The sequence below is a fragment of the Vallitalea maricola genome, from assembly GCF_036985595.1.
GTDB lineage: Bacteria > Bacillota > Clostridia > Lachnospirales > Vallitaleaceae > Vallitalea > Vallitalea maricola.
On the sequence record NZ_BTPU01000031.1, the window covers coordinates 1 to 115,343 of the forward strand.

At 30.5% G+C, this 115,343-nt stretch carries 95 protein-coding genes, 1 riboswitch and 1 other annotated feature (1 of these 97 running past the window's edge); of the genes, 66 read left to right on the forward strand and 29 right to left on the reverse strand.

What is annotated here, in order from left to right:
* The 8 genes from AACQ14_RS10340 to AACQ14_RS10375 form a co-directional block, all read left to right on the forward strand.
* Nucleotides 1–334, forward strand: a 334-nt coding sequence (locus AACQ14_RS10340) for a hypothetical protein (protein ID WP_339363508.1), incomplete at its 5' end; no start/stop codon positions are given.
* A 300-nt stretch (nucleotides 335–634) separates the two neighbouring features.
* Entirely contained in the window at nucleotides 635–1,774 is a 1,140-nt protein-coding gene (locus tag AACQ14_RS10345; RefSeq protein ID WP_339363509.1) for a DUF6923 family protein, read from the forward strand.
* A 97-nt stretch (nucleotides 1,775–1,871) separates the two neighbouring features.
* Nucleotides 1,872–3,011 carry a DUF6923 family protein gene (locus tag AACQ14_RS10350; RefSeq protein WP_339363510.1) on the forward strand — a complete coding sequence of 380 codons (1,140 nt, stop codon included), beginning with the start codon at nucleotides 1,872–1,874 and terminating at the stop codon, nucleotides 3,009–3,011.
* Between the two features lie 97 nt (nucleotides 3,012–3,108).
* Nucleotides 3,109–4,251 (forward strand): DUF11 domain-containing protein, encoded by a 1,143-nt coding sequence (locus AACQ14_RS10355; protein WP_339363511.1) that lies wholly within the window; start codon nucleotides 3,109–3,111, stop codon nucleotides 4,249–4,251.
* A 96-nt stretch (nucleotides 4,252–4,347) separates the two neighbouring features.
* Nucleotides 4,348–5,487: a DUF6923 family protein gene (locus AACQ14_RS10360; RefSeq protein WP_339363512.1), complete on the forward strand. Its 1,140-nt coding sequence runs from the start codon at nucleotides 4,348–4,350 to the stop codon at nucleotides 5,485–5,487.
* Between the two features lie 175 nt (nucleotides 5,488–5,662).
* Nucleotides 5,663–6,913 carry a clostripain-related cysteine peptidase gene (locus AACQ14_RS10365; protein ID WP_339363513.1) on the forward strand — a complete coding sequence of 417 codons (1,251 nt, stop codon included), beginning with the start codon at nucleotides 5,663–5,665 and terminating at the stop codon, nucleotides 6,911–6,913.
* Between the two features lie 191 nt (nucleotides 6,914–7,104).
* Nucleotides 7,105–8,565 (forward strand): rhamnulokinase, encoded by a 1,461-nt coding sequence (locus AACQ14_RS10370; RefSeq protein WP_339363514.1) that lies wholly within the window; start codon nucleotides 7,105–7,107, stop codon nucleotides 8,563–8,565.
* Nucleotides 8,566–8,574: 9 nt separating this feature from the next.
* Entirely contained in the window at nucleotides 8,575–9,678 is a 1,104-nt protein-coding gene (locus tag AACQ14_RS10375) for a GntR family transcriptional regulator (RefSeq protein WP_339363515.1), read from the forward strand.
* 4 nt (nucleotides 9,679–9,682) lie between these two features.
* On the opposite strand, the gene AACQ14_RS10380 is transcribed toward AACQ14_RS10375, so the two are convergent.
* From AACQ14_RS10380 to AACQ14_RS10400, 5 genes are all read right to left on the reverse strand, one after another.
* Nucleotides 9,683–10,078 carry a hypothetical protein gene (locus tag AACQ14_RS10380; RefSeq protein ID WP_339363516.1) on the reverse strand — a complete coding sequence of 132 codons (396 nt, stop codon included), beginning with the start codon at nucleotides 10,076–10,078 and terminating at the stop codon, nucleotides 9,683–9,685.
* 104 nt (nucleotides 10,079–10,182) lie between these two features.
* Entirely contained in the window at nucleotides 10,183–11,277 is a 1,095-nt protein-coding gene (locus AACQ14_RS10385) for a GerAB/ArcD/ProY family transporter (RefSeq protein WP_339363517.1), read from the reverse strand.
* Between the two features lie 15 nt (nucleotides 11,278–11,292).
* Nucleotides 11,293–11,484, reverse strand: a complete 192-nt coding sequence (locus tag AACQ14_RS10390; protein WP_339363518.1) for a hypothetical protein — start codon at nucleotides 11,482–11,484, stop codon at nucleotides 11,293–11,295.
* Between the two features lie 118 nt (nucleotides 11,485–11,602).
* Nucleotides 11,603–12,754 (reverse strand): Ger(x)C family spore germination protein, encoded by a 1,152-nt coding sequence (locus AACQ14_RS10395; RefSeq protein ID WP_339363519.1) that lies wholly within the window; start codon nucleotides 12,752–12,754, stop codon nucleotides 11,603–11,605.
* Entirely contained in the window at nucleotides 12,741–14,225 is a 1,485-nt protein-coding gene (locus tag AACQ14_RS10400; RefSeq protein ID WP_339363622.1) for a spore germination protein, read from the reverse strand. The genes AACQ14_RS10395 and AACQ14_RS10400 overlap by 14 nt, the downstream gene beginning before the upstream one ends.
* 250 nt (nucleotides 14,226–14,475) lie before the next feature.
* On the opposite strand from AACQ14_RS10400, the gene AACQ14_RS10405 reads away from it, so the two are divergent.
* From AACQ14_RS10405 to AACQ14_RS10420, 4 genes are all read left to right on the forward strand, one after another.
* Nucleotides 14,476–15,798, forward strand: a complete 1,323-nt coding sequence (locus tag AACQ14_RS10405; RefSeq protein WP_339363520.1) for an FAD-dependent oxidoreductase — start codon at nucleotides 14,476–14,478, stop codon at nucleotides 15,796–15,798.
* Between the two features lie 151 nt (nucleotides 15,799–15,949).
* On the forward strand, nucleotides 15,950–17,542 hold the full coding sequence (locus AACQ14_RS10410) for a MutS-related protein (RefSeq protein WP_339363521.1): 1,593 nt from the start codon (nucleotides 15,950–15,952) through the stop codon (nucleotides 17,540–17,542).
* 2 nt (nucleotides 17,543–17,544) lie between these two features.
* Nucleotides 17,545–19,119 carry a MutS-related protein gene (locus tag AACQ14_RS10415; RefSeq protein ID WP_339363623.1) on the forward strand — a complete coding sequence of 525 codons (1,575 nt, stop codon included), beginning with the start codon at nucleotides 17,545–17,547 and terminating at the stop codon, nucleotides 19,117–19,119.
* A gap of 357 nt (nucleotides 19,120–19,476) precedes the next feature.
* Nucleotides 19,477–20,610, forward strand: a complete 1,134-nt coding sequence (locus AACQ14_RS10420) for a TMEM165/GDT1 family protein (protein WP_339363522.1) — start codon at nucleotides 19,477–19,479, stop codon at nucleotides 20,608–20,610.
* 87 nt (nucleotides 20,611–20,697) lie between these two features.
* Here the strand turns inward: AACQ14_RS10420 and AACQ14_RS10425 are convergent, their stop codons facing one another.
* The 4 genes from AACQ14_RS10425 to AACQ14_RS10440 all read right to left on the reverse strand — a co-directional run bounded on the left by AACQ14_RS10425 (nucleotide 20,698) and on the right by AACQ14_RS10440 (nucleotide 22,904).
* Nucleotides 20,698–20,919, reverse strand: a complete 222-nt coding sequence (locus tag AACQ14_RS10425) for a hypothetical protein (RefSeq protein WP_339363523.1) — start codon at nucleotides 20,917–20,919, stop codon at nucleotides 20,698–20,700.
* An 82-nt stretch (nucleotides 20,920–21,001) separates the two neighbouring features.
* Nucleotides 21,002–21,409, reverse strand: a complete 408-nt coding sequence (locus tag AACQ14_RS10430) for a discoidin domain-containing protein (protein ID WP_339363624.1) — start codon at nucleotides 21,407–21,409, stop codon at nucleotides 21,002–21,004.
* A gap of 75 nt (nucleotides 21,410–21,484) precedes the next feature.
* Nucleotides 21,485–22,615, reverse strand: a complete 1,131-nt coding sequence (locus tag AACQ14_RS10435) for a glycoside hydrolase family 30 protein (RefSeq protein WP_339363524.1) — start codon at nucleotides 22,613–22,615, stop codon at nucleotides 21,485–21,487.
* Nucleotides 22,616–22,619: 4 nt separating this feature from the next.
* Nucleotides 22,620–22,904 carry a hypothetical protein gene (locus AACQ14_RS10440; protein ID WP_339363525.1) on the reverse strand — a complete coding sequence of 95 codons (285 nt, stop codon included), beginning with the start codon at nucleotides 22,902–22,904 and terminating at the stop codon, nucleotides 22,620–22,622.
* A gap of 183 nt (nucleotides 22,905–23,087) precedes the next feature.
* Between AACQ14_RS10440 and AACQ14_RS10445 the strand changes: the two genes are divergently transcribed.
* Genes AACQ14_RS10445 through AACQ14_RS10455 form a run of 3 tightly spaced genes read left to right on the forward strand, consistent with a single transcriptional unit; the run spans nucleotide 23,088 to nucleotide 24,222 of the window.
* The gene (locus AACQ14_RS10445) at nucleotides 23,088–23,804 is read left to right on the forward strand and encodes a DUF2161 domain-containing phosphodiesterase (protein ID WP_339363526.1); all 717 of its coding nucleotides are present in this window, start codon (nucleotides 23,088–23,090) and stop codon (nucleotides 23,802–23,804) included.
* Between the two features lie 38 nt (nucleotides 23,805–23,842).
* Nucleotides 23,843–24,058, forward strand: coding sequence for a glycoside hydrolase family 66 protein (locus AACQ14_RS10450; RefSeq protein ID WP_339363527.1), 216 nt, complete (start codon nucleotides 23,843–23,845; stop codon nucleotides 24,056–24,058).
* The gene (locus AACQ14_RS10455; RefSeq protein WP_339363528.1) at nucleotides 24,055–24,222 is read left to right on the forward strand and encodes a glycoside hydrolase family 66 protein; all 168 of its coding nucleotides are present in this window, start codon (nucleotides 24,055–24,057) and stop codon (nucleotides 24,220–24,222) included. Before AACQ14_RS10450 ends, AACQ14_RS10455 begins: the two co-directional genes overlap by 4 nt.
* Before the next feature lie 100 nt (nucleotides 24,223–24,322).
* Here AACQ14_RS10455 and AACQ14_RS10460 read toward each other — a convergent pair whose 3' ends face one another.
* Entirely contained in the window at nucleotides 24,323–24,751 is a 429-nt protein-coding gene (locus AACQ14_RS10460) for a hypothetical protein (protein WP_339363529.1), read from the reverse strand.
* Between the two features lie 48 nt (nucleotides 24,752–24,799).
* A complete protein-coding gene (locus tag AACQ14_RS10465) occupies nucleotides 24,800–25,060 on the reverse strand; it encodes a hypothetical protein (protein ID WP_339363530.1) in 261 nt (86 codons plus the stop codon).
* 345 nt (nucleotides 25,061–25,405) lie between these two features.
* Here AACQ14_RS10465 and AACQ14_RS10470 point away from each other — a divergent pair, with 345 nt between their 5' ends.
* The 3 genes from AACQ14_RS10470 (at nucleotide 25,406) to AACQ14_RS10480 (ending at nucleotide 27,492) form a co-directional block, all read left to right on the forward strand.
* Nucleotides 25,406–26,965, forward strand: a complete 1,560-nt coding sequence (locus tag AACQ14_RS10470; protein ID WP_339363531.1) for a hypothetical protein — start codon at nucleotides 25,406–25,408, stop codon at nucleotides 26,963–26,965.
* Nucleotides 26,965–27,276 (forward strand): hypothetical protein, encoded by a 312-nt coding sequence (locus tag AACQ14_RS10475; protein WP_339363532.1) that lies wholly within the window; start codon nucleotides 26,965–26,967, stop codon nucleotides 27,274–27,276. Before AACQ14_RS10470 ends, AACQ14_RS10475 begins: the two co-directional genes overlap by 1 nt.
* A gap of 66 nt (nucleotides 27,277–27,342) precedes the next feature.
* Nucleotides 27,343–27,492 carry a hypothetical protein gene (locus AACQ14_RS10480; RefSeq protein ID WP_339363533.1) on the forward strand — a complete coding sequence of 50 codons (150 nt, stop codon included), beginning with the start codon at nucleotides 27,343–27,345 and terminating at the stop codon, nucleotides 27,490–27,492.
* Nucleotides 27,493–27,657: 165 nt separating this feature from the next.
* On the opposite strand, the gene AACQ14_RS10485 is transcribed toward AACQ14_RS10480, so the two are convergent.
* Nucleotides 27,658–29,130: a hypothetical protein gene (locus AACQ14_RS10485; protein ID WP_339363534.1), complete on the reverse strand. Its 1,473-nt coding sequence runs from the start codon at nucleotides 29,128–29,130 to the stop codon at nucleotides 27,658–27,660.
* 226 nt (nucleotides 29,131–29,356) lie between these two features.
* Between AACQ14_RS10485 and AACQ14_RS10490 the strand changes: the two genes are divergently transcribed.
* Nucleotides 29,357–40,033 carry an immunoglobulin-like domain-containing protein gene (locus AACQ14_RS10490; protein ID WP_339363535.1) on the forward strand — a complete coding sequence of 3,559 codons (10,677 nt, stop codon included), beginning with the start codon at nucleotides 29,357–29,359 and terminating at the stop codon, nucleotides 40,031–40,033.
* Nucleotides 40,034–40,130: 97 nt separating this feature from the next.
* Here the strand turns inward: AACQ14_RS10490 and AACQ14_RS10495 are convergent, their stop codons facing one another.
* The gene (locus AACQ14_RS10495; protein ID WP_339363536.1) at nucleotides 40,131–41,474 is read right to left on the reverse strand and encodes an MATE family efflux transporter; all 1,344 of its coding nucleotides are present in this window, start codon (nucleotides 41,472–41,474) and stop codon (nucleotides 40,131–40,133) included.
* 111 nt (nucleotides 41,475–41,585) lie between these two features.
* On the opposite strand from AACQ14_RS10495, the gene AACQ14_RS10500 reads away from it, so the two are divergent.
* Nucleotides 41,586–42,422, forward strand: coding sequence for a MerR family DNA-binding transcriptional regulator (locus AACQ14_RS10500; protein ID WP_339363537.1), 837 nt, complete (start codon nucleotides 41,586–41,588; stop codon nucleotides 42,420–42,422).
* A gap of 73 nt (nucleotides 42,423–42,495) precedes the next feature.
* On the opposite strand, the gene AACQ14_RS10505 is transcribed toward AACQ14_RS10500, so the two are convergent.
* Nucleotides 42,496–42,654, reverse strand: a complete 159-nt coding sequence (locus tag AACQ14_RS10505; protein ID WP_339363538.1) for an alpha/beta fold hydrolase — start codon at nucleotides 42,652–42,654, stop codon at nucleotides 42,496–42,498.
* Nucleotides 42,655–42,709: 55 nt separating this feature from the next.
* Nucleotides 42,710–42,838 carry a hypothetical protein gene (locus AACQ14_RS10510; protein ID WP_339363539.1) on the reverse strand — a complete coding sequence of 43 codons (129 nt, stop codon included), beginning with the start codon at nucleotides 42,836–42,838 and terminating at the stop codon, nucleotides 42,710–42,712.
* Between the two features lie 196 nt (nucleotides 42,839–43,034).
* Between AACQ14_RS10510 and AACQ14_RS10515 the strand changes: the two genes are divergently transcribed.
* Together AACQ14_RS10515 and AACQ14_RS10520 are read left to right on the forward strand one after the other, a co-directional pair.
* Entirely contained in the window at nucleotides 43,035–43,370 is a 336-nt protein-coding gene (locus AACQ14_RS10515) for a PadR family transcriptional regulator (protein ID WP_339363540.1), read from the forward strand.
* Nucleotides 43,363–43,896, forward strand: a complete 534-nt coding sequence (locus tag AACQ14_RS10520; RefSeq protein WP_339363541.1) for a DUF2812 domain-containing protein — start codon at nucleotides 43,363–43,365, stop codon at nucleotides 43,894–43,896. The genes AACQ14_RS10515 and AACQ14_RS10520 overlap by 8 nt, the downstream gene beginning before the upstream one ends.
* A gap of 113 nt (nucleotides 43,897–44,009) precedes the next feature.
* Here AACQ14_RS10520 and AACQ14_RS10525 read toward each other — a convergent pair whose 3' ends face one another.
* Nucleotides 44,010–45,059, reverse strand: a complete 1,050-nt coding sequence (locus tag AACQ14_RS10525) for a hypothetical protein (RefSeq protein ID WP_339363542.1) — start codon at nucleotides 45,057–45,059, stop codon at nucleotides 44,010–44,012.
* A 215-nt stretch (nucleotides 45,060–45,274) separates the two neighbouring features.
* Nucleotides 45,275–46,462 (reverse strand): DNA polymerase IV, encoded by a 1,188-nt coding sequence (dinB, locus tag AACQ14_RS10530; protein WP_339363543.1) that lies wholly within the window; start codon nucleotides 46,460–46,462, stop codon nucleotides 45,275–45,277.
* A gap of 376 nt (nucleotides 46,463–46,838) precedes the next feature.
* Here dinB and AACQ14_RS10535 point away from each other — a divergent pair, with 376 nt between their 5' ends.
* From AACQ14_RS10535 to AACQ14_RS10565, 7 genes are all read left to right on the forward strand, one after another.
* Nucleotides 46,839–47,906, forward strand: coding sequence for a branched-chain amino acid aminotransferase (locus tag AACQ14_RS10535; protein ID WP_339363544.1), 1,068 nt, complete (start codon nucleotides 46,839–46,841; stop codon nucleotides 47,904–47,906).
* Nucleotides 47,907–48,237: 331 nt separating this feature from the next.
* Entirely contained in the window at nucleotides 48,238–50,019 is a 1,782-nt protein-coding gene (locus AACQ14_RS10540; RefSeq protein WP_339363546.1) for a cache domain-containing sensor histidine kinase, read from the forward strand.
* Between the two features lie 23 nt (nucleotides 50,020–50,042).
* Nucleotides 50,043–51,638, forward strand: a complete 1,596-nt coding sequence (locus AACQ14_RS10545; protein ID WP_339363625.1) for a response regulator transcription factor — start codon at nucleotides 50,043–50,045, stop codon at nucleotides 51,636–51,638.
* Between the two features lie 112 nt (nucleotides 51,639–51,750).
* Nucleotides 51,751–53,031 (forward strand): ABC transporter substrate-binding protein, encoded by a 1,281-nt coding sequence (locus AACQ14_RS10550; RefSeq protein ID WP_339363547.1) that lies wholly within the window; start codon nucleotides 51,751–51,753, stop codon nucleotides 53,029–53,031.
* 117 nt (nucleotides 53,032–53,148) lie between these two features.
* Nucleotides 53,149–54,054 carry a carbohydrate ABC transporter permease gene (locus tag AACQ14_RS10555; RefSeq protein ID WP_339363548.1) on the forward strand — a complete coding sequence of 302 codons (906 nt, stop codon included), beginning with the start codon at nucleotides 53,149–53,151 and terminating at the stop codon, nucleotides 54,052–54,054.
* Nucleotides 54,051–54,893, forward strand: coding sequence for a carbohydrate ABC transporter permease (locus AACQ14_RS10560; protein WP_339363549.1), 843 nt, complete (start codon nucleotides 54,051–54,053; stop codon nucleotides 54,891–54,893). Before AACQ14_RS10555 ends, AACQ14_RS10560 begins: the two co-directional genes overlap by 4 nt.
* Nucleotides 54,894–55,063: 170 nt before the next feature.
* Nucleotides 55,064–56,341, forward strand: a complete 1,278-nt coding sequence (locus tag AACQ14_RS10565) for a glycoside hydrolase family 125 protein (protein WP_339363550.1) — start codon at nucleotides 55,064–55,066, stop codon at nucleotides 56,339–56,341.
* A gap of 93 nt (nucleotides 56,342–56,434) precedes the next feature.
* Here AACQ14_RS10565 and AACQ14_RS10570 read toward each other — a convergent pair whose 3' ends face one another.
* Entirely contained in the window at nucleotides 56,435–60,121 is a 3,687-nt protein-coding gene (locus AACQ14_RS10570) for a galactose-binding domain-containing protein (RefSeq protein ID WP_339363552.1), read from the reverse strand.
* 619 nt (nucleotides 60,122–60,740) lie between these two features.
* Here AACQ14_RS10570 and AACQ14_RS10575 point away from each other — a divergent pair.
* The 10 genes from AACQ14_RS10575 to AACQ14_RS10620 all read left to right on the forward strand — a co-directional run bounded on the left by AACQ14_RS10575 (nucleotide 60,741) and on the right by AACQ14_RS10620 (nucleotide 72,517).
* Complete coding sequence (locus AACQ14_RS10575) at nucleotides 60,741–61,409, forward strand: P-loop NTPase family protein (protein ID WP_339363553.1); 669 nt, start codon at nucleotides 60,741–60,743, stop codon at nucleotides 61,407–61,409.
* 151 nt (nucleotides 61,410–61,560) lie between these two features.
* A complete protein-coding gene (locus tag AACQ14_RS10580; protein WP_212690608.1) occupies nucleotides 61,561–61,767 on the forward strand; it encodes a 4Fe-4S dicluster domain-containing protein in 207 nt (68 codons plus the stop codon).
* Nucleotides 61,768–61,793: 26 nt separating this feature from the next.
* Entirely contained in the window at nucleotides 61,794–62,858 is a 1,065-nt protein-coding gene (locus AACQ14_RS10585) for a 3-methyl-2-oxobutanoate dehydrogenase subunit VorB (RefSeq protein WP_339363555.1), read from the forward strand.
* A 2-nt stretch (nucleotides 62,859–62,860) separates the two neighbouring features.
* A complete protein-coding gene (locus AACQ14_RS10590) occupies nucleotides 62,861–63,598 on the forward strand; it encodes a thiamine pyrophosphate-dependent enzyme (RefSeq protein WP_193774598.1) in 738 nt (245 codons plus the stop codon).
* A 2-nt stretch (nucleotides 63,599–63,600) separates the two neighbouring features.
* On the forward strand, nucleotides 63,601–64,137 hold the full coding sequence (locus AACQ14_RS10595; protein WP_339363556.1) for a 2-oxoacid:acceptor oxidoreductase family protein: 537 nt from the start codon (nucleotides 63,601–63,603) through the stop codon (nucleotides 64,135–64,137).
* Between the two features lie 153 nt (nucleotides 64,138–64,290).
* On the forward strand, nucleotides 64,291–64,821 hold the full coding sequence (locus tag AACQ14_RS10600; RefSeq protein WP_339363557.1) for a GNAT family N-acetyltransferase: 531 nt from the start codon (nucleotides 64,291–64,293) through the stop codon (nucleotides 64,819–64,821).
* A gap of 218 nt (nucleotides 64,822–65,039) precedes the next feature.
* Nucleotides 65,040–65,141: riboswitch (purine riboswitch) on the forward strand.
* Between the two features lie 268 nt (nucleotides 65,142–65,409).
* Nucleotides 65,410–67,149: an adenine deaminase gene (ade, locus tag AACQ14_RS10605; RefSeq protein WP_339363558.1), complete on the forward strand. Its 1,740-nt coding sequence runs from the start codon at nucleotides 65,410–65,412 to the stop codon at nucleotides 67,147–67,149.
* A gap of 46 nt (nucleotides 67,150–67,195) precedes the next feature.
* Nucleotides 67,196–68,563: a monomethylamine:corrinoid methyltransferase gene (locus AACQ14_RS10610; RefSeq protein ID WP_339363559.1), complete on the forward strand. Its 1,368-nt coding sequence runs from the start codon at nucleotides 67,196–67,198 to the stop codon at nucleotides 68,561–68,563.
* 45 nt (nucleotides 68,564–68,608) lie between these two features.
* Complete coding sequence (locus AACQ14_RS10615) at nucleotides 68,609–70,138, forward strand: xanthine/uracil/vitamin C permease (protein WP_339363560.1); 1,530 nt, start codon at nucleotides 68,609–68,611, stop codon at nucleotides 70,136–70,138.
* A 249-nt stretch (nucleotides 70,139–70,387) separates the two neighbouring features.
* Nucleotides 70,388–72,517 carry a neutral/alkaline ceramidase gene (locus tag AACQ14_RS10620; protein ID WP_339363561.1) on the forward strand — a complete coding sequence of 710 codons (2,130 nt, stop codon included), beginning with the start codon at nucleotides 70,388–70,390 and terminating at the stop codon, nucleotides 72,515–72,517.
* A gap of 88 nt (nucleotides 72,518–72,605) precedes the next feature.
* On the opposite strand, the gene AACQ14_RS10625 is transcribed toward AACQ14_RS10620, so the two are convergent.
* Nucleotides 72,606–73,145, reverse strand: a complete 540-nt coding sequence (locus AACQ14_RS10625; protein ID WP_339363562.1) for a DUF5104 domain-containing protein — start codon at nucleotides 73,143–73,145, stop codon at nucleotides 72,606–72,608.
* The gene (locus tag AACQ14_RS10630) at nucleotides 73,138–74,598 is read right to left on the reverse strand and encodes a hypothetical protein (protein WP_339363563.1); all 1,461 of its coding nucleotides are present in this window, start codon (nucleotides 74,596–74,598) and stop codon (nucleotides 73,138–73,140) included. Before AACQ14_RS10630 ends, AACQ14_RS10625 begins: the two co-directional genes overlap by 8 nt.
* Before the next feature lie 258 nt (nucleotides 74,599–74,856).
* On the opposite strand from AACQ14_RS10630, the gene AACQ14_RS10635 reads away from it, so the two are divergent.
* From AACQ14_RS10635 to AACQ14_RS10655, 5 genes are all read left to right on the forward strand, one after another.
* Nucleotides 74,857–76,029 (forward strand): ROK family transcriptional regulator, encoded by a 1,173-nt coding sequence (locus AACQ14_RS10635; protein ID WP_339363564.1) that lies wholly within the window; start codon nucleotides 74,857–74,859, stop codon nucleotides 76,027–76,029.
* Nucleotides 76,030–76,120: 91 nt separating this feature from the next.
* Nucleotides 76,121–77,269 (forward strand): N-acetylglucosamine-6-phosphate deacetylase, encoded by a 1,149-nt coding sequence (nagA, locus tag AACQ14_RS10640; RefSeq protein WP_339363566.1) that lies wholly within the window; start codon nucleotides 76,121–76,123, stop codon nucleotides 77,267–77,269.
* A 4-nt stretch (nucleotides 77,270–77,273) separates the two neighbouring features.
* On the forward strand, nucleotides 77,274–78,014 hold the full coding sequence (nagB, locus tag AACQ14_RS10645) for a glucosamine-6-phosphate deaminase (protein ID WP_339363626.1): 741 nt from the start codon (nucleotides 77,274–77,276) through the stop codon (nucleotides 78,012–78,014).
* An 11-nt stretch (nucleotides 78,015–78,025) separates the two neighbouring features.
* Nucleotides 78,026–78,658 carry a carbohydrate-binding family 9-like protein gene (locus AACQ14_RS10650; RefSeq protein WP_339363567.1) on the forward strand — a complete coding sequence of 211 codons (633 nt, stop codon included), beginning with the start codon at nucleotides 78,026–78,028 and terminating at the stop codon, nucleotides 78,656–78,658.
* Nucleotides 78,659–78,925: 267 nt separating this feature from the next.
* Nucleotides 78,926–82,216 (forward strand): S41 family peptidase, encoded by a 3,291-nt coding sequence (locus AACQ14_RS10655; RefSeq protein ID WP_339363568.1) that lies wholly within the window; start codon nucleotides 78,926–78,928, stop codon nucleotides 82,214–82,216.
* Between the two features lie 186 nt (nucleotides 82,217–82,402).
* Here the strand turns inward: AACQ14_RS10655 and AACQ14_RS10660 are convergent, their stop codons facing one another.
* A complete protein-coding gene (locus AACQ14_RS10660) occupies nucleotides 82,403–83,005 on the reverse strand; it encodes a TetR/AcrR family transcriptional regulator (protein WP_339363569.1) in 603 nt (200 codons plus the stop codon).
* A gap of 2 nt (nucleotides 83,006–83,007) precedes the next feature.
* Nucleotides 83,008–83,712 (reverse strand): DUF6796 family protein, encoded by a 705-nt coding sequence (locus tag AACQ14_RS10665; protein WP_339363570.1) that lies wholly within the window; start codon nucleotides 83,710–83,712, stop codon nucleotides 83,008–83,010.
* Nucleotides 83,713–83,896: 184 nt separating this feature from the next.
* Between AACQ14_RS10665 and AACQ14_RS10670 the strand changes: the two genes are divergently transcribed.
* Genes AACQ14_RS10670 through AACQ14_RS10680 form a run of 3 tightly spaced genes read left to right on the forward strand, consistent with a single transcriptional unit; the run spans nucleotide 83,897 to nucleotide 86,378 of the window.
* On the forward strand, nucleotides 83,897–84,652 hold the full coding sequence (locus AACQ14_RS10670) for a hypothetical protein (protein WP_339363571.1): 756 nt from the start codon (nucleotides 83,897–83,899) through the stop codon (nucleotides 84,650–84,652).
* A 60-nt stretch (nucleotides 84,653–84,712) separates the two neighbouring features.
* Nucleotides 84,713–85,312, forward strand: coding sequence for a TetR/AcrR family transcriptional regulator (locus AACQ14_RS10675; RefSeq protein WP_339363572.1), 600 nt, complete (start codon nucleotides 84,713–84,715; stop codon nucleotides 85,310–85,312).
* A gap of 31 nt (nucleotides 85,313–85,343) precedes the next feature.
* Nucleotides 85,344–86,378 carry an amidohydrolase family protein gene (locus AACQ14_RS10680; RefSeq protein ID WP_339363573.1) on the forward strand — a complete coding sequence of 345 codons (1,035 nt, stop codon included), beginning with the start codon at nucleotides 85,344–85,346 and terminating at the stop codon, nucleotides 86,376–86,378.
* Nucleotides 86,379–86,428: 50 nt separating this feature from the next.
* Here AACQ14_RS10680 and AACQ14_RS10685 read toward each other — a convergent pair whose 3' ends face one another.
* The 5 genes from AACQ14_RS10685 to AACQ14_RS10705 form a co-directional block, all read right to left on the reverse strand.
* On the reverse strand, nucleotides 86,429–87,670 hold the full coding sequence (locus AACQ14_RS10685) for an MFS transporter (protein ID WP_339363574.1): 1,242 nt from the start codon (nucleotides 87,668–87,670) through the stop codon (nucleotides 86,429–86,431).
* Nucleotides 87,671–87,878: 208 nt separating this feature from the next.
* Nucleotides 87,879–88,901 carry a nucleoid-associated protein gene (locus AACQ14_RS10690; protein WP_339363575.1) on the reverse strand — a complete coding sequence of 341 codons (1,023 nt, stop codon included), beginning with the start codon at nucleotides 88,899–88,901 and terminating at the stop codon, nucleotides 87,879–87,881.
* 172 nt (nucleotides 88,902–89,073) lie between these two features.
* Complete coding sequence (locus tag AACQ14_RS10695) at nucleotides 89,074–90,516, reverse strand: ABC transporter permease (RefSeq protein WP_339363576.1); 1,443 nt, start codon at nucleotides 90,514–90,516, stop codon at nucleotides 89,074–89,076.
* Entirely contained in the window at nucleotides 90,509–92,926 is a 2,418-nt protein-coding gene (locus AACQ14_RS10700) for a COG1361 S-layer family protein (RefSeq protein WP_339363577.1), read from the reverse strand. The genes AACQ14_RS10695 and AACQ14_RS10700 overlap by 8 nt, the downstream gene beginning before the upstream one ends.
* Nucleotides 92,927–92,933: 7 nt before the next feature.
* Nucleotides 92,934–93,653, reverse strand: a complete 720-nt coding sequence (locus AACQ14_RS10705; protein ID WP_339363578.1) for an ABC transporter ATP-binding protein — start codon at nucleotides 93,651–93,653, stop codon at nucleotides 92,934–92,936.
* Nucleotides 93,654–94,310: 657 nt separating this feature from the next.
* On the opposite strand from AACQ14_RS10705, the gene AACQ14_RS10710 reads away from it, so the two are divergent.
* From AACQ14_RS10710 to AACQ14_RS10725, 4 genes are all read left to right on the forward strand, one after another.
* Nucleotides 94,311–94,763: a hypothetical protein gene (locus AACQ14_RS10710; protein WP_339363579.1), complete on the forward strand. Its 453-nt coding sequence runs from the start codon at nucleotides 94,311–94,313 to the stop codon at nucleotides 94,761–94,763.
* A 92-nt stretch (nucleotides 94,764–94,855) separates the two neighbouring features.
* The gene (locus tag AACQ14_RS10715; RefSeq protein ID WP_339363580.1) at nucleotides 94,856–95,590 is read left to right on the forward strand and encodes a tRNA threonylcarbamoyladenosine dehydratase; all 735 of its coding nucleotides are present in this window, start codon (nucleotides 94,856–94,858) and stop codon (nucleotides 95,588–95,590) included.
* A 16-nt stretch (nucleotides 95,591–95,606) separates the two neighbouring features.
* Nucleotides 95,607–96,653 (forward strand): [FeFe] hydrogenase H-cluster radical SAM maturase HydE, encoded by a 1,047-nt coding sequence (hydE, locus tag AACQ14_RS10720; RefSeq protein WP_339363581.1) that lies wholly within the window; start codon nucleotides 95,607–95,609, stop codon nucleotides 96,651–96,653.
* A gap of 62 nt (nucleotides 96,654–96,715) precedes the next feature.
* Nucleotides 96,716–98,008 carry a glycoside hydrolase family 18 protein gene (locus tag AACQ14_RS10725; protein ID WP_339363582.1) on the forward strand — a complete coding sequence of 431 codons (1,293 nt, stop codon included), beginning with the start codon at nucleotides 96,716–96,718 and terminating at the stop codon, nucleotides 98,006–98,008.
* 30 nt (nucleotides 98,009–98,038) lie between these two features.
* Here the strand turns inward: AACQ14_RS10725 and AACQ14_RS10730 are convergent, their stop codons facing one another.
* Entirely contained in the window at nucleotides 98,039–98,656 is a 618-nt protein-coding gene (locus tag AACQ14_RS10730) for a DUF4397 domain-containing protein (RefSeq protein WP_339363583.1), read from the reverse strand.
* Nucleotides 98,657–98,844: 188 nt separating this feature from the next.
* Here AACQ14_RS10730 and AACQ14_RS10735 point away from each other — a divergent pair, with 188 nt between their 5' ends.
* The 9 genes from AACQ14_RS10735 to AACQ14_RS10775 all read left to right on the forward strand — a co-directional run bounded on the left by AACQ14_RS10735 (nucleotide 98,845) and on the right by AACQ14_RS10775 (nucleotide 106,336).
* Nucleotides 98,845–99,006 carry a hypothetical protein gene (locus AACQ14_RS10735; protein ID WP_281819339.1) on the forward strand — a complete coding sequence of 54 codons (162 nt, stop codon included), beginning with the start codon at nucleotides 98,845–98,847 and terminating at the stop codon, nucleotides 99,004–99,006.
* A 79-nt stretch (nucleotides 99,007–99,085) separates the two neighbouring features.
* Entirely contained in the window at nucleotides 99,086–99,814 is a 729-nt protein-coding gene (locus AACQ14_RS10740; protein WP_339363584.1) for an Ig-like domain-containing protein, read from the forward strand.
* A gap of 346 nt (nucleotides 99,815–100,160) precedes the next feature.
* Nucleotides 100,161–101,336, forward strand: coding sequence for a Ger(x)C family spore germination protein (locus tag AACQ14_RS10745; protein ID WP_339363627.1), 1,176 nt, complete (start codon nucleotides 100,161–100,163; stop codon nucleotides 101,334–101,336).
* Nucleotides 101,337–101,364: 28 nt separating this feature from the next.
* On the forward strand, nucleotides 101,365–102,843 hold the full coding sequence (locus tag AACQ14_RS10750) for a spore germination protein (protein WP_339363585.1): 1,479 nt from the start codon (nucleotides 101,365–101,367) through the stop codon (nucleotides 102,841–102,843).
* Nucleotides 102,844–102,860: 17 nt separating this feature from the next.
* Nucleotides 102,861–103,073, forward strand: a complete 213-nt coding sequence (locus AACQ14_RS10755) for a hypothetical protein (protein WP_339363586.1) — start codon at nucleotides 102,861–102,863, stop codon at nucleotides 103,071–103,073.
* 51 nt (nucleotides 103,074–103,124) lie between these two features.
* Nucleotides 103,125–104,216, forward strand: coding sequence for a GerAB/ArcD/ProY family transporter (locus AACQ14_RS10760; protein WP_339363587.1), 1,092 nt, complete (start codon nucleotides 103,125–103,127; stop codon nucleotides 104,214–104,216).
* Between the two features lie 24 nt (nucleotides 104,217–104,240).
* Nucleotides 104,241–105,329 carry a GerAB/ArcD/ProY family transporter gene (locus AACQ14_RS10765; protein WP_339363588.1) on the forward strand — a complete coding sequence of 363 codons (1,089 nt, stop codon included), beginning with the start codon at nucleotides 104,241–104,243 and terminating at the stop codon, nucleotides 105,327–105,329.
* Between the two features lie 152 nt (nucleotides 105,330–105,481).
* Nucleotides 105,482–105,958: a VanZ family protein gene (locus tag AACQ14_RS10770; RefSeq protein WP_339363589.1), complete on the forward strand. Its 477-nt coding sequence runs from the start codon at nucleotides 105,482–105,484 to the stop codon at nucleotides 105,956–105,958.
* A gap of 45 nt (nucleotides 105,959–106,003) precedes the next feature.
* Complete coding sequence (locus tag AACQ14_RS10775) at nucleotides 106,004–106,336, forward strand: DUF6142 family protein (RefSeq protein WP_339363590.1); 333 nt, start codon at nucleotides 106,004–106,006, stop codon at nucleotides 106,334–106,336.
* A 103-nt stretch (nucleotides 106,337–106,439) separates the two neighbouring features.
* On the opposite strand, the gene AACQ14_RS10780 is transcribed toward AACQ14_RS10775, so the two are convergent.
* Nucleotides 106,440–107,231, reverse strand: a complete 792-nt coding sequence (locus tag AACQ14_RS10780) for an ECF transporter S component (RefSeq protein ID WP_339363591.1) — start codon at nucleotides 107,229–107,231, stop codon at nucleotides 106,440–106,442.
* 115 nt (nucleotides 107,232–107,346) lie between these two features.
* Between AACQ14_RS10780 and pdxR the strand changes: the two genes are divergently transcribed.
* The 6 genes from pdxR to AACQ14_RS10810 form a co-directional block, all read left to right on the forward strand.
* On the forward strand, nucleotides 107,347–108,753 hold the full coding sequence (gene pdxR / locus AACQ14_RS10785; RefSeq protein ID WP_339363592.1) for a MocR-like pyridoxine biosynthesis transcription factor PdxR: 1,407 nt from the start codon (nucleotides 107,347–107,349) through the stop codon (nucleotides 108,751–108,753).
* A 164-nt stretch (nucleotides 108,754–108,917) separates the two neighbouring features.
* Nucleotides 108,918–109,418 carry a hypothetical protein gene (locus AACQ14_RS10790; RefSeq protein WP_339363593.1) on the forward strand — a complete coding sequence of 167 codons (501 nt, stop codon included), beginning with the start codon at nucleotides 108,918–108,920 and terminating at the stop codon, nucleotides 109,416–109,418.
* Between the two features lie 129 nt (nucleotides 109,419–109,547).
* A complete protein-coding gene (locus tag AACQ14_RS10795; RefSeq protein ID WP_339363594.1) occupies nucleotides 109,548–111,035 on the forward strand; it encodes a methyl-accepting chemotaxis protein in 1,488 nt (495 codons plus the stop codon).
* 198 nt (nucleotides 111,036–111,233) lie between these two features.
* Nucleotides 111,234–111,570 (forward strand) — a binding site (T-box leader).
* Nucleotides 111,571–111,676: 106 nt separating this feature from the next.
* Complete coding sequence (trpB, locus tag AACQ14_RS10800; protein WP_339363595.1) at nucleotides 111,677–112,867, forward strand: tryptophan synthase subunit beta; 1,191 nt, start codon at nucleotides 111,677–111,679, stop codon at nucleotides 112,865–112,867.
* Between the two features lie 166 nt (nucleotides 112,868–113,033).
* Nucleotides 113,034–114,536: a response regulator transcription factor gene (locus tag AACQ14_RS10805; protein WP_339363596.1), complete on the forward strand. Its 1,503-nt coding sequence runs from the start codon at nucleotides 113,034–113,036 to the stop codon at nucleotides 114,534–114,536.
* Nucleotides 114,533–115,343, forward strand: the 5' end (the start) of a protein-coding gene (locus tag AACQ14_RS10810) for a sensor histidine kinase (protein ID WP_339363597.1). The gene runs 953 nt beyond the window's last position; 811 of the gene's 1,764 nt are visible here — the first part of the coding sequence; the start codon lies at nucleotides 114,533–114,535; the stop codon falls past the right edge of the window. Before AACQ14_RS10805 ends, AACQ14_RS10810 begins: the two co-directional genes overlap by 4 nt.

Sequence of the window (115,343 nt, forward strand, 5' to 3'; positions counted from 1 at the left end):
CAAGAGTGAAGTAATAAATATTGAATCAATTCTTGTGAACCCAAGCTACGGATTGGAAGAAATCAAGAGCGAAGTAATAAATATTGAATCAACTCTTGTGAACCCAAGCTACGGATTAGAGGAAATCAAGAGTGAGATAATAAATATTGAATCAAAACTATTTAGCGAAACATTTGGTTTAGCTGAAATAAAGGTTGAGGTATTTAATATTGAGAATATTGTAAGTGAAATGCGAGTCTCAATAGCAAGTCCTACTTTTGGTCTAGTAGAGATAAAATCAGAAATTAGAAATATTGAATCATTGCTTATTGAAGTATTAACAAGATTACCATAATAAAGTATTATTAAAAGCGGCATATCCAAAAGTTATGCAAAGATATTTCATCAAAATATATACGGTATGTCGCTTTACTTTTTAATGTAGAATATTGAATGCAGGCTGACTCTGTGAACCACATATTTAGGATAGTAATTAAATTCAGACTCCAATCACAGTATCAACCTCTAAGCATATAAAATCGTGCCCTTTGAGATACAAAGGTTTTTAATGATAGTGTAAATATTCTACACTATCATAATTATAGATAGGGTACATATATTATAATAAATAAACTATTATAAAAGGACTGATTATATGGCAACTCCATTTGGATGTATACAAGAAGGGATTCAAATAGCTGGTGCACCAACAGATATGTATTATATTGATTTAGTATCAGGCTCAGAAACATTAATAGGTGCGTTAACTCCAAGTGCAACATATAATGCCATTGGTTTTAGTGTAGTAGATAATTATATTTATGGATATGATCAAACTAATAATCGAGTTGTAAGGATATCATCAGATGCAACTGTTGATCTTTTACCAGCTGTTCCCAATCTTCCCATTGCGAATTATTTTGTTGGAGATGTGGACTTAAACGGATATCTATATCTTTATTTTCCTAACGCAAATCGATTTTACGTTGTTGATGTTAACCCAGCGCGCTCCACTTATTTACAGCTTGTAGATCCTGCAAACAATTTTCAACTCCAAACCAGTAACTTTGGTGTAGCAATTGCCCCAAGACTTATATACGACTGGTCATTTAACCCTACTGATGGTCAATTGTATGCTGTAATAACAAATGATGGTGTTGTTCGTATTAACCCAATTACTGGTGCTAGTACGGTCTTAATAACAGCAGGATTACCAGCTTCTGAATATGGTGCTTTATTTTATGATGTTCAAGGAAATCTTTATGCCATAGATAATTTTACTGGTCTTGTTTACAAAATTACAACAACCGCAACTACAGCAACCGCAACACTATTTAGTACAGCTACTCCATCTAGTAATAATGATGGTGCACGTTGTCCATTGGCACAATTGGATTTAATGAGTGTTGTTAAATCAGTGGATATTACAAGCGCAGTTTTAGGCGATACATTAACTTATACCATCGTTATAACAAATAATTCAACAACTACAAGCACAACCAATGTAGTTTTTACTGACCCAATACCAAATGGAACAACCTATGTACCTGGAAGTGCCACCGTAAATGGTTTCCCAGCAGTAGGAACCCCCGCTACTGGTATTACAATTGGTGCGCTTGCACCGGGTGCCAGTGCAACAGTTCAATTTCAAGTGGATATCAGCGATACTACTTTGCCTTATCCTAATCCAATTCCTAATACAGCAACTGTAACCTATAACGAAGGCTTACCGATTGACAGTAATACAGTATATACACGGGTTATATTTCCAGAAAGAGGCATAAGCTTTATTTAATCTTAATTTAAAGAGTTACTTAAGCAAATATATGTTTGAGGAGCCTCTTATTTATTAGAATAATTCTAAATTAATTTATTATGAAAGGATTGATTATATGGCAGTACCATTTGGGTGTACTCAATTTGCTTATCAAGTAGCATTTTTACCAGCTGATTTATATCAGATAGATCTAGTCACAGGTAGTCCGACTTTAATAGGTACAATAACCCCAAACTCAAGTTATAACGCAATAGGTTTTAATGTTCTTGATAATTATATTTATGGATATGATATTACCAACAACACTATTATAAGACTATCAGCAGATGCGACTGCTGATAATTTGGGAACTGTTCCAAATCTTCCTGCTCAAGCTTACAATGTTGGAGACGTAGATTTAAATGGATATTTATATCTTTTTAGACAAAATACAAATCGATTTTATGTAATAGATCTCGACCCAAACCGTTCAACTTATTTACAACTTGTTGACCCAGCAAATAATTTCCAATTGCAGACCAGCAACTTTGGTGTAGCAATTACGACTCAGAATATAGCTGACTGGGCATTTAATCCTGTTGATGGTCAATTATATGCAGTAACTGCAGCAGGGCAAGTTATCAGAATAAACCCTATTACTGGAGCAGTAACTTCATTAATAACTGCAGGTCTTCCGGCAGCAAATTATGGTGCGGTTTTCTTTGATATACAGGGCAATTTTTACGCAATAAATAATACAAATGGCAATATATATAAAATCACGACAACAGCAACAACAGCAACAGCAACACTATTTTCTACAACAGTAATATCTACAAGTAATGATGGTGCAAGATGTGCTCTTGCACAGCTTGATTTAATGAGTGTAGTAAAATCAGTTGATTTAACAGAAGCGGTACTTGGCAATATATTGACCTATACAATTGTGGTAACTAATAATTCAACAACAACAAGCACAACCAATGTAGTTCTTACTGATCCAATACCAAATGGAACAACTTATGTACCTGGAAGTGCCACCGTAAATGGTTTCCCAGCAGTAGGAACCCCCGCTACTGGTATTACAATTGGTGCGCTTGCACCGGGTGCCAGTACAACAGTTCAATTTCAAGTGGATATCAGCGATACTACTTTGCCTTATCCTAATCCAATTCCTAATACAGCAACTGTAACCTATAACGAAGGACTACCGATTCAAAGCAATACGGTATATACACGGGTTATATTTCCCGAAAGAGGCATAAGCTTTATTTAATCTTAATTTAAAGAGTTCCTTAAGCAAATATATGTTTGAGGAGCCTCTTATTTATTAGAATAATTCTAAATTAATTTGTTATGAAAGGATTGATTATATGGCAGTACCATTTGGGTGTACCCAGCAAGGTATTCAAATAGCCTTCGACCCAACTAATTTTTATACTATTGACTTAGTAACAGGTTCGCAAACATTAGTAGGTCCAATAACTCCCAGCGGAACTTACAATGCAATAGGTTATAATGTATTAGATGATTATATATATGGATATAATATTTCAACAAATCGAATTATCAGGCTTTCTTCTGATGCAACTACCGAAACACTGGCAGTTGTTCCAAATCTTCCTATTATAGATTTCAATACTGGTGATGTTAATTTAAATGGATATTTATATCTTTTTCTACAAAATACAAATCGCTTTTATGTGGTAGATCTCGACCCAGGCCGTTCAACTTATTTACAACTTGTTGACCCAGCAAATAATTTCCAATTGCAGACCAGTAACTTTGGTGTAGCAATTACGACTCAGAATATAGCTGACTGGGCATTTAATCCTGTTGATGGTCAATTATATGCAGTAACTGCAGTAGGGCAAGTTATCAGAATAAACCCTATTACTGGAGCAGTAACTCCATTAATAACTGCAGGTCCGTTGACACCAGCAAATTATGGTGCGAATTTCTTTGACTCACAGGGGAATTTTTATGTAATTAACAACACAACGGGGGAAGTATTTAGAATTACAACTACTGCAACAACAGCAACAGCAATACTATTCAGTAATGCTTCAGCATCAGAATCCAATGATGGTACCAGATGTCCGCTTGCCCAGCTTGATTTAATGAGTGTTGTAAAATCAGTGGATTTAACAGAAGCGGTACTTGGTAATAGAATAACATATACTATTGTAATAACCAATAACTCAACAATAATTTCGACTACAAATGTTGTATTTACTGATCCAATACCAAATGGAACAACTTATGTACCCGGAAGTGCTACTGTAAACGGTTTACCAGCAGTTGGAACACCCGCTACCGGCATTACAATCGGTACGCTTGCACCGGGTGCCAGTGCAACAGTTCAATTCCAAGTGGACATCAGCAATACCACTTTGCCTTATCCAAATCCGATTCCTGATACAGCAACTGTAACCTATAATGAAGGCTTACCGATTGACAGTAATACAGTATATACACGAGTTATTTTTCCTGAAAGAGGAATAAGATTTATTTAATTTTAATTTAAAAAGTTCTTTAAGCCAATATATGTTTGAGGAACCTCTTATTTATAAAATAATTCTTAATTAATTTATTATGAAAGGATTGATTATATGGCAGTACCATTCACATGTTCTCAATTTGCTTATCAAGTAGCATCTATACCAGGTGATTTATATCAGATAGATTTAGTTACAGGTAGTTCAACTTTAATAGGTACAGTAACCCCAAACTCCACTTATAACGCAATAGGTTTTAATGTTCTTGATAATTATATTTATGGATATGATATTACCAACAACACTATTATAAGACTATCAGCAGATGCGACTGCTGATAATTTGGGAGCTGTTCCAAATCTTCCTGCTCAAGTTTACAATGTTGGAGACGTGGACTTAAATGGGTATCTATATCTTTATAGAGCTAACACAAACAGATTTTACGTTGTTGATGTTAACCCAGCGCGCTCCACTTATTTACAGCTTGTAGATCCTGCAAACAATTTTCAGCTCCAAACCAGTAACTTTGGTGTAGCAATTGCCCCAAGAAGTATATTCGACTGGGCATTTAACCCTACTGATGGTCAATTGTATGGTGCAATAACAAATGATGGTGTTGTTCGTATTAACCCAATTACTGGTGCTAGTACTGTCTTAACAACAGCAGGATTACCACTTGGTCAATACGGTGCAGTATTTTATGATGTTCAAGGAAATCTTTATGCCATAAATAATGGTACTGGTGCTGTTTATAAAATTACAACAACCGCAACTACAGCAACAGCAACACTATTTAGTACAGCTACTCCATCTACTAGTAATGATGGTGCACGTTGTGCGTTGGCACAATTGGATTTAATGAGTGTTGTTAAATCAGTGGATATTACAAGCACAGTTTTAGGTGATACATTAACTTATACCATCGTTATAACAAATAATTCAACAACTACAAGCACAACCAATGTAGTTTTTACTGACCCAATACCAAATGGAACAACCTATGTACCCGGAAGTGCTACCGTAAACGGTTTACCAGCAGTTGGAACACCTGATACCGGCATTACAATCGGTACGCTTGCACCGGGTGCCAGTGCAACAGTTCAATTCCAAGTGGATATTAGCAGTACTCAGCTCCCATATCCGAATCCAATTCCAGATACAGCAACTGTAACCTATAACGAAGGGCTACCTATTCAAAGTAATACGGTATATACAGAGGTTACATTTCCTGAAAGAGGCATAAGATTTATTTAGATACCTAATCAAAAAAATGAATTAATTGCTTGCTATTATAAATTAGGGAATATAGATAAAGCCATATATTACAATGATAAAGCATCACAATACCATCCTAATGACCATGCAATATTACACAACAGAATTTTCTAAAGTACTTGTTAAAAGGATAAATGCTAGGGAATAAATCATAGTGCTAGGGGATGATACTATAAATGCAATAAAAGACTGGACTATTATGTTGTATGCAAACGGTAATAATGAATTAGAACCAGAAACATGGCAAATATATATGGATATTCAAAAGAATATTATTGATCTCAAAAATAGTAATGTTGTTTTACAAATGGCTCGAGAACCAATTGATAACTTGAAAATTTTAAGACCTAATATGTTGGGTTACAATGATAATCAAAGTTGGAAATATACTAGAAGATATATATATATAAATAATTATTTTGAACTGATTGAGAAATTAGGCAATTTAAATATGGCAGATAGTAAAAATTTATATGATTTTATTCTGTGGGCTAGTTATAATTATCCTGCAAAAAGATATTTACTAGCCATTGGCGGGCATGTTTATCAATTTGTAGGGCTTATGGTTGATTATAGTCAGAAAAAACCATATATAGCTGGGTTTACTCAAATTGCTTCAGCTATTGAAAAAGCTTGTCAACAAAATAATATATATATAGATATTTTATTATTGGATACATGTTACTCAAGTACTATTGAGGTAGTATATGAATTTGGAAAGAATCCAAAAGGATATATAAAGTATTTGCTCACATATATAGAAAAAGGTCCGATCACAGGAATTATTTACAGTAACTTAATTGGTATTATAGAATCATGCAAATATTTATCTACGGAGCAAACACTGAATAAATTAATAAATAAAATGTGCGAATATCAGGATATTAGTTTAATAGCATACAGATTAGACAGTAAAGTACTAGAAATCCAAAAAAGGTTGTTCAGTAATTTAGCATATACTTATTTACTCTGTGAAAAAAATCTTGAAAAACCGTTTACTCCATATGAGCTAATATCAAATTTTAATGCTAAATACCCTTGGGCAGTTTTCTTAGGTTATTTAGCGAAAATAATTGAAATTTTAATATTATATTATAAAGATAACAGAAGAACAAATGATGAATTACTTCTCATACATGTATTGTATAAGAAAATCCCTGATGATTATAGAAAAAACTTATATAAAAAACTCAGTTTCTGTAGACAAAATTATTGGTGTAATCTAATATGCAGTTTCCCTGTTAATGAGAGTTTAAGTTATGAAGATAACTGTTTAAACCCTATAGAAATAACAAAAAGTATATTATTAACAGTAATATCTACTACGAATGCAAAACTAAGTGATATTGAAAATAGAAGTATTGTTGAAAAAATAATAAAAGTTAAAGGCTGGAGTATACAATAAATTTTCTTTTCTAGGTAAATGTTTAATAATAAAATATGACAACAGATAGAAACCCAGTAATATAAAGGGGTTTCTATCTGCTGTTCTATTTTTTATTGACAAAAAATAGTTAGTAAAGTATATTATAACTATACTTATAATTACAAGTAATTACAAGCTAAAATAACTAATAAAATATGGGGTGACTGCATATGAAAATGTTAGCATTTGATTTTGGAGCAAGTAGTGGTAGAGGTATAATAGGAGAACTTAAGGATAATATGATTATTCTAAAAGAAGTACATCGATTTGAAAATGAGCCTGTAAAACTTAGAAATCATTTACAATGGGACTTTCTAAGATTAGTTTATGAAATCAAGAAATGTCTTATTAAATGTAAAAATGATGGTGAAGAGATAAAAAGTATTGGAATCGATACATGGGGTGTTGATTATGGTCTAATTGACGGAGATGGTGAACTTATAACAAGTCCTTTCCATTATAGGGATTCAAGAACAGATAATATGACTAACAAGTGTTTTGAATTTATTTCAAAAGAAGAACTAATACGTCTTAGCGGTATTGATTGTAATCAGTATAATACCATCTATCAGCTGTTAGCAGAAACTGAGACTGCCTCAAGCCGCTTGGAAGATGCTCAGACTATGCTGCTTATGCCTGATTTATTTAACTATATATTAACAGGAGTCCAAAAAGCTGAATATACAATAGCTACAACTACACAGTTATACGACTACCATATAAATGATTGGAATTATGATTTAATTGATAGAGTTGGGTTACCTTCTAGAATATTCCCAGAGATAATTCAACCAGGTAATGAAATAGGAAATATAACAGATGATATCAAGGAAGAACTTGATATAGATGATTGTAAAGTGATAAGTGTAGGAAGCCATGATACATCCTCTGCTATCGCCGCTATACCAGCCATAGAAGAAGACTTTATTTTTATCGCTACAGGAACATGGGTTATGGTAGGTGTTGAAAATGAAGGTATTTTAGTTAATGAAACCACACAAAATCATGGTCTAAGCAATGAAGGCGGAGTTGGTGGTAAAGTTAATCTTCTAAAGAATATCATGGGACTTTGGCTGATTCAAGAATCAAAAAGACAGTGGAACAAAGATGGAATTGATATAGGATTCGGTGAAATGGTTGAAGAAGGACTAAAAGCAAAAACTACATCTATAATCAACCCGGACCATAAACTCTTTTACGCTCCTTCTGATATGCCTAATAAGATCAAAAGATCCTGTGATGAATCAGGGCAGCCTGTACCAGAAACAATCGGTGAGATTGTCAGAATTATTGAAGAGAGTTTGGCATTAACAATAAAATATACCATAGAAGGAATTGAAAAAACTACTAACAAAAGATATAATACTATACATATGTTTGGTGGTGGAATCCAAGATAAGTTATTATGCCAATTAGTAGCCAATGCAACTGGAAAAGAAGTAGTTACTGGACCAAAAGAAGCTACATCAATGGGTAACATATTACTTCAGGCAATTGGATTGGGAGAGATTGAGAATATAAAACAAGGTCGTGAGATTGTACGTAATTCAATCGAAATCACAAGATATGTACCTGAGGACAATACTGACTTGGATGATAAGTACAATAAATATCTAGAAATAATAAAATAAGGTGAAAATATGGATATACAACCTAAGTACAAAACTCTAAAAAATTATATAAAGCAGCGTATCACTAGTGGAGTTTATAAGCCTAAGGAAGCTATTCCAAGCGAAAATGAGTTTTGTAAATTATTTAATACAAGTAGAGTAACTGTAAGAAAAGCCATTGACGAATTGGTTATAGAAAATTATATTTATAGAGTCCAAGGTGTAGGCACATTCGTTCAAGAGAATTCATTACGTGGTAAACAAGAAGAAAGCAATAGGGTTGACCTTATTTTCCATGATAATAATTTGTTATTTTCGGAATTTAATTCTAGTATTATATTAGGTGCAGAGAAGATTTTGGAACAAGGTGGGTTAACTCTAGCTACTTATTACTCAATGAATGATACTAAGACCCAATACGATAAAATCAATAATTCAATAAAAGATGGGGCAAAAGGAATAATCTTATGTGGTTGTCTTGAAGATGAAGAAACTACAAGATTAAAAGAATTTACTGATTCGCCTATACCCATTATATGTATTGATAGATACTTTGAATCACTTCCATTTGATGCAGTCATTGGAGAAGATTTTAATGCTGGTTATGAAGCTGGAGATATTTTCATAAAAAATGGGTATAGGAATATAGGCTATTATTACCCATACTCTATTGAATCATCTGTAACTAGGGGAAGAGTTAATGGACTTCTTCAAGCAATGAAAGATAATAATATTGAAGTCAATAAAAATCTTATAGTTAGGAGTACTGAAACTAAAAAGGAAAATGTATATGACTATAATGTAATAAGCAAAAATATCAGAGAATATTTGATGGAAAATCAAGAGCTACAGGCAGTTTTAGCCTTTAATGATATTACATCATTACTATTTTATAAGGAAGCAGCAAGGTTAGGTCTGAAGATTCCACAAGATATTGCATTAATTAGTTTTGGTGATTTTTATATTGATTCAATATTTGAAGTAGGACTCACGTCATTTAATCAACATGCTGATAAAATAGGGCAAGAAGCAGCCAAAATTCTTATTAATAGATTAATAAATAAAGATAAGGTGAGTAGAAAAGTAATAAAGGTTAATTACGAATTGATACGAAGAAAATCGTGCAGCTGGTAGATAATCAACCAGCTTTATTTTTTTTTGAACAACTAATAATATTATCTATTTCATCAATAGTATCCAAGACTGTCTGTAATTCATTATCTGTAAAAGAATTTTTGAAATGATCAATAAAGACATCGTAGTCATTTTTAAAGCTTCCCAGTTTTTTCTTAGTATTGTCTAATTCATGTTTTAGATGTTCTAATTGAATAAGAGCATCTTTTTCAATTTCAAATGCACGTATTTCAGCTTCTTCAATAATTTGTTTAGAAGTAATATGAGATTCAACTAAAGCTTGTGAAATATACTGCTCTTTTAATTTATAATCGTCAATAGCATGTTCTAACTCCATAATGAAGTCGTCAACTTCCTGTGGTGAATATCCTTTTTTAATAATAGAGAATGAATTCGACATTATTGTAACCCCCATAAAGATTTGTATTTTTCTTATAATAACCTTAAACTGATATAATTTTAGCATTAATTTGCAAATAAGGCAATAGAATAAGCATTACAGTTTCAGATTTTTTTCTTAGAATCCTTTTTTAGTTTTATTTCTTCTCCAATGAAAATGATAAAAGGTACAACTATATTTACTACAATTGCGTATGGTAAGTAGACTTCTGAAGTTATATAATTATAATCAAAGTAATCAGAATAGGTTAAGTAGCTTAATACACCTACTAGTAAGGTAATAGGTATTACAAAGGTTTTATAATTCTTTAGATTAAATAGATGTTGAAAACTAATTAGTGCAGAGAATAATGACCCTACAACTTTTACAAAAGCCACATATATATATTCTAGTAGCAGAATCATCTCTATTCTCTGAAAAAATATACCAATACTTATTCTTCGAATAGGAAGATAAGGTGGGAAAACCGACTCTACATAATTATCCTTTCCAATAACTAATATTGTGAATATAACCACTATAAAAAGTAGAAAAGCACCAAAAACAGGACCTATAGAAAATATTTTATAGTAAGATTTCTTACTCTTGAAGTTATTAAAGTATAATAGAAATATAAAATTTTGTGTAAGAGGAAATGCAAGAGCATATATAACTCCTTTGTAAACTGGTTCTATCCCATCATACATTATTGGAACTATATTATTCTTATTAAGTAGAGGTATTAAGGTAAAGGGGATAAATATAAAGTAAAAGAATAATATATATAAGAAAATTTCACTCCATTTTCCATATACTGATATACCAGATTTTAACATTTGCATAGCAATAACAATAATTACAGTTATAATAATGATTTGGGGTGTAGCATTAAGCCCAACATCACTCATGAATTGATCAAATATCCTTATTAGTAAAGCACTTAGATATATTCCATTCCACAAAAAAATAATACTAAATATTTTACTTATGATTTTACCAAAAGTTATATCTGTAATCTGCAATATGTTTTTTCCTGGATAGTTTGAAAGCATTCTTGCATACATTAATTGAATAGGTATAGATACTAAGGATGCTATTAGTATTGCTAACCATGCATTTTCAGCAGCTGGGTTGGCACCACCAGTCATCATACCTGTTCCTAATGTAAACATAGCCATTATACTAATTGCTTGTCTTTCGGTTATTTTATCGTTATTCATAAGCTACCTTTCTAATCACCATATTTTAATTATACTTGCAAAATTTCTATCAATGATGTTGAACATACCTAACAGATATAGGATTATAACTAAAGAAAATATAGATAAGTAAATCATTATGTCTTTTGATTTTCCTTGTTGTCTATATAAAAAATAAAGTTCTACACTTCCAATTAACATGTAAAATAATAACATAGATAGTAACATTATTTCCAACTCCTACAAATATATATAAGTTGAATTAAATAATTGCTATAGAGCCAGCAATTATTTAGTGCTATTTAACTTATAAAATTAAGGTAAATATATTGAACTTATTGAATAGCTATTTGATTATTTTTTTATATAATGCACTTCCTGATATTTTTACAACCGAGTTAACCTTAATGTTAATATCTTGAAAAATATTAGACCAATCATCTTCGATTTGTTTCCATAAGGAAGGATTATCTGTTTTTATTAACTGACCAAACCCGAATATATCACTTTTTAACTTATTTTGAGCTTTGCTAACTAAATCTTTTATATTAGTCTCTATGATGTTCTCTGTTGATTCAATTAATTTTTTTCTACCTTCTTCATTGAATACATTAACATTATTATTCATAATTTCTGCTAAGACAGCAGTTGTTTGGGTTGATATTTCAATGGTAATGTTATCATCATAGTATTTGGGAGCAAGCTTAGTTTTAGTTTTGTTTATTTCTAATGAAACTTTAGAAATTTCTTCATCATCATTATATTTTACTGGCAGTATACCACCATTTTGTTTGTTAAGAATAATAGATAAAGTCTTACTTTCATTACCATCAATCTTTCCTACCATTTGATTTCCCTGAAATACAGCATTGCCTTCAGTATATGCACTATCACCAAATAAAGTTTTTTTTATTGAAATCAATGGAATAACTCCATTCTTACCTTTTGAGTTAGAAATATCAATGAATTCGTATAATTTAATAGGATATAATTTACCTATATATCTTACATTTTCTATAGTATCGTTAACATAAGTGGCAAGTTCTTGGTGATCTAGCCCTATTTCTAGAATTTCTTTAGATGTATATGGTTCAGGCGCAATAAATATCCACATATCTTCTCTAGTTTCATCATCTCTCATAAAAAAATCTAATACTTCATTAATATCTTCTTTTGCAATATCTTCACTAATTACAATAAAGGAAAGATGTCCGAAATAAACTCTTTTACCGTCTTGTAAAATTAAATTTCTTATAGCGTCAAAAATGGTTGTTCCTTTAGAACTGATGAATGTCTGACTAAGATTATTTCCTTTATTTTCTTCATTTGCTGTTAATAATACCTTTCCGGTAAATTCGTATATATCATGTTTTTTGTCTATACCAAGTCCAAATATTACTGATAGGTCATTTATCTCTCTATAATTCCAGCATGAAGTACATAAGATAGTATTTGTCATGATGATTATTACTAAAATACAGCTCTTAATTCTTTTCATTTGACTTTAGCCTCTTTTTTTCTAGTCTTTTTATTCTATAGTTAATTAAGTTCTTGGAGCCGTTATTTATATTCCACCAAGGTATTCTGATTGCTGTATCTTGAACATTCAACTTATTCAAGTCAGTGAAGAATGTCATATAGTCTACACCAAAACTTTTTAGATTCATTAAATGAATAGTTATACTCATAACACCAAAAATATACCCATATAGACCAAAAAAGGAACAGAATATAAGTAAATAGAATTTAATGAATATAACAGATTCCAAGATAAATGGTAAAGCTAAACTTGTAATACCTGTCAGTGCAGTAATAATTACAATAGGTGCACTAATAAGTCTGGCACTAACAGCTGCCTCACCAAGAACCAAAGCACCAACAATACTAATCGTTTGTCCGATATTTTGAGGAAGTCTGGAGCCTGCCTCTCTGAGGATTTCAAAGGTTATAAGCATTAATATCAACTCAACAATAGAAGGAAAAGGGACACCTTCCCGGCTGCTTACAATACTAACCATAATTTCTTGAGGTATCATTTCGTGATGATAAGTTATTAATGCAATATATAATGCTGGAATGCTAGTAGATAATATGAAACAGAATATTCTTAATACACGGTTGAAAGAGGCAATGAAATAATGACTATAGTAATCCTCATTAACCTCGAATTGCTCTATGAAGAGATAGGGAACAGTTAAAACACTAGGTGACCCATCAGTGAATATGGCTATTTTACCCTCTAATAGTTTTGCTGCTATTACATCAGGTCTTTCTGAATTACCGATAGTATTAAAAAAACTTATGGACCTATCTTGAATATACTCACATATATATTCTGATTCTAAAATTATGTCTACATCTATATCATTAAGGCGTTTTTTTACTTCTTTTAATATTTTCTGAGAAACAGTATCTTCCATATAAGAAATACATATTCTTGTTTTCGTAACGTTACCTAGAACCATTATTTCAAACTTAAGATTAGGATTTTTTATTTTTTTTCTCACTAAGGATGTATTGGTTACTAATGATTCATTAAAACCTTCTTTCGGTCCTTTTGTAACTCTTTCTGCATCAGGTTCTTCAATAGCTCTTTTTTCAAAGCCTTTACTATTTATAAGTATAGCTTTATCACAAGTATCTACTAATAATAGAGAGTATCCAAAACTAATATTAGAGATAATATCATTTATATTAGAAACTGTTGTTAAATCTATAGATGTTAGTACTTTTTTTGATACAAATTCTAATAGCTTATCACTAACAATATTTTTTGGATACCTTGATATTAATAATTGTCTAACTACGTTTATTGTTAATTCTTCGTTATCAATCATGCCACTTATAGAAATTAGACAATATTTTACAGAAGAATATTTTGCTTCAAATTCTCTATATTGAACAAATGCATCGTTCTTATATATATTTTTCAATTTGGCTATATTTTCATTAATATTATTGGATAGCATGTAAATCAAACCTACTCTTCTAAAATAATGGTATAAATTCAGTAAAAATAGTAATATTATTATTTAACCTTGATATTATCATTACCAATGATTGTACTTATATACGAAAAAATAATTAGCTGATTGAAATATTAATAGATAGGGACATATAAAAACGTTATTTTGATTAATTATAACTTTCGCTTGACAATAATTATCAACAAGTATATCCTATATATAAGCAAAATTAATAGTCAAGGAGGACGGCAATATGAAACTTTGGAGATGTATTATTTGTGGGGAAATATTTGAAGGAGATGAACCTCCTGAGATTTGTCCAGTATGTGGTGCTCCATCGGAAGAATTTGAATTATATACTGAAGAGGAACCAGTATTTACGTCTAATACAAATGAAAAGATTGTTGTAATTGGCAATAATGCAGCAGGTATCTCAGCAGTAGAAGCAATGAGAAAAAGAAATACTAATGCTGAGATTATAGTTATTGATAAAGATCCTAATTATGCTTATTATCGACCTAGTCTGTCAGATTATATAAGTGATAACCATGACGAAGAATATTTTTATTTGCATAAAAAAGAATGGTATAATGAAAATAACATAAATTTGAAACTTGGTACTGCGGCCATTAAGATTGATTCCAGTAACAACCAGATCATACTAGATAATGAAGAAATTGTAAGCTACGAAAAATTGATAATAGCAAATGGCAGCCATAATTTTGTTCCACAACTTCCAGGTATCAATAAAAAAGGTGTCTTTTCTATTAAGACACTATCTGACGCTGATAAAGTAAAAGCTTATGCAAAGGATTGTAATAAAGCAGCTATTATTGGAGGTGGATTATTAGGTCTTGAAGCAGCTTGGGAATTAAAGAAATTGGGACTTGATGTAACTGTTATAGAGGTGGCTGATAGATTATTACCAAAACAATTAGATGAAGAAAGTTCTAAAATACTTGAAAATGGTATTAAAAAAACGGGAATCAACATCCACAAAAGTGCAACGGCTGATGCTATTCTTGGCGAAGAGGAAGTAACAGGTATTCAACTTAATAATGAAATGACAATAGAAGCAGATATGGTTATTGTTTCTATAGGAGTCAGAGCTAATACAAAATTAGCCCAAGAAGCGGGTATAAACATTAATAAAGGTATTATTGTTGATGAATATATGAGAACCAATATTGAGAATATCTATGGAGCAGGAGATGTAACTGAGTTTGATGGTATTAACTATTATATATGGCAGCAAGCCATAGAACAAGGTGAAGTTGCAGGTGCTAATGCTGTTGGAGATACTCTTACTTATAAAAATATTATACCTAACAATGTATTCAATGCAATGAATATGAACATATTTTCAACTGGAGATTTAGGAAGTAAAAAAGACTTATCATATAATAGTGTCAATCAACAAGATATTGATAAAGAAATCTATAAAAAGCTATACTTTACAGGGAAGAAGTTTACTGGTGGTATCCTTATGGGAGATATAACAAAATCATCTGACATGATAAAAGGTGTTGAAGAAAAATCTAGTCTGAACCAAATGGTAAAAGAGATAATACTATAAAAAGGTTAAAATAATATTGATATATGCAATAAGTGAAGTTGTATTATTATGCAACTTCACTTATTTTTTTCACTTTTATTATTCTATCTATGATAAAATATAGATTATAGTTAACATTTAAATGAAAGAGTTATTAAGGAGATGTTAATCAATGTTTGATAGTTTATTATGGTTAAAGGAATCAAAAATAAGAAACATAGATAAGGAAGTAATCAAGGATCTTAATTTACATATAATCTATAAAAAACTAATTGAAATGAGCAAGGAAAATGAATCTATAATATACAAACTATGTATGGATGAAGCTACTATAAAATACAGACAAGATATAATGGCTGATTTTATGGAAAAGCCAGATTTTATATTGGATTTTGAAAACGACCTAAAAGGTTTCTGGGAGTTGAAATCCAAGAATGGGAAGTTTCGTAATAACTTGACTAACTTATATTTCCTAATTGACTTAGTAATAACAGTAGAAGCTTCTATAAATTGTGTTGAATCCCTTAATCAAACATTATCATATTATAAACCATCATCAGCAGGATTGAATAGGCTAAAAGAAAATATTGATGAAGTAATAAACAAAGATAGATTCAAACAGATGAAGAAAGACTTAAAAGAGATTAGATACATATTTACCAAGATTAAAGGAGTAGAGGTATCTATTAATATGTCACCTGTTATGAGACCTTATGAAGCACAGGTAACAAAGGTAAGTGAATACAAATATAGATATCCCAAGGCTTTCAGGAAAGTATCTACAGCAATAGAAGTAAATGAGAAATTTCTTGGTACTTATCTTAAGAATTATGCACCTGTTTTTTCTATTAATAAGATTAACTGGGATTTATTAGATGAAATTGAGTATGGATTAAAAGAACACAAAGCCATATTGAAGTCTTTCATGGAAAAGTACACTAAGATTGATACGGAACCATTTATTTCGTTACTTAGAGAAATTACATTCTATAAATCAAGTTGTGACCTATTGAAGCTTATGAAAACTAATGAATTACCCATTTGTAAACCAAAGCTTATACCATCAGGCGAAAGAAAATTAAATGTGACAGATTGTTATAATATATCTCTAGCTTATGAAATGTTATCTAATAAAAAAGATGATGACTTACCAGAAATCATACGTAATGATTTTGAAATGGGACAAGAAGGTAGAGTTATTATATTAACTGGAGCAAATAGAGGGGGTAAAACAACATTTACTCAAGCCATAGGCCAGATTCAAATATTTGCTCAATTAGGATTATTGATTCCTGCCAGTAAGGCTGAGCTAAGTTTGGTTGACGGAGTCTACACTCATTTCCCACTCTTGGAAAAAGAAACTATCAATCTTGGCAAATTCGGTAAAGAATGCGAAGATTTCAGTAGATTGTTTAGACAAGCTACTAATAGAAGTCTACTATTGCTAAATGAATCTTTTTCAGGAACAAGTCATCTGGAAAGTTTGAAGATAGCAGAAGAAGTTATACGAGCAGTAAAATTCAAGAAAATACGTATGATATATAATACTCATCTACACGAATTAGGTTTGATGGTTCATAGAATCAATGAAGAATTAGAAAATGATACCCTTATTAGAAGTTATGTTGCAGGATTTAGTAATAGTAAAAACACCTATAAGATATATGAGGGGCAGCCATTAGGTATGAGCCATGCCAGGGAGATAGCAGAAAAATATAAAGTTACCTATACTCAGTTAGTAGAGAGATTGGGGGAAAAATCTTGAACATGAATGATAGTTATGAACTTAGTCTATTATGGTTGACAGATTCTGATTCTTATTTTGAATTGGATGATAGAACTATAGAAGATATCAATATATCATTAATCCTGGATGATCTAGCAAACAACCTAGAAGGTGACTTGGTTTCTTTATTAAAAAAGGTACCAGCATCAACTGATACTATAGAATATCGTCAAGATATACTTAACGATTTTATTAATAATCCCCTTCTATTAGATACATTAAACAATACATTACAGAAATGTGTTGAGATAAAGAATATGATAAAATTCGCTTTTGAAAGTGAAGCTACCCTTTACAATTTGCTGAAAAGAATTGATGAAGTAGCTAATGTGATGTCTTTGACGGAAAATATCTATCATATGTTAAAGAATTCTAGTCTTGATTCTAAGGGATTAACTTCATTCAGAGATTTTTTAGAATCCACCATAGATAGTGACGTCTATCATAACTTCAAAGAAGACATATATCGTATAAAAGAGATGGATGAAGGTGTTCACAGCCTAAAAGTAGGTATAAATTTTGACTATAATCTAAAACCTATTGAAGCTATTGTTTTATCACTAGAAGATAAGCCATTCAAATACAGTAGAAAATTAAAAAAGGTCTCTAAGATTGTAATCTATGGTTTTTCTGAATTAAAATCTATACCGAGAAAAATTTTTGCACCAGAAAGTCTGATGCTTCCGGATTCATTAAATAACTTAGAGAAGATTATCGCACCTGCAATGAAACAATTAATAGCTTTCTGTGATCAATTCAACAGTAGTCTATTAGGTGTTTATGAACCTTTGAAACAAGAAATAATTTTTTATCAAATTGCTTATAGAATATATAATAAGATGAATGATGGAGGTTTTCCAATATGTAAGCCGAGAGTTATTAATGAAGGCTCAACTAAGATTGAAGGACTTTATAATATTAATCTGGCTTATGATATGATGGATTCACAGAAAAACAATGAACTGGTTTTAAACGATTTCAATATAGAACCTATAGGGAATATATTTATACTTACAGGTGCTAATAGAGGAGGAAAAACCACTTTTACACAGTCAATTGGTCAGAGTTATTGGTTTACACAGCTTGGATTCTATATTCCAGCTGAGAATGCAACAATAAAATTGATTGATGGATTATTTCTACATTTCCCAAATGAAGAAATACAAACAGTGACTTATGGAAGGTTAGGCGAAGAGTGTCAAAGATTTTCGACTATCTATTCTCATATGTCATCCAACAGCCTTCTGCTGATGAATGAATCTTTTGATGGAACAAGTCATCTGGAGAGTTTAATCATAGCCACAGATGTATTAAAAGCTCTTCAGTTATTAGGTGCAACAGTTATATTCAATACACATTTACATGAATTAGGAGAAAAAGTTGATTACATGAATATGGTTGAACATGTAGAGGTACCAAGGGTAGTTAACTTGGTAACTGGTTCAAAAGATGATGTTCAATCCTTTAAGGTTAGAGAAGGTAAACCCCTAGGTCAAAGTTATGCAAAGGAAATAGCTATAAAATATGGTGTAAGCTATGAACAGTTAATAGAATAATCTTAAATATTAATAAAATAATTGATAATAATTATCATTTGTTATTTTAATATTTACATATGGACATTTTTATGGTAAAATTATAGATGTTCTAAAAGGGAGTAACTGTGACGATAGTCATGAATAAAGTCAACATAATGGAGAAATCCTGGTTTTATTCGCTTTAAATAGAATTTAAAGAAGTGAGACTTTTAGATTGGTATAACTGTACCAATCTAAAATTTTCACTTCTTTTTTTATTGTTACTTATTGTTCATTATCTACTAATATTGAGTATCTCATGAAATTATATTCAATATAATCAATGAAAATATCTACCTTTTGGAAATTCTTATAGAGATTATTGGAGGATCAGAAATGTTTTCAGAATTTATTAAAGCTTTTGGTTTAATTTTTATTGCAGAAATGGGTGACAAAACTCAAATATTAGCAATGGCATTTGCAACTCGTTACAAAGTTAAGGCAGTTCTAGGTGGGATTTTTCTAGGAGCACTACTTAATCATGGATTAGCTGTTATATTGGGAAGTTATCTATGTCGCTTTATTCCTGTTAATACTCTTGGGATGATTGCTGGTTTTGCATTTATAGGTTTTTCCATATGGACATTAAAGATTGAAGAAGAAGATAGTGAAGAAAATAATAAAACTATGTCTCTAGGACCGGTTTTTACTGTAGCTACAGCATTTTTTATTGGAGAATTAGGTGATAAAACGCAACTTACTGCAATAACATTATCAACAGATGCTTCTTATCCATTAATAATACTTCTTGGTACTGTATCAGGTATGATTGTTACTGGAGGATTAGGTATATTCATTGGCAGGAAGTTAGGAAACAAAATCCCAGAATTCATTATTAAATTGATTGCTGCTTCTATTTTTATGATTTTTGGTATAGCCAAATTATTTTCAACAGTACCTAAGAGTTATTTGCAACCAGTATATGTAATATTATTTCTTATGATAGTCACTACAATATTTATTATAAGACTCAGAGCTTTATTGAAAGCTCGTGAAGAAGAAAAGGCATCAAAATACCTAAAGACTTCTCAAATGTTATATGATTATTACGCTCAATTAGATAATAAAATTGAAGAGATATGTTTAGGTAAAAAATACTGTGGCAAATGTGATAGAGATAAATGTATAGTAGGTTACACAAAATCCTTGATGGAACAGGTTAAGATTAATACTAATGATTATGATACAATCATAGAATTTGATGAAAATTTCATTAGTGTAATCAATGATTCAAAAAGAGATAGGGTAATAGAAGCGTTAATTACTGTTATTACTATTCTTAATAATGATAATATCAATGAAAAAGATAAAGAGAATGTAAATAAAATCAGAAGAAACTTTGAAAGGATTTTATTTAAAAGAAGTATTAATGAATTTGAAAATTGGACAAGATATGTTGAGAGCGTTAAGGAGTTGGATAAAAAGATCGGTGAAAGACTAAGTAGCGATTTATGTATAAATAGAGAATAATACATAAGGGGCATCGTATAATACATTTTTGGCTGATTATGTATTACGACAGCCCCTTAATATTTTCTATGCTTTTTTAAGTGTTGATTAAGATTCTTGATAATTAGAAATAGTATTGTTTACGCTAGTTAATGCGTTATTAACTGCATTAAGAGTATCTTGAATTCTCTTTTTGTTTTCAGGCTTTTCTACTGTGCTTATTGCTTGATTTAAACCATTTTTAGCACTTTCTAATTGTGATTGTACATCATGTACATGTTGAATAGCATTTTTACCTTGTGGATTTTGATTATTCATTTGGTTATTCATATATTTTTCCTCCTAATTGTATTAGTTATAATTTAACAATGTTAGTATTTATTATTTTAGAAGAAAATATACTCCATTTTTTTCATTTATTACAAATAATTTGTATTTCATACAATGAATAACCATAAGATTGATTTCGTTTAATACCTTTAATTAGTATATATTTACCAGTAACAGGTGTAAAATTAATAGTTGTACAGTGCATGCCATCTATTTCATAAATATCCATTTGACTACCATTGAAATGTTGAGCTACTTCCCAATTTATTGAATCTGAGGACACTAATATATCATATTCATTAGACCATCCATTCTCCCATAATAAATCGATACCTAATACATCCCTTTCTTCACCTAGAGCAAAAGTAATGTTTACATCATCCTTCCAATCACTAGCCCATCTTGTTTCAATATTACCGTCTATAGCTGATATAGGGGAGCAATCATGAATGAGATTACGTTCATAAGAAGAGGCAGTAGCAGATTGAATGTATGTGTGATACCTGTCTCCTTATCTTGAAAGGCAACTTCATGTAACCCTTTTGTGAATTCATAATCTTTATTATCAAAAACTGTTTGTTACATCACCTTTTATATATGTACGTGAAGTATTTTCTGTTTTAATCCTTACTTCATTAGGTCTTATGGTTTTACTCATATGTTTAAATACATAGTATGCAGGATTATAGATAATATCATTAGTATTTGTATCAACCATGATAGGAGCATGACAATAATTAGTTTCCCGGTGTAAAGGTCCACCAGATGTATTAAGAACCATATTCCAGTCAATCCATCCTGTTGTACCAACCTTAAAATCATTAATCATATCAAATACATATCTTTTTGCAGGTTCAACGGAATTAAGCCAAGGTCCTTTCTCTTGACAACCTTCTGTTGCAATTAATAATTTTGTAGGATGATTCTGATGGAAATAGGCAACATTTCTGAAGTCATCAACTGCCCAAGTAGGTCGTTTTACAATTTCATCAGCTATATCAAGAGGACCATACCAATGAAATGCAATACCGTCAATATAATCAGCGGCGCTAGATTGTAATAAAGTTTCATTGAATGTAATAAAACCATTACCTTTACCAATAGCACCTTCTTGTTTATCCCAATCCCATACTAACAATTTTACATCTTGAAATCCCTTTGCATTAAGATTTGGTCCTAGATGATTGGTTATGAAATCAATTGTAGAATCAATAGTCCAATAACAAGCTTCCCAGTCAGGATTATTCTGAGCTTCATTTTGCAATGAAATAGAATAAAAGACGATACCTTCTTTTTTGTAGGCTTTTAGATACTCCACAAAATATTTAGCATATAGAGGGTAATATTCAGGTAACATATGATTTGGAGTTGTAGAAACTGAGCCAGCATTAATACCACCACCATCTCCATTACCATATCTTATACCACTATATTTCATCCAACCTGGAGGTGCCCAAGGAGCTGCAAATATTTTAATATCTCCGTTATAAGATAAAGCCTTTTTTATAGCTGGTATGATATCATCCTTATCTGGGTCAATGGTAAAATTAGAAAGATCAGATGTTTCGGTTGGAGCATAGGAATATTCCCCTACAGAAAAATCACAAGACCCTATATGGGTTCTTACAATAGAATACTCAGCACCTGATTCATCATAATATGCATCATATATCTCTTGCTGTTTATCACTAGGCAAACTATTAATAACAGATACAGCCGACTCTGTAAGTGCTCCTCCCTATACCAATCATGGTTTGATCAGTTTCATGAGATAATACATTAATAATATTACCTTTTCCCCATATACCGGACTTACTAAAATATAATGAATCCATTTTCTTCAGTGCATATTTCTCTCCATCACCAAAATAGCTCTCCCAAACCTGAATTTTATTAACTGTATCTTCTTCTGCCTGTACACATGGAATAGATAATAAGTTATAAAAAAGAAGAATTACCATAATCAATGATATTTTTCTTTGCATAAATAACATTCCTTTCTATAAGTATTTATTACTATAATATTATGACCAAGCACTAAAAATACAAAAATAGTAAAAATTTAGGATAGGCATATATAATTATTTTATAAGGATTTATAACTTGCAACTTGGCTAATCAATCTATAAAGTATATAATATTTCATATAAATAAAATGGAGAATGACGATGGAGATAAAAGAAACTGATTTATACGACCCTATATACAATTATTTTACGGATCTAGGATACAAAGTTAATGGCGAGGTCAAATCTATTGATGTAACAGCAGTGAAAGATGATGAATTAATTGTCATTGAACTTAAGAAAGTTCTGAACATGAAACTGTTGATTCAAGGAACCAAAGGACAAAGACTAACTGATAGAGTATATCTTGCAATAGAACGACCTAAAAAAATGTTTTCTAGGCAATGGAAGGACAAGCTTTATCTAATCAGAAGATTAGAATTAGGACTGATATTTGTTTCTTTCAAGGGTAACAAACCATTGGTTCAGGTAGTATATCACCCTAAGCCTTTTGACAGAAAACAAAGCAAGAGATTATCATCTAAGAAGAAAAATAATATTATAGCTGAGATTGAAGGACGATACGGTAATTTCAATGTAGGTGGAAGTACTAAAACAAAACTTATGACAGCATATAAGGAAAATTCTATACATATCGCCTGCTGCTTAGAAAAATATGGGGACTTATCACCTAAAAAACTAAGAGAACTAGGAACAGGTGATAAAACTACTTCTATACTATATAATAATTTTTATAACTGGTTCACCAAAATAGATAGAGGCATCTATGGAATCAGCCAAAAAGGAGTTGAAGCCATTAAACAGTATAAAGAATTAGCTGATTATTATTATAATCTACTACCTAAGGATGAAGCATAGTGTTATTATAATAATCAGTTAATGCTAAGTATATTTCTATGACTCATGCAAATGGCATTAATACAGAATACATATTTTCAGGTGGTTATTTTTCCTCATACCCTAAGGAACAGTCAATATGGACACAGATAAGGGAAACTGATAATTGTAAGGTAATTCATCTAGTCAACATGATGGGAATAGATAGTGATATATGGAATGAAGAAAAGAATGATAAACCTAAAAAAATAAAAGAGATTAAGATTAAAGCTTGATAGATGAAGAGATATTGGGAGTATATTATGCTACGCCAGATGGTGAGATGGCTAGCAGCAAAACTTTAGAATATACGTTGGAATCAATGGAGCGTGGACGTTATATTTGTTTTGAAGTACCTACAGTTGAATTTTGGGGAATGGTTTTTATTAAGGTTAGGTAAAAGTGAATTATATAAAAGTACATTTTTATAAAATAATCTATAAAAGTTATCTTCATATGTTGAAAAATCCTAGTGATTAATATGTGAGGATAACTTTTGTTCAATTAGTGATTTCTTTTTTTTCTATACTGCTAATTATTATGTATCCAAATAAAACTTGAAACAATGCAGATAATAAGAAAGTTTCATTCCTAAAAAAATAGTAGGGTATTATACCAAATAGTCCTATTATTTTTATTAGGCTTATAAATAAGCTGGGAATACCCATGATAAGTAATCTTGTTGTATTCATCTTTAATTTGACATGTTTACCTACTTTGGTCAATAGAGACTCTAATCCAATACTCATACCAAATAATATTCTACCAAGCATAGGCAGTAATAAAACTCTTATATAAAAATTACTGTTATGAAAATTATAATCAACAGGTTTATAGTTAGCACTATATTTAAATATTATATAATTTAGAGCACCAATTAATAATATAATCATATATGTTAAAATATATGTGGAAGCATTCTTTTTCATAGGCAACACCTTTCTATAGAATAATATCTATTCTTAAGTTATATCAATCTACTGTTTTTTTACATTTCCATACTTAGTTATCACACTACCTAAAAATATGAATAGAACTATTAGAAAACCACAGATATAAGTTAGATCTTCTGATTCAGTTTTCAGTATTATGATTCCAAGTAGAATAATAATTTGAGTGAATATAATTAGAATATTATGTATTGGAGTTTTAATTCCTTTTGATAATGTGCTTGATAAAATTGTTGTTATAATTAACATTATGAATATTAATAAAGCTAGATAGTAGATTAATGACATTTTAATTATCCCTTTCTATAATATTATCTTATTATAGTTTATCAAATCTTAATAATTATAAAAATAGCACTTTAATACTATAATATCATAAAGATTGGATTAATAATGTAATATAATAATTAGCGGTTTAGTTATATTAATAGAATAAAAAGATAGCTGATATAAATAATATATAGCTATTATATTTTAGAAATTAATTGACAAAATAGTTGTTGCTATTATACATAATGAGTATTATCTGTTTTGAAAATGCATTTTATCCCATAAATCGTGTCGTTCGTCAGGATTTATTGTATTTTATTATTAAAAGATATAATATTAAATGAAGATAGAAAGGAGCTATTTATGAGACAAACAAAATACAATTTGAATACTTTATCTGAAAAAGAAAATGACATAAAAGAAATAACTAAAAGAATAGACTATATTTTTAATAGATTCAAAATGATTAAGAATTCTATTGACATTGATATTACTAGAAGGGATAATATAGATGACCAATTTAATACTTTGACAAATGATTTTCAAAATATTATTGAAAGTACTTACAATTCAAGTCAAATTATTAATAAAGCAGTAATTGAATATAGCAATAGCGAACATCAAATACAAAATCTGCTTAACCAATTATTAGATACAAATACTGATTCACATGTTACGGATATGACAAAAACGAAAAATGATGAAGTAAGTATAAGTGGTATTAGTCTTTTACAGAATTGGTTTGAAAGATTGTATAATCAATTAATAAGTAAAATAACTCATGTAAAGAAGTTTTTTGAGGATAATGGAGTTTATATAAATAATAAAGATTATTCAAAGTCAGTAGTTGAAGATGAGAATACGTTGGAAAGTAATGTATTGGATGAATCAGCAATAGGTACATATAGTAAGTCAGAGGCAGAGAGAATTTTTAGGAAGACATCTGAAAAAGCAGATGATGAGAAAAGAATAAAGAAATTACAACAGTATATTCGTGAAAAAGGATTAAATGTCCAGGTAACAGGTCAATTAGATAGAGCTACTTTTCAAGCTGTACATATGATTGGGATTGATGAATTAAAGGAAAATGGGTTTATTGAGGAAGATAGTTACAGAGGCAACAGATTAAATTTATATGCATACACCCAAAATAAACCAATTAGTTATATATATTCTAGTGGTTATAGCAAGAAAAAAGACTATGTTGATAAAAGTTATAAACAATTAGATGAAGAGATAAGGTTAAATAATGGACCAAAATCAAAGTTAAATAATACAATTGATATATACCAATACATAAATAAAAATACTTCTCCTGTACTTGGGGGTGTAAAAAATGGAGCTAATGCGTTCAATAAGTCTTTGAGTGAATCAGTTAGTTGGTATAAATCAAATACTATACATATATATCAAGAAATTGGAAGAAGTTCTTTAGCAAAGAAAACATTTCTTAATTCAGTTGATGATGTTGCTGGACCAGCGTTAAAGCGGTCATCACAATTATCAGGTGGCATAGGTGGTGTTGGAACAAGTCTTGATGCATTAAACTCTCTTGGCAATGTAGCTAAAGATTTACAGAATAATTTACAAAAAGGTGCAAGTACAGATGAGTTTATTGGAGATGTTGTTGGAGAGGCTGTAATATTTGGAATTAAACAAGGGGTAGACGCTGCATCATTAGCAGCTGGTACAGCTGGGGGAACTTTTATTGGAGGACTTATTGGTAATGCTCCAGGTGCTACAATAGGTGGTACGATAGGTGGTGTAACCATTCCAGCTACGACAGGTGTATTAATTGACAAAATTCTAGATGCTAAAATAAATAATTTAACAAATAAGGAAAGAATTAAAAAGTTATCTGCAGAAGGCATTAAGTTTGGTTGGGAAATGTACAATGAATGGTTTGTGAAGGAGAGCAAGTAATGATCAATTTAAAAAAATTAAAGCATAGAAGAGTGAGATGTACGTTAACATCTTTTCTCATTGCATATATATTTTCTATATTAATTTACTATGATATTAACATTGGATTTCTTTTTCCATTTAAAGCATCGTGTATGGTATTTATCATTGGAGGATATAGATATAGTGCAAAAAGGTATGAAGATTTTAATAGAAAAAAACATATCTTTGGTCTAGAAATGTGTGGATGGGCAATATTGGTTTATATAATATACTTATATATATTTCTTGAATTACTAAATCGTAATCCTGAGTATATATGGATTTTTTAGAATTATTAGTAAAAGAAATTGGTAGCATTCAATTAAGATTAAATCTTTTGGAATCAGTAGGTAAAGTTGAAATATGGATATCACTATGACATTAAGTTCAAATTAGCAAATAAAGATATTGATACGAATTTAGGATTCTTCAAGAATAGTAAATTCAAATATGGTTTGTCATTAGATGAGAAACCAAATATCTATACTTTATTTAGAATAAAATAATAGGATAGTAAATAATATGTTCCTTTTGTGAATAAACTGTTGTATTAATGAAGGTATCTAACAAGTTATTGTAAGATACCTTCTATGATTTAAAATCTAATTTAAATTATTTTAGCGATATTAACTTCTTTATCACGAGAAGATATTAGCGTCAATTACATGTCATTACATATTTTTAATAATATTCCTAATAACAGAGGCAACTTCATTACTTTCGACTAAACTGTTATTTGCTGTAAAACTGGTATACATGAAATCTGTAAAACTTTCGATAATTCCTTTGTTTCTGATTATGATATTGTCTGTTATTTTAAAATTAGTATATGAAGGAACAATATAAAGTAGTTCGCTTCCTATGGTATATATGGCAAAATTGGAATTATAAAAATGATTTTCCTCATTCATTAGGTAAAGATTATAGTTTTCCTCATTTTCTACAAATTCTAAAAGATTTTTTAAGATATTAATTCGTTCATTTTTGCTTAATTTAATATTTCTATATATAAGTAATTGACCAGTTGCAGCAAAATTTCTAAGACCTGCAAGGGATATTATTTCTAGAGCTTTACTTTTCTTTAATCTTTTCCTGAAAGTTTCCATTCTTTTTATGAGTATTTGAGCAATCTCTTTTGGAATTATTTGCTCTCTTTCCTTTTCCTTGATTAATTCAATTGGGAAGGTATAAAAACCATTTTCTGGATGTACAAGTGTGGTGTCCGCCTGCAATATATGCTCATATTCATACATATAAAGTGATTGTTTTTCATAGGTTTCAAGGTTTATAAATAATGGGAGGCAATCCTTAAGAATTTTGTTGAATTCTTCATTCATCAGTTGAATGGACGCCTGACATTTGGAAGTATAAAGAAGGCCATTCTCATAATCCTCTGAAAAAACAAAAGCAGTCTCGGAATTAATGCTAATAAAATTAGGGAAAAATGCTTCATAAGCATCAGGTTTAAGATTCTCTGTTGAATAATATACTTCATATACCTTTTCGAAAAAGGATAGTGGAATCAGTGATTTAAGTATTTCTAGATTATGAAGCTTATTTTTATTAAGAAAATCATTCTTAAAACGAATAATGTGTTTTACAGAGAGGTCTCTTTTTCTATTAATAATTTCCACTAGTAACTTAGTAAGTATGTTTACAAAGTCTTTATTATCAGGCTGAATAATTATGTTGATAGCTGAAATATTAGAGTCGTTTTTGATTGATTCCAGTAGAGATAATAAGGTATTAATAACATTTATTTTATTACTTATAGGGACAACACTAACATTTTCATTGATAATCATAGGGTTTTCTATGATATACTCATAAGTTATCCCCTTTTGAAGTGTTTTACTGTCCACTTTGTCTAGCATATCTGTTATTAGTTTTCTGCCTTTGACAATCTCCCAGCCATATCCAGTGCACTCGTAGCTTTCAAATAATTTTTTTCTTTCAGATACTCTCAAACTAAGCTTTTGAGATATTTCATTCAATTGTTCTAGGTCAGGAAGTTGTTCACTACTTAAAAAACGATAAAGCTGGGAACGATTTATATTCATCATAAAAGCAAAGTGTTTTTTATCTATACCCCTTAGGGTTAACAATTCGTTTAGGTAGGAGCCGAAGCTTAATATTTCATTCATTAATTTCACTTTCCCTTCATATAAAAAATCTTGGAGATTATTTAAACATAGTATATATTATTTTGTGTATAATTTGCAATACTTTTGTGTGATTATAATAATTCCGAAATAATTAGTAAAATAATATTATATAAATTACGAAATATTATTGTTATTACTAAATATATACTATATAATAATACTATAAAATTAACCTAATGTTCTTAAGTGGATGGAGAGATGTTCAATGAAAAGATGGAGAAGAATTATAGGTTCTATTATGGTTTTGTTAATAATGTTTTCCAATTTACAGTTTCCATATCTAAAAAACAAAGTCAATCAGGGAGTTTATGCAGAAGAAGAAATAAAAATCGTACTTTCTGCTACACCTACGGCAGATGGAGTTTCAAGTACTATAACAGCGACGGTATATGATAATGATGACAATCCTGTAGAAGGAAAGAGAGTTGAGTTTTCAACAAATTTTGGTGTTTTAGAACCAAGTTCGGCGGTATCTGACGTATCAGGACGGGCAATAGTCACTTTAACCTCTAACGTGGCAGGTACTGCTTTAGTTGTAACACAAAAGTATTATCCTAATGCATCAATTGAAATCCAATTCAACCCAACAGAGGAAGATTCTTATTTAACAGCTGATTATGATTGGCTGATAGCTGATAGAATTCTTAGTGGTAACGATTATGAGCAAGGTGAATATAGCAATGTTTATAATAATATAACAAATAACCTTAACCTTCCTGTACTTGGCGAAAACGGTAGTACTATAAATTGGATATCAACTAATGAAGAAGTAGTACAACATGATGGAGAAGTAAATAGACCCACTTATACTCAAGGGAACGAATTTGTTAAGCTCACTGCTATCATATCCAAGGGAGAGGCAAAGACTGGGAAGACTTTTAATATAGAGGTGAGTTCATTAGAAGCTAATGAGGAAGAGCGGAAGATAGAGGCTGATTATTATTGGTTGGGGGAATACCATATATATCCTAGTGGCTCTGGATTTTTGTACAACGTTACAGAAAATCTTACCTTTTGTTTACAAGGAGAATACGGTAGTCCAATAACATGGATTTCCTCCGATGAAGAAGTTATTGCTTTGGATGGAACAGTAACTAGACCTGCCTTCGGCAAGGCTAATAAAGATGTTATTCTTACAGCTATCATAGGAGATTCACCGTATCAAAGGATAAAGACATTTTATGCAACGGTTAGCGCTATGGACCCTAACGAGGATGAAAAGTTGGCTCTAGATATGGAATGGTTGACTGAGGAACTTGTGTTAAATGGAAACAGCCCTAATGATGTTAAGTTAGATCTTTACTTGCCAGTACTTGGACCAAATGGCAATAGTATAAAGTGGGAATCTACCGATGATTCTATAGCTCTAGATGGAACGGTAACCAGACCTACCAAAAATCAAGGAGATCAACCAGTAAGGCTTACAGCGACCCTATATTATGAGATTGAAGATGAGGTTGAGGATAAGATTAAGACTATAAGTGTGCAGAAAACATTTGATGTTATCGTAACAAAAATTGAAGAATTTGCTTTAGGATTAAAAATTGAAGATTTTAGCAATCTAGAAGGAAGACTTCAATTTAATGGTATATCGGGAATTACAGGGACTGAAAATCAAGATGGTAATAGTATCCAAGCATTACAATTTGATAATGATGGATCACTAAGGGGAGGAAGTATTTTCACTAAAAATAAGCTTCACTTAGAAGATGACATGTCTTTTAGTACAGCCTTCTCCTTCCAAAATGAACATCCTAACTTTACATTGGGAGATGGAGGTTTTACCTTTACATTGCAGGCAGAAGGCAGTGATGAATATGGTCAAAGTATTGAATCATTGGGTACAGAGGGAATTAGCCCTAGTATTAGTATCGCTTTTGAAACATTATATAAAAGATACGCTGGCTCTGGGCAAGCTACTATCTATAGTTTTGTAGATTACGTGGCAGTATTTTATAATGGGAATAATGACGCATCTATCGACAATGGGAGATATCAGATGGTAGGCGGTGGCAGCACTAATAATCCTACTGAAATTAAAAATGTATGGATTGAGTATGATGGACAATTAGAGACGCTGGAAATAAGGGTCAGCTCTACTACTAAGAGACCCCAAAATCCTACATTTCAAGTAGATAATATAGATATTGGAGAAATCTTTACCAACGAAGAGGATGATCTTAGTATAGAAGATGTTCAGGATGTATTTATAGGTTTTACGGGTTCGGCTGGTAATGCAAAGGATAAAAATAAAATATGGGGATGGTACTTTAAGAATGATTCTACGTCTATTGATTTTGCTCCATATAACTTTATTAATGCATCTAATATTACCCTTTCAGCTGATCCTCAAGGAGGACAATTATCTAGTACAATAACCGTCTTAGTTAACGGAGAGGATAGTTCTACTGCTCATATACCAATTGATTTTTCTACTTCGTTAGGTACGCTAGATTCATATTCAGTAATTACTAATTCAGGAAAAGCTTCCGTTAACTTAACCTCAAATACGTCTGGCATTGCTATTGTAAAAGCTATAGCAGCAGGAGGTGCCATAGCCTCAACAGAAGTTCACATGGCGTTGACAGATTCGGAAAGTGTGGCTTGGGATATGGAATGGTTGAGTGATGAACTTATACTTAATGGAAACATTACTATGGACAGTGTTACAAAAGACTTATTATTACCTACACTTGGTCTCAATAGCAGTGTTATAAGTTGGGAATCAACAAATAATAACACGGTGGCACTGAATGGAAAAGTAACCACACCGTCATATGTTGATGGTGATCAAGAAATCATACTTACTGCAACGATATCCAAAGGCTCTGAAGAGATTAGAAAAATCTTCAACTTGACAGTCAGAGTTAGTGACCAAGATATAGTTAATGGTGATAGTACTGATTGGCTAACTGATGAGTTGGTACTTAACGGCAATAGCGATTTTGAAACCGTAATCACAAATCTAAATCTTCCTAAAAAAAGTGAAAAAAAAAGCAGCATAAATTGGCAAACAACCAATGAGGATGTAGTATTGCAAGATGGGACAGTTAAGAGGCCAACATATACCCAAGGAGATATGGAAGTTGAACTTACTGCAACTCTATCTAAGGGTTCTGTTGAAGTTAAAAAGATATTCAATATAACAGTTAAGGCATTAGAGGCAACAGGGGCAGAAGATGTGGCTATTGATAAGCTGTGGTTGACCAAGGAGCTAGTACTTAATGAGAATACAGGCCTTGACAATGTCATAAAGGACTTAAACCTTCCAGTTGTTGGTTCTAGAAACACTAACATAAGTTGGAAATCCACAAATAAAGATGTGATAGCACTTAATGGTACTGTAAGTCAGCCAACCTTTACACAGGGAAATAAGAAAGTGATACTTACTGCAACTATATCTAAAGGAACTGAATCTAGCGAGAAAATATTTGAAATGATTGTTAAGGCTTTGGAGCAGACAAATGAAGAGGCTATAGCTGCGGACAAAGCATGGCTTTCTGTTTATAGAACTTTAGGGGAAAATTTGTCACAATATTCAATATGTCATGACTTAATACTTCCTGTTTCAGCTCCTGAGGGGTCTATAATAACATGGACATCTAATAAGCCGGAGGTAATATCTAATAGTGGAGTTATTACTAGACCAGAATACGAGGAAGGACATCAATCAGTGACTATGACCGCTACTTTGAAAAAAGAAGATATAGAGGATGTCAAAGGATTTATTTATAGTATTATTTCCATGCCAGACACTGACCCTCCAGAGATAATAAACACTATGCCTGAAAATAATAGTACGGATGTTTTTTATAATACTAGACAGATAACAGTAACCTTTAATGAGAATATAAAACAAGCTTGTGGAATCACAGGGAAATGGCTTAATGGTATTGAACTTCTAGGGTCAAGTAAAGTCTCCATTATTTATCGAAGGATTGATAATAACAAGCTGATTATTACGCTAGATAAGGATCTGGAGTTTCAGAAAGATTATGAACTCTATATTCCACAAGGTACTATCACCGATATGTCAGATAACCCTCTAGGGGAGTTCAGATTATTATTTAGTACTGAACAGAGATTATTAAAAAATATCGAGGTTATTTCTTCAAATCCCATAGATAGGGACAGAAAAGCTATTGTGGGGTCTGAAATATCCTTTAAATATAACTATAGCGAAATAGCTAAAGGTAGTGCATTTAATAATATATCACTTCACACTAGAGCTGGTAATGAAGTTCCAGTCACAAGAAATCTAGATGGAGATACCATAACGTTAAATATAGGTGCAAAGCAATTGGAGTCTAGTGTTATATATGAAATATCTATACCATCAGGTGCTGTTAGTGATCGCTTTAAAAATGAGAGTAATTCAAGAACTATACAGTTTAGAATCAAAGGTGATGATAATATACCTGAAGTAATAAGCTCTTACCCACTTGACGGTCAAAATGGAGTGGATATTCACCAAAGTATCGAGATTATTTTTTCAGAAATGGTTAGCTTATGTGACATGCAAGACATTATACTGAGGGATAACGAAGGAAACTGGGTAAATGCAAGCAGAGATAGACTAAACTTTGACTCAGAAAATGGTCTTCAAAAGGGGATAATAATACGACCTTATCAACCGCTGAAACCAAATACTGAATATACGCTTGTAGGGCCTTATAGCTCAGGTTTGAACCCCTTGGATATTGAGTATAATATGAGTTTTACAACAGGGGAAAACTCATTAGAAATTGATAAGGTAACTCCAATAGATGACTATATAGGGGCTAATATAAATACACCTGTGGAAATTCAGTTTTCATCTCCAGTAAATAGGGGGATGGAATTTGCTAATATTACTATAGCGGATTCTAAAGGTAATCTTGTGGATTTTCATATTGATGAAAGAGAAAACAAATTAGTTCTAACACCAATTATACAATTAAATCCTTCAGATACATATACCGTGATTATACCTAGAGGCGCATATAAAAATGAAGATAATAATGTCAATGATACGCTTAAATTTAAGTTCACTACCGCAAGGAAACTTAATCTGGGTATTGCTTCATTTGTAGCACAGCCATCAACAAGATGGTTAATAAATAAACCACTAGCATTTAATACACAGTGGCTTGAGGGGATATTTAATACAGCTGGATATAAAATAATTTCTTTTGATTGGAGCTTTGGAGATGGACGTAGTGGAAGTGGTAAAAAAACTAACCATACCTATAATAGTTCAGGAAAATATCGAGTAATACTTAGATTACAGGATGATAAGGGTTTTTCCTATGAAATTGAGCAAATGATAACTATTGATGATTATAATTCTAATGATGTAAAACTATCTGTTTCACCTAATTGGCATCATGAACTAATAATTGATGATACTGATTATACTCCGAATCATAAAATTTATACTGTAAATTTGTCATATAATGGAATTAGACTTCCTGATGAAAAGGTTAGGATGCTGCTTTATAAAAATGGAGTTTTAAAAAAGGATTTAGGAACCAGTGTTACTGGTAAAGGGGATAAGAATTTTGTTGATGAGTGGGGACATACCCATAACGATAAGGGAACAGCATTCTTTCCTTTCTGGTATGAGAATAAGAGCTATAATCTTTTTGGAACATATGAATTAGCCTTTATATTTGGCAACATGGAAAATGAAAAGGTAGTACGTGTACCGGTTACTATAAGTAATTATAGTGATAAACAAGATCTAAGAATAAAATTGTACAGTAAAAATTCAGGAAGATTTATAGAAAATTCTCAGGGGCAGTTTTTTGAGTTGGATGGAGTAGAAAAGTGGGCTGAAAGAAAATGGAGTGATGATGAAAATGGGTACAGTTATGTGATTAAAGACATAGAAACTGGACCTCATAACTTAAAGTTTATAGGTAAAAACAGTATCTATTTTTCTGACAATGAGTTTGTTAACCACGTTGGTATCGAAAATACAATAATATTACCAGTAGAAGGGAAAGAACCAGGTATTTACTCTATCAAATCTGAGTTATCCAATTCAAGCAATAGGAGAAAGACGGTTTTTATTCGGGGTGTAGATATGCCTCCTATATTATTTGAATTCGAAGGAGATTGGGGTGGCCTAGAACCTGGATATTATGAGATAAAAACAGATTCAGGCAGACGAAATATTAGGACTATTGAGCCCAGTATTGAGTTGAAACCGGGTACTTTTCTGTATCAGGGTGAGAGCTTATTAGTTCGTATGGTTTCACGAGGTGGAATTAAATCCCCTTGGCTAGATGCAAAAATAGAGGTGGTTAACAAACCATATTTTGGACCTGAATTTAATATTAATTATGTAGATGGGGAGTATCGTATAGACACACCTATGGGAATAAATGAATTAATAGGGGAACGTATTCCAATACTTGATGATATACCTCTTTTAAATAATGCTAGAAGTTTTGGGCTCAGTAACGATGATTACAAACTTCAGGGCATTATGGATAAGAGTGGTTATATTAAGTTGGATTTTGGAGCTGGGTACACCTATGGAAAAGAAAAAACTAAGGCAAAGTTAGTATCTACCGGTTATGAAATTAGTGCAGATATGAGAGGAAGGATGTTTCTTAAGTATAATAATAGCTTGAAAGAATGGGAATTATATTTGGGAGAATTTTCGTTGATTGGTGATGGAAATTATTTTTGGAAAAAAGGTTATAGAGTTCCCAAAATTGATATAGGCGCAGATGCAACACTTAAAATGGGTTCTGTGTTAGGAGGAACTTTTATTGTAGATAAAAGTGACGACAATGAAAGAGACTATAGTGGAATCATCTATTTTGAACCCTATGTTAATGCATCTATTGTAGCAGGGCTAGATTGGGTAAATGTTGAAGGGTATGTAAAAGGACGTGTAGATAGTGAGTTTCACATACCGACTGGGTATATCCAAGTTGAACCGAGTATTACTGCTGGAATCAATGCAAAATTCTTATTATATAATCAGGAAATTCTGAGTAAGTCCGTACAAACACACTGGGATAATGATAAGGAGAAAATTTCTACTACTATGCTAAGAGTAGCTCCAAGTTCCTTTGTGATGGAGTTCGACACAGACAATGCCAAGCTTGAACCAATGAGCAGGAATTATCTTAATAGAGAGTCACCACCCATGATGAGTAATTTATTAAGCTATGATAGTTCAGAAGAAGTGAATCCTCAAATAGAAGTCATGAAAAATAATATTTACCCGGAAGCAGAAGTTAAACTTGTAAAAAATAGTGATGAAATTTGGATGGTATGGACAGACGATAATCCAGAACGTTCAACAATGAATCGTACGCAAATGAGGTGTTCTGTATTAAAAGACGGAAACTGGTCTTCTCCTGAATGGATAGGAGGGGATGGAACCGCTGATTTCACTCCAGTATTGACATCTACAGAAAACGGCGTGTTAATGGCATGGCAGAATATCAAGCAGGTTATGCCAGAAGTTGCTGAACTAGGTACATTTATTAAAAATAGTGAAATAAGCGTTACTGAGAGTGATTATAAGACTGGTGATAGTGATATGAAGGTGGTAATGTTAACTGATGATGACAAATTCGATCATTCACCTAAGCTTGCTGCAGACGGTAATAATGCACTATTAGTTTGGACCAAATCAGAAGGATTAGGGTTTATTCCAGGATCAGATATGAAAGAATACCTATCACCTGAAAATAGTGACCGTTTAATGTACTCAAGTTGGGATGGCAGCACATGGAGGACACCTGTGGAAATTGAAGATTCTCTACCTACGGTAATGAATTCTAGCCTAACTATGCAAGGAGATAAAGGATTGCTTCTTTATACCCTTGATATGGATAATGATCAGTCAACACAAGAGGATAGAGAACTTTTTGCTAGAATTCATGATGGAAATTCATGGGGAGAGAAGAAACGGATTACTAACAATCAGGTTTCAGATTCCAACCCTAAAGCGGTCTATAGTAATGGAGAATGGTTCATAACATGGCATGAAGATGGAAGCATCATGTATAAAGAGGGATTAGATGGAGAAATCAAAACAGAGGAATGTCTAGGCAGTGTAGGGAGTAACTATGAGAGTGCTATAAGTGATGGTGCAAAACCATTAATAGCTCTTACTTATAAAAAAATTAGCGGTAATAATATGAGTAATCTTTTTACATGTTTCTATGATATTGACAAGAATGTTTGGAGCCATGAGATTCAGCTGACAGAAGGGGAAGGGTATGTTCGCTCAGTTAATCCAGTATTTACAGAGGATGGAAAGTTGAACATAGCTTATACTCAAGCAGAAATAGTTACTGAAGTAATAGAAGGTGTTGAGTATCAAAACGCCAGCGATAAAGTTGATCTTCGTATGTTAACTTATACACCAGTACATGATTTGTCATTAGAAGAAGAGGATGCTCTACAGTTTTTCCCTGAAAATCCATTACCAAGCACTATGGTGACGATTACTGCCACTATTAGAAATGAGGGAGACTTTGCTGAAAACGCAATACTTTATCTATACGATGGGAATCCAAATGACGGTGTAAAAATCGGTGAAGCCGCAACAAAACAGCCTATTGCAGCACGTTCTTCGACTCAGATTGAGGTAGAATGGCTTGTGGATTCAAAAGAACTAGAAAAATATGATATATATGCTGTTGTAGATTCAGACAATGCTATTATAGAATCTAATAAAATGAACAATACTATAAAGCATGAAATAGTTACTACAGATATTGCAGTCACTGATCTCGAGTGTGAGAATATCGCAAAAGATGATTATCTCGTAAAAGCTAATATTGCAAATAGAGGAAGTAAATCTATTGAAGGAATCAAAGTCCAACTTAATCACATACAAAGTGGACACATTTTGCAAACAAGAGAGATTGAACAATTAAAACCAGGACAGGAGGCAAGTTTGAACTTTATATTTTCATCCAATGGTTTAGTTGAAAATGAAAATGGAAAAATCAATATGATGTTGAGCACTCTAATTCCAGATGATATTGAGGAGTTTTCCACGGAGAATAATATCTCTGAATTCATGTTGGAATCAGCTCCAATTGTTGTGGATAAAGTGAATCCTGCACCTGATGAAACTCAGATTGGTATTCAGGAACCATTGATTATCAGTTTTAATATGAATGTTGAACGAGGAAAACAGTTCGACCAAATAATACTAGAAGATAACTTACTTAATACAATATATATTAACAAAACCCTTGAAAACAATACACTCACAGTGACTCCACAAAGTCCATTGGAATATAATACCCAGTATACACTTACAATACCTGAGAAAGCTCTTGGAGATTCCTATGGACATACCATGGATGATGTATACAGCTTAAGTTTTGTTACTACAACAAGTAGTCCAGAGATAGTTTTTTCCTATCCTGGCGATGGAATGGAAGATTTAGATTTAGATATAGGGATTAAAATACAATTTAATCAAGATATTCTAGATGGTCCTACCTTTGGAGGCATTGCAATGTATGGACCTAATTCTAAAGAAATATCTAAATCCTTATCTATTGAAGGAGCGTGGCTATCTATAAATGCTGATAAGAAACTAGATAAGAATACAACGTATTCATTAATGATTCCTAGAGGTGCCATAAAGAATGATAAAGATGAAGCACTGCAAAAGGATTATATACTAGAATTTACCACTGGTCAGCCAGATGAAAATAATAACAGCGATAATGATTCAGGAAATTCGAATAGTGTAGATTCTTCGGAAATACCTGATAATCTATCTTATTACAGGATTAATCGTCAAACTCTGAAGGATGGAACTAGCATAGCGATTGTCAGCATTGACCAACAGTCCATATTTAAGCTGAAAGCTAATGAAGAAAAAGAAGTTATTGTCAATGTGACTGATGTAGTAAAGGATGATAAAACAATAAAGATTAGTCTAACTGGAAGGGCCTTAAAACAGCTTATTACAGACCATATGGACTTGCACCTAATAACTGGAAAAGGTGATATGAGTCTTCCAGTAGAATTGATAAAATCTCTTACAGGAGAAGAGGGAAATTCTATGACGATTACCTTTTCCATAAAGGATGAGGCAATCGATGATAATGATAGAGTATCCAAAAAATTAGATTTCTCAATTGCTGTAGGACAACAGCAAGTTACTGAATTTGAACCGGAAGTAATAGTCAAAATTCCTATAGCTGGATTTAGTAATGCTAAAAGAGTTATTGTCTGTGTATATGATGAAGATACCCACAGTTGGAAGCCTGTTGGTGGTGTAGCTGATGCAGTAGAAGGGTTAATTACTTTTAATACAAAACATTTTTCAACCTATGCTGCATTTGAGACAATAAAACATTTTGATGATGTTACAAGCAGTTGGGCAAAGGAAAAAGTCGAGATTCTGGCATCTCGTCGTTTGGTATATGGGAAGACTGAGAAAGCTTTTGCACCTGAAGACAGTATCACAAGGGCTGAATTTATTACAATGATAGTACGATCCTTATATATGGATAATTCAATTATCAAAGGTACTTTTATAGATGTTCCTAAAGATGCTTGGTTTGCAGACGCTGTTGAAACTGCTTATGAAATAGGTCTTGTCAAGGGCAGTGGAGATTCTATATTTAATCCTAATTCTCAAATCAGTAGGGAGCAGTTGGCAACAATAGCTTATAGATTTTACCAGTATAAAAAAACTGGAAGTGAAATTCTTAACAAAAGGAGTACTGAATTTGAAGATTCACACGATATTTCTTCTTATGCTAAAGAAGCTGTGAATTTTGTTGCAAATACAGGGATAATGATAGGTAACGGTGGTAGGTTTAATCCTAAACGCAGTGCCACCAGGAAAGAAACAGCTGTAGTTCTTTATAGGCTTCTTGAGTACATGAGGGAATTATAAGAAATCAATAAATAATTATCTAATAGCATATTAGCCAGTTTAAATGGTATTCATTTAGGCTGGCTCTTGCTATGCTATTGATATGATTTGTTATTATTTATTCTTCTATAGAACAATTACTTTGCATTCCCAACTTTCTAATTTTCTTATAAAAATAAACAGTTAGACAAAGACATAAACACTCAGATAAAGGTATTGCAAGCCATACTCCGTTTAATCCAATAAGATAAGGAAGAGTTAAAACTAAAACTATCTTAAATATAATAGACCTGCTAAAAGAAATGATAGCTGAATATTTACCATTATTTAAGGCTGTAGAAAATCCTGATCCAAGAATATTGAATCCATTAATAAAAAATGTAAAACTAAAAATCTTAAAGGCTTCAGATGTCATCTTAATTAATTCTGCATTCTTTGTTTCAAAAAGCGAAATAAGCTGATATTTAAAAATATTGCATAGGATGAAAGAAACAACACTAATGGTACCTATGATTATAATAGATATTTTTAGTAGCTTATTAATATTTTCAATAAGATTAGCACCAAAATTATAACTTATAAGTGGTTGTATTCCTGTAGCTATACCAATAAATATTGATGATAGCAAGAAATTAATATATAGAATGATAGATATGCTTGAAACACCCAACTCACCAACCAGATTTAACAAAACTATGTTGAAAATAAAAGTAGTAATTCCAGCAGAAATACTTGAAACCATTTCAGATGAACCATTGACTAAAGCTTCTCTAATAAAACCAAAATCAATCTTAGTTAAAATAAAGCGGATTTTAGAAGATTTAAAAGCAAAATAAATAATACCAACTAATCCGTTAATAAAAGCACCAAGTATAGTTCCAAATGCTGCCCCCTTAATGCCCATATCCAAAGAATAGATAAAAATATAATCAAATAAAATATTTACCAGTCCACCAGCTATTGTTGCTGCCAAAGACAAATTGAATTTTCCTTCTATTCTAAGAAAAACCTCAGTAAACAGTTTGGCAACAAAACAAAAAGACCCTATAAACAGGATAAATAAGTAATCCTTTGCATAAGGAATCATATCTCCTTTGGCACCTAATAGATTTACTATTTGGTCTGTAAAGAAAATTCCTATGAACAGATAAAAGAAGCAAATAAAAACTAGTACATATATCATGCTGCTAAAGTTTTTGTTTGCTTTTTCTATATCCTCTGCTCCAAGATTGATTCCAATAATCGCTGATGCCCCAATAACAACCATAAAGATACTACCGAATATAAAATTAAAGGCAGGTATAGTTATGTTAAGAGCAGCAAGAGCAGTACTTCCTAACCGATTAGATACAAAAATGCCATCAGTCATAGTATATATGGATATGAATACCATGGATATAATAGTAGGAAATACAAACTTCAAATAGTTTTTTAAATCAATTTTTGTAAAATCTTTATTCATATGTAATTCTCCTTTGTGTTTTATTGACAAGCTATAGTATAAACCTTATTATTACTATAAGGTCAATGGTTATTTTGCAAAAATAAATAAAATGTCGGTAGGAGTGATGATATGAAGAAAAAATATAGAATTGGAGAAGTAGCCAAGATAAAAGACATTGATGCACAAACACTTAGATATTATGATAAATTAGGATTGTTATCACCTGAGATTATTGATAAAAAAAACGGATATAGGTATTATAGTATAGAGCAATTTATGGATGTGGATTGCATAAAATTTTACAGAATGATTGGATTTACATTAAAAGAAATGTATGAGTTCAAGGAAATTACAGATATAGAAGAATCAATAAGTATATTAAAAAATAAAAAAGACATATTTAAAGAAGAAATAAGAAAAAAACAAGCAATACTAAAGGATATGGAAATAATAATACAAGGAATTGAAGATAAAAGTAAGTTATATAAAATCAATGGTAATAATATAGAGATAAAAGAATGCAAGGATATATATGGTGTAATTGGAGAATGTAAAACAGCAAATGATTGGTTTGAATTTGAGACAAAATTAGGTGAACTTACCAAGAGATATCCAAAGTATTCCGAGATAGGTCATAATAAGGATATTATATTAATTTATAATTATGACATTCTGAATAGAACAAATAAAGAGGAGATGGAATTTGCTGGAAAAATATTATTGCCTATACATAAAAAGTTTATGGATGATGAAAATGTTGAGAAATATCCATTAGGAAGATGTTTAGTTGCCTATCACAAAGGTTCACATGAATCAGAAGGGGATTTGTTTAAAAGAATCGAAGAGTTCATAAGAGATAATAAAATAAACATAAGAGGCGATATAGTAGTAACTGCAATAATAAATGAATTTATTATCAATAATCCGGATGAGTTTTTAGTTGAAATAAAAGTACCAATTGTTTAATAAATAGAGGCTTACAGCTTTACCAAGTAGAGATGAAATGGAAATCATATAGAGCTATCCAATAAAAATGTTTTTAATATATTAGTAAACTCTTCAGGTCTTTCTTTTTGGGCCCAATGTTACAGCCTTTCATAATATGTAGCTGACAATTTTTTATAACTTTACTAGCTTTTATGGCATATTTTGATGGAACTCCAGAATCTTTTTCACCATTAACTATTAAAACTGGCATTTCCAGTTTAGATAAGTGAGATGCCAAGTCTGTAGTTAATTCTTTCTTACCCAGTTCATATCGTTGTAAAAGCTATATCATCTGTTGATGCTTTACTATATGGTTTCTGTGAAAAGACTTTCATTGCTAAATTTATTATTTTATCTTGTTTCCATTTTTCTAGAGAATGGAAAACTTCGTGCATTGTTGTCTCCTCCAATCAATTTAACACAGTTTGAATTATAAGCAAATTATAGCAAATTGACTCAGATTTACAACCCATATGAATTAAAAATATTTCTTGACTAATATGTCGGCAACTGATATAATTGTGTCATCAAACGATATGTCGTCAGACGACATAAAAAATTAATATATATATATATAATGGAGGTATAATCGTGCCAGAGAGTAATGAAAGAATGGCTCTAACTGAGGCTGTATTCTATATTTTACTAACATTAAAAACACCTCTTCATGGTTATGGCATTATGCAGCATATTAGTGAAATCAGTAACGGAAGTGTTCAATTAGGTAGTGGTACCCTCTATGGTGCTATCAATACTTTGCTAAAAAAGGGCTGGATAAAAATATATCACCAAGAAGGTACTAGCCGTAAGAAAAAAGAATATGTAATAACAGAACAAGGCTTACATATAGCGAATCAAGAATTACTGCGTTTACAACATCTGACCAAATTGGGTGAAGACATTTTAGGAGGTAATAATCATGACTAAGCTAGCTTTTAGGTATTTTATCGATTATGAAAAAGAAGAAAAATGGCTTAATGAAATGGAAAGTAAAGGATATCATTTCCTTCGATATTGTTTTTTATTTTATATATTCACAATTGGCGAACCTAATACTTATACTTATAGAATTGAATTACTGGAAAATATGACAACTAGTTATGAAAGTAGAAACTATCTGGATTTCCTAGCTGATACAGACATAGAGAATGTAGCATCATGGGGAAGATGGGTATATCTGAGAAAAGAAAAAGACAAAGGTCCTTTTGAACTTTTTACTGATTTGAAGAGTAGATTAAAGCACTTTAAACGTATTTTTTATCTATATTTAGCTTTATCACCTTTACTAATCAGTACTTCCATCAATTTGATAAATTTAGCATGGGATGGCGGGACTTTTCTGAAAATTGTTAGTGGATTATATGTAATGCTGTTAATATTTGTAATTACACATGGTGTAAAGACGTATTTGAAAATTAATAGAATACAAAAACACATGAATCTGCATGAATAATTTGAATGTAAAATTGTTTAATGCAGAATATGGACTATATCCACAAGCATATATGATTATTATACGTCTTGAGCAATCAGTCCATAAGAATCATTATAAGATATTTTAACATATTATATAAGCGGTATTCTTTTATCTATAAAAACTCTATCACTTTGCTTAACTACTAATTTAGGAATAATAGCAGTAATTAATTCTTTTTCAGAATTTTTTATTTTTGAAAGTGAATCAACAATTTGGGGAAGGGTATTGACATCACCTTTTACCATACACTTAAGAAATTTATTAACTAAGACCAGCATTTGTTCTTTAAGTTTTGTATATTCTATGATAATATTTTCTGCATTGCGGATATATGAGTTTTCCTGCATATATTTCAGTCTGTTAACCATTAATAATTTATGGCTATAAATATTGTGGATAGACCTATAATCAAATGCCTTTTTATGCCTATATATATCCGCTAAGAAATCCATAACTGTGTCATATACTTGTAAGCCATAAGTTTCACCACGCCAAGGCATTCTATATGCCCTGAATCTATCAGTGGTTTCCACACATTCAAGATATTCTATAAAAGAATCTCTAACAAGCTTGGTGTCAAAAGTATACTCTGATGATTTGTCATAACTTAGTAATAAAACACCACCTTTGAAATCAAGTACAAAATCCTTTTTTTCACTAATCATCTCTATAGATTTGATTAATGATTCATAGGGCACTTTTTCAAAAGAATACTTATTTTTGAATGTAAAATCAGCAACATGAACAACTTCCTCAGAATCATCATATCCAAATATAATCATATCATGAGGTAATGTATCATAATTCAAAAAACATCCTTGATCAACAACAATGTAAATATAGTTATCTTGATCAATGCATGTTTTTATAAATTCCAGATAATCGTTACAGAATGATTTAATTAATTTGCGTTTAATCAATTGTGTATATAATAAAGGACATGTGAGAAAACTATCATCACCACGAGGTATAAAATCTAAGTTACATGTATTACTGAAAGAGTTGGCAACAAGTTGTATGTAATTACTATAAATCCACTCTACATTATTGCAATTTGCTTGCAATATAGAAAAAATGCCTGCTTGCCAAGTCCAAGTGGCTATTGCAGGGTATTGCATTGGTAATATTTTAGACTTCATGTACAAAATCCACCTTTCTATATAACTGCATTATTCTTGTCAATGTTTAAAATTAAGTTCTATTTTAATATATTATTAAAAATAATATATTGCCTTGTATTAAATTTTCTAACAATATTGTATAAAAAAGTTATTGAATTGTCAATAGTTTTTTTATTTTGATAAAAAATATACATTTTAATCAATTAATACTATAATATGCAAAATATTTACAGTTATTTTGGGATATATTTACTATTTATTAAAGAAGCTCTTTTGACAGAATTGTAACCAAAACGGCCACGAAGTTCATCTACTAATTTATCAATTTGCTCTTTTTTTTGAGTGTTTTTTTCATTTGGAAAAAGAGATAATTGTTTATAATCTTGATTGCCAAAATTCCCTATACCAACACCAAGCAATCTTACTGGTTTATCTAATGGTATATGCGCTAGCAGGTTACATGCCATATTATAAATTGTATCAGTTACATCGGTAGGTTCTTCAATAGTAATACTTCTAGTTATGACATTAAAATCATTATACTTTATTTTAATTGATATAGTTTTACCCTTCGAAATGTGTTTCCGAAGTCTCCAGCTAACTGAGTCTGCTAAGAGGAGGGCTTCTTTTTTAAGTTCCTCCAAATCACTTACATCAAAAGAAAAAGTAATCTCATTACTAATGCTTTTCATATTATTCTTTACATTAGGATTGATGATATTACTACCAATACCATTTGCAGAATTGTGGATTTCCTTAGCATATTTGTTACCCACAATTGTTTCTAATACACTTATTGGACATTTAGCTAAATCTCCAATTGTAGATATGTCCATTTTATTAAGTGCTGCAGTGGTTTTCTTACCAACACCATATAATTCTCCCACTGGTAGATGCCATAATTTTTCTTCTACATCCTTTGGATAGATATGGGTAATACCTAGGGGTTTCTTATAGTCAGATGCCATTTTGGCTAGTAATTTATTAGACGATATTCCTACTGAACAAGGTATATCTAATTCACCTAGTAATCTGTTTTGAATAGTTATAGCCACCTCATGTGGCGAACCAAAAAGATTCTCTGTCCCAGTCATATCCAAAAATGCCTCATCAATTGAAAGTTGTTGTTTCAAAGGAGTATATTCATCAAAGATATCCATTATTTCTTTTGATATATTACTATAAAGATTATGTGTCGGCTTCACAACAGTAGCCTCCGGGCATAACTTCACAGCCTGCCAAATAGGCATAGCCGTTTTCACACCATAAGCTTTGGCATCATAACTGGCAGCTAATACAATACCACGTCTCTTCTGCGGATCTCCCCCCACAATTAAAGGCACATCTTTCAATCTTGGATCATTAGCCTGCTCACAAGAAGCAAAAAAAGAATTCATATCAATATGAAGTATTGTTCTCATAATTATCCCTCTTATTATATGGGTATATAATTTTATTATTGATTATCACCCGAATATATGTTCTTATATAATAATACCATAAAAATGAAGTGGAATGAATATATTTTTTGTTTTGGATATTATATTGCATTTGCCTATCAATGAGTATATAATATACTTTAAATAATTTGCAAAATATGAATTTACTTAAGCTTTAACTTACTTATGTTAAGTGTTTTGAATTAAACACATTTATATATTAAAAATACATTAGTAACAAGACATTTTTTATAGTTTTATGATATTATTAAAAATAAGACAGAATATATTCAAGTTATTAAAACTTAAGTATGAAATTATAGGAAAAAATTTTCCTTATTAAGAAGGGGGCATTCAAATGCTAAATATTAAATATGAATTGACCAAAGACCTAAAGCAAAAACCAGATTTCAATAATCTTGGATTTGGAACAAAATTTACTGATCATATGTTTATCATGGATTATACTGAAGGAAAAGGATGGCATGACCCAAGAATCGTACCATATCAACCAATCTCCCTAGATCCTTCAGCTATGGTTTTTCATTATGGACAAGAAATGTTTGAAGGAATGAAAGCATACAAAACTGAAGATGACAGAGTACTTTTATTCAGACCTGAAAAAAACATTCACAGAACTAATGTAACTAATGAAAGACTATGTATTCCACAGATAGATGAAGACGATATGTTTCAAGCTATCTACGATCTAATAAAAGTAGAAAAAGACTGGATTCCAACTCCAAAAGGAACATCTCTGTATATTAGACCTTTTATCATAGCTACAGATCCTTTCTTAGGTGTAAGAGCATCTAATTCTTATATGTTCATGGTTATATTATGTCCAGTTGGTGCTTATTACAAAGAAGGTATTAATCCTGTAAAAATATGGGTTGAGACTGAGTATGTTCGTGCAGTAAAAGGTGGTATTGGTTTCGCTAAGACAGGCGGAAACTATGCAGCTAGTATCAAAGCTCAAATGAAAGCTAAAGAAAGAGGATATTCTCAAGTATTATGGCTTGATGGAGTAGAAAGAAAATATGTTGAAGAAGTAGGAACAATGAACGTATTTTTCAAAATTGATGGAGAAGTTATTACACCATCTCTTGAAGGTAGTATATTAGCAGGAGTTACAAGAGATTCTGTTATTGAATTATTAAAATCTTGGAATATACCTGTTTGCGAGAGAAAACTTTCTATAGAAGAAATCTATGATGCAGCAGAAAAAGGAATACTTGAAGAAGCTTTTGGAACTGGAACAGCTGCTGTTATTTCACCAATAGGAGAACTTAACTACGATGGTAAGGTAATCGGTATAAATGATGGAAAAATAGGTGAAATATCTCAAAAGATTTATGATACAATCACTGGTATACAAACCGGTCATGTGGAAGATACTTTCGGATGGGCAAAGGAAATAAAATAGTTGAAAATGAATCATTAATATAAATTAAAAAAGAGGGTTAACCCCTCTTTTTTAATGTTGTATTTTATTATTATTATTGAACAATTATTTTAAGATTAATAATTGTCCAATAATAATTGATGGTAATAATAATTACAAAAAAACTGATTATATCTTTTGAATTATAATATTTAAGTATAGTTGTTATTTAATATACATTATGATATTATTATTTGTGTTGTTTTAATTATAAAAAAGAAGTATAAAAAACTTTTCGCTTAAATTAATGTTTGTTTATTTGTTAATGTATTTATATAAATATATCATGAATAAAAATATGGGGGCTAATAAAGTGTTGAGGTTTTTGCATATAAAGTCTTTAAAGAGCAATATCATGCTTTGTTTTTCAGTAATTTTCATTCTTGTTCTATGTATTATAGGTGTAATAGGTTATAGTTTTTTCTCAAAGGTTTTAACAAATGAAATATTAAGTAATACAGAAAAGATAATAGATCAAACTAGTAGTAATATAGATCTTTATTTTGGTCAAATAAAAAATTTAACTCAAATAACTGCTAGTAATTATAATATAATTAACGCACTAAAAGAAGATGAAAATGGCCAAGATTCAAATCTTTTATTTTATAATAGAAGAATATCCGATGTATTGCAGCAAACTAAGAAATTCAATCTAAGAATTAAAGATTTAATTATTATTAGGCGAGACGGAACTTGTTATAACTATTCCAATTCTTGTGTTAAGGAAGATTATAATTTTTTTGAACAGGATTGGTTTCCAAAATTTGATGATAAATTTGCTAAGGTTTGTTTTACGGGTATACATCAACAAGATTATTATGTACTTGATACAAATTGTGAAGGAAGTGTTGCTTCAACAGTTATTCCCATTATGGATTATATGGATATAAGCAGACAATTTTTTGCCATGCTTCTATGTAATCTTAATATCAATGATGTTAAAGAACTTACCAAAGGAGCAGAGCTAGGAAAAACTGGATTTTTTTTGATTATTGATAAAAATAATGAATTAGTATATAATCCCACCTATTATGTTTTTGATGAAGATTTCAAGGAAAATATATTGACTAATTTAAATAGCGATAGTGGGCAGTTTATTTCTAAACATAATAAAAATCATGTTCTTATTGTACATAAAACATCGAAGATAACTGGATGGAAAATCATATCTATAATTCCCATGAAAGAGATTCTGAACCCTTTAAATAATATAAAAAGTTTTACATTCATTTTAATTATTATCTGCGTAATTATTGTTATTATAGTATCTATACTGATTTCAAGAAGGATTACTAAGCCTATCTCTCTTTTAATTGATAAGATGGTAGATATAGGACGTGGTGATTTTGATATAAAGCTCTATGATGATAGTACCATTGAAATGGAAATGTTAAGCAGTAATATAGATATAATGATTGAGAGGATTAATAGATTAAATAGGGATATATATTCATATAAGATGAAAAGTAAGGAAGCTGAGATAAAAGCATTACAAAGTCAAATCAATCCACATTTTTTATACAATACTCTACAATCAGTCAAGGCTCTAGCATTATTTAAGAAAACCAATGATATAAGTAAAATAGTCACATTAATTGGTAATATGCTTAGATATGCTATCTATAATTCAGATGAATTAGTAAACATAAGTAGTGAAATAAAACACCTCAGTGATTACATTAAAATACAAAATTATAGATATTCAAATAAATTTGAATATGAAGTTCTTGCTGAAATCAAATTAGATCAATATAAAACTTTGAAACTTATTTTACAACCTATTGTAGAAAACAGTATAATTCATGGGTTACAAGAAAATATTAAAGGATTAATAACTATTAATATATTTCTACATGATAATAATGTACACCTTAGAATTGATGATAATGGAAAAGGAATGTCATCAGAAGAATTACAAAGAATAAGATCATATATTAACGATACAAGCCAAAAAGATAAAAGTAACAGTATTGGTTTGAAAAATGTTAACGAGAGAATTAAATTGAAGTATGGTGAACTATATGGTGTAGAGATTGATTCAAAATTAGATATTGGTACAAGAGTTACTATAATTATTCCGCAAATAAATTCTTGAGAGGATGAATGAATTTGAAAGTTGTGATTGTTGATGATGAGATTCTTACTTTGCAATTACTAGAAAATATTATTGATTGGGAAAGTTTAGATATTAGTATAGTAGGGGTGGCACAAAATGGTTATGATGCACAACAAATTATTAAGAGAACTTCTCCTCACATACTTATTACTGATATAAAAATGCCCAAAATGGATGGGATAGATTTAATAAAATGGGTCAAAGATTTTGATAGTAAAATAAAAGTAATAATATTGAGTGCTTATGGAGAATTTGAGTATGCACAAGAAGCATTGGCTCAAGGTGTAGTTGAGTATTTATTGAAACCTATTGATGAAGAAAAATTATATAAATTGGTAAAAAGATTAAAAGTTGAAATACAAAAGAATATATACATACAGAAAGAACTTACAAACATGAAAAAGATTGAATGCAGGCAGATTTTCAAACAATTACTATATCCATGTGATATTGCTAGAATTAATAATATTTCAGAAATTGAATCAAGAATTGGTCAAAGAGAATATAGATTATTGAATATAAATGTAGATAATCTATCTTATAATGATTACATAAAATTTAGTGAACTTAAGGATGAAGAAATAAATGATATAACAGATTTTATAGAACTTAGCTTGAAAAATTCTAATGAGAATATTGATGTAATAGTTTCGGAAGGATATTTTGGAGAGTGGGTTGCTCTTATAAGATATTATGATGAGGATTATAAAGATATAAATTTTAATAGGTATAAAAAGTTAACTGAATTGTTGATATATGATTTTTCTTCGAAGATTGGAATAAATTGCTTTGCTGGTATTAGTATGAAGCACGTAGGAGTTAGCGAGATTTATACTGCCTATTATGAGACTCTTGATTTAATAAAATACCGTTTTTATCTAGGAGATAATATTATTTTAAGTAATGACTGTAATCATATGCAGTTTAATTTAAAAGAGTTAAAATTTATTGATCAACAAAAGATGCTTTTACAACATATAAATGCACATAATGAATTGGAAGCTATAAATCTATTAACCCAAATTTTTCGAGAGATTAATGATAGTGCGACAATAGAACCAGATAAAATATATGATTTTTGTTATGAATTAATAGTTTTGATTAGACATAAGTTCTGTCAAGGAAAAGTTAATGGAAAAGTATTAGATATAGTTGATGATATAACTATAGAAAAATTAAGAAATTATAAAACTCTAGAGAATCTAAAAGATTATATGATTAATCTTTGTAAGGATATAATAAATCATTTCATAAGTATTGAAGAAAAAGAAAGCAGTAAACTGATACAGAAAGCAAAAGAATACATAAATTTAAAATATAATACTGCAATAACTTTAGATGAAATATGTGAATATGTTTCTGTGAGTAAAAGTTATTTTTGTTATATGTTCAAAAGAGAGATGGGAGAAAGTATCTGGAATTATCTTACCAGCTATAGAATAGAGAAAGCAAAAAATCTGCTTCAAAATACGGATATGAAAAATTATGAAATATCTTATTATATAGGGTATGAAAATGCAAGTTATTTTACAAAAACATTTAGAAAGCTTACAGGAATGACACCTCATGAATTCAGAAATAAGAATATTGTACAATAAAAGAATATACAGTTGTAAATAGTAACATAGTTTCTTTCTTTTTGAATATCTAGTAAGTATAATAAAACATAGAGGATCCTTTAAATAAATAAAAAATACAAGGAGGGTAATTATGAAGAAAAGTCTTTCCGTTATTTTGGCTATAACTATCTGCTTGTCAATTGTATTAGCGGGATGTCAAAATAAACAAGGAGAAAAGGGTACCAAACCTACAGATGGTACTACAGAAGAAGTAGTTACTTTAAAACTTATGGGGTGGGATAATGAAAGTCAGCAAAAAGTTTATTTAGAGCCTTTTAGAAAAGATAATCCGAATATTAAGATAGAATATCAATTCGTAGATAATAAACAATTTGACAATGTATTAAATGCTCAATTGGCCGCTAATGAGGGTCCGGATATAATTATTGCTGGAGCTCAAGTCAAAAATCTTGCAGCAGCTGGTTACTTAACAGACCTTACTAATGAACCAATAGCCAATAAGTATATGGAAACAGGATTATCTGCCTTTAGTTTTGACGGAAAATACTATGGTATTCCAAAACTATCTTGGTTTGAAGGGGTGTTTTATAATAAAAAAATATTTGCAGAAAATGATATAGAAATACCGAAAACATATGATGAATGGTTGCAAATTCATGAAACTTTAAAAGAAGTTGGAATAAAACCACAAACTATGGGGGCAAAATCATGGGAACCTATGATGAAACAATCTATGGGATTATTATTAAATGAATTTTATGCAACTGATGCAGGTAAGAATTTTGATGAAGATTTTGACAGTGGAAAGAAAACAGTAGAAGGTAATTGGAACGATGCTTTAGATAAATGGGGTATAATGGTTGAAAGAGGTTATATAACTAAGGAAATGTTAGGATTAGATTATGATCAGGCATTAGAAGAATTTGCACTTGAAAAAGCTGCAATGTGGGATTCAGGTCCATGGTCAGATGTAGCGCTAAAAGAGAAGAATCCTGACTTGGATTATGGTATGTTTCCATTTCCAGGTTCTAAAGAAGGAACAGGATGGTTAGTTGGTGGACCTGGTGGAGCTTTTTGTATCAATAAGAATACAAAGCATAAAGAGGCAGCAATTAAGTTTTTGGAATATATCTCAACACCAGAGATTCAAATTGCTTGGGCTAAAGAACAATCTGGAAGTAGTTTTTTAAAGGGTGTTGAAGTTGAATTAGGACCTGTATATGAAGACTGTGCGAAAGCATTTAAGGCTGGTAACGTTTACTGTCCATGGAACAATTGGTTTGGTGCACAATCAATTATTATGGAGATGGGTAAGGCAGAACAAGATTTTATAGCTGGGCAAAAAAATATTGAACAAGTTGTCAAAGCTATTGATAAAAAAGCAGAGGAAATTAAAAGTAATAGAGAGTAAATATATTGAACTTAAATAAATAAGCTTCAAATATTAAGTTCCATATATATAGTTGACTGTAGCAATTGAATAATTACTACAGTCAATTAATTATAAGATGAAAAGGTGATAATAACAGTGAAAAAACTATATAAGAATAATTTGGTACTAAAAAAAGAAATAAAATACGAACTGTTTCTTCTTCCTGCTTTGATTGGGTTTACTTTATTTTTCATCTATCCAGTATTGTGCAGCTTTTACTATAGTACAACTAATTGGAGCCTTTATAATAACGATAGCTTTAAATTTATAGGTCTTCAGAATTTTAATAAGATTCTTGATGATGTAGAGGTATATAGTGGTATATTTAATTCCTTTAAATGGGCATTATTAGTAACATTTTTTCATAATACACTAGCTATCCCACTTGCTGTAGCTCTTGATTCTAAAATAAAAGGAAAGAATTTTTTTAGATCAGTTTTTTTTGTTCCAGCGGTACTAAGTAGTTTGATAGTAGGCTATCTATGGAATTTTATTATGGCTCCAACTGATTATGGCCTTTTGAATAAGGTTATAACATTTTTTGGCGGTCATAATGTAAATTGGTTAGGTGAACCAAAGATTGCTTTGTATTCGGTTTTATTTACACAGATATGGCAATGGACAGGGTGGACAATGATCATATACTTAGCTAATTTGCAGAGTATACCTAGTGATTATTATGAAGCAGCTGAGATTGATGGTGCAAATGGATGGAAGAAATTCAAGGTTATTACATTACCTATGCTAGCTCCATCAATGACAGTGAATCTCCTGCTTAGTATGATAGGGGGATTAAAGGTATTTGATATTATTTTTTCAATGACTCAAGGTGGACCTGGACATGCAACAGAAACGATTATAACAATATTAATAAAACGTGGATTTTCTGAAGGACTTTACGGATATGCTTCAGCGATAGGAGTAGTATTATTCCTTATTATTGCAGTTGTTTCATTGATACTATTAAAATTCTTGATAAGGAGGGAGGAAAAAATAATATGATAAATGGTTCATTAAAGAAGAAAAAGGTACATTTAATTATATTAGAAGTTATATTATTGATTTTAGCAATACTTATGTTAGTACCAATATATTATCTCGTGGTTACAACATTTAAGACTCCTGAACAGGCAACCGCCTATCCAATGGCATTACCTTCTGCTCTTAATTTTGATTCTTATGTAAAGGCATGGAATTTGATGCAATATCCAAGAGTATTTAGGAATAATTTAATTATTACAGGTACGGCTGTATTTGGTGTAGTTATGCTTTCATCAATGGCAGCATATCCCATAGCAAGGAGAAAACACAAATTAAATAAAGTTTTGTTTTTCATTTTTTTAACAGGAATTATGGTTCCATATCAAATGGCTATTATTCCAATATATAAATTAATGATATCATTAAAATTAATGAATAAATTGACGGGAGTAATTCTAATAGACATATTCATAAATGTTCCATTTGCAGTATTTTTGTTTCGGGGATTTATAAGTACTATACCCTATGAACTGGAAGAAGCAGCTGCTATAGATGGATGTGGTATATTTAAGATATTTTGGAAAGTAACGTTTCCTTTACTTAAACCTGTAATTGCCACAGTTGTTATATTAAATTCATTGAATATTTGGAATGATTTTTTGACGCCTTTACTATTTTTGCAATCGAGAAAAAAAGATGTTATATTACAGGAAGTTTATAGAAATATAGGACAGTTTTCCATTGATTGGACCAATTTCTTCCCAATGATGGTATTAGGAGTTGCTCCTCTCGTTGTATTTTATGTATTTATGCAAAAATATATAATAAAAGGAATTTCAAGTGGAGCTATTAAAGGTTAATCAAATATATATAACCTAATTTGATTAGAATAAAATGAATACAAGCTCTAAAGATATTTAGGGCTTGCTATTTTAATAAAAAATAGATGAAGTATAAGAAATATCCAAGTACCTTTAAAGTATACTATGTTTAATATAATTTATATGACCAATTAATTAGGAGTGATGTTTTGAAAGCAATTCAAGAATCAATCAATGAATCATTAAATAGCTTAATAAAGGAATTAAAGCCTAAATTGAATACAAAGTCTAAAATCTTACATATGTTCGAGAATTGTTATAGAAATACTATAGAAACAACTACAAAATTTCTAGAAGACCAAACCACTTTTATTTTTACTGGGGACATTCCAGCTCTGTGGTTAAGAGACTCATCTGCTCAAGTAAGACACTACTTACCCCTTGCTTCATCTGATCCTTCAATACAAAAGATGATTGAAGGATTAATAAGAAGGCAGCTGATGTACATTAGAATTGACCCATATGCCAATGCCTTCAATGAAGAACCTAATAATCAATGCTGGGATATTGATAAAACAGAATTAAATCCTTGGGTTTGGGAGCGTAAATACGAAATTGATTCTCTCTGTTACCCATTACAGTTAGCTTATCTTTATTGGAAGACTACAGGAAAAACATCTATTTTTGATAAGGATTTCAAAAATACCATTTTTTCTATTTTAGAGTTGTGGACTATTGAGCAGAGACATCTTGATAGGTCACCTTATCGTTTTCAAAGATTTAACTGTCCCAAGACAGATACTTTGAGAAATGAAGGCAGGGGAATGCCTGTAAACTATACTGGAATGACTTGGTCTGGATTTAGGCCAAGTGATGATGCATGTACTTTTGGCTATCTCATACCTTCCAATATGTTTGCAGTAGTTGTTCTTGAATATATTGAAGAATTAGCTAAAACTATATATGGAGATGACTATTTAGCTTCTAAGGCATCAAAGTTAAGAAATGAGATTGAAGATGGAATTAATACCTATGGTATATATAATCACCCTAAATATGGAAAAATATATGCTTACGAAACAGATGGATTTGGAAATTATAATCTTATGGATGACGCTAATGTACCTAGCCTTCTTTCTATACCATATCTTGGATACAGAAAAGCTGATGATTCCATATACCAGAATACAAGAAGATTTATATTAAGTACTCAAAATCCCTGGTTTTATGAAGGCAAAGTAGCAAAAGGTATAGGTAGTCCACATACACCTAAGAATTATATATGGCATATAGGATTAATTATGCAGGGGCTTACATCAAATGACAAACAAGAGATTAATGATATTTTAAATACCTTGGAACAAACAGATGGGGATACAGGATTAATGCATGAGGGATTTAACTGCAATAATCCATATGAATTTACAAGACCCTGGTTTGCATGGGCAAATAGTCTTTTTTGTGAATTTATATTAAAAAAAATATAGTGATAATCACTATTAATGAGAATGTGGAAAACCCAATAAATGCTGGAGTACAGTATTTATTGGGTTTTATTAAGTGGGTTTTATATAATTGGTTTATTTTCCATATACCTCAAACTCATATATTCTAGCAGCTAACCAATTTGTTGAAGTTTGAGGATTGGTAATATATAGTCTTACATATCGAGCATTAAATGAAGGCACTGCCCTATCAGTCATGTTCGATGTATTTTCTCCAACAGAATCTGCGTCTATCCAGTTAATTCCATCTTGACTTTGTTGAAGTTTAAAGTCTCTGGTATTATAAACACTGTCTTCTCCACCGCTTCCTGCGTGTTTTACAACCCAGCGGTTAATGTCGTAGGATTCTCCCAAATCCACCATCAGCCATTGTTCTCCTATATCGGTATTAGAACACCATTTACTGTTGTTAGAAGTTGTTCCATCTACTGCATTCTCAGGAGTTTCATTTGCAACATAAGAGTTTGCTGTTACTAGCTTATTAAGTGCAAGATTAAATGATATATCGCCCAATGTAGTTGCAGTAACTTCAGAACTAAAGCTGCTTGTTTCGTTGTTATTCTTAGCTCTTACTTGATAAGTGTGTGTAGAGTTTTTTTCTAGTTCAGAGTGTGTATATGGACTGGCTACATTCTCAACTAAAACTCCATCTACCATAAGATCATAGCTAGTAGCTCCAAATGTTTCATTCCATGAAACATTTATTTGAGTATCACTTGATGGTTTTGCTGTTACTTCTGTAGGAACAGAAAGTTCTTTATTTATGTTCCATCCTTCTAGAATTAATTTAGGTTGTTCACCATTTAGATATTTTGTATCAAAAGTTATATCAACCACTTTTGTTTCCCCAGGTAATAATGAAAAATAGTTATCTTCATAATAAATAGGAAGGACTCTTTCTTCTGATTGGTCTCTTACTACTTTAAGTCTTGCCATTAACGCAACTTTATTGGTATGATTATTGATCGTTGCAGTTAATCTACATGTTGAACCATTGATGGATTGTGTTACTGTTGGTTGAATATTAACTGGTTCCATATTATTAAGATCGCTATATTGAAGCCATTTGTTTCCTCTCCAATAGAAATTGTCAGATATAACATTATCATTAGCATCAGTAAGTTTTAATTTAATAAAATGTACATTGGATAAATCATTTGGGAAAGTGAGAGTAAAGCAGTCACTTATTCCTGTTTCTCCAACATCAATAAATTCTGATTGATAGGACTTTTCAGTTCCATTCATATTATATATCCAAGCTTCAGCTTTTAAATCAGTATAGTTAGTTGTTGTATTATTAGTTACTTTAATTACATTTGTATTGCAATCCCATAAAATATGTGTAGGTTCACATGCTTTTTTTATAGCAAAGAAGGATGCTGTTGGTGCGTAGTAGTAATCAAAGGTCTGCCAGATTAATGAAGGCCAAGCTGGCATACTCATCCATCCTAATAAACCTGGACCTCCTTTACTTGCCCATACTTCAAAGCTGTTTTTGTGTGTTTCCATATTAAGAAGCTGACCTTTTCTGCAAAAATCTTCTATTCCTTGTACTGTACCGTATCTGTCACTTGTAGTTGTTCCATATTCAAGTGGATTATGGTCAAAATAATCATGTATACCCCATATATCATTCATTGGCCAGAGATATTTGTCAGGCATGAATTTTCTATAGCTTTCAATATTTATAGTACTGTGCATACCAAGTTCTGTATGGAATGTTGTTCCTTTAGTTGCAAACATCCTTTTAGGGTCTTGTACATTATAAGGTCCTTCTCCTGTTACAACACCTTTGGAAGAAGCTGGAGAGTAATACCTTGTTCCATCAAATTGTCTAATAGCATTTCGTAGACCTGTATCAATTGCAGATGGTGGATAACCTTCATTTCTGCCGCAATAAATGACAAGTGATGGATGATTCCTTATTTTCTTAATTTTATCTTTTGCATTATTTAGAAACATATCAGTATCATTAGGGTTTGGACCGTCATATGGATTGGCAAGCCAAAAATCATCCCAAATCATAATTCCATATTTATCACATGCTTTATAAAATCCTTCAAAATCTGTTTGACCTACCCAGTTACGTATCATATTCATATTCATTTCTTTATGAAGTCGTACCTTAGTATCAAGGGATTCATCAGTTTCTCTTAACATGGCTTCGCTTAGTCCCCAATTTCCCCCTCTTACAAAAATCCTGACGCCATTACATGAAAGTTTCAAGATGTTGCTGCTATCATCATAAGTATATTCTCTTATTCCAAATGTAATTTCTTTAGTATCTGTTACAATCTGGTCCGCCTCAAATTCAAGCTTAAGGTTATATAGGTTTTGTGGACCATATGTATTAGGCCACCAAAGCTTAGGATTATTAATTGTTAACTGAGAAAAAATGTTTTTGTCAAGGTCTATCTGCTTTTTCTCATATGCATTCAATGTTACATCATAACTAAATGTAATATCCCCTATTGTTCCTTTTAACACTCCACTTACATTATTGCTTGAATTGTTCTGTAATTCAGTACTTATTGCAATATCGGCAGTTGAAGTAGAAGGTAAAGGCAGGTCTGTTTTCACAAATGGATCTATAATAGAGACATCACCGGATCGACTTAAAAATACATTGTTATAAATACCTATATTTCTACCTCTTATAGTAGGTATCCAGTCCCAACCAAGTGAGCAGAGAACAGTTGGTGAATCAGCTGTTAATTTTCCACCATTAAAACAATTTTGATTATATTTTTTAACTTTTACAGGATTTGGATTATCTACTTTATGAATTAATATTGCTAAATAGTTAGTACTGCCAATATTCACCATATCTGTCACATCGAATTTAGCTCTTGTATAGGCTCCGTTAATACTTCCCACTTGACTCCCATTAACGAAAACATCTGCTTTCCAGTTAATGCCGTCAAAATTTAACCAAACTTTCTTACCTTCATATGTTGATGGTACTTCAAAAGAATTTCTATACCAGAAATCATTATATGTAAAAAAAGATTCTGATATTTGAAGCTGTTGATTAGAATAATATGGATCTGGTATTGCTCCAACATTTAGGTAACTAGTTAAAACAGTGCCTGGTACTGTTGCAATAATCCATGAGTTGTCATCAAAGCTTGACGTTGATATATTAGTGCCATTTTGTTCAACAAAGGAAGCATTTTGAACTTTCCAATTTCCTCCTGTAAGATATAATGTTCCATCTGCATTTGGTTGTGGAGCAGGTTGTGGAGTTGGATATGTGTTTCTTACACCATAGATTTGAAATTCTGTTATAGAATAACCTTCATTAGATACACCCTTAGTTGCATACATCCTTATGTATCTTGCACTTGTTGAGGGAAAACTAATTTGGTCTATGTTTCCATCTCCAGTTGTAGTTGAATACAAATCAGTCCAGCTACTATTTGAACTAATGTCATTTGTTGCTTGAATCTTATAAGATTCCGCGTATAACTTAGTCCAATTAAGCTTTACGCTGTTTACTTCACATACTTCTCCTAAATCAACATAAATCCACTGTAGATTGCTATTTTTGCTTAACCATTTTGTTGATTCAAAGCCATCAGTTGCTAGATGAGCTGTGTCATTAAAATTTGCGGTACTTGATGCGTAAGCAGCTCTGTTTATGGCTATATTAGTATTTGTTGATGCATAAACTTTAATCTCTTTTTGATTTGCTGTTAACACAGTACATACTATTAATGCAAATAAAATGATAGATGATAGTATGTTTTTGCAATTTCTCATAAAAACACTCTCCTTAAAATTATTTTTGTAAAGTAGGCTACTTTTAAGGTGATTATATATAATATACGATTATAAATAAAGAGACTATATTACTTTTTATAACCGAACATTATTGATTTTTAAAATAGGATAATTATGTTATATTATGGTTATTTGTTAATTCTTGTAAAACGGATAATATTAATAATAAATATTATTAATTAAATACATATTACCAAATTTTATAATGAATATTTTTTGAAAGTTTTCTTTATTAACTAAATTCATGGAATAAGTTTGCTAGAAATCTTGTTTGTTATATTTATTAATGTTATTATTAATTAAAGTAGTATCAATATAGGGAATATTTTTCGATTTACCACATTAATGTATTTGAGTGGTGGACTGATACAACATATTTGCTAATTGGTAAAATTGCACAAAAATAACATTGAAAAATTGTTGCGTATTTACGACTTAATTCTCATTTTTTATTGGAAAATTAGTTTTGATATGTTATTATATAAGTATAAATGGTATAAATAACAAACTATTTATTGAAAACCTATAGTTCTGCTTAATATCTAAATGTGTTTCTGACAAGGACATAATGAAATAAACTATAGCAAAGGAGCGTAATATGGTAAAGGGATTAAATATTTCTATTTTTACAGGGAATTTTGGCAGTGGTAAGACTGAAATGGCAATCAATTCAGCTTTGAAATCTGCTGAACAAGGAAAGAAAACGGTACTTGTAGATGTTGATGTGGTTAATCCTTTTTTTCGTTCTGCAGAAGTTAAACCTTTATTGGAAGAGAAAAATATTAAGGTGATAACTCCTAATTTTGCAACAACGAATCTGGATATACCTTCTTTACCGGCATCTATTTATAGTGTTTTTAGTATGGAAAATACTAATGTTTTCTTTGATGTAGGAGGCGACGAAGACGGGGCAACCAGCCTTGGTCAATTCAAAAGTTATTTTGATTCTTGTGATTATAAAATGTATTTTGTAATTAACACAAGAAGACCTTTTACTAATAATGAAGAAGATATTATAGGGCTTATGAAACAAGTAGAATTAAGATCAAGATTAAAGATCACGGATTTAGTAAACAATACTAATCTGTCCTACGAAACAACAGAAGATATTATATTACAAGGTCAGAAAATTATTGACAACGTATCGAATATGACAGGCATACCCATAACTTATATAAATGCAAAGAAAGATATATCTATAGAATTACCAGAAAAACATAAAGGCAAATTGTTTTATATGGATTTATTTATGCAACCCAAATTTTAGGATAGAGTGATTATTCTTAATCAGCTTCCTAAAGTATTTTGCTAGATTATGAAGTATTAATAATTATAGGAGCATTTAAATATAACTTTATCCAAACTTACAAAAGATGAACTAATATTTAAGTGTTTCCTTAGGTGAAAGGAGATTACATATGGCAAAGGTAACTTTTAATGAGGAGTTATGTAAGGGATGTGGGTTATGTACCACAGTCTGTCCTAAAAAGATAGTGGTTTTATCAAAAGATAAGATTAATTCAAAAGGATATCATCCTGCCACTGTTACAGACATGGATCAATGTATTGGTTGTGCATTTTGTGCTACCATTTGTCCTGATGTCGTCATTAAAGTAGAGAAATAATTAGAGTATAGAATGGAGGAGTAATAATGGAAAAGGTTTTAATGAAGGGTAATGAAGCCATAGCAGAAGCTGCAATACAAGCCGGATGCAAATATTTTTTTGGTTATCCTATTACACCACAAAATGAAATTCCAGCATATATGGCTAAAAAATTACCTAAAATCGGAGGTGTTTTTTTACAAGCAGAATCCGAGGTTTCAGCCATTAACATGGTATACGGAGCAGCAGGAGCAGGAGCAAGAGTTATGACATCATCATCAAGTCCTGGAATAAGTCTAAAACAAGAGGGCATTTCATATATAGCAGGAGCAGGATTACCATGTGTGATAGTTAACATAGTAAGAGGGGGTCCAGGTCTTGGAGGAATCCAACCAGCTCAGTCAGATTACTTTCAAGCTGTTAAAGGTGGAGGACATGGAGATTATAATCTAATTGTTTATGCGCCATCAACTTTACAAGAGATGGTTAGTCTTACAATGGAAGCTTTTGATATAGCTGATATGTACAGGAATCCAGTAATGATTCTTGGAGACGGAATGCTTGGACAAATGATGGAACCAGTTGAATTCGTTAAACCACCTGCTAGAGAATTACCTGCTAAAGATTGGGCTACAACAGGCTGCGATGGAACTAGAAAACCTAATATTATTAATTCATTATATATAGACCCAGCTGAACTTGAAAAAGAAGTAGATAAGACATATAAAAAATATAAACTCATAGAGGAAAAAGAAGTAAGATATGAAAAGTATAATTGTGATGATGCAGAAATAATCGTAACTGCATATGGAACAACTGCAAGAATAGTAAAAAGTGTAATCGAAATGGCAAAAGAAGAAGGAATCAATGTAGGATTAATAAGACCTATAACATTATGGCCATTCCCTTATGAACCTGTTAGAGAATACGCTGACAAAGACCATGTCAAAGCATTCATGAGTGTTGAAATGAGCAAAGGTCAAATGATAGAAGATATTAGACTTGGAGTGAACGGAAAAAAAGACGTATATTTTTATGGCAGAACAGGTGGTATGGTACCAACTCCTGATGATATTATGGCAGAGATTAGAAAAATAGTGAAGGAGGTATAATAATGAAAGTAGTATTTGATAAACCAAAGGCCCTAACTGAAACTCCTTTTCATTATTGCCCTGGTTGTACTCATGGAATAATACATCGTTTAGTTGCTGAAGCAATAGATGACCTTAATATACAAGATAAAGCTATAGGTGTAGCGCCTGTAGGATGTTCTGTTTTTGCATATAAATATTTTGGCTGTGATATGCACGAAGCAGCTCATGGTCGTGCTCCTGCCGTTGCAACAGGTATTAAAAGGGTTTTACCAGATAACATAGTTTTTACATATCAAGGTGACGGAGATTTAGCATCTATCGGAGCAGCCGAAATTGTTCATGCAGCAGCAAGAAATGAAAATATTACTGTTATTTTTGTCAATAATGCAATCTATGGAATGACAGGTGGACAAATGGCACCAACAACATTAGTTGGTCAAGTAACAACTACATCTCCTTATGGAAGAGATCCAAAACTTGCAGGATTACCTATAAAAGTATCAGAAATGCTGGCTACTTTGGATGGAGCATATTACATAGAAAGAGTATCAGTTCATGACGTAAAACATATAAAACAAGCTAAAAAAGCTATTAAGAAAGCTTTCGAGAATCAAGTTAATAACAAAGGATTTTCATTAATTGAGGTGTTATCAACTTGCCCTACTAACTGGGGAATGTCACCTTCTGAAGCACTTGAATGGGTTAAAGATAGCATGGTTCCAGTATATCCTTTGGGTGTTAAAAAGGAGGGGGAGTAACAATGACTGAGCAACTAATTATTGCTGGATTTGGTGGTCAAGGTGTTATGTCTATTGGTCAAATACTAACATATGCAGGAATGACTGAAAAAAAAGAAGTGTCATGGTTACCATCCTATGGACCAGAAATGCGTGGCGGAACAGCCAACTGTAATGTAATTGTATCAGACAAACCAGTTGCATCACCTATAGTAACGAAAGCTACAGCAGGATTGATGTTAAACAAACCATCATTGATTAAATTTGAAAAAAGTGTGAAGGAAGGCGGTAATCTATTAATTAATAGCTCGCTGATAGATATAAAAGCAACTAGAGATGATATAAATGTATATTATATCAAAGCTAATGAGATTGCAGTTGAACTTGGTAACACAAGAATAGCTAATATGGTAATGCTTGGTGCTTACTTGGAACTAACTAAAGTTGTTAGTATAGATTCAGTTATTGAAGCACTCAAGAAAGTATTAGGAAAATCAAAAGAACAACTTATTCCAATTAATATAAAAGCCATGGAACGTGGAGCTGAATGTGTTAAGTAATGAATAAAAGGAGCTTGAAAAGGCTCCTTTTTTCAATACAATAGTTAAAAGCAAATTGACATTATTATAGTACATATATATAATTTATATATAGCCATATGGAGAAAAATACTTCATAAGAAAGCTAATTCAAAAAAGAGAGGAGTAATAATTATGTATGAAGGAAAAAAAATCAGGTTAAGAGAATATAGGAAATCGGATGTGGAAGCAGCACAAAACTATATTAATGATAAAGAACTGAAAAAGAACCTTAATCCAGGAATACCCTTTCCCTATACGTTGCAAGATGAAGAAAAGTGGTTTGAAAGTAATACTGCATTGAAAGATACATATAATTTTGCTATTGAAACTCTTGAAGATAATATATATATAGGTGGTTGTGGAATAAATCAAGTTGATTGGAAAAATAGTAACGTGGAAATAGGCATATTCATTGGAAACAAAGAATATTGGAATAAAGGATATGGAACTGATGCAATGAATGTACTTGTAAGATTTATCTTCAACGAGATGAATATTAATAAAATAAAATTAAATGTATATTCATTCAACAAAAGAGCAATGAGATGTTATGAAAAATGTGGATTCATAACAGAAGGAGTGCTACGTAAAGAACTTTATAGAGAAGGAAATTATCATGATATCATAGTAATGGGATTACTGAAAGAAGAATTTGTAAAATAAATATGAAAAAAATCAACGGGAATGCTGAACATGATTATTATGTAGCTGACAGCTGATAGAAATACATGACCCAATTGAAAAATTATTCTTGTCGATTATTACCTTCTTGACAAAATATAATATTGTGATACAATATTCTACAATCTATATCATAGATGAATGATTCAAAAATCAAATGAAAACTCAAACTAGTTATATTAACTGGCTTGAGTATATTTTATAATAAAAATTAATTGTTTCGTATAAATTCTCTAATATGGTGAGAAAGTCTCTACCCTGTAACCGTAAAATACAGGACTACGATTTTATAGTATAATTAGTTAGTACCAATTTATTATTTATAAATAGGTGCTTTATAGATTAAAGGAATCAGTTACTCATAAACCAACTGATGTTTTTTGGTCTTACTAAAATTTATGCAATGCATATCTACTATGAATTAAGAGACTTTCCAATAGAAAGTCTTTTTTATATGTTCAAGGAATCTTCCATACTTTCTATTTTAAAATACATACCAGACTACTTAATATGAAACTTCCCAAAAACCAAATAAAAATTATATATAATCGTCATAAGGAGTCTTGTGTAATGCTTGTAGATAGAATAAAAGCAGCAACAAAAGAAGTAAAAGCGGATTTAGTAATTAATAATGTCAATATCGTAGATGTATTTAATCTAGATACATATATATCAGATGTAGCAATTAAAGATGGATATTTTGTTGGAATAGGTGATTACAAAGGAAAAGGTGAAATAGAAATCGATGGGACGGGTAAAACCATTATTCCAGGCTTTGTAGATGGACACTTACATATAGAATCCTCTATGGTTACACCAATTCAATACTCTAATGCAATATTACCTTTTGGAGTAACGACTATTATTGCTGATCCTCATGAAATAGCTAATGTAAGTGGAGTTGATGGAATAAAGTATATGATGGATATGGCTAAACACGTACCATTAGATGTCAATATAATGCTTCCTTCATGTGTCCCAGCCACTAGTCTTGAGCGAGGTGGTGCAATTCTAACGGCTAAAGACATAAAACCGCTATATGAAGAAGAAAGTGTTCTAGGGCTTGCAGAAGTTATGGATTTTCCAGCAGTAGTATCTTGTAATGAGGACATGATAGAAAAATTGCAAGACGCAAAAAACAAAAATCGTATTATCGACGGTCACTGTGCAGGATTTGATATCAATAAATTGAATGCTTATGCAACAGCAGGAATTAAAACTGACCATGAATCCACAACAGCTGAAGATTTAATAGAAAGAAACAGAAGAGGAATCCACACTTTGGTTAGATATGGTTCAGTATGTAAAGATCTACCTAATATTATACCAAGTGTCAATGAGAGAAACCATAGGCTCTTATGTTTTGCAACAGATGATAAACATCTTGATGAGCTGGTGACTATTGGTGGAGTCAATCATAATGTAAAACTAGCTGTCAAGTCAGGTCTTAATCCAATCATAGCTATATCAATGGCAACTTATAATACTTGCCAATGTTATAAACTCCATGAAAAAGGAGCAATAGCTCCAGGGTATATTGCGGATTTTTCAATAATGGATAATATTCAGGATATTAACATTATTGATGTATATAAAAATGGAAAATTAGTAGTAAAAGATAAAAAGCTGATAGATGAAGTTTCAACAGATATATGTGAAAAACCAAAAAAACTAATAGCTTCTATAAATATACCTGAAATAAAAAAAGAAGATTTGATTATTGATATGAAAGGTCATCAGAAAGCTAATGTCATAGAAGTAATCAACAATGGAGTAGTAACTAAGAAATCTATTGAAAAGGTCACAACCAATACTCAAGGACACTTTCAACCAGATATAGAAAAAGATCAGCAAAAAATTCTAGTAATTGAAAGACATAGAAAAACTGGTAACATAGGTAAAGGTATTCTAAAAGGTCTAAAGCTGGAATCAGGAGCAATAGCAACTACTATTTCTCATGACTCTCATAATTTAATTGTTGTTGGAACTAATGACAAGGATATATTGAAAGCGATTGAAGCTATAGAAGAGATGCAGGGTGGAATTGTTGTTGTAAATGGTAATGAAGTATTGGCTAAGTTAAATCTTGAAATATGTGGATTAATCACTACTAGGGACTCTGAAACAGTAATAAAAGATTTAGGAAAGCTTAATAAGATGATAAAGACAATTGCACCAAAAGTTGATATTAATCCATTATTGACACTGTCCTTCATGTCACTTGTAGTAATACCTGAAATCAAAGTTTGCGAAAAAGGTTTATTCGATTTTTCAACTTTTGATTTTATTGATATTTACGTGGAAGAATAATTTTTTATAACATAAAAACTATAACTAAATAAAAAGGAGTAATAATATGCATTATTTAGAACTATTAGAGAGAGCACACAATGGTGAAAAGATTGAAAAAGAACAATGGGATGTAGAGTACATAGTAATCAAGACAATGGAGTTAGTCTCAAAATATGAATTGAAATTTGATAACAATACAATTATTCCAACAGATGATACTCTTATAGAAAATACATTTAAAGCAGCGAAAGAATTGATATCAGAGATTGGTGTATATTACTTGTCAGAAGGTAGACGAATATATCTTACTGAAGAAGAAATAGATGAAGCATTGAAAAATGCTAAACAAGAGATTCTAATGGGAGAAGGAAAAGATGCTGTAACATTATATGCAAGAAAACCAGAAGATACAAGATATCCACTAGTTTGGGCTGGAAATCCAGGATGTCCAACTCCAGAAGATATTTTCAAGCCAACAGTAAAAAGCTGGGCGAAGGAAGAGGTTGTTGATCTTATCACATGTGGTTCATTAACTACAGTAGATGGCTATCCAGTAAGAAAACACGAAGCTTCCGAAATATTGGCAGTTAGAAGAGAACTAGATTTATTGCGTAGTGCTACAAGAGAAGTTGGTCGTCCAGGAATGGGTATGTTAGCAGCAGAAAGTGCAGTTTCAGAAATAGGTGATTTGGCTGCTATTGGTTCTGACCGTTTAAGACCATGTGATAGTCACTTGACAGTTATGCTTAATGAATTGGTTATTGATAGAGATAATATGGTTCGTACTGCAAGCAGTATAGATTATGGCATGAGAAATGCAGGACTTACTTGTACAATGGTTGGTGGATTAGGTGGAGATGCAGCAGGTTCAGCTCTCTTGATGATTGCATCTATTATGGCAGCTAATATCTTATGTAGAGCTGATTACCATCTTTGCCATCCAATTGACTTAAGACATGTTGCAACTTCAACTCGTGGAAGTATGTATGTACATAGTATGGCTTGTCAAGCTTATGCAAATCATGCACCAAATATTATATTCTGTGACATATATCCAAAAAGTGGAGCCTTAACAAAAGAACTATTATATGAGGTAGCAGCTAATGCTATTACAGCAACTGTTTCTGGAGGGCATCTAGAAGGTGTTGGTGCTGCTGACGGATTAGTTCCTCATGGTACTGGCTTAGAAGTGAGATTGATGGGCGAAGTAGGACGTGCAGTTGTGGATAATAGATTAACTCGTGAAACAGCCAATGAAATAGTATTGAAATTATTAGATAAATATGAGCATGTATTTAGTTTAGAAGGTGGAAATCCAGGTAAACCATTTAACGAAGCATATGATGTGGAAAAAATTGAACCAGTAGAAGAATGGGTCAACATGTATGAAGAAGTCAAGAAAGAATTAAATGAAATGGGACTTAATATTTAATTTTTCTATAAAGTCATTACAATAACATGAAAAGGAGACTACAAAGTGAAAGAGAGAAAATTACCTTTATTTAGAAGTGGTGACATTGGTGGTATTGCCTATACTTTAGCAGGTAATATAGTTAACTACATCATTGTAATTGGTGTGTTGCTATATGTATTTGAATGGCCTGAGTATCTAGTATTCGGAAGAGTTATTCCAGGTATGTCCATTGGACTTATGGGTTCAGGTTTCTATTATGCATGGATGGCCAACAGACTGGCAAAAAATGAAGGACGTTCAGATGTAACAGCACTTCCTTCAGGTGTATCTACTCCAGCAATGTTTGTTTACTTATGGGGAGTCATAGCCCCTCTCAACTATGCTATCGGTGATCCTGAGAAAGTATGGATGGTAGCAGTTGCGGCAACATTTTTAGGAGGAGTAATCGAAGCTTTAGGTAGTTTTGTTGGACCATGGCTAAGGAAGTTCTTACCACGTGCAGCTTTACTTGGAACTGTTGGTGGTATTGCTCTAGTATGGATGATTAACAAAGGATTCTATGATGTATATGCTGATCCAATCCTGGGAATGCCTGTATTAATAATTGCCATCATTGGACTAATTGGTGGATTTGTATTTCCTAAAAAGATACCTGCGTTACTTGTAGCTGTTGTTGGCGGTATACTGTATGCTATTGTATTAGGTCGTGTAAAACCAGATGTAAGTGGTTTTGGATTTACTCTTACCAATCCTGTAGATGGAGTAAAGGCAGTTATAAATGGAATGAAGCTTATAGGGCCATATCTTGCAGTTATTATACCTATTCAAATATATAACTTCATCGAGACAATGGATAATGTTGAATCTGCAATAGCGGCAGGTGATAAATATAATGTCCGTGAAGCTCAGATTGCCGATGGTTCAATGACTATGTTATCAGCTATTTTTGGTGGTGTTATTCCTAACACTGTATGGCTTGGTCATCCTGGACTAAAAAAAGGTAAAGCAGGTTCTGGATATTCTTGGATATCAGGTCTTGTATTAGGAGCTGCTGGGATCTTTGGAGCCTATGCATTCATTAATTCTATAATGCCCCCTGTAATTGCAGCAATTACATTTGTATGGTGTTCAATAACTATTATCGTACAGGCATTTAGAGAAGCTAGACCATTCAGACATGGTGCAGCAGTTGTTGTTGCATTTATACCACATATTGCTGATTACATATATACTGAAGTAACATTAGCATTATCCTCCCAGGGTATTTATGAAGTTACACCAGATATTGCCTCAGCTCTGACCAATGAAGGGGTCATGTGGGCAGGTGTAACAGAACTAAAATATGGAGCTATATTGACTGGTATGTTATGGGCGGCAATCACTGCGTTCATTATTGATAAACGCTTGGATAAAGCCGGTTATGTTGGATTAGTGGCAGCTGCATTGGCTCTTGTAGGTTTTATTCATTCGCCATCCTTGGGAATAAGCTTAAACCCTTATTTCTACGGTTATCTAATAATGGGTATCATATGTATTGTACTCAATCTATTTAAAGGGAGTTTCACTGTGCCTGATGACTATGACTATATTTAATAATTAAGAATTACATAAATGACTATAATTAACATAAGAAGACTTGGAAATAAAATCTCCAAGTCTTTTTATTATGTAATAAATCAGTAGGATACAATTGCTTTTTAAGGTAAGTGAAATTGATAGATATATTTATAGAATTATAAATGGAACTAAGTCATATTTTATTAATTCCTTGAATATAAGGTATATTCATAAAGAACAATATATATGAATATATTATATTACTAGGACAAGGAGGAGATTTATATGTTAAGAGGATTCAGAAAGTTTTTATGCCTATTATGTGCTATATCCTTGCTTGCAATACCTACACATAATGTTACATATGCAAAAGACAATACGAACTTTTATGTTGGGACAGGTATTTACGATATCACAGGACCAGCCGCAGAAGTAGTCATGATGGGTTATGCCAGTAATGAACAAATAACGGAAGGGATTCATCTTAGGCTTCGGTCAAGGGCATTTATAGTTGCTGATAATACCAATAATAAGAGAACTGTGTTTGTTAGTGCAGATTTGGGACAACTGTTTCAGGGAGTCAAACAGGGTGTAATGAGGAAATTGCAGGAGACATATGGTGATTTATATAGAGATGAAAACGTTATGTTAAGTGCTACTCATACTCATTGTGGTCCAGCAGGTCATTCTCATTATGCTTTATATAATATTTCAGCATATGGTTACATTGAAGAAAATTATGATTGTATAGTAGATGGTATATATAATTCTATAGTAAGAGCTCATAATAATCTTGAACCAGGTTATATTGAGATTAATTCTTCTACTCTTAATGGGACAAGTATCAATAGGTCTATAGTAGCTTATAACAACAATGATGAAGATGAGAGAAATATCTTTACAGATGATATTGATAGGGATATGGTAATGCTTAATTTCAAAAACAATAATGGAGACTTATTAGGAATAATAAACTGGTTCCCAATACATCCAACATCAATGGGTAATACAAATCATTATATATCCAGTGATAATAAAGGATATGCATCATATTTATATGAAAAAACTATGGGTACTGATTATATGGCAGATAAAACATTTGTAGCCGCATTTGCCCAAAGTGATTGTGGTGATATATCTCCTAATATTCATGGCGGAGAACAAGGATATGGAGATAATGATTTTGAAAGTACGAAATTTGCAGGAGAACAGCAATACTTGAAGGGACTTGAACTAAGTAATTCTGCAAATACTATTGTAAGTGGTGACATTGATTATAGACATAAATACATAGATTTTTCCAACATAAGTGTAGCTCCAGAATATACTAGTTATAAGTGCAATAGTGAACTACCAACTGAAATAACAGAATCAGACCATAAGTTGACCTATGATGCTGCTATAGGATATTCATTTGCTTGTGGAGCAGAGGATGGTCCTAGTAATATAGATATGTTCCATGAGGGAATGACTACAGATGATTATCCAATAGATGAGGGATGCAACCTAGTAAAGACTGCTCAACATTTTTTGAATATAATTCCGGAAATCAATACTGTCAATGGATTAAAATATCCAGAACTATGGGAACAGCACTATCCAAAACCAATACTTTTTGCCACTGGAAAAGGAGAACCTTATCCTTGGACTCCAGAAATATTGCCTATACAGATTATTAAAATAGGTCAATTAGTATTAGTGGCAGTACCAGCTGAATTTACCTCTATGTCTGGTAGAAGGCTAAAAAGAATTGTCAAGCAGACTATGGACAAAGACTCTGATATAGACCATACCGTTGTTTTAGCAGGACTCTCCAATGCCTATAGTGGTTACGTAGCTACTCAGGAAGAATATGATGTGCAACATTACGAAGGAGCATCTACTCATTTTGGAAAATGGACATTGCCAAGTTATTTACAGGAATTCCACAAAATAACTAAAGATATGAAAAATAATGTTGCCACTGAACCAGGTCCTACACCTAGAGATTTGAAAGACGAACAAATGTGTTTTCAAACAGGAGTTGTTCTTGATAATGTTCCTATAGGTAAGGATTTTGGAGAAGTTGAAGAAGACGTAAACTCTTCTTACAACATTGGTGATAATGTATCTGTTTCCTTCTGGACTGGTCATCCCAAGAATGATCTAAAAACTCAATCCACTTATCTAGAAGTACAAAAAAGAGTTGATAATCAATGGGTAACAATCGCTAATGATTGGGATTGGGAAACTAAATACAGATGGATAAGAAAAGATCCAGTATGGGGTAGCTCTCTAGGAAAAGTAGAATGGACAATACCTAACGATACCATGCCAGGAACATATAGAATTCTTCATCATGGTGCATATAAAAATGGATGGACAGGTGATATCATACACTTTGATGGATTATCAAGTGAATTTCAAATAAATTAATTGGTAAATAAGTAATTGAAAATGGGGCTGCAATCATGGATGATACAGCCTCATTTCCCTTTTATGTTTTATTATAAATATTAATGTTTTAATCAGGGGTAGTTTCTGTAGTAGGTGGGCGATAAATTCCTGCACAGTATGTCTTATCTCCGCCCCAATCAAACTGTGTTTTTCGATCGGATTGTTTAATTATTTGTAGCATATCCAGTCCAACATTGTCAGGGTCCTTGGTATCAGTTAAATTGTCAATGTAAAACACTATATATTCATCCTCATCAGTGCTGACAAAGTTCAGAGTTCTAAGTTCTATTTCTCTTTCATCTCCATCTTTGGAATCAGAACCTTCTCTAGCACTTTCTATTGATATTATGTCACCTTTATAAAAATCCATCAAATATTCTATATCCTCATCAATATTATCAGCTTCTTTTAATGCATTTGAAGAGAACATAGCTTTTAATGCCTCTGAATCTTTATTATTTAATGCTTCAATAATTTCATCAAAACGTGTCTCGGATATTTTGGCATCATCTCTGGAGTATGTTTTATAAAAAAGACTACAGGATGATAAGACTAAAGTAAGTAGTGTGATTATTGTAAATAACAGTAATTTATTTTTATTAATCATTTTTTCTCCTTTCTAATGGTTTTGCTTCCCATTTATATTCTGCTCGCATAGAGTCTTGATAAAATGTCCACATAGAATTATCTTGATGTATATTATAAAAACTTTTCCACATATCTGGATTATCTGAAAAATCTATTGTTGCTTTAACCGTAAGATCATCAGCTTTGATATTTTGAATATCAGGATTGAATCCAGTTATCCACCAGTTATCATCTTCAGGCTTCCAATCAAAAATCTTTTTATTATTACGGTCTTTTAATGACAAAGTCATAGGTAGGGCCAAATCTTTATCTATTAACCAATGAGGTCCACCACCATAATATATTCCTACTTCAGCACCTGCACCAAGGTTAAGATAATCACCTTTCCAAAACCATAATCTATATTCTTCATTATTATCACAGGTAAAATCAAAAATTTTTGTATCCATACTTGTAGCACAATCAAAAACATAGTCATAGATAGCATTATATCCTACATATTTTTGGCTTTGTAATAATGCATCCTGTTTAGCATGATATATCCCATCTATTCTTTCAAATCCTGCTAAATCAAAGGCTTCTGGAAACCAGCCATTCTGTGTAGCGTAAGTAAAAGCTTGATAAGGTATTGAATATGGATAAGTATCTTTGAAAAAATATACTGTTTCCCTAGTAACATCAGGAATATGATCTAATACACTAACAGCATTCTCTACTTTAGTCAATATCCATTCAGGAGGTTTGACGGTATAATCATCAAAGAAAGCTGGAAAATCATTAAAGTAGTCATATATATTGAGGCTTAGAGCATCAAAAGAATTTGTAATTAGACCATTATCTTTTAGATTATCAAACCCAATCATACGTAAAGCTTGAAAAGTAGCTTTATCCACTATACCTGTTATATCAATGTTTATTCCTTTTCCACTAATATATTGTTGTATTTGTTTAATTCTATCTGCAAAGTATGATTGATAATCTTCTATGCTATGGCCAAGCCATTTAAAAATAGGTTGATTGTTAATACGAGTACCGTTGTTATCAAAGAAATCTTTTAAATGTTTTATGCTGCTGGTTAATTGATTGCAAATATCTTTAAACCATTTATGTAAAATACTGAAACCAGATATAGCATCTTCCTTGGAGTGTTTTACTGCTGTACCAACTGAATTAGTATTTATTTCTAATAATCCATTTAGAAGATTTTGTATTTGCTTCTCACCATTACTATATTCAGTTATTGCTTCATTAATAATTTTACTTGTGTTGTAAGTATGTTCAATGAGATTTTGAAACTCATTTAGTAAAGAATTAAGTTCATTATTTATATTATCTCTTCTAACAATGTCGGTGTCAATAGAATTGCTAATTATTTTGAATTTATTAAATATATAGTCTGCTCTTTCAGCTAATTTTATTATGTCATCTTCTTTTTTGGATAAATCTTTCAAATTGTATTTTGTGTTTTCCATAATTAACTCCTTTCATTTTTAAAACATTATATACATATAATTTAAAAAATTTCAATAACTCCTGACGAACGACATGATTTATAGGATAGAATGCATAATTAATGACATATTATATGTATGTAATTATAAATGAATGAATTAATTTTCGTGGTAATTATAGTTAATGATCAAATATCATATTGACAAATTGGGCATAAATTAGTATTATAATAATAAGTAAATAAACTTTACTAACTATATATAACAAGGAGATTATTTATGACTAGAGCAGGCAATCAATCTATGGTGAAAAAGAATAATCAGAAGGCGATAGTTAAGTATTTAATGGAGAATGGAGCTGCTTCTAGAGCTGATTTAGCTAAAGTACTTGAAGTAAGTAAGCCAACCATATCAAAAAATACTAATGAATTAATCGAGTATGGCATTCTTATCGAAGAAGGAAAAGGAGATAATGAACTGGGTAAAAAGTCTATTCTAGTTAATTTCAATAAAGACCATAAATACGTGTTAGGTATAGATATATCAAAAAGACGATTCAAGATTGCTCTAGGTGATTTGTTATGTAATATAAAATATACCTTAGACATTGAGTATAATCACCCAGATGACATAGATTGTATAACTTTTATTGAGGATTTTATACATAATAATAATATAAATAAATCAGATATATATTGTATAGGGATTTCCTATCCAGGAATTATCAGCAATGGAGCATTTCCTAATATATTATCTGAAAAGGTTAATCAAATTAAATTACAAAAATTAACTAATGCTATAGATAAAGTTTTTGATTCCAAAATAATAATTAAGAATGATATCAACCTAGCTATCATAGGAGAGAGAATAATTACAGGATTAATGGATATTAATAATCATTTGTATATAAGTGTGGATGTAGGGATTGGTGCAGGACTTATTATAGGTGGAAAACTATACGAAGGAGATAGAAATGGAGCAGGTGAAATAGGATTCACAGTTCCTAATATACATGTGGATGGAAAGTACGTTAATATTGAGGAAGTTGCTTCCAAAACAGGTATTATAAAAATCATAAAAAAAGACTTCAATAATATAACTGAAAGTAAATTATATAAATTATGTGATGGTAATATGGATAATATATCAATAAATAAATTTGCACAAGCACTGAAACAAAAAGATGTATATTGCCAGAATCTTATGGACAAAGTATCTAAATACTTAGGAATAACTATAGCCAATATCACATCTCTATTAGATATAGAAAATGTTGTTATTGGCGGGGATATACCTAACTTGGATGAATCAATTTTAATTAGGATTAATGAAGTAGTATCTAACTTAGTTCCATTCCATACATCAGTTGATATTGCAAAAGCAAAAGATTCCAGTTTGGTGGGAGCAGTTAAAATAGCTATGGAGCAAACTATAGAAGATATTTTGAATTAGATAACAATATGACATTAATGTTATATTCAGTATAAAAATTAACTTATTAAAAAAAGGTAAAGCTTAACATCATACAAGAAAGGATGATTTCATGAAATGTATTTTCAATGGAAAAATATTAAACAATGGAAAGTTTGTAAATGATAAAGTAATTTTATTTGATGAAACAATAAATAAAATTATTGATGAAAGTCAATTAGATAATGAAACCATTGATGAAAAGATTGATGCAAAAGGTAAGTTTATTGTTCCTGGATTTATTGATGTACACATACATGGTTATAAAGGTCATGATACTATGGATGGTGATATTGATACACTAAGGATTATTAGTAAAAGTATACCTGAAAATGGTGTCACATCATTTTTACCTACAACTATGACAATGGATGTTCCTGCTATAAGAAAAGCACTTGATACTATCAAGACTCTTATGGAAGAAAAGACTTATGGTGCAGAAGTATTAGGAACACATCTAGAAGGACCTTTTATAAGTGAAAAATATAAGGGAGCTCAATCAGAAGAGTTTATAAAAGAGCCAGATGGAGAAGTAATACAAGGTTATGAAGACATCATAAAAATAATTACTATTGCACCAGAAGTAAATGGTTCCCTAGATTTTATAGAAAAATATACTAAAGAATATGGTATAAGATTTTCTATAGGACATTCAGCTGCTTCATATGATGAAGCAATGGCAGGAATTGAAAAAGGAATATGCTCATGTACACATTTCTTCAATGCAATGACAGGTCTTCATCACAGGAATCCAGGTGTAGTTGGAGCGGTTATGAATTCTGACATAAGATGTGAATTAATTGCAGATACTATACATGTTAATCCAGCATTATTCAACCTAATCGCACGTGTCAAAGGCATGGATAAAGTATTATTGATAACTGATGCTATGATGGGAGCAGGACTTAGCGATGGGGAATATAGTCTTGGGGGACAAAAAGTATTTTTAGAAAAGGGTAAATGTATGTTAACTAATGGTACTATTGCAGGTAGCTCACTTAAATTAAATAAAGCTATCTATAATTTTACAAAACACTCAGATTACTCATTGGAAAAAGTTATAGAATCAGCAACTATCAACCAAGCAAAATATATTGGTGTGGAAGATAGAAAAGGTACTTTAGATATTGGTAAGGATGCTGATATTACGATTATTGATGACAAACTAGATATATACTATACAATTGGGAAAGGGAAGACATTATATGAAAAATCAAATTAGAGGTATGAGAATTATTGTATCAAATACATACGAAGAAATGAGCAAGAAAGCTGCAACACTAGTAGCTTCACAAGTTAATCTAAAACCAAACAGTATATTAGGATTAGCAACAGGTGGAACTCCAGTTGGTATGTATAGAGAGTTAGTTAAGATGTACCAAGAAGATGAAGTGGATTTTAGCGGGGTTAAGACCTTCAATCTTGATGAATATTATCCTATAGATAAGACTAATGACCAAAGTTATTATTATTACATGAAAGACAACCTTTTCAATCATGTGAATATTGATGAAGAGAATATTAACATTCCTAATGGAAAAGCAGAAGATATAGAAACAGAATGTTACGAGTATGATAAAAATATTTATAATTCTGGCGGAATTGATTTACAAGTGTTAGGTATTGGAACAAATGGACATATTGGTTTCAATGAGCCTGATGTAACATTTGAATCTGGTACACATAAAGTAACACTTGATGATGAAACAATAAAAGCTAATTCAAGATTCTTTGATTCAATTGAAGAAGTACCAAAAGAGGCTATTAGTATGGGAATGAAAACTATAATGCAATCCAAAAAAATAGTTCTCCTAGCAAATGGCGAAGCAAAGGCTAAGATTATAGAAAAAATGCTATTTGGAGAAATTTCTCCTAACGTACCTGCTTCTATTTTACAATTACATCCTCATGTAATAGTTATACTTGACAAAGAAGCAGCAAAATATATTGAAGATAAAGTAAATTAAAAGGAGAAGCTATGAATCAATATAATGTTAAGATTATTACTGATAAAGACATTGATTGGGATAATGTAGATGAATTGACTATTGATAATTACCCATGGTATGAAAGTGGACTCAAACAAGCTACACATGTTAAAACTGTCATACATAATAGATGTATTGAGATAAAAGCTTTATGCGAAGATATTCATAGTTACAGTAAAGAAACAAAATTAAATGGAGATGTTTACCTAGACAGCTGTTTTGAATTTTTTGTTACTCCAGAAGATAATCTAGGTGGAGGATACTACAATATGGAAATGAATTGCTGTGGTGTACTTCATCTAAGCTACAAAAGTGAAAAAGGTGAAAAAGTATTTTGTACCAAGGAGCAAAGAGATAGGATTACTATAATTCCTTCAATCAAAACTATAACAAAAGAAGAATCAAGTGATGACAAGTCATGGGAACTATCAATAATACTGCCGATAGAAGTATTAGAAGAAATGAGCGGTAAGGAAATTAGTTACGATAAGGGATGCTGGTATGGTAATTTCTATAGATGTGGAGGTTTAACCGAGCCACAGTATGCTGCATGGAATAACATAGACTTCGAATATCCTAATTTTCATGTACCTAACCAGTTTGGAAAATTAATTATTAGTTAACACCACCCAAATTGATATATATATTTTTGAGGAGGACACGTATCATTGTGTTCTCTTTTTCCTTTACAAATATTATACAGGTACACTTATCTTTATAAGTCATATAACATATTGGGTACTGATTATTATTTTTTAAAATTGCTTAAAGCAATGCTAGTTATAATAAATTTTCATGCTTTTGCAGTGCCTATAGAGTCATAATTGACATTACTGCCAATATTTGCTAATATCAACGTATAAAATTAAATATAAGGGGACTAGAATAAGATGAAGAAAAAAGTAAGTACATCAATAGTTACTAGTATTTTACTAATATTTTTACTTGGTTTTTCAATTAACGCAGAAGAAAATACTACTGTCTCAGCCGTGGGGAGACTTGGTAATACAAGTATGAATGCAATTAATTATAGTAGAATAGCTTATGAAAATGGAGTAATCTATACTTCGGTAGAACGTAATAATAATTATGCTTTATATAAACATATACTTAATACAGGAGTAACAGAGAAGATAACTGATAATAATATATATGGACTTAATATATTAGATGGGGTTATTTATGGGTACATAAATTATGCAGGTGATGAGAAGAATAAATCTGGAATATATAAAATCAACACTAAAAATAACGAACTAACTCTTTTATACGAGACTGAGGATATTTATAATCTATTGGTTGTAGAAGATATGATATATTTTTTAAGTGATAATGAATATGGAGATACAAGTTTTTGTAGTGTTAAAGTAGATGGCAGTGATGCAAGAAGTATTATTGATAAACAGATTATATCATTTACAGTATATAAAGATGAAATATATGTTTTATCAAATGATGGGTTACAAAAGATGATTAAAACAGATGATGAAATAGTATTTGCAGATATATCTAAGAATTTGGACACTAAGTATAATTCAAAATTCACCATTATGGATAATTATATTTATATAATGGCTAATGGCTATAATGATAACAAACAAGCAGGCATATATAAAATATCTCTAGATAAAGGGAATAAAGCAGAACTTATCCCAGATACAGTAGAAGCCTACGAATTTGACGTAACAAAAGACTATATAATCTATCTAAATGGTTATGATGAAGTGGTTAGAGTACCATTGAATGGACAAGAAAAAGAAAAAATATTTCAAGCATACGAAGTGATTCAACTATCAAGCTTTCAAGATTCTATCTACCTGTTGACTTATGAAAATATTGACGATACATTCAATGATCAGTTATGGAAAATTGATTTAGATGGTTCTAACGAAAATATGATTTATCCAGGATTTGACAAAGACTACAATAAGATAAAAGACATATTAACAAAAACTACAAAAGTCATGAACAATCTGAAAAGATATGATATGAAAGTATCAATAGTAGATGATAGAAAAGATGAAGAGGTTGTTAATACATATAATCTTGATTATAGTATAGACCAAACGAATAAAATCATCAGTGAGAAATATAATCTGAAATCAAAAAGTGAAGACAACAAACCTACTAATTATTATTACAGTGAATGGGTTGACGATAAACTAATATATATTTCTGAAGATAATAGCCCTTGGAGATTTTTGCAGCATTCTGAACTAGAAGAATCTACAGAAAAAGATCTTTTTGATATATATAATTTTATTGATAATGGATGTGATTTGAGCAGTAAACTAAAACTTACTGAAGATAGTAAACAATACATATTACAAGGAAAAAGTTCTTTCAGTAGACAGTTTGATAAATTTGAGGATAATTACTGGTTGCAATTCTGGACTAGTGACTTTTATGACTTAGATACATTTGATTATTCCATATATATCAATAAAACAAACTACAAGATTGAAAAAGTTGTAATAGAGCATAAAGAGTATGATATTGATAATGAAGTAACAAGAGAATTCAAATTAGAAATGGTTAATAAGTTCAATCTGACTAATAAGCTTGTAATACCTAATAGCATTTTTGAGTCTCTTAAAAAATTACAACAAGCCACTACTTACTTAGAGAAGGCAAAAAAAGCTATTGAAGAAGAAAAATATGAACAAGCCATCAAATATTCTGACATAGCATTAAAATTACACAGTAAAGCTATCTATGCTTACGGACAAAAAGCATATGCATTGTATAAACAAGGTAAACAAGAAGAAGCATTAGAACAATTGGAAATGTTTTTAGAGCAACGTTTGAATGAAGATAGTAATGGTGTATATTTTCTACTAGCTGAGATATATAATGAACAAGCAGATTACGAATCAGCATCAAAATGTATATATCGTATCGACTGGAGTACACTTGACTCAGAAGAGGATTTAGATAGATATATTAACTATTTACTCATAGCCAGTAAAACATTCATTGGTTCAAAAGATAATGATGAAGCGTTATCATATGTCAATGAAGCACTTTTGCTTGATGAAAATAATAATCTAGCAAAATCTCATAAAATGGCTATTTTATTGAATGAGACTAAATATAAAGAATTATTGGATTATACTAATGAGCAATTAGAGAATGAAGATTTACAGGATCAAAGATATATCTATTATTATAAAGGCAAATCCAATCTTATGTTAGATAACAAAGATGAAGCCATCAAAGCATACAAAAAAGCTTTACGATGTAAAGAAGAAATAATAGATGATTCAGCTCTTTATTTTGATATGGGCTTATATTATACCCTAGTAGGTAAATACAATGTAGCTAGGATATATTCAAATAAAATAGATAAAGAATATAACATATACAAACTAATACTTGATATGGCAATCGAAGAAAGTGAGAAGCCTATTTCTGTTAAGGTTGGTGAATTTGTACTTGATAACTATTTATATCTAAATAATACAGATGTGGCAAGTTTGACTAAGCAGTTCATGAAAAACGATAATGCTACACTAGATGATATCAATGACTATATTGAAAGTATTAAACAAGATGATGATAAATTCACATTCTTCTATAAGGTAGAAAAAAATGAAGAAGGAGAAAATGAAGAAGAAGTAACATATAAGCAAATTGATGGTTCTACAGAATATATCAAAGTAAGCAGCTTTTTAAACCAAACCAGCAGCAAGTTCATAAATTATATCGAAGGAATAGAAAAACCTTATAAAAAGACACTAATAATCGATTTAAGAGGTAATGGTGGAGGACTTATCTCTGCTGCTACTGAAATGCTAGATGTTCTATTACCAGATTGTTCACCATGCTATTTGGTAGATAGAGACGGGAAAACATCAAATATTGAATCAGACTATTATAGAGTTCCATTCAAATCAATCAAAATATTAGTTGACAATGATTCCGCAAGTGCATCTGAATTACTAGCACTAGGGCTTAAAAAGTTCTTAGGCAATGTACAGATATTAGGAAAAACAACTTACGGAAAAGGTGTAGGACAGCAGATATACGTAGACAATAACGGCGAATTCGTACTATACCTAGTAAGCTTTTACTGGAATATCTTAGAAGAAAACATAAATGATGTTGGAATTAAACCAGATGTAATTGTTGAAGGAACTGAGTTAAAAGACTTCTTGAAAGTTATTAAAGAAACAAATTAATAACATTATAATTTTAAATGGGGCTAACCTGAAAACAAAATACCTCTGAAGTTTAATTTGAATGAATCTATATTAATATGATGTATTTAAAGCCTTAAATTGATTGCCAAGAGATAAGAATCTTTTTTAAAACTCTTGGCAATTGTTCTAGAAGGTGGCTAAACTTCCCATTACAGACAATGTAATCTAATTGCTTAATCCATTTTCCATAAAATCAATATAATGTAAATAGTATTCTTTTATAATATGATTATTTTTACTGCATATCTCAATGCCTTGAGAATGAACATAATCTAAAAAAATTGGAAGCATATAGGTTACTATTGAAACAACGAATTCTTCAGGGAAGTCTTTTCTTATGATACCTTTTTCTATGTTATTTTTTATTAGATTAACGTAATACTCGTTTGTTGTATATTCCATCTTTTTATATACTTTTTTCTTTATACTTTCATTAGTACCTTTCCTTGCCTGAATACAAAATAAGGCAAATTTAGGATAAGCTAAAGAGAAATCCAGTGACTTATCAATTTGCTGTCTTAGTAAAGAAAAAATTGAATCTGCCTTAGGTTGCTTTTGCAGCTTTTCTCTATCATTGAAAAATTTTATTTTTTCATCTAGTATTAAATCTACAATATAAAAATAGAGCTGTTCTTTATTTTTAAAATAATGATAAAATACACCTTTACTAGTTTTTGATTCTTTTATAATCATATTAATAGATACATGGTCATAATCATTATGACAAAATGCCTCTAATGCCACTTGAACAATATCATCTTTCCTCATAACTATTCTCCTCTATAATTCCACATTTTTATTGTCAATAATAAAAATAATGCTGCATTCCCTTTATTAATGGCTCCTGGTGTTAGATATACAAAAAGGCTAGGAATAAGTTTTAAACCAATCATGCCAACAATTAAGAATACTAAAGGATTTAAAAAAGCTGTCCAGCGCTTTAATTGTGTTTTGCCTCTTATTATATGTACAAACAAAATACTAGGTGCAATGAACCAAGTTAAAATATAATGAATCAAGAATACTGGAAAAATTGTTTTGGTAATTTCCCCTTCTATAAGTAGCTTCATTAATTCATTAGTGAATCCATTGGTTATACCAAATTTATAGATAATGGCATTCATGCTCATTAAACCATGAATTAAAGGTGATCCCATGATAACCCCATAAGAAAATAATATAAAAATTATTAAAGCTATTGTTTTATTACTCTTGCTTAATATTTTATATAAAAGCCAAAATCCTAGTATATAAAGAGGTATGAGAAAAGCACAGAGATAAATAGATGTAGAGAACCTCCAATGAGGCATGTTCACCCAGTTCGTTTCTATAATTGAATCAGTAGAAACACCATATTCACTATTAAATTCCAGTATGAAATCAGCAAAAGAAATAAGTAATGCAGCAATAAATGAACTTATTCCCATAAAACGATATAGATATCTTTTGTTGTTGATAAAACTTGTTAAACTCATAAAATCATCTCCTTTATCACAATTAGACCAACAGGTCTAGACTACATAGTCTATTTTACTGTAACTAATTTTTTTTGTCAAGTTTCACTTTATTTTTGACTGTTGACAATAAAAATTTAATGTGATAATATGACTATAGTTCATATGACTAATAGTCATATAGATTATAGGGGAGGTATATAAAATGAAAAATAGTAGATACTGGAAAGAACTTTTATTAGCATTAGTTATTTCGGCTGTAAGTTATATGGTTTTATTATCGACAATTAGAACAGGACTAGTTGATATGAGTATTGAAGCCATTTTATTTCTTAGTGGAAGTATCATTGCTTTTAGAGGATTTTTTAAATCTAAGAAAAAGATAGATAAAAATTTTCGAAGATTTGAACTGTTTTATGGACTAACATATTTTATAGTTGTTATTTCATTTATCTTAGGAATTTCATATTTCATTAAAAATCCAAATGTTACTGAAATTGGGGTTTCAGATATAACTAACAATAATCTGCTTATTATTATGAGTATAATTAAGTCTTTTACCATGGTATTCTTAATTCTTACGTGGAGCTGTTTTTACAAATATTTAAATATAGAAGAATCAAATAAGAAAAAAATAACTATGTTTTTTTTAGGATTTTTATTTTATTTAGGTGCTTCAATTATAATATGGCAACTAACGAGTAATATTAATGTATTGAGTTTAGGTGCTATTCTTGGAATTGTAATTGGTATATTTGCAATGATGTCTCTTGATAAAAGAACTAAATATTTGACAATTATCTTTACAGCTTATAGTAGTATTCATTTAATTGAGTTTTATATGATGGGTATTGGAAAACATCTAACAACAGGGCTCAATAATCCTGTTTACTGGGGAGTTACAGTTCTATATGTTTTTGAAGTTAAAAGATGGATTGAGAGTGAATTGAATAAGGATTAATTGGTAACTAATTTAAGTGAATTATGATTTGATTTATTAAGAAAAAGAAAGGGTGATAATATGCCAAAGGATACATTCTTTAATTTACCAGAAAAAAAAAGAAGTAGAATTGTTGATTCAGCATTTTTAGAATTTTCTAAAGTACATTATAAACAAGTAACTATAGACAGCATTGTCAATGGTGCAGGAATTCCTAAAGGTAGTTTTTATCAATATTTTACAAATAAAGATGATTTGTATAAATATCTATTTAGTCAAATTGGAAATGAAAAAAAACATGTGTTAGAAGAAATGAAAAAATATAAGGAACAGCTAAATTTTAGAGAATATCTTATAAAAATGTTGGAAGAATCAAAAAAATTCGAAAGTGAAGATACTAAATTGATGGAATTAAAAAATAAGTTCATTAATGAGTGTCCCCAAGAAGTAAGAAAAGATGTTTTGAAAAATGAGATTCCTAAAAGCTATAGACTTTTAGAAGAAGTAATATCGGGATATGTAAAAAAAGGTGAATTGAGAAAAGATTTAAATATTAAAACAGCAGCATATATGATTACATCTTGTGTAGTAAGTTTAGAAGATTATGAGTTTGATAAAGAAGAAAATATTAGTGAAGTAATCATTAGGATTATAGATATTCTAATTAATGGATTAAAATAGCTTGTCATGACTTAGATAGAGGAGGTTTTTTATGGTGACAAAGCAGGAATTTATAAAGGATAAAAAGTATTTAAAATTAAATGAAGACGGTGATTTTGTTATAGATTACAATAGTAAGATAGATATTATTGATTTTCATACACACATGTCTAATGTACTTCCGGGTAAGATTGTAAATCCAAATATTGAAGGGAATCAATTAAAGTATGAGACACTGCCTGATATGAAAGATATGGATCTATCAGTTCCATATTGGAGGAAAATTAATCCTGATGAAAAAAAGAAAGGAATAATATCTGTAATAAAGTTTTCTCTTGAGGGATATAAGATTTTTAAAGACATGGCCAATGGGGGAACCTATGAAAACTGTTTTAAATCCCAAAAAGATAATATGATTAAAACCAATGTAGTTCTTCCTTTGAGTACAAAGAAAAGTGACCGTTCAATGGAAGCGCTACGTTTGGCTAAAGATTATCCTAATAGATTTATAGCTTTTTGTTCAGTACATCCTCATGATACTGAAATGAAGGAAAAGATATATAAATACAAAACCCTTGGTTTTAAAGGACTCAAATTAAAAATAACGGATATGGAACTGAAGGATGATTTTAAGCCACTTATTGAACTTTTTAAGGCTTGCTACGAAGTTGGATTTCCCGTACTTCTTCATACAGGTTCTTTAACTCATATAAAACGTGAAAATACATCAAACTTAATGTGGAAACTTTTAAAGTCAACAAAGGTAGAAATTTTCGGAAAACTATTGAAGGAATTACCTAGTGATTTTAAGTTTGTTTTTGGACATAGTGGCATTGCAGAATATAAACTTGTTGCAGAATATCTTAAAGAATTTCCATCAAGTTATGCTGAGTTGTCATGTCAGTCTGAAGATAGTATTAAATACTTAATTAATGAAGTAGGATATGAAAGATTATTATATGGGTCTGACTGGCCAGCACTCCCACAGGCAATTACTCTTTCTAGGGTATTACTTGCAACAGAAAAAAATGAAGATGCAAGAAGCCATATTTTATATAAAAATGCTAAGGATCTATTAAATATTTAAGAGATGAATAGGGGTATAAAATCTAATATATTATTTAGAAAGGAACAAATTTAAAGCTTTGTTCCTTTTGTCTCTCTAGATTGATATTTTCCATATACATATATAAATATAACGATTATAGGTGATAAAATAATACCTGATAGTACTATTGCTGTGGAAATTGAAGTTTTTACTGCAATAAATCCAATAAGTGGTCCACCTATAATTTGACCAAAAGAATCAATTTGGCCATAGGTGGAAAGTACTGTTGCTCTTACTTCTGACTTAATATTTTTACTCATCCATGCCCTATATATTGGTCCATTTATTATTCTTGTAATATAAAATGTCAAATACATGGATATTGCCATACTGAAATTTCCTGATAATCCAAATAAAACAATACTCATAACCATCAATATATTGATAGGAATTAACATCCATACTTTTTTAATCTCTCCTGTTTTATTCATTCTCTTCTTCACATATTGAACCACTAATATACTCAACACCATGGCAAATCCATTAATAATCCCAATCCAAACCACAGGCTTTAATTCTATTAATTTTGTAAACCCTATATTTTGCATAAAGTGAGCTGTCCACAATCTATCAAGACCTTCACTATATAGTCCATATAGCAATGACATACCCACCATCAACATTAGAATGGACTTTCCTCTTATAAATTTGATACCTTGACTAAAGGTATATCCTATTTGTTTCCAAGTATTTCTTTCTGTAGAAGCTGGTTTAAACTTTGTTTCCTTCATAAATACCACTAAAAATATTGCCAATACTATAAAAGATAATCCACCAATAATCATAGGAATATTTACCCGAACTGTTCCTATAACTACACTAACCAATATTCCTAAAAGTGAGCCAAATTGTCCTACTTGAGCTCCTCTTAAATATACTCCATCCAAATTCCTTCCATCTAATTCATCTGCTATCCATGCCTCATCTGCACCACTTGTAAATGTGTAGCCTAAACCCCATAAGATTTGACTAAAAATAACAGTTATAAACAATGGAATAGAACCTTCTGCTATAAATGCAATTCCCATCAATACTAGTCCTATGATAACTGATAATTTCCTACTTACTATATCAGCTACAATTCCAGTTGGTATTTCAAAAATAAAACAAGAAGTTTCTAATACAGTTCCAATTAAAACAAGTTGAAATGGATTTAACTCTAGGATTTCAATATAGTATACTTGATTCACAGTAAATACCAATGAAAAGAAAAATGCAGCTGCTCCTGTATAAATTAGATAGATTGAAAGTTGGGGTATTTTTTTATTCATAAAAATCACCTCTGTACATTTATTTCATCTCTATGTAATTATACTATCTTAGCTATTTTTTTGCTTTTCCAAATTTGGCAAATCACTTAGGTATATAAAATAAAGTAGTTAGAATGTACCTTGCAATATTGGATAAACATGGAGAGTATGGGGGTTGTGTAAATACAGTGCCTTTACCTCATTGTATATCCCTAAAGTATCATAGTCATCAACCGAAGGGTGTTAATTTATTTACATTCTTAATCAATATAGATATCTTTCCATCAGGATTAGTTACAAACTCTATATTATCAGGGTCATTATATAATTCCATAGGGATCTTTAACTCAATACCATTATCAGTCTTGATTCTTTGCTTTTCAAATGAACGTGTAATAGTTTTCTCAGAAAGTTTAACTACTGGTTCTTCAAGCCCTTTTTTCTCTAGATTTTCAATAAACTCTTTTTTTACTTCTATATTATTCTTAAATACATCATCCGCAAATTTATCTAGATTGATTTCTCCTGTATCTTCAATGTTGTTATAGAGTTCTTGTTTGATTTCCATTTTCTTTTCAACATCTGCATCAAAATATTTTTTGCTTATTGAATCAGTTGCCTTTTTGACAATGTTATATTGTTCTTTTGAAGATAGGGTAGTTTTACATCTTAATAGATGCATTGATAAATAGTATTCTTTATTACCATCTATTTCATATTTTTTTTCAAGTACTTTTAAGTTTAGATTAGATAGGTCTATAATAACTGCTTCGTTAATTTTTTGTCCCATATTTGGAAGGGTAGTCCTATGTCTAATTATGCTATTGATATTAGAATCGTTTTCTACCTCTGTATAATGAATAAACGAATTAGTATAGTTTAATTTTAGTAATGCCAAGTATCTATTATTTCTACATGAAAAATTAATTATAGCCAAATCTGCTGAAGGTATATCAAGATTAGAAGACATAATAGAGAACAGTTGGTTAGCTATATTAATTGACATATCAATAAATTTATCTTCTGCTGATGCAAATTCTTTAACATATGTATAAACCATATTATAATCCGTGTTGAATTCACAGTTTTTAATGCTGTCGTCATTAAGAGTTTTTACTATATGATTTGCAAAAAATTCTTTTATTTCATAATTACTTTCCATTTCATCCATGGAAATCACTGGGACACTTAGATTAGTATCTAGTATATGGACAATCATATTTGATATATTAATTTCTTCTATACTATACATAATATCTCCTTTATTTTCTTATTAAGAAGTACTATTTTTAAGCACATGAAGTAGAAGTATTTTCACATGCAGTAATGAACATTCTTAGATATTTAATTATAATATATAATTAAAATAAGTCAATGAATATATGAATATCCATTGACTTATATAATCTTATTTTATATATTTGTTATTCTGTCTTAATAGCTTCAAGTGCACTAAGTTTCATTGCCTTACGTGCAGGAAGGTAACCTGATATAAGACCGATCAATGATGTGAAAGCCATAGCAGATACAATTAACCAAGAAGGCATTATAAAAATATCTGGATTAGCTTCACCTGTTTCATAAATATGTAGGAAATTCAATAATGCAGTATTTTGCATATTATTGAGTAAAATGGATATACCAATGCTTATTAATATTCCTAGTATCCCACCTAATAAACCTATAGTAGCTGATTCAAAAAGGAATAATTTTTTAATATCTCTTATGGATGATCCAATAACTTTCATGACACCAATTTCTTTTCTTCTCTCATATATTGCCATAACCATTGTATTAGTGATACCAATAGCTGCGACTAATAATGAGATACCTCCAATAGCTCCAAAAACCATCTTGATAGTATTACTCAGGGATTCTTGCTGTTTTAATTCATTAGCGTCACTTCTAGCAGTAAAACCCAGTTTTTGAATCTCTTGTTGAACTTTTTCAAGATTTTTACGTTTTGGTACATATACAAATACTTTTTCGTATCCATCTTTTTTAGGTTTTTTACCATCATAATCACGATAACCAGTAACTTTATCGTATTTATCTTTTAATGCAGTCAATTGGTTTATTTCCATATAAGCACAATCATTTTTTTGCCAGCCTGCGAATTCTGATAATACTCCAATAGCTTTGATATTTATTGGTCTAACTGGTTTTTGTTCTTCTTCATCACCATAACGGCTATATCTTTCATTTCTCCCATAGTTCCTATCAAAACTCATCTTTAATTTATTTTCTAATGGATTAAAAGTAGGAGGTAATCTTTCGCCGGTTTCAGGATCATACATAGATGACCACCAGTCATTATCGCGATTATTTGGATTATAGAATTCATATAACATGTTATATCCCATTAGAAATCCATTCTTATCTTCAGCAGTAAGCATACGTCCTTGACCAATGTCTAATCCATATTTTTCCATAAATTCTATAGTCATACCTTTAACTCTAACATAGTTATTTATTAATTTCTTAGACTGCATAACTATAGTATGTTCAATTATAGGAGAAACAGCTTCGACTCCTTCAATCTGTTTAAATGTGGTAATATCAATATTTTGAATCTTTTCTTTTTTGTCATTAGAAGTATTATTAGTTGATGGGTAAGCGTCCATTACAACCATACCACCACCATAGTAATCATTACCGCCACCACCTGCTGGGTATACCTCTACGATATCTAAACTTCCCCACTGACTCATCTGTTTTTCCATATTTTTCTGCATCCCTAAACCAAGAGATACCATCAATACAATGGATATAGTACCTATTATAATACCTAGAGTAGTAAGAAAGGTTCTAAGTTTTCTTCTAAATAAATTCTTAAGGCCCATTCTTATTAAATCTATTTTATTCATCGAAGTTCATTTCCTTCTTTTTCTTAATTTTTCTTCTTACTATAATAATAGTTACTATGACTGCTACAGCAGCTACAGAAGATATGATAATAATTAGTGTCTTATTTGATTTCTTTTCCTGACCAGGCATTTCAAAGTCTCCCATGTCCATGCCCATATCTCCTTCTGATGGACCGAAATCCATCGCTTGACCTACTGTCTTGAACTCTTTTCTTACTTCTTCTTCTTTACCATCTGGTTTTGTATAAGTAAAAACTAAAGTACCAGTAACTTCGCCTTCTTCATTTATCCATATTTCATTACTATAGTAATTAGTTCTACCAGTCTCCAAATTACCAAGATAAGTTCTACTGTTAGTACTACCAAATCCTTCTATTTGTACAGTGAAATTATCAAGGGAAGTTCTACCAGTATTACTTATTTCAAATTCTATGTCAGTTTGTTCACCCACGAACATTGATTCTGGAATTTTAATATCACTAGTAATGAAACTAGATGGCTGTATTACTGTTACAGGAATAGCATCCTTAATTGTTTCAGTAAGTAATTTTTCATCGCTTTCATATTCATAGTAAATCTCAAGATTTAGGTTATGTACTTTTGATGCAGCAAATGGTATTGTAAATATTTTCAATTGTTTTTCAATTGATTGACCTGGTGCTATTTCTTTAATAAAGAAAGTACTACTTGATTCAACTGGAGTAAATACACTACCTGATTTTGCTTTGTCTGTATCTGTATTTTCTTCAGCGCCTAAAGATACCTTTATATTTTTTACCTTTTTGCTGTCATGAGTGTTTTTAAAATATAGTGTAACGTCAAAATTTTCACCTGCATTAGTTATCTCAGATTGAGTTGATTCTGAAGCAATTTTAAAATTATCTACAATAATGATTGGCTTACTTGAAGTCCCTTCACTATTCTCTTTCTTAGCTTTTACATAAACACCTACGTATTGATTGATAGTTGTAAATGCAGCTTCATCTTTACCTTTTATTTCAATGTTAAGTAAATGAGTTTTAGTTTTTGCTTCTTCAGTTGGTTGGAATTTGTATGTTAGTTGCTTAGTTGCTCCGACTTCCATTTCATTGATTACTTGTATGTTTTGTGACATTGGTACGATTTCTTCGTCACCTTTTACTGTAACAATAAGGTCTTCTGCTTTTACTTCACCAGTATTAACAATATCAAAAGATACGTTGAATTGTTGGCTAGCATTTATTTGACCTGTTGGAGCTTTGATATTTCTAATAGCAATATCAGTATTTCCACTGTCTACCATTAAATAGATTTCTTTTTTTACTTCTTTTTCAGCATTAGAGCTATCTTTATATTTAAGATTAACTGTTATAGGATAACTGCCTTTTTTCAAATCAGATGACGCGAAAAGGTCAAAAGTTACTTTTTCTCCTTCTGCATCAGGACGTAAGTTACTGATTCTACGACCGTTAACACCATCAACGATTGTAAATCCTTTACCTAATCCTTCTAATGTAACATCTAGTGCGCTGACAGTAGATAAACCATAATTATTGTTTACTAAGAAGCTAAGTTGAACCTTTTGTCCAGCTTTGATTATTTCAGGGTCGTTAGTTACTTCTGATAATCTTAAATCAACAGAAGGGAAACCTTTTCTTACTTTTATATATATGTCTTGTGTTTTTTCTACTTTGTCACCATATAAGTTGAAGTATGTATATTTTAATTGACAACTATATGTCTTAGCTGGTGTTGAATCTTTAACTAAGAAAGAATAGTTTAATTCAGCAGTTTCAGTTTTCTTTAATTGCTGTATTTTATCAATTAAACTAATTGTATTGGTTTCATAACTAAAATCTTTATCAGTTGGTGGAATAAGTTCAACTGTGATATTTTTAGCTGTATAAGTACCAGCATTCTTTAATTTTAAAGCTAAATCAATATCTGAACCAGCATTAGCAGTAGGGATTTCTTGATTTTCTATTACTAATTCTGGAGTATATTTGCTAGTGTCTGTTGGTGTAGATGAACCGCTACTACTTTCACTTCCTATATTATTAATAAGAATTGTACCTTCAATAGGTGTAGTTATATCCTCTGATGTTAGTTTTGTTGTAATTGATTTAGATGAACCAATACATTTTGCGTGAAGTGTATATGTACTGTTTAAATCACTTTTAGACAAACGAATATTATAACCTTCACTAATAGAATAACTTTCATTGGTATCTAAGTATAACATTGCAGATTCTGGTGTGTCACCATCCATTGTAAAATCTAAAGTTATTGTAAAATCTGTCCCATTATATACAGTATCCTTACTTATAGTTGATGTGTAAGTTATACTTTTTGACGCTTCAGCAGATACATCAACCCCCATCACATTCAAACTAATCACAAGCGCACACATATATACTAAAAATTTCTTCATTTTTTTATTAAGCCTCCTGTTTACTTTCTATTTCATTTTCATCAATACTATCTATCGATTCTATAAGTCCGTCACGTACATGAATAACACGGTTTGCATATACGGAAGTTTCTACGTCATGGGTTACAATTATAAGTGTTTGATTATTTTCCTTAGCAATATTCGTAATCAGTTCCATGACTTCCATAGTTGTCTTGGTATCTAGATTTCCTGTAGGTTCATCGGCAAAAACTATTTCTGGTGTTCCTACAAATGCTCTTGCGATACTTACTCTCTGTTGCTGACCTCCACTCATTTGTGAAGGTTTATGATGAAGTCTATCACCTAGACCTACGGCTGAAAGCATTCGCGTAGCCTCTTTTTCCCTTTTTTTCTTAGGTACACCGCCAAATATCATAGGCATAGCCACATTTTCAAGGGCTGTTAAGTTAGGCAATAAATTGTAAGATTGAAAAACAAAACCTACATTTTTTTGACGGAACTTTGTAACTTGTTTTTCATTCATCTTTTCAATTCGATTCCCCTTAATCTTGATTTGTCCTTTACTAGGTTTTTCAAGACCAGCAATCATGTTAAGCAGAGTAGATTTTCCAGAACCTGAAGTTCCTAATATACAACAGCATTCGCCTTTTTTAATATTGAGGCTGATATTGTCAAGGGCGACAACACGTTCATTACCCATTCGATACACTTTTCTTAGGTTTTTGATTTCAATTATATCACTCATTATACTCCTCCTTTCTTACATTATGTTGTTAGTAGTTTTTGAGCTTATATAACCCTATTAATTAGCTTCTTTTACATTTTTAAAAATTTAATTAACTCAAAAACAAACAGGTCATTAGTTTAATAATGGTATGGTAATCTTTACTGCCTAAAGAAGAACCTAAATAATAAATAAGATAAATAACATAATATGTATAATTTAGCCATTTATCCCTTTATTTTCCCTTAAGACTAATCATAAAAAAGTATAGCACTTTTTATATAATATTACTATACATAAAAAAACAGACTATTTATTCAAAAAACAAATTGTTAAATAAAATTAACAATTTTTACCACTATATGTAGGTGTTGGAAACTCTTTGATATACCATATGATGTGCATTACATTACTCGACATATTTTTAATTATTAAATAAGTTAATGAAAAATTAATAATTTATGTACGGTTTATGTCGTATAGCGGTATGTATTTAACACCTTAAAAAAAATTATAGTTGAAAATCAAAAAGTAACATTATATTTCAATTTTTTTATGATTATATATGATATAATTAATATATACAGCCAATTACTTAAGTAAGATAATTGCCTAATCAAGCAATTGTTTCTAGGAGAAAAGAACAGGGGATTTATTATATTAAGGAAGGGTGAAATAATGGGAAAGGTAACTTTATGTACTGATAAATATTTGGAAGCTAAACCTATAGTAGCTTTATTAGAGACAGAATTATTTGAAATTAAACTATTTTACAAAACTGAAGATATCCGTAATTTGAAACCTAAGTATCTAAAATATATGCTTAAGAATGATAATATCAACATTATATATGGTTTAATAAAAACTAGAGAGACTCTAGTAAAAAGCTATTTCTTTAAGATTATTGATTGGTTATGTGATAACTATGCTATAGATATTAGTGATTATGCTAAATATAAAGTATGTGAAAAGACTTTTTATTTCTCTTATGAGGATATAGTGATTGACTTGGAAAAAACTGGAATACATTGCAAATATGATTTTGATGAACTATATTTATCAGAGAAAAACTATTGGGATATAATGGATTATATCTATAATGATAAAGGTTATGACCTAAAGAGTGGATAAATATATTAATTGATTTTTATATATATTTAAGTTAAAATTACGATAACAAGATAGATATATTGAAAAAGACTACTTAGACTAGAGGTGTTATAATGTCACATGCATTTTCAAGAACAGAAATGTTGATTGGTAAAGATGGATTACAAAAGTTGAAAAACAGTAAAGTAGCTGTTTTTGGAGTTGGAGGAGTAGGAACATATGTTATTGAGGGATTAGCTAGAAGTGGAATAGGAGAATTGATTCTAATAGATGATGATAGCATATGTGTATCTAATATAAATAGGCAATTACATGCTACTACTAGGACGGTAGGACAGGCTAAAGTAGATGTGATGAAGGATAGGATTTTAGCTATTAATAATGAAGCAAAAGTTATTACCTACAGAGAATTATATAATTCTGATAGTGCAGACAGATTATTATCAAATGATTATTCTTATGTTGTAGATGCTATTGATATGGTTTCATCAAAGATTGATTTGATAGAAAGGTGTAAGAAGAGAAATATACCAATCATTAGTAGTATGGGAGCGGGTAATAAACTTAATCCTACTATGTTTCAGGTTGCAGATATATATGAGACTTCAGTATGTCCACTAGCTAAAGTAATGAGGAAAGAGTTAAGAAACAGAGATATTGACAGCCTTAAGGTGGTTTATTCAAAAGAAAAGCCATTAAAGCCTATATCAGATAATAATAAAACTGACAGTGAACAAAACGAATCATCAAAAATAAAAAGACAGACACCGGGGAGTATTGCATTTGTTCCCTCGGTTGTGGGATTGATTATAGCTTCGGAGGTAGTGAAAGACTTACTTAATTTCTAGCATAAAGGAGATTGTCATGAAAAGATTAATTGATAAACTATATAATAGTAATAATTTATCTTCTGATGAATTATTACTATTACTTAATAATATGGATGAAGAATCTAAGAAGTACTTACATATGAAAGCTAATGAAACAAGGTTACATATCTATAGTGATAAAGTATATATGCGAGGATTGATTGAATTTACTAATTACTGCAAAAACAATTGCAGATATTGTGGAATAAGAAGAGATAATAAAAATGCAAGTAGGTATAGATTAAGTAAAGAAGAAATACTTGATTGCTGTAAGGAAGGATATAGATTAGGTTATAGGACTTATGTTCTTCAAGGAGGAGAAGATACTTATTATACAGATGATAAAATTGTAGATATAGTTTCCTCTATAAAAGCTTCTTTTGAGGATATTGCTGTTACATTATCTATTGGAGAAAAAAGCTATGAATCCTATAAAAAATATTTTGATGCAGGAGCAGACAGATATCTTTTAAGACATGAGACTAATTCTAGAGAACTTTATGACAGTTTACACCCTGATATGAGCTATGATAATAGAATTAAATGTTTGCATGATTTGAAAGATATAGGATACCAAATTGGGGCAGGTTTTATGATCGGATTACCTAATCAGACCAACGAAGATTTTGTTAAGGACCTTAATTTTTTGAAAAAATTACAACCGCATATGGTGGGTATAGGACCATTTATACCTCAATCAGATACACCACTTGCAGATGAAAAGGCAGGAACAGTAGAAAAGACATGCATACTCCTTTCATTAATCAGACTTTTACTGCCAGAAGTTTTATTACCAGCGACAACTGCACTTGGTTCCATTAATAATAAAGGAAGAGAACAGGGGCTAAAAGCTGGTGCTAATGTTGTTATGCCTAACTTATCACCAACTAGTGTAAGAGATAAATATGCATTGTATGATGGTAAGATATGTACAGGTGATGAGGCTGCTCAGTGTAGGAATTGTATTGAAAATCGAATCAAGATGGCAGGATATGAAGTAGATATGTCTAGGGGTGACCATATATCTTTACTAAATAAATAAAAAGATTAACTTTTGACCTTGTATTGAATATAATTTAATAAGAGCAAAAAAGGAAAGATTATATGCAAATACATGTCGTGAGTCCTGGAGAATCACTTTTTACTATTGCAAGGACATATAATATACCTGTTAGTGATATAATTGAAATAAATCAGTTGGAAAATCCCGGTAATCTTGTAGTTGGTCAAACAATATTGATTCCTAGGATGGGAAAATTCTATACATTTAGACCAGGCGATAGTTTGTATTCTATTAGTAAAAAATTTAATGTACCAGTGTATTTGATTCAAAGAGCAAATGATTATTTGGATCCAATGGATTTACAAGTTGGTACAAGAATATTTATACCTAGTGGTCCAAAAACTATTGCAGAAGTAGCAGCTTATATTGACTTAGATATAACTGGTCCTGATTCAGCTTCATATGTAGAAGATGTAGGAGATAATTTAACATATATTAATCTATTTAGTTATAAAACTAATGCTGATGGAATGTTAACTCCATTAATAGGTGATGAACCTGTAATTAATGCTGCTTACAGTAAAAGAGTGGCACCTCTCATGGTAATAACAAATATTGATGAGGGTGGATTCAGTATTGAAAATGCAACAGCCCTGCTTAATGATGAAGAAGCACAAGACAAATTATTAGATGAAGCTATAGCTATTATGAAAGAAAAAGGGTATATAGGAATTGATTTTGATTTTGAATACCTTGGAGCAGAAAATCGTAAACCATACATTGATTTTTTGAAAAAAGCGAAAAAACGGTTAAAGGAAGAAGATGAAAGATATACTCTAACAGTTGCTTTAGCACCTAAGATTAGTGATGACCAAGTAGGAATATTATACGAAGGACATGATTATAGAGAAATAGGTAAAATAGTTGACTTTATTTTTATTATGACATATGAGTGGGGATGGTCAGGGGGACCACCTAGAGCAGTTTCTCCAATAAATGAAGTCAGAAGAGTGGTTGAATATGCTTTGTCTCATGTTCCTAGTGAAAAGATTATGATGGGAATACCTTTATATGGCTATGATTGGACACTACCTTTTGTTGAAGGCGGTAAGTTCGCAAAATCTATTGGATTTAAAGATGGAGTAGAATTAGCTAGGAAATACAACAGGCAGATTCAATTTGATGAAGAGTCCCAGTCACCATTTTTTAGATATATAGATGAAGAAGGTAAAGAACACGAGGTATGGTTTGAAGATGCTAGAAGTCTACAAGCAAAATTTGATTTGGTAAAAGAATTAGGTTTAAGAGGTTTCTTCTATTGGGTTTTAGCTAGAGAAGCTCCACAGAATTGGGAGTTAGTAGAAGATAATTTTATTGTTAATAAGATAATATAATAAAAAAGTGTGCAGCATTGCACACTTTTTTTATGTCTCAATATAAGAATTTCCATCTAATGGTATTAATAATTGTAAATAAGGATCTCCCTCAACTAGACCGATTGCGTATAATGAGTAAAAGGCATCTGGAAGTAATCTAATATTAGGTACATATAAAACTGATTTATCTGTACCAGTAGGTACTATTTCTACTGTATAAGTGTTTGGAGTAATACTTATATAATCAGTTATATCTTTATAACTTACATCTTTGAATAATATTGACCCATTTGGCTCTATAACATCGACAGATGGAGCATCTGGGGAAAGATGTATAAATCTTAATTTGCTTGTATTTGGTTGTAAAGGTTCTTTTGGGTCTTCTACTATGAATAATTCTAGATCTGGTAATTCTCCAATAACAGCTATTGTAGCTATTGTTTTTTCAGGTAGAACTAATTCTTTAGTAAGAATTGGCATATCTGAATTATCAGCAGGATAAATATCAATAGTATAAGTTCCAGGCATAACTGGAAGATATGGAGTAAATTCTCCATATGATAGGTCATCTGCTAGAATATTGTCACCGTTGGAATAAACATCCACTGCTGGAGCTTTTGGAGACGCATGAAGAAGCCTGATGTATGATGTTTTCTTATCGCGCACAAAGTCACCACCTAATAATTAACTTAGTACAATATATGAGTATTTAGGACAAAGGGTTACAGGGATTAATGAAATAATGTTCCTATTTTATATAGGATTAATCCATATAATTAAATAAGTTGAAATATATATTGTATAAGTGTTATAATTACAAATAATAGTATTCACGAACGAAAGGAGAAATTATGATGATTGAATACAGTGATAAATTATACAAGAAAGTAAGTGGAGCAGGAAAAGTTGGTATATGTCTAGGGATTATTTCAATAGTTACAGGGATTGCAGTTGGTATAATATCAATAATTTTTGGTTCTATACTATTGAATGTTAGAAATCAGTTAATTGATTAATATTAAATTACGCAAGTTTATCAACAACTTATATTCTTCATAAGCATATAATATATAAAGTGCTAGGAGAGGTGATAGGTTGGATAAAAAAGTTAAAATATATAATTGTAATTTATCAATGGGGCAAGGTACTAGAATTGAAGGTAGAATTGTTGGGAAAAATTTATCAAGAGATAATATTCGTTGTACATTAGAAAATGAGCCCAGGAATGGAAAAATAGAATTGACAACCAATGGTTATTGGTCTTATATACCTGATAGTAGTTTTATTGGAACTGAAGAATTTGTTATAAAAGTTTATATTTGTGGAGTAGGAGAAAAATATTCAACTATTAAGATAGATGTAGAAGAACAAGAGGTCAGCACCAAAATATCTAAATTTCTACAGTTTGAGGATAGACTTAAAATAGAAAATTATGAAGATGAGATTGTAGAAATAAAAAATATCATGTTATATGTAATTATACATGATAAAAAACTCATCAAGAACGATTTTAATAAAACATCAAAATTAAGAATAGCAGGTACACTAAAATATTTAATTAACTATGATGTAGGTATAGTACCAGTAGAAAAAAAACCAACTATTTGGTTTGATGAAGATGCAGAAGAAACCAGTGAATTTGTACCAGAAAAAGAAGTTCAAGTTGAAAGAGAGACTAATTTCAGAACAGAGATAGATTTGGGAGATTATAGATTAGGCGACGATGTTATTATAGAATACCAGGTTAAATATCAAAATTATAGATTAATGGATTATGATGTGATAAATCATTATTGTGCTATAGAATTGTATATAAATAAGTAAGGTACAGATTTTCTGTACCTTACTTATAATTCTGAGGAGGATTTTACTGACAAGTTCTACTTGCCTGAGTAATTGATTAGCAATTAAGTCTAATATATGTTGTCCTAATTTAGTATATGTACTTGTCTACATGGGTGTTACAACTTTTTGTATTATTTGTTAAGATTATTTTATTCTTTAAAAGTTATTGTAAAGAAATAAAAAAAGCTGCTTGAAGTATATCCAAGCAGCTTTTTTAGTGGATTTAATTTCATTATTAGTCAAAAAAGAATAATAAAGACATATTATGGGATAATATTTATTAAGTCTAAGAATTTTAGTTTAACAATAGGAGGATATAATTTTGATGAAAAAAATTTGTTTTGCAGCAGTATATATTATTACATGTATCCTATTAGTTGGCTGTTGGGATTATAGAGAGATAGATGAGGTAGAGATAGTATTAGGGCTTGGAATTGATTCCCATATCACTCCTGCTAAAGATGCTGATAAATTATCTGAGAGTCAATACCTTGTTACATATGAGATAGTTGGTATAGAAAGTAAAGAAGGTCAATTAAAAAGCAGGGTTCTAAAAGATAAAGGTGATACGTTATATAGAGCAATCAGGAAAATAATTGAAAAGAATGGAAAACAAGTATATCTAGCCCATACAAAAATTCTAATAATTAGTGAAGAGTTAGCAAGGCAAGGTATAACTGAGATATTAGATTACACTATGAGAGATGCAGAATATAGACCAGATGTACATGTTTTAATAACAAATAATTGTAATGCAGAAGACATATTTAAAAATGATGTTACTGATATAGCAAGTATGAGATTAAGTGATACATTAAAAAATCAAGGAAAAATTGGTACATTTGAATCTTCAACAGTATGGAATATAATAGATAAAATTACAAAGAAAGGTTTTGAACCAGCTATTTCTTTAATTAAAGTGGATAAACAACACATAGGTGCAAATTCAGTACACACAGTAGGTGGAACTGCTGTTTTTAAGGCATCAAAAATGGTGGGGAAATTATCAGAGGATGAAACTTTGTATTATCTTTTTATCGACAATGAAATCAAAAATCAACCATTATCAATGGAATATTACTTTGAAGATCAATTAGGACATATTTCTTTGGAAATATTGTCTAATGAAACAAAGGTAACTCCTGTTGTAAATGGAGAAGAGTTGGGAGTTAATATTAATGTCAATTGTAAAGTAGCTATTAATGAGTTGAGTAATCAAATAGATATTTTAGATGAAAAGGATAGAATTGATATAGAGATGAATGCTGAGAAAGATATTGAAGAAGGTATAGTAGAATTAATTACACATGTTCAAAAGGATTATAATTCAGATATATTTGGATTTGGAGATTTATTTAAGAGACAAAAAAACAAAACCTGGAAAAAAGTTGAAAAAGACTGGGATAATGTTTTCCCAACTTTAAAAATAAACACAAACATTAATGTAAAAATAGAGAGATCAGCATTATCATCTCAAGCTATAGAAATAGATAAGTACTAAGACTTATAAAGTTAAGGAGCCACTAAATATGAAGGAAGTATTAAATAAAAGTTTAACTTATAATATTGATTTGTTTAAGAAAGAATTTAAAGATGATGATAGTATTGTATATAGATTATTCCAGAATGAAGGAAGCAAGAAAAAGTTTTGCCTGATTTATGTAAAGAGCATGGTAAACGATGAGGTAATGTCTGATAATATTTTCAAATCTATAATGAGTGCAGATATAAAAAGACATGAGAATAATGCTGAATTTTTAGATTATGTTGTTAATAAAATAGTAAGCATTAACGAAGTAGAAAAATCAAGTGATTTTACATCTCTTGTTGAAAATCTATATATAGGAAAAAGTATTTTGTTTATTGATGGATTTGCTAAAGGAGCAATATTAAACACTCTTGAGTGGTCTACTAGAGCTATTAAAGAACCTATATCAGAGACTATAATAAAAGGTCCTAGAGAAGGCTTCAATGAAGTAATATATACAAACATTTCTTTAATTAGAAGAAGGATTGTATCAAAACACTTAAAAGTTAAGTTTAGAGAAATAGGAAATATTACTAAAACAAAAGTATGTATTTGCTATATAGAAGATATTGCAAAAGATGAGATTGTAAAAGAAGTAGAAAGAAGATTAGATAAAATTGATATAGATGGTATATTGGATACTGGGTATATAGAAGAATTCATAACCGATGAGCCAATGTCATTATTTAAGACACTATTCACAACAGAAAAACCTGATACTGTTTGTGGTAAATTACTTGAAGGAAGAGTAGCTATTATCTGTAATGGGTCACCTTCTGTTATTACTACACCTTTTGTTTTTATAGAATACTTTCAAGTGGATGAAGACTATTATCAACAGTATTATTTTGCCACATTTAATAGATTACTTAGATATCTAGCATTTTTCCTTACGACTAGTGTCCCGGCTATATATATTGCACTAACTAACTATCACCAAGAACTAATACCTACCCCGTTAATATTAAGTATCTATAATGCTAGACAAGGCATACCGTTTCCGTCGTTTTTAGAAGCTTTTATTATGATTATTGTATTTGAATTAATAAGGGAATCAGGTATTAGAATATCTAAGTACAGTGGTTCTGCAATAAGTATAGTAGGTGCTCTTGTAGTTGGAGAAGCAGCAGTACAAGCCAGATTGGTCAGTCAGCCTATGATAATAGTAATTGGGATAACAGGGATAGCTAATTTCCTGCTTCCTAAGATGGTTAATTCAACTATTTTCATTAGAATCATATTTTTATTTTTAGCTTCGGTATTAGGATTATATGGATATATTTTTGGAGTAATATTCTTAAGTCTTCATTTATTCTCTATTAGAAGCTTTGGGGTACCATATATGTTGAGTATTGATCCTATGGAAGATACAATTAACATGAAAGATGTATATATTAGAGCACCGTGGTGGTATATGGATATAAGAGGTAAATTAATTTCTAAAAAGAGAAATAGGAAGAAAAATATAGCCAAAAATTAATAGGAACAGGTGAAGGTATGTATTTAAAAGGTTTAATAGTAGTTGTTATTTTTACTATCATTGGAATTACTGAGATAGTACCACTAAAAAAAAATAAAAACAAAAAGGAATTAATAATTTATACATTATTTTTTACAGCTGCTTTTGTACTAATGTTTTTATATAGTATTGGTGTAGAAATACCTCAAATATCAAAAGGGTTAGATACAATAATTGAAATAATCATATAATCTATATTTTTTGTATTGCTAAAAAAGGAAAAAAGTAAGAGTGGTGAAATTATGAATAAAATAGTGATGTCTAACAAACAGGGTATATGTTTGATAATTCTATTTTTGTCTAGTAGTTCGTTGGTATTATCTTTAGCTAGAGAAGCAAAGAGGGATATATGGATTGCAATGATATTAGGACTTGCTGTATCTCTATTAATTGTAACTATGTATAGTAGAATACTATCTAGATTTCCTGATAAAAATTTATATGAAATAAATATTACTGTTTTTGGAAGAATTATCGGATCTATAATAAATTTCATTTTTTTATTCTATGCATTTTATCTAGGTGCTTTGGTATTAGCTAATTTCAGTATGTTTATTGGTGTTGTAGGGCTAGAGTTCACACCACTAAGTGTAGTGTCTTTTGCAGTAATTATAATTATAATTTATGGAGTAAAAAATGGAATAGAAGTATTAGGTCGTTGGTCGGAATTTTTTGCTAAAATAGTTTTTCCTGTTATTATAATTGTAACATTATTAATACTGAATATGGTGAATGTCAATAATCTTAAACCTATTTTAGAAAATGGTATAAAACCTGTATTGGATGGAACATTGTCTGTAATTACTTTTCCATATGCCGAACTTATCATTTTTACTTTAATTTTTAATAGCAAAATGTTTAAAGGTGGTAATAATATATATAAAACTTTTATATATGGTTTACTATTAGGAGGTATTCTGGTTAGTGTTAATGTAATAGGTTCTTACATTGCTATTGGACCTTTTGCTTATGAAAGCAGTTATTTTCCCATATATTCAGCAGTTAGCAGAATCAATATAAGAGATATTCTGCAGAGAATTGAAATTATTATAGCTGTTACATTTATGATAGGGGGATTTTTAAAAATGAGTGCTTGTATTTTGGCCTGTTGTAATGGCATAGTTACTATACTGAAGTTAAAAGATTATAAGTTTCTAGTAACTCCTGTAAGCTTACTTCTATTAATAGTTTCCCTTACAACGTATAAAAGCATGATGGAAATGATAACAGGGGTTAAGAATTATAATTATGTATCTATGATTGTTCAGATAATAATTCCGTTAATATTATTTATTATTATTGAAATTAAATCAAGATTGTCAAAAAGCAAATAATGATTATAGAAATGGTGATTTACTGTGAAAGAAGTAATATCAAACCGTCAAGGTATAAGTATGATTATTTTAATAATGCTATCAGAATCATTCGTTATAAATCCTATTAAAAATACTAATAAAGATATATGGATTACAATATTGATAGCTATAGGAATTACATGTATAATATCAGCAATGTATTGTAGAATACTAATTAGATATCCTAGTAAGAATTTGTATGAGATTCTTGTTACAGTTTTTGGCAAAATAATTGGTAATGCCATTTGTATATTATATATTTTATATTGTTTTTACGTGGGTGCTTTGGTTTTGACTACATTTAGTTTATTTACAAGTGTGGTAGGACTAGTTAATACTCCAAAATTAATAATAGCTGCTGGGGTTATAGTGTTAGTTATATTTGGTATAAAAAGCGGATTAGAAGTATTAGGTAGATGGTCAGAATTTTTTGTTAAAATTATCTATCCAATAATATTATTAACTATCCCCCTTATGCTGACTATGGTTGAAGTATTTAATTTAACTCCAGTCTTAGAAGATGGTATTCAGCCAATAGCAAAGGGAGCTATTGAAATGATTACTTTTCCTTTAGCTGAGATATTTACTTTTATGTTAATATTGAATACTAAGAGTATAAGGAATTCAAAAAGTATATATAAATTATTTTTAATAGGTTTGCTATTAGGGGGATTTATTCTGTTTTGTACACATGTCAGTGCATATTTATGTTTGGGAGAATTTGCTTATTCAACTAGCTATTTTCCTATCTATAGAGCCGTAAGTAGAATTAATATAAGAGATATATTACAAAGAGTTGAAGCTATAATTGCTATAATTTTTATTATAGGCGGGTTTATTAAAATAACTGTTTATCTTTTAGCTGGGTGTAAAGGTATTGCAGCTTTATTCAAATTGAAGGATTATAAGTCTATAGCCACGCCAATTGGTATTTTAGTAATGATTATATCAATAACAACAGTTTCTAGTATTATGGAATTAGAAACTCATTTATATTATTATACCTATATGGCTATACTGATGCAGTTAATAATTCCAATTGTTACATTGATAGCTTTAGAAATTAAATGTAGGGTTATAAAAAAGAACTAATGAAGTTCAACTTAAATATTATAATATATAATTATTAAAGATATATTATAAAAGTAGCTAAATAAAGGTAAAATAACCTAGTTTAAAGCTAATGTATATGGTATAATAAAATTTGAATGACAAATCAATTTGACGTAAATCAGGGGGTTATAATGAGTACTATTCATTCAAATGAATTCAGAAAAATGTTTAGAATAATTAGTTTTATTCTTTTTATTATATATTTGATAATACTAATCAATGTATTATTTTTAGATGCTAAATATGGTAGGATTACTGGGTTGAAAGGTTATAACATAGAACCATTCAAGACAATAAAAAACTATATAAAATATAGTGGAACCAATGCCATCATGACTAATATTTTTGGTAATATACTTGCATTTATGCCTTTAGGATTTTTTGTACCTATATTATTCAGACGAACAAGATTTTTTATATTAATGATATTAATTAGTGGATTTGTTAGTTTGGCAGTAGAAGTACTGCAATATCATTATGCAGTTGGAAGTTTTGACGTGGATGATATTATACTCAACACTCTTGGTGGGTTCATTGGGTATTTGATTTTTAGGATATGTTATTATATATATTATGGCATAAAATATCTGAAAGATAAGAACAGCTAAATTTCTAAAGAAAAAGGGTTTCAATAAATAAAGGATAGGGAGAATATGGAAGATAAGAAGATTACATTAAGATTAAATAATAAAAAACAGTCTGGACATGGAATCGCTTCTTTTGCATTAGGGATTTCATCTTTGATATTATTTCTAAGTGCAGTAGGTATATCTGCTTTTGGAGATAGAAGTACGGATAGCATTGCTTTAGCTATAGGACTTGTTGAGATAATAGGATTTATTGTATGTATAGTTGGAATTATATATGGAGTAATTGGAGAACTTTCAAAAGATACATTTAAAACATTTGCTCACATAGGCATAGGTATAAATCTGATAATGATGTTATTTCACGTATTGGTAATTATATACGGTTTTGGAGGATAATATTTACTTACATATAGCAATTAAAACTTTTATAACATAAAAAAGGGGATATCGAATAATACATTTTTAACTTAAATATATTATCCGACAGCCCCTTTTATTTCTAATTTAATGGGATTGATAATTTACTTTTATTTAATCCTGCTACTATAAGATTAGCGATAATAAGACCCATTATAAACTGTACCATATTCCAAGGTAATGAGAATATAGGAACAATATAATTACCAGTCATTATATATGATGCTATATAATAACCAAAAACCATAAAAGTACCAGCTATAACAAAACCAAAAGTATATGCAGGTTTGAATTTTATATGATTCAATTTAGCCACCAGTAAAGATAGACCTAAAATAATTAACGGAATCAGTATTGTTATTATAAGTAGCTGTGTTTCAACTTTATTGGTTAGACTTATCAATTCGTCAACAGAATCCAACTTCAGTTCTTCTAGTAAATTATTATTTAAAGCATTGGTTTCTAGAGATATTTTACTAGAAAGAATATATCTAAGTATAACATTGAATATGGCAAATCCACCAGCGAAAACAACACTTAAATAAATGTACATTTTCTTTCTGAATTTTTCGCTTGCACATATTCCTACAATTGCTCCCATTAAAGCTTTTATAATCAAAGTAGGTATTGCCCAATGTGCATATCCTCCGATAACATCTGCTAGTGCAGAACCTACTCCAGCAGCGAATGCTCCATATTTCCAGCCTAATAGAATTGCTGCAATAAAAATCATACTATCGCCAAGATGAATATAACCATTTGTAAAAGGAACTGGAACTTTTATGACCAAAGTTGCTAGTAATACAAGGGCAGTCATTAATCCTGTATAAGTAATTTTTTTAATGTCGCTAGATTCAAAATATGTATTTTTCATCAGTGTCACCTTGCCTTTTTTCAAAATTTATATATACTATATAATATAAGTGTGTATTTTAAAAGTGACAGTTTTGTTCAAAACAAAAGGGACAGTTATTAGAAAGGGTGAAAATATGATTGATTTGGTACCAAATCTGGATGGGACTTTAGATAAACCATTATATGTTCAATTATATGAATACATAAGAAATGAGATAATAGGCGAAAGCATTATTCAAAACGAAAAATTACCTTCAATAAGACAGCTGTCAGGGAGTCTTGATATAAGTAAAACAACTATTGAAAATGCTTATCAGCAATTACTTGTAGAAGGTTATTTGTATAGTTTGCCCCAAAAAGGATATTATGCAAGTGCATTTGATAAAACTTATGTAAACAGTAAGAAAAATGAAACAGAATACGTCGCAGAACAAAAAATAAAAAAATTGATTAAATATGATTTTAAAAATGAATATGTGGAAGAAATGAATTTTGATTTTAATTTATGGCGAAGATATATGAACCGTATTCTTAATTATGATTATCAAAAGCTATATAAGTCTACAGATGTGCAAGGTGAGATGGAACTAAGAAAGGAGATTGTAAGATATGTTAGAAGATCAAGAGGTGTAACAGCTGATGCCAGCAGAGTTATCATTGGTGGAGGTGTTCAATATTTATTGAATATACTTAGTACATTAATGAAAAAAATCCACATTGATGAATGTGCTTTTGAAGATCCTGGATTCAATAGAGCCAAAAATATATTTATGCATAATAGTTTTGATATAATACCTATACCTATAAAAGAGGATGGAATCGATCTGAAAGTACTAAAAAATTCTAATTCGAAATTATGTTACGTTAGTCCTTCACATCAATTTCCTACTGGTACAGTCATGTCTGTTGACCAGAGAATAAAACTATTGAAGTGGGCAAGTGAGAATAATGGTTATATTATTGAAGATGATTATAACAGCGAATTAAGATACTATGGAAAACCTATACCTTCAATGCAGAGTTTTGATAAAGATGGAAACGTTATATATTTGGGTTCATTTTCTACAGTTCTGGTTCCTTCTATAAGAATAAGCTACATGATTTTACCAAGTAAGTTAATCAACCTATATAATGAAAGTAAAAATAGGTATACACAGACAACTTCTAAGACAGAACAATTAGCATTAGCACTTTTTATGAAAGAAGGCATGTTTGAAAAACATATCAGGAGACTTAAGAAAAATTATACTAAAAAAAATCAAATATTGATTCAAGCAATAAAAAATTATATGGGAGATAAAGTTCAGATTGGCGGAATGGATTCTGGGTTACATATGCTGATAAATGTTGATTCAAAACTCTCTGAACAACAAATAATAGAAATGGCATTAGATAACGAGATTTTGATTTCAGGTATATCAGAATATACAATCGTAAAAAAATTTCAAAAAAATCCCATATTAATTCTATCATATAAAGGAATAGATATTAATGATATTGAAAAAGCTATTCGATCACTTAGTAAAATTTGCTTTAATTGAAAATAAAATTTTATTATTGATTGTATTTTTTATAATAAAAATAAGCTGTGTGTGATATACTATAAGTATGTGAGTATTGATGATAGAATTAATATAATAAGTAGTTTTTGCTTATAAAATAAGTTTTATTGTTATATTTTTAAATCAAACAGGAGCTGATTGATGTGAGAAAAAGAGCACTACTTGTAAATGATTCTAGATTTGAAAGTTTAATAATGAAAGATATGTTAAACAATCTAGGTTATGATGTTGAACTTGCAGATGAATTTGATGCATTATACGAAGCAGAGCAGTTTGAACCTAATATTGTTATAGTTAATTATATTATGAGGAAAACTCGTGGAGATAAATTAATCAAAGACATTAAATCTACTATACCTGATAGTAAATGTTTATTATCATCCAGCAATTCAATCAGACATGATAAAATAGAAGATAGTGTTGATGGAATTCTACACACTCCATTATCCATGTTTACTTTAAAAGATAGTCTTAAAAGGATTGGGGAAGAAGAAGATATTATACATTTTGTTGGAAAAGATGAAATTTCTGCACATATAAAATATTGTCCTCATTGTGCAAGTAACTTAAGTGATTTTAACCAAAGTATTACTTTTTGCCCATACTGTGGTCAAATTCTTAAACAAAAAGTATCTAATAAATAATCTATCAGTCGGATAATTAATATTATCCGATTTTTTTTATCTTTTCATCAAATAACATAAAAGGATAATATATTGTAAAAAGACAAATTATGTAATATAATGTACGTAAGAAAGGGAAGGTGGGATTAAATGGAGGAAAATATTAAAATTAGTCATGAGCAAAAGAGATATAAATATTATTACATAATGATAAGTATTATGTTTTTGCTGATGATACTGCAAATGGTTTTAGGTGTTAAAATGGGTAATCGCTCATTAATTCTAGTTATATCTTTAAGTTTTCTTCTTGTTGCATCAGTTGTTATTACCCTTATATTGAATAAAAAAAGTATTAATACCAAGAGCACAATCTATATAACCTTGATACCAATGATTATATGTTGGTCTGTTATATTTAGTACTAGTGAAAGTATAGTTGTTTTCTCTGGTATGTTTCCAGTTTTAGTATTACTAGTTTTCCTAGGACGTTATAAGGCAATAGTAATAACTGGCAGTTTCAATATAGGTGTAACTATTTTTAAAATAGTAGGATTATTAGATAATGATAACTTATCCAATGTTGATAAATCCGTTTATATCTATTTAGTTCTTGTGCTGTTGATATTTTCTGCTTCCTGCTATATGGGAGCCAAGATATTACATAACATGATGAATAGAAATAGAAAGATGATTAGTAATCTTGAAAAGTCTAGAGATGAGCAAGACCAGATGATGAATAGATTAATAGATACTAGCAAAGTTATCTATAATCATTCTAACGAACTTAATATTATTATGGAAGATATGAATATTATGTCCAAAGATATAGAACAATCAGTAGAACAGATAAAAGAAGGGGCTAGAGAAGGTGCTGAATATACAGAAAAACAGCTAGAATCAACTAATAATATTCAAGAGTTGATAAATGAAGCTTCGGATACATCTCTATCCATTAGTCATACATCAAAAGAAATAGAAAATGTAATAGGTAATGGTATGGAGATTGTTGAAACATTGTATGACAATAATAATGTTTCTAATGAAAATAATTCTAGAACATTTGATATCATGCAAGAACTGAAAGAAAAGTCGGATAATATTGTAGATATCATAGAGACCATAAAGAGTATTGAGGACCAAACTAATCTATTGGCTCTAAATGCTGCAATAGAGGCTGCGAGAGTGGGGGAAGCAGGTAAAGGTTTTGCAGTTGTTGCAGATGAGATAAGACATTTGGCAGAACAGTCTTCACAATCCGTGAATGATATTACATTAATCATTTCCGAATTACAAGAACAAACCAATAAATCTTTGAGTGCATATGAAAAACTTAATAAAATAAGTGAGGAACAAAACAGACTAGTTGAAGGTACAAAAAATGTTTTTGATAAAATTAAAAATAATATGATAGAAAATACGAAAAAAATTGATTTGCTGTCCTCAAAAATATCTACAATTGTAGAGGAAAACAGGAATATCGTAGGTTCCGCTAATAACCTGTCAGCTATTACACAAGAAAATTATAGCAGCTCAGAAAATACTGTTTCATTGACATATAAGTATCTCACATTATCGGAAAAAGGTAATAAGATATTGGAAAGTTTGAATGAAACATCAGAAAAAATTGCTTCAAATTAATAATGTAACGAGGTAAGTAAGATTTACAATTCTTGAGTAAAATATTTCGAGTAAGTCAGAAAAAGTGTTTTCAAAACACTTTTTCTCCTAACTGGTATAACTGTAGGCTTTTTCATATTTATTAAATAGGGGAAACTCAGTACCAAAAAAATCTTGACACATAATACATATTAATATATAATAAATATAATTTAATAATCAAATTCGGTGATTGAAAGTAGTAAGAATTGGTTGTAATTATAGAGAGTCGGGGATGGTGGAATCCTGATATCTACAATAATTCTGAATGGATTCATGAGAAGTATGGTGAACGCTTGATTGCAAGTAGCTTATACCGTTTTTCCTACGTTATAAGGATAGGATATGTTAGTATCTGAAAGAGTTAAGCACATAATAGGTGGCATAACGAAATGTAACTTCGTCCTAATAATGACGGAGATTTTTTGTTATTAGAGAGAATTATTTATTAAAGCTGTTGACCTACAGCGAAGTGCTTAAAGTTGGGTGGTACCACGAGTAACACTTCGTCCCAATAAATGGATGAAGTGTTTTTTTATTGCCTTTTTAGATACACATCTCATCGAAAATCAATATCACATTTTATTAAATTCAAAAATTATTAGAAGGGATGGAATTTAATTATGACACATCAATTTGGAAAATTTGGAGGACAATATGTACCAGAACCAGTAATCGAGGCTTTGAATGAATTGGAGGCAGCTTTTAACGAAGCTATGCAGGATGAAGAATTTAAAAATGAATATCTATACTATATGAAAGATTATGTGGGAAGAGAGTCACCACTATACTTTGCAAAAAATATGACTAATAAGCTAGGTGGAGCTAAGATTTATTTGAAAAGAGAAGATCTTAATCATACAGGGGCTCACAAGATAAATAATGCAATAGGACAAATATTACTAGCTAAAAGAATGGGGAAGAAAAAGATAATCGCCGAAACAGGGGCAGGACAACATGGTGTAGCAACTGCTACAGCGGCAGCTATGTTCAACATGGAATGTGAAATTTTCATGGGAGAAGAGGATACTAAGAGACAGAAGCTTAATGTTTTCAGAATGGAATTACTAGGTGCAAAAGTCACTCCTGTAACAAGAGGAACTAGAACTCTAAGCGATGCGGTAGATGAAGCTATTGAGCAATGGGTAGAGAGAATAGAAGATACATTTTACCTATTAGGTTCAGCAGTAGGACCACATCCATATCCAACTATGGTTCGTGAATTCCAAAAAATCATAGGTGAAGAAGCTCTTAGACAGATAAAAGAAAAAGAAGGAAGACTTCCAGATTATTGTATTGCATGTGTAGGTGGAGGAAGTAACGCTATTGGCTTATTCCACGAATTCAATTCTTATGAAGAAGTTGAATTAATAGGTGTAGAAGCTGCGGGAAAAGGAGTAGATACTGATTTACATGCGGCAACTATGGCTCATGGAAAAGAGGGGGTTGTTCATGGTATGAATACAATCTTTATCCAAGATGACGAAGGAAATATAAGTCCAGTGTATTCAATATCAGCAGGATTGGATTATCCAGGTGTTGGACCAGAACATGCACATCTAAAAGACATTGGTAGAGCAAGGTATGAATCCATAACAGATGATGAAGCAGTTAATGCATTCTTATATTTATCACAAACAGAAGGTATAATTCCTGCAATTGAAAGCTCACATGCACTCGCTTATACTATGAAATTTGCACCAACCCTTGATAAAGACAAGATTATTATAGTTAACCTATCAGGTAGAGGAGATAAAGATGTTGAAGCAATCGAAAGATATTTAAAAGCTAATAATAAGCCAATTAATCTATAGCTTCCGATACTCTATTTCTATAATTCAAATAAGTATTCTATCTGAATTATTGATAGATAAAAAATAAATATGAAAAATAACTATCATACATTATGCCTAGATGTCTTGTGGAATCTAGGCATAACCATTATAATAATAGTATTATGTTATTATAGGAGAATGGTATATGGAATGGTGCAAAATTATAGTTGTAGATGATGAATACTTATTAAGACAAGGTATCATGCATATGTTGGATTGGAAAAAATATGGTTTTACAATTGTGGGGGAAGCAACTAATGCCACTCAGACATTAGAACTAATTGAAAAGGTACATCCGCATATAATCTTATGCGATATAGTCATGCCTAATATTGACGGCATAGAGCTATCTAAAATAATAAAAAAACGTTATCCGGATATTGAGATTGTAATTTTAAGTGGATATGATAATTTTGATTATGTAAAAACTGCGTTCAAGTATGGGGTTGCAGATTATATTCTAAAACCTACACTCACAGCAGACCAATTACTAGATATATTAATACCTCTACAAAAGAAATTTGGACAACCTGTATGTGATATCAAAAAAGAAGATGATGCAGGAAAACAGATGCTAAAAATGTTAGAGGATAAAATTTTGGATGAACAATTAATAAGCGATTGTTTTAATCAAGCAGAGTATACAATAATAGGTTATCAGCAATGTACTAATGATTCTATTGATGTCAGTTTAGTTAATGATAAGATTAATGAAACATTTAGGAATTACAATTATATATACATAGGAAAATCTCAAAACATACATATATTCATTATTAATCATAAATCCCAAGAAAGATTTGATATCAATGATAAATGGAATCAACTAACCAACAATCTTGAAAATATAATTATTACTGTTTTTTCAATGAAAATAGATGGGATTAATTCATCTTCAAATCTCTTAAAAGCTTATGAAGAAATAAAAAGCTTATCACAATACCATTTTTATGGTTATGAAAATGGGCATATAAGTGTTTCTTTGGAAACATATAAAAATAAGGATAGATTAAAATTTGATACAAAAGAATTTATGCATATAGCTACATCCGACTCAGTTACTGCCCTTGAATACTTGGAAACATATCTTAACAAACTAACTTTTCAAAATGGTCTTATGGGTAACGAGATAAAAGCCATTGTTCAAAACGTTATTTATAATCTTTTTAATATTATTTTTATTAGAGAAGATAAATATGAGGAAGTAAATACCAAAAAGATTTTGTTTTTCAATAATATATCCAATGCTATTACATTGAAAGAGATAATTGAATACTTCAATGAAATAAAAGAGTATATACAATCCTTGATAAAAATAGGGACTACAAGCAGGATGATGCAACAGATACTTGACTATATTAATCTCAATTATAAAGAACAAATCAATCTCCAAGGAATCGCTAATGAATTTCATATTAGTTATTCTTATTTATCTGCTTATTTCAATAATCACTACAAAGAAAGTTTTAATGATTATCTTAATGGGGTTAGAATACAAAAGGCGAAAGAATTTCTAGTTGAACCTTCTATTCAAATATCCTATGTTAGTGAGTTGGTTGGTTATTCATCCCCTAACTATTTTACCAAGGTTTTTAAAAAATTGACTGGTTACACACCAACAACCTACAGAAGGATGTATATGAAATGAGATTAAGAAAAATAAAATCAGCAGATAAAATTATAAGACTTTCTTTATTTACTAAAATTGTTCTTGTCACGTTATGTGGTCTAATAATATCAACTGTAGTAGTAGCTACAGTGACAATTAGTACAGGAGAAAAATTATATATCAACACATATAATACATCTAATCAAAAGATTGGGGATAGAATTGTAGATGAACTGAAAAATCTGAATTATAAGGCTTATAACTTGATGGAAGAATATGGGCGAAGCAACAATTTAAAAGTGTATTGTACAGAGTACATGCCAAAAACTAAACGTTTCTATAAAAGGTATAGTCTACAGAATGAATTATTTCGAATAAATAATAATTATGGTGTACCTATGTTCAATATATTCGTTATAGGAAATAATAAAAATTATTATACAGACAATTATATAGGTGTCACTTCTACGACAAAAGATAAAATAATGGAGATGGGATTTTATAAACAATATAAACAAAATCCTTCTAATACTTACCATTATATAACAAGTGGATTCAATGGTTATGCTTCTTCACAGCCATCTATTGTTATCACAAAAGGATTGGAAGAACCTATCAACAATACTTTTTTCGGGGATATGTTCATAAGTATTACAGAGGAAAATTACAGTTCCCTATATAAAAAATATATGGTAAGAGGAAATGACGTAATAATACTTAGCAAAACAGGACAAGTCCTATCAAGTAGTATGAAAAAATATATAGGAGAAGAACGTGGAGACATCCTTACAATGGTAAAAGAATCAATAAAAAGTTCTAAGTATATACGTACCCAATTTGACCAGA

Coding starts and splice junctions, on each gene's coding strand:
- AACQ14_RS10345 (WP_339363509.1), top strand. CDS start 635: ATGGCAACTCCATTTGGATGTATACAAGAAGGGATTCAAATAGCTGGT.
- AACQ14_RS10350 (WP_339363510.1), top strand. CDS start 1,872: ATGGCAGTACCATTTGGGTGTACTCAATTTGCTTATCAAGTAGCATTT.
- AACQ14_RS10355 (WP_339363511.1), top strand. CDS start 3,109: ATGGCAGTACCATTTGGGTGTACCCAGCAAGGTATTCAAATAGCCTTC.
- AACQ14_RS10360 (WP_339363512.1), top strand. CDS start 4,348: ATGGCAGTACCATTCACATGTTCTCAATTTGCTTATCAAGTAGCATCT.
- AACQ14_RS10370 (WP_339363514.1), top strand. CDS start 7,105: ATGAAAATGTTAGCATTTGATTTTGGAGCAAGTAGTGGTAGAGGTATA.
- AACQ14_RS10375 (WP_339363515.1), top strand. CDS start 8,575: ATGGATATACAACCTAAGTACAAAACTCTAAAAAATTATATAAAGCAG.
- AACQ14_RS10380 (WP_339363516.1), bottom strand. CDS start 10,078: ATGTCGAATTCATTCTCTATTATTAAAAAAGGATATTCACCACAGGAA.
- AACQ14_RS10385 (WP_339363517.1), bottom strand. CDS start 11,277: ATGAATAACGATAAAATAACCGAAAGACAAGCAATTAGTATAATGGCT.
- AACQ14_RS10390 (WP_339363518.1), bottom strand. CDS start 11,484: ATGTTACTATCTATGTTATTATTTTACATGTTAATTGGAAGTGTAGAA.
- AACQ14_RS10395 (WP_339363519.1), bottom strand. CDS start 12,754: ATGAAAAGAATTAAGAGCTGTATTTTAGTAATAATCATCATGACAAAT.
- AACQ14_RS10400 (WP_339363622.1), bottom strand. CDS start 14,225: ATGCTATCCAATAATATTAATGAAAATATAGCCAAATTGAAAAATATA.
- AACQ14_RS10405 (WP_339363520.1), top strand. CDS start 14,476: ATGAAACTTTGGAGATGTATTATTTGTGGGGAAATATTTGAAGGAGAT.
- AACQ14_RS10410 (WP_339363521.1), top strand. CDS start 15,950: ATGTTTGATAGTTTATTATGGTTAAAGGAATCAAAAATAAGAAACATA.
- AACQ14_RS10415 (WP_339363623.1), top strand. CDS start 17,545: ATGAATGATAGTTATGAACTTAGTCTATTATGGTTGACAGATTCTGAT.
- AACQ14_RS10420 (WP_339363522.1), top strand. CDS start 19,477: ATGTTTTCAGAATTTATTAAAGCTTTTGGTTTAATTTTTATTGCAGAA.
- AACQ14_RS10425 (WP_339363523.1), bottom strand. CDS start 20,919: ATGAATAACCAAATGAATAATCAAAATCCACAAGGTAAAAATGCTATT.
- AACQ14_RS10440 (WP_339363525.1), bottom strand. CDS start 22,904: ATGCAAAGAAAAATATCATTGATTATGGTAATTCTTCTTTTTTATAAC.
- AACQ14_RS10445 (WP_339363526.1), top strand. CDS start 23,088: ATGGAGATAAAAGAAACTGATTTATACGACCCTATATACAATTATTTT.
- AACQ14_RS10450 (WP_339363527.1), top strand. CDS start 23,843: ATGACTCATGCAAATGGCATTAATACAGAATACATATTTTCAGGTGGT.
- AACQ14_RS10460 (WP_339363529.1), bottom strand. CDS start 24,751: ATGAAAAAGAATGCTTCCACATATATTTTAACATATATGATTATATTA.
- AACQ14_RS10465 (WP_339363530.1), bottom strand. CDS start 25,060: ATGTCATTAATCTACTATCTAGCTTTATTAATATTCATAATGTTAATT.
- AACQ14_RS10470 (WP_339363531.1), top strand. CDS start 25,406: ATGAGACAAACAAAATACAATTTGAATACTTTATCTGAAAAAGAAAAT.
- AACQ14_RS10475 (WP_339363532.1), top strand. CDS start 26,965: ATGATCAATTTAAAAAAATTAAAGCATAGAAGAGTGAGATGTACGTTA.
- AACQ14_RS10485 (WP_339363534.1), bottom strand. CDS start 29,130: ATGAATGAAATATTAAGCTTCGGCTCCTACCTAAACGAATTGTTAACC.
- AACQ14_RS10490 (WP_339363535.1), top strand. CDS start 29,357: ATGAAAAGATGGAGAAGAATTATAGGTTCTATTATGGTTTTGTTAATA.
- AACQ14_RS10495 (WP_339363536.1), bottom strand. CDS start 41,474: ATGAATAAAGATTTTACAAAAATTGATTTAAAAAACTATTTGAAGTTT.
- AACQ14_RS10500 (WP_339363537.1), top strand. CDS start 41,586: ATGAAGAAAAAATATAGAATTGGAGAAGTAGCCAAGATAAAAGACATT.
- AACQ14_RS10505 (WP_339363538.1), bottom strand. CDS start 42,654: ATGCCAGTTTTAATAGTTAATGGTGAAAAAGATTCTGGAGTTCCATCA.
- AACQ14_RS10510 (WP_339363539.1), bottom strand. CDS start 42,838: ATGCACGAAGTTTTCCATTCTCTAGAAAAATGGAAACAAGATAAAATA.
- AACQ14_RS10520 (WP_339363541.1), top strand. CDS start 43,363: ATGACTAAGCTAGCTTTTAGGTATTTTATCGATTATGAAAAAGAAGAA.
- AACQ14_RS10525 (WP_339363542.1), bottom strand. CDS start 45,059: ATGAAGTCTAAAATATTACCAATGCAATACCCTGCAATAGCCACTTGG.
- dinB (WP_339363543.1), bottom strand. CDS start 46,462: ATGAGAACAATACTTCATATTGATATGAATTCTTTTTTTGCTTCTTGT.
- AACQ14_RS10535 (WP_339363544.1), top strand. CDS start 46,839: ATGCTAAATATTAAATATGAATTGACCAAAGACCTAAAGCAAAAACCA.
- AACQ14_RS10550 (WP_339363547.1), top strand. CDS start 51,751: ATGAAGAAAAGTCTTTCCGTTATTTTGGCTATAACTATCTGCTTGTCA.
- AACQ14_RS10560 (WP_339363549.1), top strand. CDS start 54,051: ATGATAAATGGTTCATTAAAGAAGAAAAAGGTACATTTAATTATATTA.
- AACQ14_RS10570 (WP_339363552.1), bottom strand. CDS start 60,121: ATGAGAAATTGCAAAAACATACTATCATCTATCATTTTATTTGCATTA.
- AACQ14_RS10575 (WP_339363553.1), top strand. CDS start 60,741: ATGGTAAAGGGATTAAATATTTCTATTTTTACAGGGAATTTTGGCAGT.
- AACQ14_RS10580 (WP_212690608.1), top strand. CDS start 61,561: ATGGCAAAGGTAACTTTTAATGAGGAGTTATGTAAGGGATGTGGGTTA.
- AACQ14_RS10585 (WP_339363555.1), top strand. CDS start 61,794: ATGGAAAAGGTTTTAATGAAGGGTAATGAAGCCATAGCAGAAGCTGCA.
- AACQ14_RS10590 (WP_193774598.1), top strand. CDS start 62,861: ATGAAAGTAGTATTTGATAAACCAAAGGCCCTAACTGAAACTCCTTTT.
- AACQ14_RS10595 (WP_339363556.1), top strand. CDS start 63,601: ATGACTGAGCAACTAATTATTGCTGGATTTGGTGGTCAAGGTGTTATG.
- AACQ14_RS10600 (WP_339363557.1), top strand. CDS start 64,291: ATGTATGAAGGAAAAAAAATCAGGTTAAGAGAATATAGGAAATCGGAT.
- ade (WP_339363558.1), top strand. CDS start 65,410: ATGCTTGTAGATAGAATAAAAGCAGCAACAAAAGAAGTAAAAGCGGAT.
- AACQ14_RS10610 (WP_339363559.1), top strand. CDS start 67,196: ATGCATTATTTAGAACTATTAGAGAGAGCACACAATGGTGAAAAGATT.
- AACQ14_RS10620 (WP_339363561.1), top strand. CDS start 70,388: ATGTTAAGAGGATTCAGAAAGTTTTTATGCCTATTATGTGCTATATCC.
- AACQ14_RS10625 (WP_339363562.1), bottom strand. CDS start 73,145: ATGATTAATAAAAATAAATTACTGTTATTTACAATAATCACACTACTT.
- AACQ14_RS10630 (WP_339363563.1), bottom strand. CDS start 74,598: ATGGAAAACACAAAATACAATTTGAAAGATTTATCCAAAAAAGAAGAT.
- AACQ14_RS10635 (WP_339363564.1), top strand. CDS start 74,857: ATGACTAGAGCAGGCAATCAATCTATGGTGAAAAAGAATAATCAGAAG.
- nagA (WP_339363566.1), top strand. CDS start 76,121: ATGAAATGTATTTTCAATGGAAAAATATTAAACAATGGAAAGTTTGTA.
- nagB (WP_339363626.1), top strand. CDS start 77,274: ATGAGAATTATTGTATCAAATACATACGAAGAAATGAGCAAGAAAGCT.
- AACQ14_RS10650 (WP_339363567.1), top strand. CDS start 78,026: ATGAATCAATATAATGTTAAGATTATTACTGATAAAGACATTGATTGG.
- AACQ14_RS10655 (WP_339363568.1), top strand. CDS start 78,926: ATGAAGAAAAAAGTAAGTACATCAATAGTTACTAGTATTTTACTAATA.
- AACQ14_RS10660 (WP_339363569.1), bottom strand. CDS start 83,005: ATGAGGAAAGATGATATTGTTCAAGTGGCATTAGAGGCATTTTGTCAT.
- AACQ14_RS10665 (WP_339363570.1), bottom strand. CDS start 83,712: ATGAGTTTAACAAGTTTTATCAACAACAAAAGATATCTATATCGTTTT.
- AACQ14_RS10670 (WP_339363571.1), top strand. CDS start 83,897: ATGAAAAATAGTAGATACTGGAAAGAACTTTTATTAGCATTAGTTATT.
- AACQ14_RS10675 (WP_339363572.1), top strand. CDS start 84,713: ATGCCAAAGGATACATTCTTTAATTTACCAGAAAAAAAAAGAAGTAGA.
- AACQ14_RS10680 (WP_339363573.1), top strand. CDS start 85,344: ATGGTGACAAAGCAGGAATTTATAAAGGATAAAAAGTATTTAAAATTA.
- AACQ14_RS10685 (WP_339363574.1), bottom strand. CDS start 87,670: ATGAATAAAAAAATACCCCAACTTTCAATCTATCTAATTTATACAGGA.
- AACQ14_RS10690 (WP_339363575.1), bottom strand. CDS start 88,901: ATGTATAGTATAGAAGAAATTAATATATCAAATATGATTGTCCATATA.
- AACQ14_RS10695 (WP_339363576.1), bottom strand. CDS start 90,516: ATGAATAAAATAGATTTAATAAGAATGGGCCTTAAGAATTTATTTAGA.
- AACQ14_RS10700 (WP_339363577.1), bottom strand. CDS start 92,926: ATGAAGAAATTTTTAGTATATATGTGTGCGCTTGTGATTAGTTTGAAT.
- AACQ14_RS10705 (WP_339363578.1), bottom strand. CDS start 93,653: ATGAGTGATATAATTGAAATCAAAAACCTAAGAAAAGTGTATCGAATG.
- AACQ14_RS10710 (WP_339363579.1), top strand. CDS start 94,311: ATGGGAAAGGTAACTTTATGTACTGATAAATATTTGGAAGCTAAACCT.
- AACQ14_RS10715 (WP_339363580.1), top strand. CDS start 94,856: ATGTCACATGCATTTTCAAGAACAGAAATGTTGATTGGTAAAGATGGA.
- hydE (WP_339363581.1), top strand. CDS start 95,607: ATGAAAAGATTAATTGATAAACTATATAATAGTAATAATTTATCTTCT.
- AACQ14_RS10725 (WP_339363582.1), top strand. CDS start 96,716: ATGCAAATACATGTCGTGAGTCCTGGAGAATCACTTTTTACTATTGCA.
- AACQ14_RS10735 (WP_281819339.1), top strand. CDS start 98,845: ATGATTGAATACAGTGATAAATTATACAAGAAAGTAAGTGGAGCAGGA.
- AACQ14_RS10745 (WP_339363627.1), top strand. CDS start 100,161: ATGAAAAAAATTTGTTTTGCAGCAGTATATATTATTACATGTATCCTA.
- AACQ14_RS10750 (WP_339363585.1), top strand. CDS start 101,365: ATGAAGGAAGTATTAAATAAAAGTTTAACTTATAATATTGATTTGTTT.
- AACQ14_RS10755 (WP_339363586.1), top strand. CDS start 102,861: ATGTATTTAAAAGGTTTAATAGTAGTTGTTATTTTTACTATCATTGGA.
- AACQ14_RS10760 (WP_339363587.1), top strand. CDS start 103,125: ATGAATAAAATAGTGATGTCTAACAAACAGGGTATATGTTTGATAATT.
- AACQ14_RS10770 (WP_339363589.1), top strand. CDS start 105,482: ATGAGTACTATTCATTCAAATGAATTCAGAAAAATGTTTAGAATAATT.
- AACQ14_RS10775 (WP_339363590.1), top strand. CDS start 106,004: ATGGAAGATAAGAAGATTACATTAAGATTAAATAATAAAAAACAGTCT.
- AACQ14_RS10780 (WP_339363591.1), bottom strand. CDS start 107,231: ATGAAAAATACATATTTTGAATCTAGCGACATTAAAAAAATTACTTAT.
- pdxR (WP_339363592.1), top strand. CDS start 107,347: ATGATTGATTTGGTACCAAATCTGGATGGGACTTTAGATAAACCATTA.
- AACQ14_RS10795 (WP_339363594.1), top strand. CDS start 109,548: ATGGAGGAAAATATTAAAATTAGTCATGAGCAAAAGAGATATAAATAT.
- trpB (WP_339363595.1), top strand. CDS start 111,677: ATGACACATCAATTTGGAAAATTTGGAGGACAATATGTACCAGAACCA.
- AACQ14_RS10805 (WP_339363596.1), top strand. CDS start 113,034: ATGGAATGGTGCAAAATTATAGTTGTAGATGATGAATACTTATTAAGA.